104 protein-coding genes and 1 pseudogene (2 of these 105 only partly in view) are annotated in these 115,343 nt (G+C 70.3%); 82 read left to right on the forward strand and 23 right to left on the reverse strand.

Features of this window, described 5'->3' with window-relative positions; translation table 11 throughout:
• The 11 genes from C8E83_RS04460 to C8E83_RS04510 form a co-directional block, all read left to right on the forward strand.
• Positions 1–788: the 3' portion of an MraY family glycosyltransferase gene (locus C8E83_RS04460; RefSeq protein ID WP_121368623.1), read on the forward strand. Its footprint begins 592 nt before the window's first position; 788 of the gene's 1,380 nt are visible here — the last part of the coding sequence; the start codon falls outside the window, past its left edge; the stop codon is at positions 786–788.
• Entirely contained in the window at positions 785–1,288 is a 504-nt protein-coding gene (locus C8E83_RS04465; RefSeq protein ID WP_121368624.1) for a Cg1360 family ATP-synthase-associated protein, read from the forward strand. Before C8E83_RS04460 ends, C8E83_RS04465 begins: the two co-directional genes overlap by 4 nt.
• A gap of 258 nt (positions 1,289–1,546) precedes the next feature.
• The gene (atpB, locus tag C8E83_RS04470; RefSeq protein WP_425454751.1) at positions 1,547–2,344 is read left to right on the forward strand and encodes a F0F1 ATP synthase subunit A; all 798 of its coding nucleotides are present in this window, start codon (positions 1,547–1,549) and stop codon (positions 2,342–2,344) included.
• Positions 2,345–2,393: 49 nt separating this feature from the next.
• On the forward strand, positions 2,394–2,630 hold the full coding sequence (gene atpE / locus C8E83_RS04475) for an ATP synthase F0 subunit C (protein WP_066280781.1): 237 nt from the start codon (positions 2,394–2,396) through the stop codon (positions 2,628–2,630).
• 9 nt (positions 2,631–2,639) lie between these two features.
• Complete coding sequence (locus C8E83_RS04480; protein WP_121368625.1) at positions 2,640–3,203, forward strand: F0F1 ATP synthase subunit B; 564 nt, start codon at positions 2,640–2,642, stop codon at positions 3,201–3,203.
• Positions 3,204–3,205: 2 nt separating this feature from the next.
• Positions 3,206–4,000 carry a F0F1 ATP synthase subunit delta gene (locus tag C8E83_RS04485; RefSeq protein WP_121368626.1) on the forward strand — a complete coding sequence of 265 codons (795 nt, stop codon included), beginning with the start codon at positions 3,206–3,208 and terminating at the stop codon, positions 3,998–4,000.
• Between the two features lie 81 nt (positions 4,001–4,081).
• Positions 4,082–5,716, forward strand: coding sequence for a F0F1 ATP synthase subunit alpha (gene atpA, locus C8E83_RS04490; protein ID WP_121368627.1), 1,635 nt, complete (start codon positions 4,082–4,084; stop codon positions 5,714–5,716).
• A gap of 54 nt (positions 5,717–5,770) precedes the next feature.
• Positions 5,771–6,676: a F0F1 ATP synthase subunit gamma gene (locus C8E83_RS04495; protein WP_121368628.1), complete on the forward strand. Its 906-nt coding sequence runs from the start codon at positions 5,771–5,773 to the stop codon at positions 6,674–6,676.
• Between the two features lie 18 nt (positions 6,677–6,694).
• Positions 6,695–8,155 carry a F0F1 ATP synthase subunit beta gene (gene atpD / locus C8E83_RS04500; protein ID WP_121368629.1) on the forward strand — a complete coding sequence of 487 codons (1,461 nt, stop codon included), beginning with the start codon at positions 6,695–6,697 and terminating at the stop codon, positions 8,153–8,155.
• 2 nt (positions 8,156–8,157) lie between these two features.
• Positions 8,158–8,415 carry a F0F1 ATP synthase subunit epsilon gene (locus C8E83_RS04505; protein WP_121368630.1) on the forward strand — a complete coding sequence of 86 codons (258 nt, stop codon included), beginning with the start codon at positions 8,158–8,160 and terminating at the stop codon, positions 8,413–8,415.
• A gap of 84 nt (positions 8,416–8,499) precedes the next feature.
• Positions 8,500–9,264 (forward strand): YaaA family protein, encoded by a 765-nt coding sequence (locus C8E83_RS04510; protein WP_121368631.1) that lies wholly within the window; start codon positions 8,500–8,502, stop codon positions 9,262–9,264.
• A 15-nt stretch (positions 9,265–9,279) separates the two neighbouring features.
• On the opposite strand, the gene C8E83_RS04515 is transcribed toward C8E83_RS04510, so the two are convergent.
• Entirely contained in the window at positions 9,280–9,804 is a 525-nt protein-coding gene (locus C8E83_RS04515) for a methylated-DNA--[protein]-cysteine S-methyltransferase (protein WP_121368632.1), read from the reverse strand.
• Positions 9,805–9,992: 188 nt separating this feature from the next.
• On the opposite strand from C8E83_RS04515, the gene C8E83_RS04520 reads away from it, so the two are divergent.
• The 9 genes from C8E83_RS04520 to C8E83_RS04560 all read left to right on the forward strand — a co-directional run bounded on the left by C8E83_RS04520 (position 9,993) and on the right by C8E83_RS04560 (position 26,295).
• Entirely contained in the window at positions 9,993–10,382 is a 390-nt protein-coding gene (locus C8E83_RS04520) for an FHA domain-containing protein (protein WP_121368633.1), read from the forward strand.
• A complete protein-coding gene (locus tag C8E83_RS04525; RefSeq protein ID WP_121368634.1) occupies positions 10,379–11,209 on the forward strand; it encodes a PP2C family protein-serine/threonine phosphatase in 831 nt (276 codons plus the stop codon). The genes C8E83_RS04520 and C8E83_RS04525 overlap by 4 nt, the downstream gene beginning before the upstream one ends.
• Before the next feature lie 151 nt (positions 11,210–11,360).
• Positions 11,361–12,797, forward strand: coding sequence for a serine/threonine-protein kinase (locus C8E83_RS04530; RefSeq protein ID WP_121368635.1), 1,437 nt, complete (start codon positions 11,361–11,363; stop codon positions 12,795–12,797).
• Positions 12,794–18,640, forward strand: coding sequence for an Ig-like domain-containing protein (locus C8E83_RS04535; RefSeq protein WP_147430082.1), 5,847 nt, complete (start codon positions 12,794–12,796; stop codon positions 18,638–18,640). The genes C8E83_RS04530 and C8E83_RS04535 overlap by 4 nt, the downstream gene beginning before the upstream one ends.
• A gap of 36 nt (positions 18,641–18,676) precedes the next feature.
• Positions 18,677–19,648 (forward strand): AAA family ATPase, encoded by a 972-nt coding sequence (locus C8E83_RS04540; protein WP_121368637.1) that lies wholly within the window; start codon positions 18,677–18,679, stop codon positions 19,646–19,648.
• Between the two features lie 46 nt (positions 19,649–19,694).
• The gene (locus C8E83_RS04545) at positions 19,695–21,161 is read left to right on the forward strand and encodes a DUF58 domain-containing protein (RefSeq protein ID WP_245981413.1); all 1,467 of its coding nucleotides are present in this window, start codon (positions 19,695–19,697) and stop codon (positions 21,159–21,161) included.
• 128 nt (positions 21,162–21,289) lie between these two features.
• On the forward strand, positions 21,290–23,548 hold the full coding sequence (locus tag C8E83_RS04550) for a transglutaminase TgpA family protein (RefSeq protein ID WP_170159844.1): 2,259 nt from the start codon (positions 21,290–21,292) through the stop codon (positions 23,546–23,548).
• Positions 23,549–23,562: 14 nt separating this feature from the next.
• The gene (locus C8E83_RS04555) at positions 23,563–25,677 is read left to right on the forward strand and encodes a zinc-ribbon domain-containing protein (RefSeq protein WP_147430083.1); all 2,115 of its coding nucleotides are present in this window, start codon (positions 23,563–23,565) and stop codon (positions 25,675–25,677) included.
• Positions 25,678–25,770: 93 nt separating this feature from the next.
• Entirely contained in the window at positions 25,771–26,295 is a 525-nt protein-coding gene (locus C8E83_RS04560) for a hypothetical protein (RefSeq protein WP_121368641.1), read from the forward strand.
• A 38-nt stretch (positions 26,296–26,333) separates the two neighbouring features.
• Here the strand turns inward: C8E83_RS04560 and C8E83_RS04565 are convergent, their stop codons facing one another.
• The gene (locus tag C8E83_RS04565; protein WP_121368642.1) at positions 26,334–27,380 is read right to left on the reverse strand and encodes an asparaginase; all 1,047 of its coding nucleotides are present in this window, start codon (positions 27,378–27,380) and stop codon (positions 26,334–26,336) included.
• A 44-nt stretch (positions 27,381–27,424) separates the two neighbouring features.
• Between C8E83_RS04565 and C8E83_RS04570 the strand changes: the two genes are divergently transcribed.
• The 23 genes from C8E83_RS04570 (at position 27,425) to rbfA (ending at position 53,180) form a co-directional block, all read left to right on the forward strand.
• Positions 27,425–27,904: an OsmC family protein gene (locus C8E83_RS04570; protein ID WP_121368643.1), complete on the forward strand. Its 480-nt coding sequence runs from the start codon at positions 27,425–27,427 to the stop codon at positions 27,902–27,904.
• A gap of 32 nt (positions 27,905–27,936) precedes the next feature.
• Positions 27,937–28,905 (forward strand): FKBP-type peptidyl-prolyl cis-trans isomerase, encoded by a 969-nt coding sequence (locus tag C8E83_RS04575; protein ID WP_147430084.1) that lies wholly within the window; start codon positions 27,937–27,939, stop codon positions 28,903–28,905.
• A 133-nt stretch (positions 28,906–29,038) separates the two neighbouring features.
• Positions 29,039–30,118 (forward strand): 1-deoxy-D-xylulose-5-phosphate reductoisomerase, encoded by a 1,080-nt coding sequence (locus tag C8E83_RS04580; RefSeq protein ID WP_121368645.1) that lies wholly within the window; start codon positions 29,039–29,041, stop codon positions 30,116–30,118.
• Positions 30,119–30,278: 160 nt separating this feature from the next.
• Positions 30,279–30,929, forward strand: coding sequence for a nicotinamide riboside transporter PnuC (gene pnuC, locus C8E83_RS04585; protein ID WP_121368646.1), 651 nt, complete (start codon positions 30,279–30,281; stop codon positions 30,927–30,929).
• Positions 30,922–32,088 carry an AAA family ATPase gene (locus tag C8E83_RS04590; protein WP_121368647.1) on the forward strand — a complete coding sequence of 389 codons (1,167 nt, stop codon included), beginning with the start codon at positions 30,922–30,924 and terminating at the stop codon, positions 32,086–32,088. The genes pnuC and C8E83_RS04590 overlap by 8 nt, the downstream gene beginning before the upstream one ends.
• Positions 32,089–32,098: 10 nt before the next feature.
• Positions 32,099–33,673, forward strand: a complete 1,575-nt coding sequence (locus C8E83_RS04595; RefSeq protein ID WP_245981415.1) for an AAA family ATPase — start codon at positions 32,099–32,101, stop codon at positions 33,671–33,673.
• Position 33,674: 1 nt separating this feature from the next.
• The gene (locus C8E83_RS04600; RefSeq protein ID WP_121368648.1) at positions 33,675–34,355 is read left to right on the forward strand and encodes a hypothetical protein; all 681 of its coding nucleotides are present in this window, start codon (positions 33,675–33,677) and stop codon (positions 34,353–34,355) included.
• Positions 34,352–36,250: a VWA domain-containing protein gene (locus C8E83_RS04605; protein ID WP_211331661.1), complete on the forward strand. Its 1,899-nt coding sequence runs from the start codon at positions 34,352–34,354 to the stop codon at positions 36,248–36,250. Before C8E83_RS04600 ends, C8E83_RS04605 begins: the two co-directional genes overlap by 4 nt.
• The gene (locus tag C8E83_RS04610; RefSeq protein ID WP_245981416.1) at positions 36,243–36,965 is read left to right on the forward strand and encodes a phosphohydrolase; all 723 of its coding nucleotides are present in this window, start codon (positions 36,243–36,245) and stop codon (positions 36,963–36,965) included. The genes C8E83_RS04605 and C8E83_RS04610 overlap by 8 nt, the downstream gene beginning before the upstream one ends.
• A gap of 5 nt (positions 36,966–36,970) precedes the next feature.
• Complete coding sequence (locus tag C8E83_RS04615; RefSeq protein ID WP_121371736.1) at positions 36,971–38,401, forward strand: phenylacetate--CoA ligase family protein; 1,431 nt, start codon at positions 36,971–36,973, stop codon at positions 38,399–38,401.
• Between the two features lie 19 nt (positions 38,402–38,420).
• Positions 38,421–39,788, forward strand: coding sequence for a M50 family metallopeptidase (locus tag C8E83_RS04620; protein WP_121368649.1), 1,368 nt, complete (start codon positions 38,421–38,423; stop codon positions 39,786–39,788).
• A 120-nt stretch (positions 39,789–39,908) separates the two neighbouring features.
• The gene (gene ispG / locus C8E83_RS04625) at positions 39,909–41,057 is read left to right on the forward strand and encodes a flavodoxin-dependent (E)-4-hydroxy-3-methylbut-2-enyl-diphosphate synthase (protein WP_211331662.1); all 1,149 of its coding nucleotides are present in this window, start codon (positions 39,909–39,911) and stop codon (positions 41,055–41,057) included.
• A 73-nt stretch (positions 41,058–41,130) separates the two neighbouring features.
• The gene (locus tag C8E83_RS04630; RefSeq protein WP_425454775.1) at positions 41,131–42,120 is read left to right on the forward strand and encodes an AAA family ATPase; all 990 of its coding nucleotides are present in this window, start codon (positions 41,131–41,133) and stop codon (positions 42,118–42,120) included.
• Positions 42,121–42,123: 3 nt separating this feature from the next.
• Positions 42,124–43,011 (forward strand): DUF58 domain-containing protein, encoded by an 888-nt coding sequence (locus C8E83_RS04635; protein WP_121368651.1) that lies wholly within the window; start codon positions 42,124–42,126, stop codon positions 43,009–43,011.
• Positions 42,998–43,474: a hypothetical protein gene (locus tag C8E83_RS04640; RefSeq protein WP_121368652.1), complete on the forward strand. Its 477-nt coding sequence runs from the start codon at positions 42,998–43,000 to the stop codon at positions 43,472–43,474. The genes C8E83_RS04635 and C8E83_RS04640 overlap by 14 nt, the downstream gene beginning before the upstream one ends.
• Entirely contained in the window at positions 43,465–44,463 is a 999-nt protein-coding gene (locus C8E83_RS04645; protein ID WP_121368653.1) for a vWA domain-containing protein, read from the forward strand. The genes C8E83_RS04640 and C8E83_RS04645 overlap by 10 nt, the downstream gene beginning before the upstream one ends.
• Positions 44,460–45,524, forward strand: a complete 1,065-nt coding sequence (locus C8E83_RS04650; protein ID WP_121368654.1) for a VWA domain-containing protein — start codon at positions 44,460–44,462, stop codon at positions 45,522–45,524. The genes C8E83_RS04645 and C8E83_RS04650 overlap by 4 nt, the downstream gene beginning before the upstream one ends.
• Positions 45,521–46,492 (forward strand): hypothetical protein, encoded by a 972-nt coding sequence (locus C8E83_RS19735; protein ID WP_211331663.1) that lies wholly within the window; start codon positions 45,521–45,523, stop codon positions 46,490–46,492. Before C8E83_RS04650 ends, C8E83_RS19735 begins: the two co-directional genes overlap by 4 nt.
• 47 nt (positions 46,493–46,539) lie before the next feature.
• On the forward strand, positions 46,540–48,291 hold the full coding sequence (locus C8E83_RS04660) for a proline--tRNA ligase (protein ID WP_121368655.1): 1,752 nt from the start codon (positions 46,540–46,542) through the stop codon (positions 48,289–48,291).
• A gap of 63 nt (positions 48,292–48,354) precedes the next feature.
• A complete protein-coding gene (nusA, locus tag C8E83_RS04665; RefSeq protein ID WP_121368656.1) occupies positions 48,355–49,359 on the forward strand; it encodes a transcription termination factor NusA in 1,005 nt (334 codons plus the stop codon).
• Positions 49,360–49,380: 21 nt separating this feature from the next.
• Positions 49,381–49,662, forward strand: a complete 282-nt coding sequence (locus C8E83_RS04670) for a YlxR family protein (RefSeq protein ID WP_121368657.1) — start codon at positions 49,381–49,383, stop codon at positions 49,660–49,662.
• A gap of 170 nt (positions 49,663–49,832) precedes the next feature.
• Positions 49,833–52,601: a translation initiation factor IF-2 gene (gene infB, locus C8E83_RS04675; protein ID WP_121368658.1), complete on the forward strand. Its 2,769-nt coding sequence runs from the start codon at positions 49,833–49,835 to the stop codon at positions 52,599–52,601.
• Positions 52,602–52,670: 69 nt separating this feature from the next.
• A complete protein-coding gene (rbfA, locus tag C8E83_RS04680; RefSeq protein ID WP_121368659.1) occupies positions 52,671–53,180 on the forward strand; it encodes a 30S ribosome-binding factor RbfA in 510 nt (169 codons plus the stop codon).
• 34 nt (positions 53,181–53,214) lie between these two features.
• Here the strand turns inward: rbfA and C8E83_RS04685 are convergent, their stop codons facing one another.
• Positions 53,215–54,081, reverse strand: coding sequence for an HhH-GPD family protein (locus C8E83_RS04685; RefSeq protein ID WP_170159845.1), 867 nt, complete (start codon positions 54,079–54,081; stop codon positions 53,215–53,217).
• A gap of 22 nt (positions 54,082–54,103) precedes the next feature.
• Here C8E83_RS04685 and C8E83_RS04690 point away from each other — a divergent pair, with 22 nt between their 5' ends.
• The 9 genes from C8E83_RS04690 (at position 54,104) to C8E83_RS04730 (ending at position 61,711) form a co-directional block, all read left to right on the forward strand.
• On the forward strand, positions 54,104–54,544 hold the full coding sequence (locus tag C8E83_RS04690; protein WP_121368660.1) for a nucleoside/nucleotide kinase family protein: 441 nt from the start codon (positions 54,104–54,106) through the stop codon (positions 54,542–54,544).
• A gap of 158 nt (positions 54,545–54,702) precedes the next feature.
• The gene (gene truB / locus C8E83_RS04695; protein ID WP_121368661.1) at positions 54,703–55,644 is read left to right on the forward strand and encodes a tRNA pseudouridine(55) synthase TruB; all 942 of its coding nucleotides are present in this window, start codon (positions 54,703–54,705) and stop codon (positions 55,642–55,644) included.
• Positions 55,641–56,006 (forward strand): hypothetical protein, encoded by a 366-nt coding sequence (locus C8E83_RS04700; protein ID WP_121368662.1) that lies wholly within the window; start codon positions 55,641–55,643, stop codon positions 56,004–56,006. The genes truB and C8E83_RS04700 overlap by 4 nt, the downstream gene beginning before the upstream one ends.
• Positions 56,007–56,034: 28 nt before the next feature.
• Complete coding sequence (locus tag C8E83_RS04705; protein ID WP_121368663.1) at positions 56,035–56,520, forward strand: hypothetical protein; 486 nt, start codon at positions 56,035–56,037, stop codon at positions 56,518–56,520.
• Between the two features lie 3 nt (positions 56,521–56,523).
• Positions 56,524–57,483, forward strand: coding sequence for a bifunctional riboflavin kinase/FAD synthetase (locus tag C8E83_RS04710; RefSeq protein WP_121368664.1), 960 nt, complete (start codon positions 56,524–56,526; stop codon positions 57,481–57,483).
• A gap of 35 nt (positions 57,484–57,518) precedes the next feature.
• A complete protein-coding gene (locus C8E83_RS04715) occupies positions 57,519–59,051 on the forward strand; it encodes an SDR family oxidoreductase (protein WP_121368665.1) in 1,533 nt (510 codons plus the stop codon).
• The gene (locus C8E83_RS04720) at positions 59,041–59,613 is read left to right on the forward strand and encodes a GDSL-type esterase/lipase family protein (RefSeq protein WP_121368666.1); all 573 of its coding nucleotides are present in this window, start codon (positions 59,041–59,043) and stop codon (positions 59,611–59,613) included. The genes C8E83_RS04715 and C8E83_RS04720 overlap by 11 nt, the downstream gene beginning before the upstream one ends.
• A 28-nt stretch (positions 59,614–59,641) precedes the next feature.
• Complete coding sequence (locus tag C8E83_RS04725; protein ID WP_121368667.1) at positions 59,642–60,019, forward strand: DUF6804 family protein; 378 nt, start codon at positions 59,642–59,644, stop codon at positions 60,017–60,019.
• Positions 60,020–60,151: 132 nt separating this feature from the next.
• Entirely contained in the window at positions 60,152–61,711 is a 1,560-nt protein-coding gene (locus C8E83_RS04730) for a stealth conserved region 3 domain-containing protein (protein WP_121368668.1), read from the forward strand.
• A gap of 126 nt (positions 61,712–61,837) precedes the next feature.
• On the opposite strand, the gene C8E83_RS04735 is transcribed toward C8E83_RS04730, so the two are convergent.
• The 3 genes from C8E83_RS04735 to rplU all read right to left on the reverse strand — a co-directional run bounded on the left by C8E83_RS04735 (position 61,838) and on the right by rplU (position 63,693).
• A complete protein-coding gene (locus C8E83_RS04735; RefSeq protein WP_121368669.1) occupies positions 61,838–62,821 on the reverse strand; it encodes a phosphodiesterase in 984 nt (327 codons plus the stop codon).
• Positions 62,822–63,112: 291 nt separating this feature from the next.
• Positions 63,113–63,370, reverse strand: coding sequence for a 50S ribosomal protein L27 (rpmA, locus tag C8E83_RS04740; protein ID WP_121368670.1), 258 nt, complete (start codon positions 63,368–63,370; stop codon positions 63,113–63,115).
• An 11-nt stretch (positions 63,371–63,381) separates the two neighbouring features.
• Positions 63,382–63,693: a 50S ribosomal protein L21 gene (rplU, locus tag C8E83_RS04745; protein ID WP_121368671.1), complete on the reverse strand. Its 312-nt coding sequence runs from the start codon at positions 63,691–63,693 to the stop codon at positions 63,382–63,384.
• 79 nt (positions 63,694–63,772) lie between these two features.
• Here rplU and C8E83_RS04750 point away from each other — a divergent pair, with 79 nt between their 5' ends.
• Positions 63,773–64,396 (forward strand): hypothetical protein, encoded by a 624-nt coding sequence (locus C8E83_RS04750; protein WP_121368672.1) that lies wholly within the window; start codon positions 63,773–63,775, stop codon positions 64,394–64,396.
• A gap of 25 nt (positions 64,397–64,421) precedes the next feature.
• Here the strand turns inward: C8E83_RS04750 and C8E83_RS04755 are convergent, their stop codons facing one another.
• The 5 genes from C8E83_RS04755 to C8E83_RS04775 all read right to left on the reverse strand — a co-directional run bounded on the left by C8E83_RS04755 (position 64,422) and on the right by C8E83_RS04775 (position 71,860).
• The gene (locus C8E83_RS04755; protein ID WP_121368673.1) at positions 64,422–64,874 is read right to left on the reverse strand and encodes a DUF779 domain-containing protein; all 453 of its coding nucleotides are present in this window, start codon (positions 64,872–64,874) and stop codon (positions 64,422–64,424) included.
• A complete protein-coding gene (gene exaC, locus C8E83_RS04760) occupies positions 64,874–66,415 on the reverse strand; it encodes an acetaldehyde dehydrogenase ExaC (protein ID WP_121368674.1) in 1,542 nt (513 codons plus the stop codon). The genes C8E83_RS04755 and exaC overlap by 1 nt, the downstream gene beginning before the upstream one ends.
• A 164-nt stretch (positions 66,416–66,579) precedes the next feature.
• Positions 66,580–67,863: a GAF domain-containing protein gene (locus C8E83_RS04765; RefSeq protein WP_245981418.1), complete on the reverse strand. Its 1,284-nt coding sequence runs from the start codon at positions 67,861–67,863 to the stop codon at positions 66,580–66,582.
• A gap of 171 nt (positions 67,864–68,034) precedes the next feature.
• Entirely contained in the window at positions 68,035–68,397 is a 363-nt protein-coding gene (locus C8E83_RS04770) for a TraR/DksA family transcriptional regulator (RefSeq protein ID WP_121368675.1), read from the reverse strand.
• A gap of 28 nt (positions 68,398–68,425) precedes the next feature.
• Positions 68,426–71,860: a DNA polymerase III subunit alpha gene (locus tag C8E83_RS04775; RefSeq protein ID WP_121368676.1), complete on the reverse strand. Its 3,435-nt coding sequence runs from the start codon at positions 71,858–71,860 to the stop codon at positions 68,426–68,428.
• A 207-nt stretch (positions 71,861–72,067) separates the two neighbouring features.
• Between C8E83_RS04775 and C8E83_RS04780 the strand changes: the two genes are divergently transcribed.
• The gene (locus tag C8E83_RS04780) at positions 72,068–73,444 is read left to right on the forward strand and encodes a glucose-6-phosphate dehydrogenase (RefSeq protein WP_121368677.1); all 1,377 of its coding nucleotides are present in this window, start codon (positions 72,068–72,070) and stop codon (positions 73,442–73,444) included.
• Between the two features lie 110 nt (positions 73,445–73,554).
• Here the strand turns inward: C8E83_RS04780 and C8E83_RS04785 are convergent, their stop codons facing one another.
• The gene (locus tag C8E83_RS04785) at positions 73,555–75,708 is read right to left on the reverse strand and encodes a glycoside hydrolase family 15 protein (protein WP_121368678.1); all 2,154 of its coding nucleotides are present in this window, start codon (positions 75,706–75,708) and stop codon (positions 73,555–73,557) included.
• Positions 75,709–75,781: 73 nt separating this feature from the next.
• The gene (locus C8E83_RS04790) at positions 75,782–76,108 is read right to left on the reverse strand and encodes a DUF6504 family protein (RefSeq protein ID WP_121368679.1); all 327 of its coding nucleotides are present in this window, start codon (positions 76,106–76,108) and stop codon (positions 75,782–75,784) included.
• A gap of 185 nt (positions 76,109–76,293) precedes the next feature.
• Between C8E83_RS04790 and C8E83_RS04795 the strand changes: the two genes are divergently transcribed.
• Together C8E83_RS04795 and C8E83_RS04800 are read left to right on the forward strand one after the other, a co-directional pair.
• Positions 76,294–77,058, forward strand: a complete 765-nt coding sequence (locus C8E83_RS04795; RefSeq protein WP_121371740.1) for an SDR family oxidoreductase — start codon at positions 76,294–76,296, stop codon at positions 77,056–77,058.
• A gap of 113 nt (positions 77,059–77,171) precedes the next feature.
• Positions 77,172–78,125, forward strand: a complete 954-nt coding sequence (locus tag C8E83_RS04800) for a hypothetical protein (RefSeq protein ID WP_121368680.1) — start codon at positions 77,172–77,174, stop codon at positions 78,123–78,125.
• A gap of 187 nt (positions 78,126–78,312) precedes the next feature.
• On the opposite strand, the gene C8E83_RS04805 is transcribed toward C8E83_RS04800, so the two are convergent.
• The 4 genes from C8E83_RS04805 to C8E83_RS04820 form a co-directional block, all read right to left on the reverse strand.
• Entirely contained in the window at positions 78,313–79,644 is a 1,332-nt protein-coding gene (locus C8E83_RS04805; protein WP_121368681.1) for a type II toxin-antitoxin system HipA family toxin, read from the reverse strand.
• The gene (locus tag C8E83_RS04810; RefSeq protein ID WP_170159846.1) at positions 79,644–79,955 is read right to left on the reverse strand and encodes a helix-turn-helix domain-containing protein; all 312 of its coding nucleotides are present in this window, start codon (positions 79,953–79,955) and stop codon (positions 79,644–79,646) included. Before C8E83_RS04810 ends, C8E83_RS04805 begins: the two co-directional genes overlap by 1 nt.
• Positions 79,956–80,045: 90 nt before the next feature.
• Positions 80,046–81,119: an App1 family protein phosphatidate phosphatase gene (locus tag C8E83_RS04815; RefSeq protein ID WP_245981420.1), complete on the reverse strand. Its 1,074-nt coding sequence runs from the start codon at positions 81,117–81,119 to the stop codon at positions 80,046–80,048.
• A gap of 4 nt (positions 81,120–81,123) precedes the next feature.
• A complete protein-coding gene (locus tag C8E83_RS04820; RefSeq protein WP_170159847.1) occupies positions 81,124–81,816 on the reverse strand; it encodes an SOS response-associated peptidase in 693 nt (230 codons plus the stop codon).
• Positions 81,817–81,874: 58 nt separating this feature from the next.
• Between C8E83_RS04820 and C8E83_RS04825 the strand changes: the two genes are divergently transcribed.
• The 12 genes from C8E83_RS04825 (at position 81,875) to proS (ending at position 94,869) form a co-directional block, all read left to right on the forward strand.
• Complete coding sequence (locus C8E83_RS04825) at positions 81,875–82,546, forward strand: TetR/AcrR family transcriptional regulator (protein WP_121368684.1); 672 nt, start codon at positions 81,875–81,877, stop codon at positions 82,544–82,546.
• Between the two features lie 205 nt (positions 82,547–82,751).
• Positions 82,752–83,609 carry an ABC transporter ATP-binding protein gene (locus tag C8E83_RS04830; protein WP_121368685.1) on the forward strand — a complete coding sequence of 286 codons (858 nt, stop codon included), beginning with the start codon at positions 82,752–82,754 and terminating at the stop codon, positions 83,607–83,609.
• A complete protein-coding gene (locus C8E83_RS04835; RefSeq protein WP_121368686.1) occupies positions 83,606–84,286 on the forward strand; it encodes an ABC transporter permease in 681 nt (226 codons plus the stop codon). The genes C8E83_RS04830 and C8E83_RS04835 overlap by 4 nt, the downstream gene beginning before the upstream one ends.
• Entirely contained in the window at positions 84,283–85,029 is a 747-nt protein-coding gene (locus tag C8E83_RS04840; protein ID WP_121368687.1) for an ABC transporter permease, read from the forward strand. Before C8E83_RS04835 ends, C8E83_RS04840 begins: the two co-directional genes overlap by 4 nt.
• A complete protein-coding gene (locus tag C8E83_RS04845; protein ID WP_121368688.1) occupies positions 85,029–85,964 on the forward strand; it encodes an ABC transporter substrate-binding protein in 936 nt (311 codons plus the stop codon). The genes C8E83_RS04840 and C8E83_RS04845 overlap by 1 nt, the downstream gene beginning before the upstream one ends.
• A 187-nt stretch (positions 85,965–86,151) precedes the next feature.
• On the forward strand, positions 86,152–87,564 hold the full coding sequence (locus tag C8E83_RS04850; protein ID WP_121368689.1) for a cytochrome ubiquinol oxidase subunit I: 1,413 nt from the start codon (positions 86,152–86,154) through the stop codon (positions 87,562–87,564).
• Positions 87,564–88,568, forward strand: coding sequence for a cytochrome d ubiquinol oxidase subunit II (cydB, locus tag C8E83_RS04855; RefSeq protein WP_121368690.1), 1,005 nt, complete (start codon positions 87,564–87,566; stop codon positions 88,566–88,568). Before C8E83_RS04850 ends, cydB begins: the two co-directional genes overlap by 1 nt.
• Before the next feature lie 40 nt (positions 88,569–88,608).
• Positions 88,609–90,291: a thiol reductant ABC exporter subunit CydD gene (gene cydD / locus C8E83_RS04860; protein WP_121368691.1), complete on the forward strand. Its 1,683-nt coding sequence runs from the start codon at positions 88,609–88,611 to the stop codon at positions 90,289–90,291.
• Positions 90,288–91,973: a thiol reductant ABC exporter subunit CydC gene (cydC, locus tag C8E83_RS04865; protein ID WP_121368692.1), complete on the forward strand. Its 1,686-nt coding sequence runs from the start codon at positions 90,288–90,290 to the stop codon at positions 91,971–91,973. Before cydD ends, cydC begins: the two co-directional genes overlap by 4 nt.
• Positions 91,974–91,980: 7 nt before the next feature.
• Positions 91,981–92,121 (forward strand): hypothetical protein, encoded by a 141-nt coding sequence (locus C8E83_RS19395; protein ID WP_170159848.1) that lies wholly within the window; start codon positions 91,981–91,983, stop codon positions 92,119–92,121.
• A gap of 194 nt (positions 92,122–92,315) precedes the next feature.
• Positions 92,316–93,425, forward strand: a complete 1,110-nt coding sequence (locus tag C8E83_RS04870; RefSeq protein ID WP_170159849.1) for a hypothetical protein — start codon at positions 92,316–92,318, stop codon at positions 93,423–93,425.
• Positions 93,426–93,444: 19 nt separating this feature from the next.
• A complete protein-coding gene (gene proS / locus C8E83_RS04875; protein ID WP_121368694.1) occupies positions 93,445–94,869 on the forward strand; it encodes a proline--tRNA ligase in 1,425 nt (474 codons plus the stop codon).
• Positions 94,870–94,882: 13 nt separating this feature from the next.
• Here the strand turns inward: proS and C8E83_RS04880 are convergent, their stop codons facing one another.
• A complete protein-coding gene (locus C8E83_RS04880) occupies positions 94,883–95,908 on the reverse strand; it encodes an aldo/keto reductase (RefSeq protein ID WP_121368695.1) in 1,026 nt (341 codons plus the stop codon).
• Between the two features lie 140 nt (positions 95,909–96,048).
• Here C8E83_RS04880 and C8E83_RS04885 point away from each other — a divergent pair, with 140 nt between their 5' ends.
• The gene (locus C8E83_RS04885; RefSeq protein ID WP_121368696.1) at positions 96,049–96,615 is read left to right on the forward strand and encodes a TetR/AcrR family transcriptional regulator; all 567 of its coding nucleotides are present in this window, start codon (positions 96,049–96,051) and stop codon (positions 96,613–96,615) included.
• A gap of 26 nt (positions 96,616–96,641) precedes the next feature.
• Here C8E83_RS04885 and C8E83_RS04890 read toward each other — a convergent pair whose 3' ends face one another.
• Both C8E83_RS04890 and C8E83_RS04895 read right to left on the reverse strand, forming a co-directional pair.
• The gene (locus tag C8E83_RS04890) at positions 96,642–97,535 is read right to left on the reverse strand and encodes a GAF domain-containing protein (RefSeq protein ID WP_121368697.1); all 894 of its coding nucleotides are present in this window, start codon (positions 97,533–97,535) and stop codon (positions 96,642–96,644) included.
• A gap of 87 nt (positions 97,536–97,622) precedes the next feature.
• Entirely contained in the window at positions 97,623–98,396 is a 774-nt protein-coding gene (locus C8E83_RS04895; RefSeq protein ID WP_121368698.1) for an aminotransferase class IV, read from the reverse strand.
• A 12-nt stretch (positions 98,397–98,408) separates the two neighbouring features.
• Here C8E83_RS04895 and C8E83_RS04900 point away from each other — a divergent pair, with 12 nt between their 5' ends.
• The 5 genes and pseudogenes from C8E83_RS04900 to holA all read left to right on the forward strand — a co-directional run bounded on the left by C8E83_RS04900 (position 98,409) and on the right by holA (position 106,818).
• The gene (locus tag C8E83_RS04900; RefSeq protein ID WP_121368699.1) at positions 98,409–99,800 is read left to right on the forward strand and encodes an anthranilate synthase component I family protein; all 1,392 of its coding nucleotides are present in this window, start codon (positions 98,409–98,411) and stop codon (positions 99,798–99,800) included.
• 92 nt (positions 99,801–99,892) lie between these two features.
• Complete coding sequence (gene leuS, locus C8E83_RS04905) at positions 99,893–102,481, forward strand: leucine--tRNA ligase (RefSeq protein ID WP_425454752.1); 2,589 nt, start codon at positions 99,893–99,895, stop codon at positions 102,479–102,481.
• A 97-nt stretch (positions 102,482–102,578) separates the two neighbouring features.
• Positions 102,579–103,322, forward strand: a complete 744-nt coding sequence (locus C8E83_RS04910) for a helix-hairpin-helix domain-containing protein (RefSeq protein ID WP_121368701.1) — start codon at positions 102,579–102,581, stop codon at positions 103,320–103,322.
• Positions 103,323–103,940: 618 nt separating this feature from the next.
• Positions 103,941–105,116: pseudogene (locus C8E83_RS19825) on the forward strand (ComEC/Rec2 family competence protein); the annotation flags it as partial.
• A gap of 634 nt (positions 105,117–105,750) precedes the next feature.
• Entirely contained in the window at positions 105,751–106,818 is a 1,068-nt protein-coding gene (gene holA / locus C8E83_RS19830) for a DNA polymerase III subunit delta (protein ID WP_121368703.1), read from the forward strand.
• 79 nt (positions 106,819–106,897) lie between these two features.
• Here holA and rpsT read toward each other — a convergent pair whose 3' ends face one another.
• A complete protein-coding gene (gene rpsT / locus C8E83_RS04925; RefSeq protein ID WP_121368704.1) occupies positions 106,898–107,158 on the reverse strand; it encodes a 30S ribosomal protein S20 in 261 nt (86 codons plus the stop codon).
• A 227-nt stretch (positions 107,159–107,385) separates the two neighbouring features.
• On the opposite strand from rpsT, the gene C8E83_RS04930 reads away from it, so the two are divergent.
• From C8E83_RS04930 to C8E83_RS19400, 4 genes are all read left to right on the forward strand, one after another.
• A complete protein-coding gene (locus tag C8E83_RS04930; protein WP_121368705.1) occupies positions 107,386–108,552 on the forward strand; it encodes a pyridoxal phosphate-dependent aminotransferase in 1,167 nt (388 codons plus the stop codon).
• 53 nt (positions 108,553–108,605) lie between these two features.
• Entirely contained in the window at positions 108,606–110,453 is a 1,848-nt protein-coding gene (lepA, locus tag C8E83_RS04935; RefSeq protein WP_121371742.1) for a translation elongation factor 4, read from the forward strand.
• 199 nt (positions 110,454–110,652) lie between these two features.
• The gene (locus C8E83_RS04940; protein ID WP_121368706.1) at positions 110,653–110,868 is read left to right on the forward strand and encodes a hypothetical protein; all 216 of its coding nucleotides are present in this window, start codon (positions 110,653–110,655) and stop codon (positions 110,866–110,868) included.
• Positions 110,869–110,985: 117 nt separating this feature from the next.
• Positions 110,986–111,144 carry a hypothetical protein gene (locus tag C8E83_RS19400; protein WP_170159850.1) on the forward strand — a complete coding sequence of 53 codons (159 nt, stop codon included), beginning with the start codon at positions 110,986–110,988 and terminating at the stop codon, positions 111,142–111,144.
• A gap of 80 nt (positions 111,145–111,224) precedes the next feature.
• Here the strand turns inward: C8E83_RS19400 and C8E83_RS04945 are convergent, their stop codons facing one another.
• Positions 111,225–111,641, reverse strand: a complete 417-nt coding sequence (locus C8E83_RS04945) for a hypothetical protein (protein ID WP_121368707.1) — start codon at positions 111,639–111,641, stop codon at positions 111,225–111,227.
• A 166-nt stretch (positions 111,642–111,807) separates the two neighbouring features.
• Here C8E83_RS04945 and C8E83_RS04950 point away from each other — a divergent pair, with 166 nt between their 5' ends.
• On the forward strand, positions 111,808–112,458 hold the full coding sequence (locus C8E83_RS04950) for a DUF1990 domain-containing protein (protein WP_121368708.1): 651 nt from the start codon (positions 111,808–111,810) through the stop codon (positions 112,456–112,458).
• A gap of 18 nt (positions 112,459–112,476) precedes the next feature.
• Positions 112,477–113,703, forward strand: coding sequence for a radical SAM family heme chaperone HemW (gene hemW, locus C8E83_RS04955; protein WP_121368709.1), 1,227 nt, complete (start codon positions 112,477–112,479; stop codon positions 113,701–113,703).
• 34 nt (positions 113,704–113,737) lie between these two features.
• Here the strand turns inward: hemW and C8E83_RS04960 are convergent, their stop codons facing one another.
• Positions 113,738–114,118: a DUF4870 domain-containing protein gene (locus C8E83_RS04960; protein WP_245981422.1), complete on the reverse strand. Its 381-nt coding sequence runs from the start codon at positions 114,116–114,118 to the stop codon at positions 113,738–113,740.
• A gap of 134 nt (positions 114,119–114,252) precedes the next feature.
• On the opposite strand from C8E83_RS04960, the gene hrcA reads away from it, so the two are divergent.
• Both hrcA and dnaJ read left to right on the forward strand, forming a co-directional pair.
• Positions 114,253–115,272, forward strand: a complete 1,020-nt coding sequence (gene hrcA, locus C8E83_RS04965; protein ID WP_121371744.1) for a heat-inducible transcriptional repressor HrcA — start codon at positions 114,253–114,255, stop codon at positions 115,270–115,272.
• 55 nt (positions 115,273–115,327) lie between these two features.
• Positions 115,328–115,343, forward strand: partial view of a molecular chaperone DnaJ gene (gene dnaJ, locus C8E83_RS04970; protein WP_121368710.1) — the beginning only. It continues 1,091 nt past the right edge of the window; only the first 16 of its 1,107 coding nucleotides appear in the window; it begins with the start codon at positions 115,328–115,330; its stop codon lies beyond the right edge, outside the window.

Here is a 115,343-nt window from a genome sequence, read left to right on the forward strand (position 1 = left end):
GCTACTTCAACCTCGCCGCCCTCATCACCGCGGTGCTCATCGGCGCCTGCCTCGGCTTCCTGCCGCTCAACTGGCACCCGGCCAGGCTCTTCATGGGCGACGCCGGCGCGCTGCTCACCGGCCTCCTCATGGCGACGAGCGCCATCTCGGTCACCGGCAACATCGACCCGGCGTCGACGGATCGATCGACGCTGCTGCCGGCATTCCTGCCGATCCTGCTGCCCTTCGCCATCCTCATCGTGCCGCTGCTCGACTTCGGCCTGGCGGTCCTGCGCCGGGTGAGCGCGGGCAAGTCGCCGTTCAGCGCCGACCGCAAGCACCTGCACCACCGGCTGCTCGACATGGGGCACTCGCACTTCCACGCCGTCCTGATCTTCTACGCGTGGACCGCCGTCGTCGCCGTGAGCTGCCTGCTCTTCGTCTTCGTGCCGGCCCACGTCGTCGTGCTCTTCTTCGCCGTCGGTTTCGTGGTCTGCGCAGCTCTCACGCTCGCCCCGCTGAGCCGGCGCAAGCGCGTCGAGGCGGCGGTGCAGAGCGCCCGCAGCGGCACGACGGCCCCGATCACCGCGGGGCTGACCGAGCCCCAGCGCTTCGACGCCCTCGACGAACGCGGGCAGCGAGCGGCGCTCGCCCCAAAGCCCAGCCTCGACGAGGAGCGCACGGTCGTCACCGCGCTCCGGAACCCCACCGGCCCGGCGCCGCGCGTGCCGTCGACCCCGGCGAGCCACGCGCCCGCCACGCCTCCCAGCCGTTCGTCCGGCAACGACTCCGAGAGATCCTCCGCATGACTCCCCAGACCCCGCCCGCGGGGCCGCTCCGGCCCGCCACGATGAACCCCGCGAACAACCGCATTTACCTCAGGATCCTGACCCTCGGCTCGCTCCTGGCGCTCGGCATCGCGGTCGTCGGCTGCATCGTCGGGGGAGTGACCGTCGGTGTGACAGGCGTCGTCGGGGCCCTGATCGGGACCGCCCTGGCCCTCGTCTTCACGGGTCTGACTGCGGTGAGCATCCTCCTCGGCCTCAAGGCCTCGGGCGGCACGCTCATCAGCGGAGCGTTCTTCGGGATCGTCCTCGGCGGGTGGCTGCTGAAGTTCATCCTCTTCCTTGTGATCGTGATCCTGTTGAAAGACGCGGCCTTCGTGAATACGCTGGTGATGTTCCTGAGCATCGTGGTCGGTGTCGTGGGCAGCCTGGTGGTCGACGTCGTGGTCGTCACCCGATCGCGCATGCCCTACGTCAGCGACATCGCACTTCCGGGTGACTCGACGTCGAGCGAAGACGCCTGAAATCCCGCGAAAAACCTGCCATCCGGCCCGTCATTGGTGCAATCGCGCGTCATTCTGTTGATAGGCTGTACGTGTTCGTGTCCCCGGCCTGTGAACTGCCGAAGGGTCGCTTCCCCATAGATCATCGCCGCGTCGCGCGGCAGCGTGTGGGGGCTGTTCGACAACAGCTGTTGGCTGTTGACCAGGAGCCCGTGCCCGGTGCCAAGTGCCCGCGTCCCGAATCAGGAGATAGCGCTGTTAGCTAACGCCATCACCCTGTTGCATCCTCTCGCCGCCGCGAGCGATAGCAGCGGAGGTTTCCAAGGCCCATCGATCGACGAGTTCTTCCCGAACGGCCTCCTGTTCGTCGGCACGCCCTTCGAGATCAACCGGATCATGCTGGCCCGGTTCTTCATGACCGCCCTCCTGCTGGTCCTGTTCTGGCTCGGCACGCGCAAGATGAAGCTCGTCCCCGGTCGCTTCCAGAGCGTCGTTGAATTGGGCTTCGGCTTCGTTCAGAACGGCGTGGCGAACGACATCCTCGGCAAGAAGGACGGCCGTCGCTTCACGCCGCTCCTGGTCTCCGTCTTCTTCACGGTTCTGTTCTTCAACCTCTCCGGCACGATCTTCGGAATCCAGATCGCCGGCACGTCGTTGATCGGCGTTCCCCTCATCCTCGCGATCGTGGCGTACGTCGCGTTCATCTACGCGGGCGTGAAGAAGCACCCGGGCACCTTCTTCCGCAACGCCCTCGTACCTCCGGGCGTGCCGTGGCCCCTGTACTTCCTCGTGACGCCGATCGAACTCGTCTCGACCTTCGTGCTCCGCCCGATCACGCTGACGCTCCGACTGCTGATGAACATGATCGTCGGGCACCTGCTGCTCGTGCTGTTCTTCACGGCGACCTCGTTCTTCTTCTTCGAGTCGCACAACCTCTTCGCGCTGTTCGGCATCGGCACGGTCGCCTTCGGCTTCGCGTTCACCCTGTTCGAGATCTTCGTCGCTTTTCTGCAGGCGTACGTCTTCGCCCTGCTCACCGCTGTGTACGTTCAGCTCGCGCTGAACGACGAACACTAACAACGGCCCGGGCACCCGCCCGAGCCGCCATCACGGAAGGAAACACAACGTGGACGCAACAACCGTTCTCGCCGCCATCAACGGAAACATCGCGACGGTCGGTTACGGCCTCGCTGCGATCGGCCCCGCCATCGGCGTGGGCATCGTGGTCGGCAAGACCATCGAGTCCGTCGCCCGCCAGCCCGAGCTCCAGGGTCGCCTCACGGTGCTGATGTACATCGGTATCGCCTTCACCGAGGCGCTGGCGTTCATCGGCATCGCGACGTACTTCATCTTCACCAAGTAGGGCTGACGCATGACCAGCGCACAGATCCTCGCGGCGGCGGATTCGCACAATCCGCTGATCCCCGCGGTTCCCGACCTCATCTGGGGTGGTCTCTGCTTCGTCGTGATCGTTCTGTTCTTCGTGTTCTACGCGCTTCCGCGCCTGCAGAAGAACCTCGACGAGCGCGCCGAGGTGATCGAGGGCGGCATCAAGAAGGCCGAGAACGCCCAGGCCGAAGCGGCTGCCGCACTCGAGGAGTACAACAAGCAGCTCGCCGACGCCCGGTCCGAGGCCGCCAAGATCCGCGAGCAGGCTCGTGCCGACGCCACGCGCATCGGCAAAGAGGTGACCGCCCAGGCTCAGGCCGACGCCGATCGCATCACGGCCAACGCGCAGGCGCAGATCGAGGCCGAGCGCCAGAGCGCCCTCGTCTCGCTCCGTGCTGAGGTGGGCTCGCTCGCGATCGACCTCGCCAGCGGGGTCATCGGCGAGAGCCTCAACGACGACAAGCGGGCCTCCGCCATCGTCGACCGGTTCCTGGCCGACCTCGAGTCGTCCGACGCCGCGGGCGCGCAGCCGAAGGCGGGCAGCTGACCATGGGCTCCATGACCAGAGAGGCCACCGCCGCAGCGCGCGGCGTGCTCGCCGACCTCGGTGGCGCGGTCGACCTGGCCACCGGCGAGCAGCTGCTCGACGCGGGCCGAGTCATCGGCTCGAACTCGAAGCTGCTCGGATTCCTGGCCGACCCGGCCGAGGACGCCGCCAACAAGAAGGCTTTCATCGACCGGCTCTTCGCCGGATTCGGCGAGCCCACCCGTGCGCTTCTCACCGTCATCGCCGGCAGCCGCTGGTCTTCGCACACCGACCTCCTGGCCGGCGTGGAGGAGATCGGCATCCGTGCCATCGCGCGCAGTTCGTCGAAGGACGTCTCGATCGAGGGCGAGCTCTTCGCCTTCGGTGAGATCGTGGCGTCCGACGCATCCCTCGAGCTGGCGGTCGGCACCAAGCTGAGCGACGGTCCGGCGAAGGCCGCCCTCGTCGAGAAGCTCCTCGGCGGCAAGGCATCCGCGGGTACGGTCGCGATTGTGTCGCAGCTGGTGCAACAGCCCCGCGGGCGGCGTATCGGCGAGCTCCTGCGCAACGCATCGGCCATCGTGGCCGACGAGGCGGGCGAGCTCGTCGCGGTCGTCACCAGTGCCGCACCGATCGGCGCCGAGCAGGTCGCGCGGCTCGAGCGCGGGCTCGCGAAGCAGTTCGGCCGCAGCCTCACGGTGAACATCGTGATCGACCCCTCGATCCTCGGAGGTCTCCGAGTCCGGGTCGGTGACGAGGTCATCGACGGTAGCGTGTCGACCAGGCTCGCCGACCTCCGCCTCCAGCTCGCCGGCTGACACCGGCATCAGTCATCGGGGCACTGTTCCGCCAGGCACTGCCGCCCTCCACGCACTACCCAGTTACGACAAGGAATCACGATGTCAGACATCAAGATCAGTCCTGACGAGATTCGCGACGCCCTCAAAGACTTCGTCTCGGCGTACGAGCCCTCGCAGACCTCGACCGAAGAGGTCGGCCACGTCATCGACGCCGCGGACGGCATCGCCCACGTCGAGGGTCTCCCCGGCGTGATGGCGAACGAGCTCATCCGCTTCTCGAACGGCGTCCTCGGCCTCGCGCAGAACCTCGACGAGGACGAGATCGGCGTCATCGTGCTGGGTGAGTTCTCCGGCATCGACGAGGGCATGGAGGTGACCCGCACGGGCGAGGTCCTGTCCGTGCCGGTCGGCGACGCCTACCTCGGCCGCGTGGTCGACCCGCTGGGCAACCCGATCGACGGCCTCGGCGAGATCGCCTCCGAGACGCGTCGTGCGCTGGAGCTCCAGGCTCCCGGCGTCATGCAGCGCAAGTCGGTGCACGAGCCGATGCAGACCGGCATCAAGGCGATCGACGCCATGATCCCCGTCGGCCGCGGCCAGCGCCAGCTGATCATCGGCGACCGCCAGACCGGCAAGACGGCCATCGCGATCGACACGATCATCAACCAGAAGGCCAACTGGGAGTCGGGCGACGAGAACAAGCAGGTCCGCTGCATCTACGTCGCCATCGGCCAGAAGGGCTCGACCATCGCCTCGGTGAAGGGCGCCCTCGAAGACGCCGGCGCGATGGAGTACACCACCATCGTCGCCTCGCCCGCCTCCGACCCGGCCGGCTTCAAGTACCTCGCGCCCTACACCGGCTCGGCCATCGGCCAGCACTGGATGTACGGCGGCAAGCACGTCCTCATCATCTTCGACGACCTGTCGAAGCAGGCCGAGGCCTACCGTGCCGTGTCGCTGCTCCTGCGTCGTCCGCCGGGACGCGAGGCGTACCCGGGTGACGTCTTCTACCTGCACTCGCGTCTGCTCGAGCGCTGCGCGAAGCTGTCGGACGAGCTGGGGGCCGGCTCGATGACCGGTCTTCCCATCATCGAGACCAAGGCCAACGACGTCTCGGCGTACATCCCGACCAACGTGATCTCGATCACCGACGGCCAGATCTTCCTCCAGTCCGACCTGTTCAACGCGAACCAGCGTCCTGCCGTCGACGTAGGCATCTCGGTGTCGCGCGTGGGTGGCGACGCCCAGGTCAAGTCGATCAAGAAGGTCTCCGGCACGCTCAAGCTCGAGCTGGCCCAGTACCGCTCGCTCGAGGCGTTCGCGATGTTCGCGTCCGACCTCGACGCCGCGTCGCGCCGTCAGCTCGCCCGTGGCTCGCGCCTGACCGAGCTCCTCAAGCAGCCGCAGTACTCGCCGTTCCCCGTCGAGAAGCAGGTCGTCTCGATCTGGGCCGGCACGAACGGCAAGCTCGACGAGGTGCCGGTCCCCGACATCCTTCGCTTCGAGGCCGAGTTCCACGACTACCTCGAGCGCACCGGCGACGTCCTCACGAAGCTCCGCGACACCAACGTGCTCTCCGACGACATCGTCGAAGAGCTCGAGAAGAGCGTCGACGGCTTCAAGAAGGAGTTCCAGACCGGCGAGGGCAAGCCCCTGGCCTCGGTCGGGACCGAGCAGTTCGAGGCGACCGCCCGCGAGGACGTCAACCAGGAGAAGATCGTCAAGTCGCGCTGAGCTCCGGCTCACCCCGCTTGACGACCTGACCCTCACCGACACAACAGGAGACACATGGGAGCGCAACTTCGGGTCTACCGACAGCGCATTCGCTCTGCCCAGACGACCAAGAAGGTCACCCGGGCGATGGAGCTCATCTCGGCCTCGCGCATTCAGAAGGCGCAGGCCCGGATGGCCGCGTCGGGCCCGTACTCGCGTGCAGTGACGCGTGCCGTGTCGGCCGTGGCGACGTTCTCGAACGTCGACCACGTGCTGACCACCGAGCCCGAGACCATCGACCGCGCGGCGATCGTCCTCTTCACGTCCGACCGAGGCCTGAACGGCGCCTTCTCGTCGAACGTGCTGAAGGCGGGCGAAGAGCTGGCGACCCTGCTGCGCAGCGAGGGCAAGGACGTCGTGTTCTACCTCGTCGGCCGCAAGGCGCAGAGCTACTTCTCGTTCCGCAACCGCGAGTCGGAGCAGATCTGGACGGGCAACACCGACCAGCCCGAGTTCGCCACCGCGAAGGAGATCGGCGACGCGGTCGTGTCGAAGTTCCTCACGGACTCGAACGAGGGCGGCGTCGACGAGATCCACGTCGTCTACAACCGGTTTGTCAGCATGGTCACGCAGACGCCCGAGGTCGTCCGCCTGCTTCCCCTCGAGGTCGTCGAAGGCATCGACGAGCCGGAGGAGAACGCGATCCTGCCGCTCTACGAGTTCGAGCCGGAGGCGGAGGACGTCCTTGACGCCCTTCTTCCCGTCTACATCGAGAGCCGCCTGTTCAACGCCATGCTGCAGTCGGCCGCCTCCGAGCACGCCGCACGCCAGAAGGCGATGAAGTCCGCGAGCGACAATGCCGACACGCTGATCCGCGACTTCACCCGGCTCGCCAACAACGCGCGTCAGACCGAGATCACGCAGCAGATTTCCGAGATCGTGGGCGGCGCCGACGCCCTCAGCTCGGCCAAGAAGAAGTAACAAGAAGAGAGAGAAACCATGACTGACACCGCCACCGCGCCAGTCGCGGCCGAGGCGACCGGGGGAGTCGGGCGCATCGCGCGCGTCACCGGCCCCGTCGTCGACATCGAGTTCCCGCACGACGCCATCCCCGGCGTCTACAACGCGCTGAAGACGACGATCACCCTGGGCGAGCAGACCATCGAGCTCGTGCTCGAGGTCGCTCAGCACCTCGGTGACGACCTCGTCCGTGCGATTGCCCTGAAGCCGACCGACGGCCTCGTCCGCGGCCAGGAGGTCACCGACACCGGCGCCCCCATCTCGGTGCCCGTCGGCGACGTGACCAAGGGCAAGGTCTTCAACGTGACCGGCGACGTCCTCAACGGCGTGCCCGGCGAGACGATCGAGATCACCGAGCGCTGGCCGATCCACCGCGACCCTCCGGCGTTCGACCAGCTCGAGTCGAAGACCCAGCTGTTCGAGACCGGCATCAAGGTCATCGACCTCCTCACGCCGTACGTCCAGGGTGGCAAGATCGGCCTGTTCGGCGGCGCGGGCGTCGGCAAGACGGTCCTCATCCAGGAAATGATCCAGCGCGTCGCGCAGGACCACGGCGGTGTGTCGGTGTTCGCCGGCGTCGGCGAGCGCACCCGTGAGGGCAACGACCTCATCATGGAGATGGAGGAGGCCGGCGTCTTCGACAAGACCGCCCTCGTCTTCGGCCAGATGGACGAGCCGCCGGGAACCCGTCTCCGCGTCGCCCTCTCGGCCCTCACCATGGCCGAGTACTTCCGCGACGTGCAGAAGCAGGACGTCCTCCTCTTCATCGACAACATCTTCCGCTTCACGCAGGCGGGCTCCGAGGTGTCGACGCTGCTCGGCCGCATGCCGTCCGCCGTGGGCTACCAGCCGAACCTCGCCGACGAGATGGGCATGCTCCAGGAGCGCATCACCTCGACGCGCGGTCACTCGATCACCTCGCTGCAGGCGATCTACGTGCCGGCCGACGACTACACCGACCCGGCTCCGGCGACCACCTTCGCCCACCTCGACGCGACGACCGAACTCTCCCGCGAGATCGCCTCGCAGGGTCTCTACCCCGCGGTCGACCCGCTGACGTCGACGAGCCGCATCCTCGACCCGCGCTACCTGGGCGAGGACCACTACAACACGGCCATCCGCGTCAAGGCGATCCTGCAGAAGAACAAGGAGCTCCAGGAGATCATCGCGATCCTCGGTGTCGACGAGCTCTCCGAGGAAGACAAGATCACCGTCGCCCGCGCGCGCCGGATCCAGCAGTTCCTCTCGCAGAACACCTACATGGCGAAGAAGTTCACCGGTGTCGAGGGCTCGACCGTCCCGCTGAAGGACACGATCGAGTCCTTCACGGCGATCGCCGACGGCGAGTTCGACCACGTCGCCACGCAGGCGTTCTTCAACGTCGGCTCCATCTCGGACGTCGAAGAGAAGTGGGCGCAGATCCAGAAAGAGAACGGCTGATCATGCCGCTGACCGTGAACCTCGTCTCGGCCGACCAGCAGGTCTGGTCGGGCGAGGCGGCGCAGGTCACCGCCCGCACCACCGAGGGCGAGATCGGAATCCTGCCCGGGCACCAGCCCGTGCTGGCGATCCTCGCCTCCGGCCAGGTGCGCGTGCGCGAGACCGGTGGAGGCATCGTCGACGCGACCGCGGAGGACGGCTTCCTCTCGGTCGAGAACGACACCGTCACCATCGTGGCCCGCAACGCGGCCCTCGCCTGATTCTCTCTTCTTCTCACTGAGCCGCTCGGCTCCGGGGCTTCTGCCACCGGAGCCGAGCGGCTCAGTTCGTTCCCCGGGGTCACCGTGCTGTTTCTTCTCCCACCGTCCGAGACCAAGCGCGAGGGCGGATCGTGCGCGCCGCTCGACTTCTCGGCGCTGTCGTTCCCGTCGTTGGAGCGCCAGCGGCGATCGCTCGCGACCGCCGTCGTCCGACTCGCCCGCGACGCCGACGCGTCGATGCACGCGCTCAAGATCGGCGAGCGGCTGAGGTTCGAGGTCGACCGCAACCGGGCGCTGAAGACGTCGCCGACGCTCCCTGCGCTCCAGAGGTACACGGGCGTCGCCTTCGACCCCATCGGGGCGGACGATATGACGCAGGAGCAGACGGCGTGGGCGGGCGAGCACCTCGCCATCCACTCAGCCCTCTTCGGCGTCGTGGGGGCCCTCGACCCCATCCCCGCGTATCGGCTCTCGCACGACTCCCGGCTTCCGTCACTCGTCGAGAAGGGCGTCAGCCTCCGTTCCGTGTGGGCGCGGCCCGTCGCTCGCGCGCTGGCGTCGAGAGGTCGTCCGATCGTCGATCTCCGGAGCGAGTCGTACACCGAGCTCGGCCCCGCCCCCGAAGGATCCGCGTATGTCCGCGTGGTCTCCGACGACGGCGGACGACGCCGTGCCCTCAACCACTTCAACAAGAAGACGAAGGGCACGCTCGTCCGCATGCTCCTCCGATCGCGACCGGAGGTGGACTCCGTTCGAGACTTCGTCGACTGGGCTGGGGGCGAGGGCATCGTCGTCGAGCAGGCCGGGGACGAGCTGGTCGTGGTGTCGGAGAGCGTTCTCGACGAGTGACCACGCGGGGATCGCTCAGCCGACGAAGTCGATGCCCTCGTGCTCGAGGAGCCACCTCTTCGTCGGCACACCCCGGCCGGGTGTGTAGCCGGTGAGCCGGGCTCCGGCGCCCAGAACGCGGTGGCAGGGGACCAGGAGCGCGACGGGATTCGCCCTGATCGCCCCGCCCACCGCTCGGGCGCCCAGGGGTCTGCCTGTTCTCTCGGCGAGTTCGCCGTAACTCGTGGCTGTTCCCCATGGGACGTCGGTGAGGGCGTTCCAGACCTCCTCCTGGAAGTCGGTGCCGTAGCTGTCGAGCGGAAGGGTGAAGCCGAAGCGGCGCCGGGCGAAGTAGTCGTCGAGCTGGCGGCGGGCCTCGTCGAGGAGCGGTGTCGGCTGCCACGACAGCTCGTCGGCGCAGGGCGGGAGGGCCGGGTTCTCGTCGGCCTCGATGTCGAGACGCGAGATCGCGGGCCCTCGGGCGTGGATGGTGAGGACGCCGATGGGCGAGTCGTGTCGGGCGACGCTGACGGCGGTACGGGGATGGGTGGCTGTGGTCATGGCGTCACGGTAGGGGTCAGGCGTCCTCGGCGGGTCGGCCGGCGGCCCACTCTGTGGACAGCTGCTCGGCCGCACCGGATGTGGGGGACCGGTGCTGGGCGTGACGGGGACGCGCTGGGTCGGCGCGAGTTGGTACGGTGTGAGCACCGTGAGCCGCTCGGCTCGCTCTGTCTGTGCCGGGAGGGTCCATGACGACCTCGTCGCCCGCGCGATTCCACAGCGTCAGGATCGGCGCAGCGACGTTCGCGCTCGACGCCCCGCTGATCGTCGGTCGGCGCCCCTCGCCGCCGCGGATCGTGCGGGGTGCGGTGCCGCGACTCGCGGCCGTGCCCTCCGCTCGCGGCGAGGTCTCCGCGACGCACGTCGACATCCGGCAGGAGGGGACGGCGGTGGTGGTGACGGACATGCGGTCGACGAACGGCACCCGCGTCGTCATTCCGGGCCGACTTCCCGTGGCTTTACGGCAGGGCGAGTCGATCGTGGTGCTCGCGGGCACGATAGTAGACATAGGTGACGGGAACCATCTCGAGATCCTGCCCCTGAACCGCCTCGTCCCCCAGGAAGAATCAGCCCTGTGACCCAGATCGGCCGCCCCACGACCGCACACACCATCCGCCTCGGCGACGCGTCGAGCGTCGTCCTCGACTGGGCGGGCGCCACCGACGTGGGGCTCCGACGCGCTCACAACGAGGACAGCTTCGTCGCGCGCTCACCGCTCTTCGTCGTCGCCGACGGCATGGGCGGTCACAGCGCCGGCGACGTGGCCTCCGACGCCGTGGTCCGGCGGCTCGACGAATCGGCCACCGGCGATTTCTTCGACACCGAGTCGCTCGAGGAGGCTCTGCGGCTCGCCACGGACGACATCGAGGTGGCCGCCGTCGGCACCGAACTGGGCGTCGGCACCACCGTCACCGGCGCGATCCTCACGCGCGAGGGCGACTCCGCGTACTTCACGATCTTCAACGTCGGCGACTCGCGCGTCTACATGCTCGACTCCGGCCTGCTGAGCCAGGTCACCGTCGACCACTCGGTCGTCCAGGAGATGGTCGCGGCCGGCATGCTCCACCCCGACGACGCCGAGAACCACCCGGACAGCAATGTCATCACCAAGGCGATCGGGTTCGGCGCCGAGCCGAGCCCGGACTACTGGCGGGTTCCTGCGCGAGCCGGGCTGCGGCTCCTGATCTGCTCGGACGGTCTGACGAAAGAGCTGCCGACGGCAGCGATCGCCGCGGGCCTCGCCGAGCACGCGGACACCGAGGAGGCCGCCACGGCTCTGGTCGCGGCGGCGGTCGCGGCGGGCGGTCGGGACAACGTCACCGCGGTCGTCGTGGACGTGCGCAAGGTGGTCGAGAAGGCCGACCTGGAGGCCACTCTGCCGACCGATCGGCTGCCCCGACCCTGACCCACGCCCCCCGAAGTGGGGGCCAGGCAGTTGTCCACAGATGCCCCCCAGGCCCCCCGGTGGGGCGGGGGTGTCCGCATACAATGCTGAGGATCGGCAATCCGACGCGGGCGCCTCGGGCGTCCTCCACCCAAGCATCCGAGGGGGCGACATGGCACGGCGCCTGCCGTCGCAGCCCCCTGTGCTGCCTGGCTTCTCGCACATGCACGTGCTGGGTTCCGGCGGCTTCGCCGACGTCTTCCTCTACGAGCAGAACATGCCGCGCCGGCAGGTCGCGGTCAAGGTCATGCTGAGCGAGGTCGTCAACGACCAGGTCCGGCAGATGTTCCAGGCCGAGGCCAACCTCATGGCGCAGCTCAGCGGTCACCCCTCGATCCTCACCGTGTACCAGGCGAGCGTGTCGGCCGACGGGCGGCCCTACCTCGTGATGGAGCTGTGCTCCTCGTCGCTCAGCGAGCGCTACCGTCGCGAGCGGATCCCCGTGGCCGACGTCATGCGCATCGCGGTGAAGATCGGCAGCGCCATCGAGACCGCGCACCGTCAGGGCGTGCTCCACCGCGACATCAAGCCGTCGAACATCCTCATGACGGCCTACGGCCACCCCGTGCTCTCCGACTTCGGCATCGCGGCCTCCCTCGGCGAGAGCGAGCCGACCGAGGTGGTCGGCCTGTCGATCCCGTGGTCCGCTCCCGAGGTCCTCCGCGACGACACGTCCGGCACCGTCGCCAGCGAGGTGTGGTCGCTCGGGGCGACGGTGTATTCGCTCCTGGCCGGCCGCAGCCCCTTCGAGGTCATGGGCGGTGCGAACACGTCGGCCGACCTCATGCAGCGGATCGAGAAGGGCCGGATCCAGTCCATCGGCCGCACCGACGTCCCGCCGAGTCTCGAGGCGGCGCTCCAGCGGTCCATGTCGCACCGGCCGGAGCAGCGGCAGGCCAGCGTCCTGGAGCTCGTACGCGACTTCCAGCAGGTCGAGTCCGAGCTCGGTGTCGCGCAGACGCCCATCGAGGTCGCGGTCGACGACTGGGCGCTGGCCACCGTCGCGGACCTCGAGGATCGCACGCGGGTGCGCGGATCAGAGGGCGCTCCGGTCGCCTCCGGCGCCCGTCGACGCCGGCGCCGCTCGCTGGAGGGCTCCGCCGCATCCGGCGGGCTCGACGCGGGTGTCCGCAACAGCAAGGCGATCCCGCGCAGCACGGGCACGCGTCCGGAGGCGAAGAGCCCGAAACGGTCGCAGTACCTCGCCTGGGCGGTGATCGCCGCCGCGTTCGTCGCTCTCGTGCTCGTCGGCATCTCGTCGCTCTTCCTGATCCGGTCGTCGTCCTCGGACATCCCGCAGGTCTCGAACATCCACGCGTCGGTCACCGGTTCGTCGGTCCGGTTCAGCTGGACTGATCCAGGGCTCCGGTCGGGCGACACCTATGTCGTCACCTCGGGCACCGACAACAAGAGCACGCAGACGTCCTCGACCTTCCTCGCACCCATCACCGACGGCCAGCAGGTCTGCATCACCGTGACCGTCAACCGCGCCGGGAAGAACGGTCCCGCCAGCGCCGAGAAGTGCGCGGCGGCGAAGGGCTCTTCGTGAGTCGACTGCTCCGCTGGCTCCTGGCGCACCGCTCGGCGGCCGCCACGGGTCTTCTCGCCGTCGTCATCGCGGCGGTGTGCGCCACGATCGGGCTGACGAGCTCCGGCTACCAGGCGCAGCGCGTGAGTCTCGACGACGGCACCGTCTGGGTCGCGAACGACTCGCTCACGGCGATCGGCCGAGCCAACCCCGCCGTGCTCCAGCTCAATTCGGCGGCGCGGAGCACGGGCAGCGACCTCGCGGTCGTCCAGGACGCCTCGCACGTCCTCCTCCTCGACCAGAGCGACGCCACGGTCGGGGCCGTGAACACCAGCACCGCCTCGGTGTCGCAGACGGTGCCGCTGCCGCCGAACAGCCCCGACGTCCTGCTCTCCGGCGACACCGTCGTGATCGTGTCGGGCAAGACGGGCGAGTTCTGGTCGACACCGGTCTCGTCGCTCGACGCGTTCGATGCGACGTCGCAGGCGGACCTCAGCCTGGGCTCCAACGTCGTCACGGGGATGACGCCCTCGGGGACCCTCGTGGCGTACTCGCCCGACAGCTCCGAGATCTCGCGGGTCGACGACGTCACGACGTTCGGCGTCTCGTCGACGACGCGGGTCACGAGCATGAAGAAGTCCGATTCCTTCCAGGTGGCGTCGATCGGCAGCCACTGGGCCGTGCTCGACACGACTCGGGACGTCCTGGTGGTCGACGGCCACCGGGTCGACCTCTCCGGTGACGTCACCGGCCGCGTCGCGCTGCAGGAGTCCGCCGACTCCGGCAGCACGGTGCGCGTCGCGTCGGCGTCGGGGCTCCTCGACGTCTCGTTCTCGGGCTCCGTGTCGACCCGGGTCTCGGGTCGGGGCGGCGATCCCGCGCGTCCGGTGACCGTCGGGGGCTGCACGTACGCCGCCTGGGCGGACGGCGCCGGCTGGAACGACTGCTCCTCGTCGGGGCGCCTCCAGAAGCTCGCCTCCATGCCCGCTTCGGCGTCGCTCCAGTTCCAGGAGAACGGCGGCCGGGTCGTCCTCAACGACACGGCAGGCGGCTCCAGCTGGGCCGTCCAGAGGTCCGGTCAGCTCATCGACAACTGGAGCGACCTGATCACGAACGACAAGGAGCAGCAGAAGAACCCGATCAAGGACGACAGCGACCAGCAGAAGCTCGAGGTCCAGGAGAAACCGCCCGTCGCCGTCGACGACTCGTTCGGCGCGCGGCCCGGCAGGGCGACCGTCCTGCCGGTCCTCCTGAACGACTACGACCCGAACGGCGACCCGCTCGTCATCACCGCCGTGACTCCGGTGTCGGCCTCGGTCGGCAAGGTCGAGATCATCGCCAGCGCTCAGCAGCTCCAGCTGACCCTCGCGGCCAACGCCTCCGGCGTCGTGACGTTCGACTACACGATCACAGACGGCCGGGGCGGCAGCGACAGTGCGCGCGTCACCGTGACGATCCGGCGTCCGGGCGAGAACTCCGCGCCCGAGCAGGTCCGCGCCACGAAGGCCGTGGTCGCGTCCTCCGGCCGGGTCACCGTCGACACTCTCGGCGACTGGGTCGATCCCGACGGGGACCCGTTCTACCTCACCGGCGCCACCGGGGCATCGGGCGGCACCGTGACGTTCAAGCCCACCGGCGAGGTGGTCTACCAGGACTCCGGCAAGGGGCCCTCCACGCAGGAGATCCTCCTCACGGTCTCCGACGGCACGGCGGTCGGAAGAGGCACGCTCACGATTACCGTCGACGCCGCCGGCCAGGTGCCCCTCACCGCGGAGTCGTTCTCGGTGCAGGCGTACTCGGGCGAGGTCACCACGGTGAGTCCGCTCCAGTACGCCCAGGGCGGCACGGGCACGATCAAGCTGAACAGCGTGCCGGCGAAGACGGGGGCGACGATCACGCCCAGCTACTCGGCGGGCACGTTCACCTTCGTCAGCACCGTGGTCGGCACCCACAACCTCGAATACACCGTGACCGACGGCGACAAGACGGCCACGGGCACCGTGCGCGTCGACGTGCAGGCTCCGCCGCAGCCGAACACCCCGCCGATCACCACTCCGAAGACCGTGTTCGTCCAGAGCCTCAGCACTCAGACCGTCGACATCACGGCGTCCGACTCCGACCCGGCCGGAAACGTGCTCATGGTGACGGCGTCGAGCGCCCTGCCCGCGTCGTCCGGGGTGCAGGTGCAGATCCTGGAGCAGAGATACCTGCGCATCACTCTGACCGCGCCACTGGACCGGGGGCCGGTGTCGTTCACCTACACGGTGACGAACGGGCTGGCGTCGGCTCAGGGGTCGGTGACAGTGGTCCAGATCCCGCGACCGACGACCCTGCAGCCTCCCATCGCGACGAACGACCAGGCGACCGCGCGTGTCGGCGAGACGATCGACATCGACGTCCTCGCGAACGACGAGCAGCCCGACGGCGAGGCGATCACTCTCGAGCCGAAGCTCGTGAAGAACGTCTCGTCGGGCGGGGGCCTGCTGTTCGTCTCGGGGGACCAGCTCCGCTATCTCGCCCCGAAGAGTCCGGGCAACTTCACCGCCGAGTACGCCATCGAGGGCGCCGACGGGCAGAGGGCGACCGCGCAGGTGAGCATCGCGGTGCGAGAGGCCGACGCCGCCACGAACAACCCTCCGGTGCCCCAGGCGCTGACCGCGCGTGTCGTGGCCGGTCAGACCGTCCGGATCCAGGTGCCGCTCGGCGACATCGATCCCGACGGCGACTCCGTGCAGCTTCTCGGCGTCGACTCGAACCCGCAGAAGGGCAACGTCTCGTCGGTCGGCTCGAACTACATCGACTATCAGGCGGGCACCTACTCGGCGGGCACGGACTCCTTCACGTACACGGTGATCGACAGTCTCGGCGCCCGAGCGACCGGGACGATCCGCGTCGGCATCTCGCCCAAGGCACAGGACGCCCGCAACCCGATCGCCGTCGCCGACGCGGTCACGATGCGACCGGGCGGAAGCATCCAGGTGCAGGTGCTGGCGAACGACTCCGATCCCGACGGCGGCAGCCTGCACGTGGTGGCCGTGAAGCCCAACGACAAGGCCGTGAAGGCGACCATCGAGGCCGGAGGCGTGGTGCGGGTCACCCCGCCCGACCGGGCCGGCACGTACGGCCTCGTGTACACCGTCGCGAACGACCTCGGCGGCGAGTCGTCGAACTTCATCACGGTCAAGGTCGATCCGAAAGCCGCACTCAACTACCCCGTCGCTCAGGACAGCGATCTGACGCTGAACAACATCCTGAACCGCAAGACGATCGACGTGAACGTCCTCGCGAACGTCTTCTTCGCCGACGGGAACGTGTCGACCCTAGGCCTCGGGGTCCTCCCCGGGTACGGCAAGACGGCTCAGGTCACTGCGAACCACCGGATCCGGGTGACGATCACCGACAAGAGTCAGATCATCCCGTTCTACGTCTCGCACCCCGGCGACCCCTCGATCCGGGCCTACGCGTTCATCCGCGTGCCAGGCTTCGACGACGCGCTGCCGCAGGTCAACGAGGCCGCCGCCCCGCTGACGGTCGTCAGCGAGAAGACCCTGACGATCGACCTCAACAAGTACGTCATCTCGACGAGCCCGAGCGGCGTCCGACTGACCGACACGTCCACGGTGCGGGCCACGCACTCCGACGGCAGCGATCTCGTCGTGAACTCGACGACCCTGCGCTTCACCTCCGCGGCCGCGTTCTTCGGACAGGCGTCGATCTCGTTCCAGGTCACCGACGGATCATCGGCGACCGACCCCTCCGGTCACACGGCGACGCTCGTGCTGCCCATCACCGTGTCCGCGCGTGCCAATCAGCCACCCGTGTTCGACGGCGCGACCCTCGACCTCGAGCCCGGCGACTCACGCACCCTCGACCTCACGAAGCTCACGACCTACAACTATCCGAAGGACGTCGGGGAGCTTCGCTACGCGGCCACGACGAGCGACGTGCCCGGCTTCACGTTCTCGATCTCGGGCCAGCAGCTGACGATCCGGGCCGACGCCGATGCGGCCAAGGGAACGAGCTCCCGGCTCGGGATGACGGTCCGAGACTCGGTGTCCCAGGGCCAGGCGGGCACGATCAGTCTGACCGTCGTCGGCTCGACGCGCCCGCTGGCGATCGCGGCGGCCGACAGCGCGGTGACGAAGCGCGGCTCGACGACGGTGATCAACGTGCTCGCGAACGACCAGGCGACCAACCCGTTCCCGGGCTCGCCGCTCAAGGTGATCGCGATCCGCGGTCTCGGCGGCGCGTCTCTGCCCGCGGGGGTCTCCGTCACGCCGAGCGGTGACGACTCGCGGCTGACCGTTCACGTCTCGGCCGACGCGAAGCCGCTCGACACGCACCTCCAGTACGAGGTGGCCGACGTCACGAACGATCCCGACCGCTACGTCTGGGGCGACGTGACCATCTCGGTCGAGGACGTCCCCGACGCGCCCCCGGCGCCCATCCGATCCGGCACGTTCGTCGGCGGCCAGCTGACCCTCTCGTACTCGGCTCCGCGGGCCAACAACTCGCCCATCACCGACTACCGTCTGACGGGCTCGTCGACGGCCGGGAGCTACACGAAAGACTGCGGCATCTCGACGGTCTGCACGCTGACCAACCTGAATCCCGCCACGCCCTACACGTTCACCGTCGCTGCAGTGAACGCGATCGGAGCCTCCGCCGAGAGCCCCGCGTCGGCGGCGTACAGCGCCGACTACGTGCCGGCGAGCCCCACCGGGGTCTCCGTCACGCCGTCCTCGTCGACGCCCGATGCGTTGAACGTGAGCTGGAACACGGTGCCCACGCCGACGAACGGCAGCAAGGTCACCGGGTACGTGGTCGAGATCGCAGGAGCCGGTGCTCCCGGCACACAGACCGTGCCGGCGGGCACCACCTCGACCACGATCGCGGGCCTCCAGTCCGGGGCGCAGTACAGCGTGCAGGTGTACGCGACGAACTCCGCGCAGGTCTCGAGCACGGCGGACTGGGCGCGGAGCCCCGTGTCGACCGGGGTGGCAGTGGGGGTGCCGTCGACCGTGACCGTGACGGCGACCCTCCTGACGGACGGCACCGGTGACGTCAAGGTGTCGCACTCTGCGAGCGATCCTGCGGGCGCAGCCGGGGTCACGTACACGGTCGCGCGGGCGAACGGCGCGGACGCGGCAGCGCAGGCCTGCTCGCCGTCCTCGAAGCCGGGTGCGATCTCGACGAGCAACGGCGTCGACACCACGGCTCAGGACGGCCAGCAGTACACGTACTTCGTCTACTCCGACAACGGTCTCTTCTGCTCGACGTCGAAGTCGAACAGCGTGCAGAGCCTCCAGGCTCCCGGGCAGGCCACGGGCACGGTGCAGCTCGCGGCGAACGGCACCAGCGGCTACTTCGACGTGCAGGTGAGCGGTCTCTCCGTCGCGTCGGGCACGGCGGTCGTGTACCAGGTGTCGGGCGACGGCGGGTCGACCTGGGCCACCGTGAATCCGAACGACTTCATCACGAGCGTCAACGCCGACGGGACCTCGATCTACGGCACGTCGCAGAGCTTCTGGTTCCGCGGCTGCCGCGACAGCGCCGGCGCCATCTGCGGCGCGAAGTCCGATCCGGTGGCAGCGACGCCGATCGCCACCCGTGCATCGGTCGCGCAGTGCACGCCCGGTCAGCCGCTGGTGGTCAACGATCCGGTCAACGGCGGCGGGATCACGCCGTCGAGCTACCTGGTCCGGTTCCAGGACGCACTCGGTCTCTGGTCGAGCGGCCCTGTCGGCGGGGGTGCGTACACCACGTCTAGTACCGTTCCAGACGATGCGGTCAACGTGCAGGTCACCGCGACCGTCCAGGGCAACACCGATCCGAATCCTCCGATCGTGGCGTGCGGCAACTGAGCCGTCCGGCATCCCACCGAAAGTGACACCGAGAGCATGAGCATGACGCCCGAGCAGGCCACCTGGTTCGCCGACATCTTCGCGCGCCTCGTGGCCAACGTCGACAAGGTCCTCCTGGGCAAGTCGTTCGTGATCAAGCTCTCGTTCTCGGCGCTTCTCAGCGAGGGGCACCTGCTTCTCGAGGACTTCCCGGGCACCGGCAAGACGAGCCTCGCCAGGGCGATCGCCCAGACGGTGCAGGGCGCTTCCTCACGCATCCAGTTCACGCCCGACCTCCTTCCCGGCGACATCACCGGTGTGAGCATCTACGACCAGAAGTCCGGCGACTTCGAGTTCCACGCCGGCCCGGTGTTCGCGAACATCGTGCTCGCCGACGAGATCAACCGGGCCTCGCCGAAGACCCAGTCGGCGCTGCTCGAGGTCATGGAGGAGTCCCGAGTCACGGTCGACGGCGTGACGCACTCCGTCGACGCGCCGTTCATGGTCATCGCGACGCAGAACCCGATCGAGCAGGCCGGCACGTACCGCCTGCCGGAGGCCCAGCTCGATCGCTTCATCATGAAGGCCTCCATCGGCTATCCCGACCACGCCGCGACGCTCCGGATCCTCGAGGGCTCGGCGACGCGGGTGCACGAGGGCTCACTGTCGCCCGTGGTGGAGGCCGCCGTGATCGTCGAGATGGCTCGGCTGGCCCGCACCGTCCACGTCGACCCGACCGTCGCCGACTACGTCGCCCGGCTCGTCGACGGCACGCGATCCGCCCCGGAGGTCCGCCTCGGCGTGAGCGTGCGAGGTGCGTTGGCGCTCGTCCGCGTCGCGAAGACCTACGCGGCATCCACGGGGCGTCACTACGTCACCCCCGACGACATCAAGCTCCTCGCGGAGCCGGTGCTCGCCCACCGGCTCGTGCTCGACCCCGAGGCCGAGTTCGACGGCGTCACGCCGTCCAGCGTCATCAGCCAGCTGCTCATCGAGATCGCGCCGCCCGCCGAGCGGGTGAGCGCGTGACCCGAGCCCGTCGCGGTCCGACGGCATGAGCCTCGACCGACCCCCTGTGGCGCCGGACACCCGGCCGCCCGGGCAGTCGCGCCCCGGGGCGGCGGCGCGGCGGGGGCAGACACGGCCACCGGGCGGGGTTCGCCCGGCTCCTGCGCGCTCGACCGCGTCGGTTCGGGAGCCGCGGGCCGACACGCTTTCGAGCACGCAGGGCCTCACCAACGCGCGCACGCGCATCGTCGGCAACCGGACCGGCTTCGGCGCCGACCTCGTCATCGTCCTCGTGCGGGTCTGGCGCGCCGTCGCGGCCTGGTGCGGTCGAGTGGCGGCGGTCGCGTCGGGAATCGTCACGCCGGTGGGCTGGTCGATGCTCGTGATCGCGCCGGCCTCGCTGATCGCCGGGTACCGACTCGGCTGGCTCGAACTCGTCGCGGTCGGCTACGCGGCCGTGGTCCTGCTCTGCCTCGCGGCCCTGTACGCGATCGGGCGCAACGCCTTCACCGTGTCGCTGACGCTCCCGCATCAGCGCGTGGCGGTCGGCGACGACGCCGACGGCCGGGTGACGGTCGCGAACCCCACCAGGAGGCGCGTCCTCGGCGTCACGGTCGAGATCCCCATCGGCCAGGGCCTCGCCGAGATCTCGCTGCCGGGCATGCGGGGCGGCGACTCGGTCGAGGAGTCGTTCGCCGTGCCCACGGGCCGTCGCGGCGTGATCCCGGTCGGCCCCGTGCGCACGGTGCGCGGCGATCCGATCGGTCTCGTGCGGCGCGAGCTCGAGTGGACCGGCGTCACCGAGCTGTACGTGCACCCGAAGACCATCGGCATCCAGTCCACGAGCACGGGCCTGATCCGCGACCTCGAGGGCACGGCGACGCGAGACCTCACCGCGAGCGACATCTCGTTCCACGCTCTCCGCGAGTACGTCCGCGGCGATGAACGACGACACATCCACTGGAAGTCCACCGCCCGTGCAGGCCAGTACATGGTGCGGCAGTTCGAGGAGACCCGCCGCAGCCACCTCGTCATCGCGCTGAGCCTCGCGAACGTCGACTTCGCCACGGAGGACGAGTTCGAACTGGCCGTGAGCGTCGCCGCGTCGCTCGGCATCCGTGCCATCCGCGACGCCCGCGAGGTCACGGTCGTGGTCTCCGAGCGGACGCCCGAGTTCGCCAAGCGCAAGACTCTGGCGGTCAAGCCGCTGAGCACGCTCACCCGCGACCGCCTGCTGGACGAGCTCGCCGTGGTGACCTACTCGGAGTCGTCTCTCGCGATCACCGACGTCGCTCGCGTCACGGGCGAACAGGTGTCGGGCATCTCCGTGGCCTTCCTCGTCGTCGGCTCGACCACCCGCATCACGGATCTTCGCGCCGCGGCCGCCGCGTTCCCTCCCGGCGTCGAGGCCGTGGCCATCGTCTGCGACCCGGAGTCGATCCCCGGCATGCGCCGGGTGGCCGACCTCACGGTGCTCACCGTCGGCTACCTCGACGACCTCAAGCAGTCTTTGGCGAAGGTGGTGAGCGTGTGAGCGCGCCCGCGGCAGGGATCGCGGCGAGGCGGACGGCCTCAGAGGCGCAGCCGCTCCGGCCCCGTCGGTCGCGCCCGCGTGTCTCAGCGGGCTTCGCCCTCGCGCAGGCACTCGCCTTCGCGGTGATCATGGCGATCGCGTGCGTGACGCTCTGGCCGGTGTACGTCAGCGTCGACTTCGTCGTGCTCGTCGTCGTCAGCCTGGTGGTGGGCGCGGCCATCGCTCTCGCGGGGACGTTCCTGCGGCTGTCGAGCTTCTGGCTCCTGCTGGCCACCGTCGTCGCCTTCGGGCTGTTCGGCGTCGCGGTCGCCGTACCGAGTCAGGCCCAGTACGGCGTGCTGCCCACGGTCGACGGGCTCCGGGAGCTCGTGCAGGGCGTCGCGCTCAGCTGGAAGCAGCTCGTCACGATCACGCTCCCGGTCGGCAGCTACCAGGCGCTCCTCGTGCCGGCGTTCGTGCTCGTCCTCCCGGGCACGGTGATCGGCCTCTCGACGGCCCTCCGGTCGTCGCGCGCCGAGCTCGCGCTGGTGCCGCCGGTCGTCGTCTTCGTGGCGGGGATCATCCTGGGGTCGAGTCAGGCGCTCCTGCCCATCGTCACCGGTCTCGCCCTGCTGGCGGCGTCGGTGCTCTGGCTCGTCTGGTGGCGCCTTCGCCGCCGACGGCTCGCCATCGACCGCCTGACCCGGTCAACACTGCGTGCGACGGGTGCGAGCGCAAACCCCCACCGCTCCGGCAATCGCGCCGTCGCGCGTCGCGCCCTCGGCGGCACGCTCGCGACCCTCGCCATCGCGTCGCTCGTCGCGATCGCCGCCGCCACGGTCCTCGGCCCGGCGGGCGCCCGATGGGTGGCCCGCGACGCCGTGGTGAAGCCCTTCGACCCGCGCGACTACGTGAGCCCGCTCAGCGGGTTCCGGGCGTATGAGCAGAAGCCGAGGGTCGACTCGCCGCAGTTGACCGTGACCGGTCTGTCCTCCGGAGACTTCGTCCGGATCGCCACTCTCGACACGTACGACGGCGTCGACTACTCGGTCGGGTCCGCTCGCGCCTCCGGAGACTCGGGCACGTTCACCCGCGTCCCGACGTCGTTCGACCAGTCCAAGGTGCGCGGCAGCCAGGCGTCGATCCAGGTCACGGTCGACGGGTACGACGGCGTGTGGCTGCCCACCGTCGGCAAGCTCGAGACGATCGACTTCGCGGGCGGCAACGCCGCGAACCTCCGCGACGCGTTCTTCTACAACGACACCACCGGCACGGCGGCCGTCGTCGGCGGCGTCTCGAAGGGCGTGTCGTACTCGCTGACGTCGGTCGTCCCGCGACAGCCGTCGAAGGCCCAGCTCGAAGCGCTGACCCCAGGATCCGAGACCGTCCCGACGCCGACCGGTGTGCCCGCGACTCTGAAGTCCGCCCTCGCGGACTACGTCAACGGCGTCACCGGCCAGGGCGCCCGCCTGCAGGCGGCGCTCGACGGTCTGAAGAAGAACGGCTACGTCAGCCACGGAGTGTCGAAGAACGAGCCGGTCAGCCGCTCCGGCCACGGCGAGGAACGCCTCAGCCAGCTCTTCACCGACCCTCTGATGATCGGCGACGCCGAGCAGTACTCCGCATCCGCCGCACTCATGGCCGACCAGCTCGGATTCCCCGCGCGCGTCGTCCTCGGGTTCCAGGCGAAGCGCGGCGCCGACGGCTCGCCGGAATCCTTCGTCGGCTCCGACATCACGGCCGTGATCGAGGTCGACACGGCGCAGTACGGCTGGGTGACGCTGGATCCGAATCCCACGCCGCGGAAGATCCCCGACACGACGAAGACCGATCCCAACAAAGTCTCGCAGCCGCAGTCGGTGGTGCAGCCGCCGCCGCAGGAGGCCGATCCGCCGAACGACCAGACGCAGCCCCAGTCCAAGCAGGACACCCCGGCTCTTCCGCCGGCATGGATCGCGATCGTGCTGACGATCGTGAAGATCGGCGGCTGGGTCCTGCTGGTCGCCGGGATCATCATGGCCCCGTTCCTCGCGATCGTCGGGGTCAAGGCGTCGCGTCGCCGTCGGCGTCGACGGGCACGGGACCCCTCGCGGCGAATCACCGGCGGCTGGCAGGAGTTCCAGGATTCGGTGCTCGACCACGGCGTGACGCCGCCGCCGTCCGCCACCCGGACCGAAGTCGCCGGCGCCGTCGGCGGCAGCCGACCCGCCGTGCTGGCGCGCGTCGTCGACCGATCGGTGTTCGCGCCCGAGACCGTCGACGAGGGCGACGCCGACCGCGTGTGGAAGGCCGTCGGCGAGATGCGCACGCAGCTCGACTCGGGCCTCACCCGCTGGCAGCGCTTCGTCGCCGCCGTCTCGACCCGATCGTTGCGCGGCTACCATGGCCGCAAGGCCTCCAACCGTTAGGCAGTCTTCCGTTTATGCGTTGTCCCACCTGTTCGAGCCCTCTGCCCGACGGAGCCATGTTCTGCGGCCAGTGCGGCCGGGCCATCACCGCTGCCGACGTCGCGGCCTATGCCGCGCGCCAGAAAGAGCAGGGCGCACCCTCGCTCGCGCCCGGCGAGATCCCGGCGTGGGAGCTCCGCGAGCCGCCGGCGGCTGTCGTGCCGCCGGGCACGCCGTGGTGGCTGGGCGATCGGGTGAGCGAGCCGGATTCCGGCGACGCACCCGAGCGGACTGAGGATGACGTCGAGGCGGGTTCGCCCGAGCGCGCTGAGCGTGCGGCCGCCGCAGAGCCCGTAGCTGCGGGCGAGACATCCGTGGTGGGCGGATCCGCGGAGATCGAATCGACCGAGGCGTCCGAACCGAGTTCGTCGTCTGAACCGGCTGCGACATCCGAGCCGGACGAGGCTTCGAGACCTGATGAGGCGTCCGGACCGGACGACGCGTCCGAGCCGGACGGGACGTCGAGACCGGCTCAGGCGTCCGAAGCGGCTGAGGCGACGGAGGGCGCCGGGGAGGCGGTGCCTGCCGAGGGCGGTCTGCGCGACGGGCTTCCTGATCCTGCGCCAGCCCCGCTGCGCCAGCCCGGGCCCGTGCTGCCCGGCAGCCCGCTGCCGTCGAGCGCGCCGTCCGCCCCGACGCGTGCATCGGGCCGCCCGGTGTCGGCTCCCCTGTGGACCGCATCCCTGACCCCGATCTCGCCCGAGCAGGCGGCGGCCGACGCAGCGGCGCGGGAAGCCGCCGGCGAGTCGACGGGCGAGGGGAGCCGTGCCGACGACGAGTCCGTTGCGGGGCGGAGCACGAGCGAGTCCGAGTCGTCGACGGCGCGACCGGCCGAGAGCGCGGGCCCTCAGGGCACGCCGGCGTCCGGCTCCGTCGACCCCGACGAACCCCGCCCGGGCGACACGAACGTGATCCAGCCGCTCGTCACGCCGGCCCGACCGGGCTCGGACGGTCGGCTGCGCTGCACCGTCTGCGGTGCGGCCCTCAGCGACGACGACATCTTCTGCGGCGAGTGCGGCACCGTGGTGCAGGCGGTCGCGCAGTCGTTCACCGGCCCCATCACGCCGATCCTCACGCACCCGGTCGCGTCGGATGCCGCCGCGGAGCCCGAACCCGCTGCGGACGAACCACCGCTGGCCGAACGGCGAGCCCTCGAGCAGTCCGAGGCCGACGAGCACCTGAGCGACGGCGACGCTGACGGTGACCGAGGCGACACCTCGCTCGGGGACCACCAGGCGCGGAACCCGGAGACCCGGACCGACACGGGCGGCGCGGCCGAGGCCCCCGCACCTCGGCCCGCACCCCTCGCCCCGACGCCCCTGCCGCCGTCGGGGAGCGTGCCGCCGCCGTTCGTGCCGGACCCCGAGCCGGCTCCCAAGCAGCGCCGCCGCTTCTTCGGCCGACGTGCTGAGAAGGAGGCGCCGAAGCTGTGGGGCGACGCAGCAGTCGCCGACACGTCGTCACCGGTACCGCCCGCGCCTCCCGCCCCGCCGGTCGAGACGCAGCCCCTGGACGAAGTCGCGCAACCCGCTCCGCCTCCGGTGAGCGCACGGTCGGTGCCGGCCGTGCCCGAGACGGTCGAGGACTCGCCTGCTCCTGCGCCCCTCAAAGCCACGCCGGTCGACGACGCGCCCGAATCCGGCCCCGCGGTCATGGCCCCCGTGCCACCCGCTCCCGAGTCGCCGAGACCCGCTGCTCCGTGGGCGGTCGGTTCGCCGATCGACGACATCGAGCAGACCCGGATCGTCGCGCGACGCCCCCTCGGCGAGCCGTACACGCTGCAGTTCTCGACCGGCGAGAGCTTCACGGTGCAGGGCACCGGCCTCGTCGGGCGCGCGCCGACGCCGCAGCCGGGCGACATGATCGATCTTCTCGTGCGGATCATCGACCCCGGCAAGTCCGTCTCGAAGACGCACCTCGAGTTCGGCCAGGACGACGGCCAGCTGTGGATCTCCGACCGCTGGTCGGGCAACGGCACCGTGCTCAGGCCACCGGCCGCGCCGGCGAAGCGCTGCGAGCCCGGCAAGCGCGTACGCGTTCCGCGCGGTTCGCGCATCGACATCGGCGAGCAGTTCTTCACCGTCAGCTGAAACCGGCCGGGGTCGGCCTGTGGACAACCGCGGGTTGTCCACAGATCGGCTCAGGGCGCAGGAGCCGAGGCCGCCATCGGCTTCGATCGACGCATGATCACTTTCGTCGAAGCACGTCGTTCCCGCTCACGCAGCTCCCTCCGCGCCGCCCTCGCCGGCGCGTCGCACGCGAGGCAGCAACGCTTGCGAGCCGCTCTCGACGAGCTCGTCTGCACGCCCTGCCGAGAGCCCACGACCCCCGGGCGTGAGCTCCTCGTCCTCGGGCGGGGCGGAGTCGTCGTGCGTGACGGCGACGAGGCGGTGAGCGTCAGCGACGCGCCTCTCATCGTGGAGGCTCGTCACGGCGTGGTCGTGCGGGGCCCGAGGCTGCTGGCCGAGGCGATGGCGCGTGCCTACCGTGAGCAGCTGGACGCCCGGTACGGGCTTCGAGATCGGCCGGCCGTGAGGTTCGAGAGCGTCCTCAGGCGAGGCGCGGCCTTCGGCGTGGACGCGAGTGGGGCGGGCGTGCGCGACGATCCGCTCCAGGCGGAGGTGTGGGTCGGCCCCGACGGCTCGGTTTGCGCGCGGGTGGCGACCGAGTCGCGCGGGCGCTGGGTGGGCATGGACCCGGTCCTGTGACTCTCGGGCGCGTCCGGAACGCGCTGGCGGGTGCGGTCTCAGCGACCGCCGAAGGCTGCTCCCAGGCGGATCGAACCGACGACCTCGCCTCCGCCGAGCACTCGTTCGAGGGTGTGGTCGACGACCCGCTGAGCGGCGTCGGCGTCGACGGCCCCGAGGTCGGTCAGCAGCCGGAGCGCGACGAGGGTGCCCGCGCGCAGGTTGCCGTCGAGCATCTTGAGCGCCACGGCCGTGCCGCCCGTCGTCCCGATGACCAGGACTCCCTCCGCGCCGAGCTTCGCGACGACGCCGAGCTCCTCGATCGTCACCGTGTTCGCGCGACCCGTGCCGTCGAGAGCCCAGGCGTCGGCGAGCACGGAACGGGTGAGGTGCGCCGCCGCCGACGACGGGTCGGCGGTCGCGGCCCCCGTGACCCGCGCGATGCCCGTCGCGAGGCCGCGGAGGGTCAGGGCGTAGACCGGGGCTCCGCAGCCGTCCACGCCCGCGTGATCCGGTCGCTCGCCGGCGAACTCCTCGATCGTGTCGCGGATCGCCGACTGCAGCGGGTGGTCGAGGGCGTCGTAGGTCTTCTTGTTCCAGCCGTTCCGCTCGCAGGCGAGCAGGAAGGCCGCGTGCTTGCCGCTGCAGTTCATGAACAGGCGCGTCTTCTCAGTCGCCGTACGCGCGGTCGCCCTGTCATAGGGCCAGTCGGGTGGGCAGAGCAGGTCTTCCGGGCCCGAGTTCGACCGGGCGAGCATGTCGCGGACCACCTGCTGGTGCGCCGGCGTGCCCGCATGACTCGCCATGGCCAGGACGGCCTGGGCCCCCTCGAGGTCGACTCCGGCCCTGAGCACCGCGAGTGCCTGCAGAGGCTTGAGGCAGGAGCGCGGATAGATCGTCGCCTCCGCGTCTCCCAGGGCGTCCAGCACGTCGCCCTGCGCGTTCACGACGACCGCGGCGCCGAGGTGGCGGCTCTCGGCGAGACCCGAGCGTTCGACGACGGCCAGCTCGACGGACCCGTCGGCGTCGAGGGGATGACGCGGTCGAGCTGCTGCGTTCGCGCTGGGAGTCGTGGGCGAGGAGGGGGCGTGGTGCAGGTCGTCCATGCTGGGGAGTGTAACGATGGGGTGTCGAGAGGAAGCCCTGATCAATGTTCGACCACCACTACGCCCTGCGCACCACCTGGACCGGAGACCGCGGCGTCGGCACGACCGACTACGACTCCTACGGGCGTGACCACGTGCTCACCGTCGACGGCAAGCACGAGATCCAGGGCTCCGCCGACAGGCCGTTCCGCGGCACGCTCGACCGGTGGAACCCGGAGGAGATGCTCCTCGGGGCGCTGTCGCAGTGCCACCTGCTGAGCTACCTCTGGCTGTGCTCGACGAACGGCGTCGTGGTGACGGCGTATGTCGACGACGCGATCGGCACCATGGTGCAGACGAAGGACGGCGGCGGGCACTTCACCGAGGTGACCCTGCGGCCACGCGTCACGGTCGCCGAGGCGAGCATGGTCGAGAAGGCTCAGGAGCTGCACCACCTCGCCTCCGAGAAGTGCTACATCGCCTCGTCGGTGAACTTCCCGGTGAAGCACGAGCCGACGGTCGCGGCTGCGGCGGACGCCGCGTGATTCGGCGTCGACTCCTCGGTCCGCTCGCCGTCATGCCCCTGGTGGCGCTGGCACTGGTCGGCTGCACCGGCGGCGGGGGAGGGACGAGCGCGACCGGCGGCGCGTCGACGCCGGCCGCGACCGGCGAGGCGCAGGGCTCCTGCACCGGGGCTCCGGCCAGCGGCACGGCCGCGACGTCCGTGAAGGTGCAGGGCACGCTGGGGACGGCGCCTGTGGTGAGCTTCGACAAGGGGCTCTCCGTCACGAAGACCGAGCGAACCACGGCGATCGAGGGCACGGGCGTCAAGGCGACGACGGGCACCCTCCTCGACGTCGCCTTCACGATCTACGACGCGACCTCCGGCAAGAAGATCTCGACGGCCGGCTACAGGGGCATGCCCTCGACGCAGTTCACGGTGAGCAAGAACCTCTACCTGCCGGGGCTCGTCGACGCCATGCAGTGCGCTCGCGTCGGGTCGCGCACCGTCACGGTCGCCGACGCCTCCGACATGTTCGGCTCGAACGGCTCGGAGTCGTTCGGTGTGTCTTCCGGCGACGACATCGTCATCGTCCTCGACCTCCTCGACACCGTGCCGTTGCGGGCCACGGGCACGCCGCAGACGCCGAAGGCGGGCTTCCCACGGGTGTCGCTGAGGTCGACCGGTCAGCCCAAGGTCACGATCCCGGCGTCCAAGGCGCCGTCGTCGTTCGAGCTCGAGGTGCTGAAGAAGGGCTCGGGCGAGAAGGTGTCGAGCACGGGGTCCGTGACGGTCCAGTACCAGGGCACCCTCTGGCGGACCGGCAAGGTCTTCGACCAGAGCTGGGGCTCCGGGCCGACGACGTTCTCGCTCGATCAGGTCGTCCCCGGGTTCAAGAAGGCGTTGGCCGGGCAGACGGTCGGCTCGCAGGTGGTGGCGATCCTGCCGCCCGCGGACGGCTACGGGACGGCCGGCAACGACACCGCGGGAATCAAGGGCACCGACACCCTGGTGTTCGTCATCGACATTCTGGCAACTTCATAGCCGCGCGAGCACACGCGTCACATCGTGCCGACTCCGTCGGGACGATGCGCCGTGTGCGATCGCGCGGGTGCTGAAGGCGGCCTCGTGAGCTGCCGGGCGTGCGGCGAGACCGCGCGCGTCTAGGCTCGATCCCATGCGTCGCATCATCGTCCTCGGCTCGACCGGCTCCATCGGCGTTCAGGCGCTCGACGTCATCGCCCGCAACCCGCACCTGTTCGAGGTCGTCGGGCTGTCCGCCGGCACGAACCGCGAGAAGCTCGCCGAGCAGGCGGCGGAGTTCGGCGTCGAGCACACGGCGCTGGGAGCCGACGAGTCCGTCAGTCTCGTCGAGACCGTCGCCGCGGACGTCGTGCTCAACGGCATCACCGGCTCGGTCGGCCTCGGCCCCACTCTCGCCGCCCTGCGCTCGGGCGCGACCCTGGCCCTCGCCAACAAGGAGAGCCTCATCGTCGGCGGCGACCTCGTGAAGGGCCTCGCGGCGCCCGGCCAGATCGTCCCGGTCGACTCCGAGCACTCCGCGCTGGCCCAAGCCCTGCGCTCGGGCACCCACGACGAGGTGCGCCGGCTCGTCCTCACGGCGTCGGGCGGCCCGTTCCGGGGTCGGACGCGCGAGAGCCTCCGTGACGTCAGCCCGAAGGCGGCCCTGGCGCATCCGACGTGGGACATGGGCCTCGTCGTCACGACCAACTCCGCCACGCTCGTCAACAAGGGTCTCGAGATCATCGAGGCGCACCTGCTCTTCGACATCGACTACGACCGGATCGACGTGGCCGTGCACCCGCAGTCGATCGTCCACTCGATGGTCGAGTTCACCGACGGGTCGACGCTCGCACAGGCCTCGCCGCCCGACATGCGGCTGCCGATCTCGCTGGGGCTCTCCTGGCCGGATCGCGTCCCCGGCGTCGGCGTCCCCCTCGACTGGACCACGGTCCAGACCTGGACCTTCGAACCCCTCGACGACTCGGCGTTCCCCGCGGTGGGCCTCGCGAAGGAGGTCGGGCGCGCTGGATCGACCTACCCCGCCGTGTTCAACGCGGCGAACGAGCAGGCGGTCCACGCGTTCCACGAGGGCCGCATCGGCTACCTCGATATCGTCGACACCGTCAAGGCGGTCGTCGACGCGCACGAGCCCGCCTCGGCCGACCTCGAGGGCGTTCTCGACGCCGAGCGCTGGGCGCGCACCCAGGCGGATCGGATCCTGAGCCGCGCGTAGCCGCCCACGCCACGCCGCGCCACGGCCCGTCGCGCCACGCCGCGCCACGGCCCGTCGCGCCACGCCGCGCCACGGCTCGCCGGGCCCGCCCACGCCCTGCCACGCCACACCCCGCCCCGGCCACGCGACGGGCAGACAGGGCGTTCCCTAAGCTGATGGCATGCTCACCTGGCTCGCCGCGAACTGGACCGAGGTGCTGGGGTTCGTCACGGGTGCTGCGTGCGTGCTGCTGGCGGCCCGGCGTCACATCGCGAACTTCCCCATCGGCATCGCGAACAACCTGGTGTTCATCTGGCTGTTCGTCGGCGCCGCGCTCTACGCCGACGCGGGTCTGCAGGTCGTGTACCTGGCGCTTGGCGTCGCGGGCTGGATCGACTGGGCCCGGCACCGCGACACCGCCGACGGCCTCGCGCTCGGCAGCACGCCCCGCCGCGCGATCGTCCCGCTCGCGCTGGCCACGATCGCCATGGCGGCCGCCCTCGTCTGGATCCTCACCGCCTTCACGAACTCCACGACGCAGATCGCCGACGCGACCACGACCGCGGTCAGCCTCACGGCCCAGTACATGCTGAACCGCCGCTGGATCGAGAACTGGTTCGTCTGGATCGCCGTCGACGTCGCCTACGTCGGCCTCTACCTCGTCAAGGGCCTGTGGATCACCGGCGGCCTCTACCTGCTCTTCATCGCGATGTGCGCGGCCGGCTACCGCGGCTGGGTGCACGCCCGGCGTCGGCAGCAGGGCGCAGGATCGGGAACCCCGCCGACCGAAGCTGCTCACCCCGCGACCGTCCCCACCTCCCTCCGTGGCTGACGCCCTCGCGACCGGCCGGGCGAAGCGCTTCGCGCGGGGGCTCGTCCTCGGCAAGTTCTACCCGCTGCACGCCGGTCACTCGAACCTGATCCGGGCGGGACTCGTGGCGTGCGAGGAGCTCGTGGTGGAGGTGCTCGGCTCGAGCGTGGAGTCGATCCCGCTGGAGACGCGGGTGGCGTGGCTGCGTGAGGAGCATCCGACGGCGACGGTGGTGTCCGCGATGGACGACGCGCCGATCGACTATGGCGATCCTGCGGTCTGGGAACTCCACATGCGGGTGATCGAGAGCCTGCTGCCGGGGCCGGTCGACGCGGTCTTCTCGAGCGACTCGTACGGCGAGGAGCTGGCGGACAGGCTGGGCGCCGAATGGGTGTGCGTCGACCCCGACCGGACCGCGACGCCGATCTCGGGGACGGCCGTGCGCGACGATCCCGCCGCGAGCTGGTGGGCTCTCGCTCCGTGCGTGCGCGCGACCCTCGCGCCCCGGGTGGTGGTGCTCGGCGCCGAGTCGACGGGCAGCACGACTCTGGCCGAGGCCCTGGCCGAGCGCCTCGAGACGCTGTGGGTGCCCGAGTACGGCCGCGAGCACACGATCGTCCGCGAGGGAGGGCTCGAGACGCCGTGGCGCAGCGACGAGTTCGATCTCATCGTCGATCGGCAGATCGGGCTGGAGGACGCGGCGCTCCGGCGGGTTCCGCGTCCGCTGCTGCTCTGCGACACCGACGTCCTGGCCACCGCCCTCTGGCACGAGCGCTATGTGGGGAGCCCCGCACCTGCCGTCCTCGCCCGGGCGAGTGCCCATGCTCCTGCACTCTATGTGCTCACCGGTGACGACATCCCGTTCGTGCAGGACGGCTACCGCGACGGCGAGCACATCCGGCACGCCATGCAGCAGCGGTTTCGCGACGAGCTCGCGGCGCGCGAGGTCCCGTGGCTCGAGGTCACGGGCACGGTCGCGGAGCGCGTCGAGCAGGCCCTGCCCGCGATCGCTGAGACCGTGCGTCGCGCGCTGACGTACGCCGTGCCGCTCACCGATCCGTCCGTCACCGGGGCGGGGCGGGAGTCGTCCGGGGCGGGGCGGGAGTCGACCGGGGCGGGGCGGGAGTCGACCGGGGCGAGGCAGGCCGCGTCGGCGACCGGCACCGGCCCGTCTCGCTAGGGTGGTCGGCATGGCCCTGGGGGATCGCTGGAACCGTCTGTCGCAGTCGCCGACGAGGTCGTCCGCGCCACCGCCGCCCGGCGGTTTGCGCGCGGAGGACCTCTTCGCGAAGCCGCAGGCCGAGGCGGCGCCGCTCGACGAGAAGCTCCGCCGCGCGTACTTCTGGCTCGTGAACCAGGCGGTCATCTCGCCCTTCTACGACATCGAGTTCTCGCGCGGCCAGCCGGTGCGCTTCGAGCTCGGCGATGCCGGCGCCGAACTCCACCTCCCGACCGACCAGTCGTACTCGTCGAACGTGCTGATCCCTCTGCTCACCATGGCGGTGGGCGGCAAGTGCCTGCTCGTCGGCGGCCCGGGCCGGGGCAAGACCACGCTTGCGATCCTCATGGGCGTGCTCACCGGGTCCACCCCCGCCGACGTTCGCCGCAGCGTGCAGCAGGGTCAGCCCCAGCTCACCATCTCGGATCTCGTGGGCATGCCCCTGCCGCGCGACCTCGTGCAGGCGGGCAGTCTCGCCGAGATCTCCATCGCCTGGCGAGACTGGCTGAAACGACCCGTCAAGATCGTCGACGAGTACAACCGGATCCCGACCAAGACGCAGTCGGCGCTCCTCACGATGGTGGCTGAAGGCTACGTCGAGAGTCACGACCAGATGCTCACGACGAGTCCGCCGTCGGGCGTCGAGAGCTGGTTCTTCACGGCCAACGACGACGCCGGCGGCGGCACGTTCCCCGTGATCCAGGCCCTGCGTGACCGCATGGACGTCACCGTCGCGGCGATGGGCTTCAACAGCCGATTCTTCGACGAGCTCGTGACCCGCATCGAGGCCGGCGAGAAGCCGGAGGAGCACGTGCCCGCCGAGCTGATCCTGACGCCCGACGAGCAGCGCGACCTGGAGGCCGCGATCCGCGCCGTTCCGGTGCCGCCGATCGTGAGGCGCCACATCGAGTTCTTCGCGTCGCACTTCGAGTTCGTGCAGCACGGCGGCCGACGATTCGAGTACCGCACCAAAGACACGGTATCGACCTCCGGCGGCCAGGTCGGCGAGGTCATCGACAGCAACTCCGGCGCCGACCTCCAGGTCGACCTCGGCGCCCAGACCCTGAACAGCCTGTCGGTGAGGTCGCTGCAGACCCTCATCACCTACGCCAAGGCGATCGCGTTCTTCCGCGGCCAGCCGGCCGTCGGCCTCGACGACGTGGCGGCGGTGCTCCCGTTCGCGCTTCGCGGCAAGCTGCTCCCGAACCCCACGCACCCCCGCTTCGACCAGGGCGACGACGTCGAGCTGGCGCACGACCAGGTGTCGTGGCTCGCCGACCTCTTCGCACAGTCGCGGCAGCTGTTCGGGCATCTCCTGCTCGAGAAGCGCGACCCCGTCGGCGACCTGCTCGCCCAGCTCGGCCAGGGCCTCGACGGCGTCTCGAGCGTGGAGGCGTCACGCCGGATCACGTCGATCGAGTCGCAGATCGCGGCCGTCGCGAAGCAGGGCAAGCTCTACGGTCGCCACTACGACGACCTGCTCACCCTCAAGTACCTCCACCAGCGATACACGAACTACCTGCTGTGGCTCGACGGCGGGCGCTGACATGACGCGCCGACCCGGTCACGCGGTGAACGAGGGGATCATCGTCGATCCCGGCTCCGAGCCGCCTGTCGTGAGCGAGTACGACGTCGCGCAGTCGGTCGAGAACGTCGCGGCCTGGGGCGGCGACCCCGCGCTCTACCTGCACTTCCTGGGCGCCGCGGTCCGCACCGATCCCGGTGGCGACTTCCTCGCCCTGTCGTCGCTCGCCGCCTGGCGCTCGGGCGTCATCGACCTGGCGCAGGATGCACGCGGTCGCCTCGCCGACGCCGGCCTCGGCCCCGAGGTGGCCGGCGCCGCCCTCGGCCTGCCCGCCGACCGCGTCGGCGAGTTCGCCCGCGCCCAGGAGCGCGACCCCTTCGCCTGGCCGCCGACCGACGATGGCGCAGGCCTGCGGGTCGTCGGCAGCGTCGGAGGCTTCCGCGGCCTGTGGGGCCCGTGGACCGCTCCGCCGCGCGAGACCGTCACAGTGGCGCCCGGCGTGTTCCGCCTCATGAGCGGCGACGAGTCCTGGGAGGTCGTGGCCGACGTCTTCGGCGCCAGGCTGCGGCGCGCGGACGACGCCTCGCAACCGGGCGGCACGGCCACTGCCACCGGCTCCGGCTCCGGCACCGACACCGACACCGTGCGACTCGTCACGTCGCCGACCTCCTACCTCGCCTATCTGATGCGGGGCGCCGCATGAACGCGCTCCCGCTCACGCCCGAGCAGCGCGCCGCCTGGCAGTCCGCCCAGGCGCTCTGGGGCGTCTCCCTTCACGACCCGCTCGCCCGGCCCGACGCGCACGAGGGGTCGTTCGCCTGGTTCTCGTTCCCGCCGCAGGTCTGGTTCGACCTCCGGCATCCGGCGGCGCACGGCATCGAAGGATGCCTCGAGTCGATCTTCGCCCACGAGATCGGCCACCACGTGCTCTCGCCGAGCACGAAGCAGGACTCCCTCAAGATCCGGCATCAGATGGCACGCGCGCTCGCCGCGACCGGCGTCGTCGACGAGACCGTCCCCGAGATCGCCGGCTGGTGCTCGAACGTGTGGTCGGACATGCTCATCAACGTCCGCGTCGCCGAGCTCCAGCGGCTGCGCGACGTCGATCGTGCGACGGACGCGGGCGGGCCCGTCGAGCCCGAGATGATCGCGATGTGGCGCATCCTGTCGCACGCCTCCTCGCAGGACCGCCTGTGGTGGGTCGTGCTGCGCGCCTACGAGATGCTGTGGTCGAGACCGGCCGGCACCCTCGCCGCGAGGCACGCGCCGGCGGCGCCCGAACCGGCGCACCACGGCTCGACCGGTGCGGCACCAGCGCGAGCAGAGCAGGCTGCCTCCGACGATCTCGCCCGGGCGTTCGCCGATCGCCGGGCCCTCGAGGCGGCCCTCGACGGACTCGCGCTCACCGATCCGGAACTCGACGCGCAGGCCCTCGCCGACACCGTCCGCACCTTCGGGGCCGATCCGGTCAGCGGCGCGCTGCGCTTCGGCATGATCGCGGCGGGGTACTTCGCCGAGCAGCAGAGGGCGTCGGGCATTCGCGATCCTGCGCCCTCCGGAGCCGGCTCCGTGTGCGGCGGTCAGCTCGGCCAGGGCCCGGCGTCGCCCGGCGATCTCGTCGCGGTGCTGGCCGACGCGCGCCTGCACGAGACGCCGGAGCACCCCGCCGCGGTCGGCCTCGATCAGGGCGCAGGAGCAGCCGGAACCTCGGCCGGCCAGGGCTACGGCGCCGCCGACACCCTGCGCCTCTACGCCGCCAGCGACCAGGCCGCGGTGCTCTCCGCCTGGTACCAGGCCGAGGCGAAGCCCTGGGTGAGGCCGCTCGTGCAGGCGTCGGTCGCCCCGGTCGCCGCGGACGACGCGATCCCGGGTGCGCTGGAGGAGTGGTCGCTTGGCGACGACCTCTCGGCGATCGACTGGGTCGAGACCCTCGGGCGCGGCACGACGGTGATCCCCGGCGTCACGACCCTGCGGCGGGACAGCGTGCCCGACGCCCCGCCGCCGCCGCGCGAGAGCGTGCACCTCGACCTGTACATCGACTCGTCCGGGTCCATGCCGTCGCCGTCGAGCGGCTCGCCGGCGGTGCTCGCCGGGACGATCCTGCTCCTGTCGGCGCTCCGGGGCGGAGGCCGTGTCCGCGTGACGTCGTTCAGCGGCGCCGGCCAGGTGGCGGGCATGGAGGGGTTCACCCGCGACCGGACCCTCGCGTTCGCGTACCTCACGACGTTCTTCGCCGGCGGCACGGTATTTCCCCTCGACCTGTACGCCTCCCGCTATCGCACGCCGCCGCACCTGGGGGAGCGCCGCCACGTCGTCGTGCTCTCGGACGACGGGCTGTCGTCGCTCTTCGGCGCCGGCCAGTCGGCGGGCACCGGGGTGGCGGCCGACGTGCGACGACGCCTCGACACCGCGACCCTGCTCGTGCAGGACCCCCGGCGCTCGGTCGAGGAGGAGGCACGCGACGCCGGCTACGACACCCTGTACGTCGACGACATGCGCGACGCCCCGAAGGCGTGCGTCGAGCTCGCGCGTCGGCTGCTCGCTCCGCCCGAGGTCACGGGCACAGCGGCCGGATCCAGGCGAGGTGCACGTGGCTGACTTCTTCTCCCGCTTCCGCCGGGGTTCGCAGGCGGCGACCGCCGAGACGGACGTGCTCGACCGCTGGATTCGGCGCGGAGACGACGAGGTCGCCGCCTGGGACTCCGCACGGCCCGGCCCTGCCGTCGATGACATCTCGGCGCGCATCTCGTCGGTGCCGAAGGTCTTCCTCGACGACGCCGTCGACCTGGTCGCCCTGGCCGGGGACGTCTTCGACGACCTCTACCGCCTGTCCACCGCGGGCGGACCGCCGGCCGAGCGCAGGAGCGGAGTCGGCGCCCAGCTCGTCGAGACCCTCGCCGACATCGCCTCGAGCGGCGTCCCCTCGGCTCGGCAGGCCGCCGCCATCGGCCTCTGGGTCTACGCGTCGACCGACGAGATAGGCCCGATCACGCCCCCGCTGTCGCCGTTCTGGGCCCCGCGCGTCATCGCCGCCCTCGCCTGGCGCCTGTCGTCCGTGGTGCCGCCGAGCGAGTGGGTGAGCGACGCCGAGCGCCGTGACGAGGCGGCCAGGGTCGTGCTGCTGTGGTCAGGCTGTCTGCCCGCCGGTGAAGACCTCGAGACGGCCCGGAGCCTCTTCGCCATGCGTGACTCGCTGCAGCGCAATCAGGCGATGGCGGCCGCCCTCGCCGAGCAGCGGCACCGCCTCGAGGTGAAGCGGAAGCTGGAGGAGGCCAGGGCCCGAGAGGCGGCCGCCCGGCCGAGCATGGAGTGACCGACATGGACGACCGGCGGCCCGACCCGGACGCACCCGACCGCCGGCCCGACCCGGACGTGCCCGACCCGCTCGCGCTCGACGAGTACCGCCCGCACTGGACGGCCGTCCTCACCGACGCCGAGCGCTGGCCCACGATGACGCCCGAGGCCGAAGGCCGACTCCGAGCCCTCCGCCACCACCCGCTCGCGCCGGCCTGGACCCACGCCACGGGCGACAGGCTCACGGCCGACGGCATCGTGCGCGCTCGAACTCCTCTGCCGCTCGACGGCTGGCTCGACGAGCACCTCGCCACGGCGCGGCGCTTACCGGCGTACCGCGGCTACGACGGGCCACTCGACGCTCTCGGCGACTTCCCGCTGCTGAGCCGCGCCGACCTCGTCGACGACGTCTCGGCGTTCGTCCCGCTCGACGCCGACTTCGACCTCATGATCCACGGCTCGAGCTCGGGCACGTCCGGCAGCGCGCTCCTGATCCCCGACCACGTCGAGGACGTCGCGCGCACCTTCCATCTCATCGTGTCGCTGGTTCGCGGCGCGGGCCGCGACTGGCGGCCCGACCCTCGGCGCATGGCGCTCGCTCAGCTCGTCCACCAGCGGCAGGCGTTCACCTACGCCTCCCTGCTGTCGAGCTTCGAGTTCGCCACGATGGCGCGGGTCAACCTCCACCCCTCGCAGTGGCGCGACACCGCGCAGCGCGACGGCTTCCTCCGGGCGCAGGATCCCCAGGTCCTCACGGGCAATCCGACCAGCCTGGGCGACCTGCTCGACCCGGCCCTCGTCGGAGCCCTGCACCCGCTGGCGATCGTCTCGGGCGCCATGCACCTCGAGCGGCCGCTCCGGGAGGCGCTGCACGACGCGTACGGGTGCCCCGTCATCGACGTCTACGGGCTTCACGAGACGCGGCCCATCGCCGCGAGCGTCGACGGCGGGCCGCTGTTCGTCCTCGACCGCAGGCTCGTCGTCGAGATCGTCTCACCCGCGGGCGACGTGCTGGGCGAGGGCGAGTTCGGCGAGATCGTGGTGACGGCGGGGGAGAACCCCCTGCTGCCGCTGGTCCGGTATCGCACGGGCGACTTCGGGCGGCTCCTGCGCGTCGACGGCCGACCGGCCCTGGCCGATCTCGAGGGCCGCGAGGCCACGGTCTTCCTCGCGGGCGACGGAGCCGCGGTGCCGTGCGTCGACCTCACCCAGCACCTGCAGACCGGGGGAGCCCTGGGCTGGTCGGTGGCGCAGGAGCTCTCGGGAGACGTGACGGCGACGATCGTCCGCGGCGACGCCGACCTCATCCGCCGGACCCTCTCGCTGCTCCTGAGACGCGACGTCACCGTCACTCGTGTCGACACGCCGGCGGGCCTGGGCGAGGGGAAGCCCCGGCGCTACCGTTCGGACGTGGACCCGGGCGTCCAGGGCGCGCACGGCCAGTTCATGGCCTGAGTCACGTACGCTCGTCCGCGTGGAAACCGCACTGCTCTTCGTGATCGGCATCGTCGTCATCGTCGTGGGCCTCGTCCTGTCGATCGGCCTACACGAGATCGGACACCTGATCCCCGCCAAGCGGTTCGGGGTGAAGGTCGGGCAGTACATGATCGGCTTCGGGCCGACGCTGTGGTCGACTCAGCGCGGCGAGACCGAGTACGGCGTCAAGGCCATCCCGCTCGGCGGCTACATCTCGATGTCGGGCATGTTCCCGCCCCAGAAGACCGTCGAGGTCGCCGAAGACGCCCTGGTCGGCGCCGCGGCCGGTCCGGGCGCCCGCACCGCCACCACGAGCATCTTCGGCACCCTGACGCAGGATGCCCGGGACGCCAGCGCCGAGACCGTCGCCCCGGGCGAGGACGACCGCACGTTCTACCGGCTGGCCGTGCCGAAGCGCATCGTCATCATGCTCGGCGGCCCGGTGATGAACCTCCTCATCGCGATCGTGCTCTACGCCGTGGTGCTCTGCGGCTTCGGCACCCAGCAGGTCTCGACGACCGTCGGGAGCGTCTCGGAGTGCGTCCTCCCGGCCTCGTCGACCGCGACCTCGTGCCCCGCCGGTGCGACTCCGTCGCCGGGTGCGGCGGCCGGCATCCGACCGAAGGACACCATCGTCTCGATCGACGGCACGCAGATCACGAGCTGGACCCAGTCGACCGCGATCATCCAGAAGTCGGCGGGCACGACCCTCGACGTGGTGGTGCGCCGAGACGGCGCTCTGAAGACCCTCCACGTGACCCCGTTGCGGTCGGAGCGCTACAAGACCGACTCCAGCGGCAACTACGTCCTGAACGCCGCGGGCAAGAAGGAGACCGAGGAGGTCGGCTTCGTCGGCATCGGCGCCGCCTACGAGCGCCAGCAGGAGCCGCTGACGGCCGTCCTCCCCGCGGTCTGGAGCAACGTGACCGAGGTCGGCTCCCTGATCGTGCACCTGCCGCAGAAGGTCGTCCAGACGGCCGAGTCGACCTTCACCGGGCAGAAGCGCGACCCGAACGGTCCGGTGAGCGTCTTCGGCGTCGGCCGGCTCGCCGGCGAGGTCGCGACGCTCCACTCCGTGCCGATCCTGGACCGCCTCTCGACCCTGGTCGGGCTGCTCGCCAGCCTCAACGTCGCGCTCTTCGTGTTCAACCTGATCCCGCTGCTGCCGCTCGACGGCGGGCACATCGCCGGCGCGATCATCGAGGGAGTCCGCCGCTTCTTCGCCAAGGTGTTCAAGCGTCGCGACCCGGGGCCGATCGACATCGCGAAGGCGGCACCCCTGACCATGGCCGTCGTCGCGGTCCTCGGCGTCATGAGCGCGATCCTCATCTACGCCGACATCGTCAATCCCATCTCGCTGGGCTGACCCCGCCCGGTCGGGCCGGCGGCCAGACATCCAGCTGTCGGCGCCGACACATCCGTCCTCGGCCGCTGGGAACCCGCCGAGCGCGGCCTCACTGTCAGCACCGAGGCTTACGATGAGAACGTGCCTGCAGTGAACCTCGGAATGCCCAAAGTCCCCGAAACCCTTGCCCCGCGTCGCAAGTCGCGGCAGATCAAGGTCGGCAAGGTGCTCGTCGGCGGCGACGCCCCGATCAGCGTCCAGTCGATGACCACGACGCCGACGCCGAACATCAACGCCACGCTGCAGCAGATCGCCGAGCTCACCGCCTCCGGCTGCGACATCGTGCGTGTCGCGGTGCCGAGCCAGGACGACGCCGACGCGCTGCCGATCATCGCGAAGAAGTCGCAGATCCCGGTGATCGCCGACATCCACTTCCAGCCGAAGTACGTCTTCCAGGCCATCGACGCCGGCTGCGCCGCAGTCCGCGTGAACCCGGGCAACATCCGTAAGTTCGACGACCAGGTCGGGGCCATCGCCAAGGCGGCCAAAGACGCGGGTGTGTCTCTCCGCATCGGCGTGAACGCGGGCTCCCTCGAGCCCAGCCTGCTGCAGAAGTACGGCAAGGCCACGCCCGAGGCGCTCGTCGAGAGCGCCGTGTGGGAGGCCTCGCTGTTCGAAGAGCACGACTTCCACGACTTCAAGATCTCGGTCAAGCACAACGACCCCATCGTCATGGTGAAGGCCTACCGCCTGCTCGCCGAGCGCGGCGACTGGCCGCTGCACCTCGGCGTCACCGAGGCCGGCCCGTCCTTCCAGGGCACGATCAAGAGCGCGACCGCGTTCGGCATCCTGCTCTCCGAGGGCATCGGCGACACGATCCGGGTGTCGCTGAGCGCGCCGCCGGCCGAAGAGGTGAAGGTCGGCCTGCAGATCCTGCAGTCCCTCAACCTGCGCGAGCGCAAGCTCGAGATCGTCAGCTGCCCGAGCTGCGGCCGCGCCCAGGTCGACGTCTACAAGCTTGCCAACGACGTCACCGAGGGCCTCGAGGGCATGAGCGTGCCGCTGCGCGTCGCCGTCATGGGCTGCGTCGTCAACGGCCCCGGTGAGGCGCGTGAGGCCGACCTCGGCGTCGCGTCGGGCAACGGGAAGGGCCAGATCTTCGTCAAGGGCGAGGTCATCAAGACCGTGCCCGAGTCCGAGATCGTCGAGACGCTGATCCGCGAGGCCAACCGGCTCGCCGACGAGATGCCTCCCGGTGCCGTGGGCTCGCCCGAGGTCGTGACGGCCTGAGCCGCGAGTCGGTGCCCGCGCGGCACTGGTTTAGGCTGATCCGGTGACCGACACCACCGCGACGACACCGCCGATCACGAGCGACGAGATCACCCGTGCGCGGGCGATCGTCGAGCGCGTCACCAGCGCGTTCGCGGCGAAGGTGGTCGGTCAGATCGGCCTGCGCGACTCGCTCCTGGTCGCTCTGATCACCGGCGGGCACGTGCTCCTCGAGAGCGTCCCGGGCCTCGCCAAGACGACGGCCGCGCAGACCCTCGCGCAGGCGGTCGACGCGAGCTTCCGCCGGATCCAGTGCACGCCCGACCTCCTGCCGAGCGACATCACCGGCACGCAGATCTACGACGCCAAGGCGGCGACGTTCGTCACGCAGCTCGGTCCGGTCCACTCCAACTTCGTGCTGCTCGACGAGATCAACCGGTCGAGCGCGAAGACGCAGTCGGCCATGCTCGAGGCGATGCAGGAGCGCCAGACGTCGATCGGCGGCACGGTCTACCGGCTCCCACAGCCCTTCCTGGTGCTCGCCACGCAGAACCCGATCGAGCAGGAGGGCACCTACCAGCTGCCCGAGGCGCAGCTCGACCGCTTCCTCCTCAAGGAGGTGCTCGACTACCCGTCCCCGGCCGAGGAGGCCGAGATCATCCGGCGCATCGAGGCCGGCGTCTACGAGCCCGAGCAGCCCGGAGCGGCGCGGAGCACCGGCGTCCACCTCGACGACGTGCGCCTGCTCCAAGACCTCGCCAAGCGGGTCTACATCGATCAGTCGATCGTCAACTACATCGTCCAGATCATCTACGTGACGCGCCACCCGGGGGAGTACATCGCCGGCACCCTGGCCGACTACATCCAGTTCGGCGCCAGCCCGCGCGCGAGCATCGCGTTCACGCAGGCGGCGCGCGCCCTCGCCCTGCTGAACGGGCGCGACTACGTGATCCCCGACGACGTGAAGCACCTCCGCCACGGCGTCCTCCGCCACCGGCTGATCCTCGGCTACGAGGCCGCGGCCGACGAGGTGCGCCCCGAGACCATCATCGACGCCGTGTTCGCCGCGGTGCAGACGCCGTAGGCCGTGGCCGGGCTCCTGCTCCGGGTGAAGACGACGATGTCGATCGTCGCTCACCGCAAGACCCTCGACCTGCTCGAGGGCGGCTACGCGTCGATCCATCGCGGCCGGAGCCACGACTTCGACGACCTGCGCGCCTACGTGCCGGGCGACGAGGTCAAGGACATCGACTGGAAGGCGTCGGCCCGCCACGACGAGCCCCTGGTGAAGCGCTACATCGCCTCCCGTCGGCACCAGCTGGTGCTGCTCGTCGACGCGGGCCGCAACATGGCGGCGACGGCCGAGAGCGGCGAGAGCAAGAAGGAGATCGCGATCCTCGCCGCCGGCGCGCTGGCCTGGATCGCCGCCCAGCACGGCGACGTCGTGGCGCTCACGGTCGGCGACGAGTCGGGCGTGCGGTCGTATCCGGGCGGGCAGCGCGACGAGCATCTCGAGCGCCTCCTGCGGGTCGTCGACGAGCGCGTGTCGCTGGGGGCGCCGAGGAGCGACGTCCGGGCCCTGCTCGACTCGGTCGCGCGGGCCTTGCGCACACGTTCGATGCTGCTGGTCGTCACGGACGATCTCGCTCTCGACGAGGGGCATGTGGCGATCCTGCGACGCCTGCGCACTCGCCACGAGATCCTCTGGCTGACCATCGGCGACGCCGACCTCATGCGACGCGCCGAGCGTCCGGGCGAGGTCTATGACGTGCAGGAGGTCGCCGCCCTCCCCGCCTACGTGCGCGGTAACCGACGCCTCGCCGCCCTGTTCGAGGAGGCCGCCGTGCAGACGGCCGAGTCCACCGAGCAGCGGCTCGCGCAGCTGGGCGTCGTGAGCCACCGCATCGCCAGTCGCGACGAGGTGGTCCCCGGGCTCCTCGCGCTCCTCGAGAAGCAGCGCCGTGCTGGGCGATAGGGGCTTCTTCGGGCCCGCGCAGTACGAGTGGTGGGCGCTCTACCTCGTGATCGGCGTTCTGCTGGTCGCGCTCGTCGTCGCCTGGTTCGTCTTCGTGTCGCGCTTCAGCCGCACCCGCGTGCCGCGACCGGTCGTCGAGGCGCCCCGTCGCCCGGCCGACCTGCGCCTCCTGCAGGCGAAGTACGCGGGTCTCATCGACGAGGTCGAGGCCGAGCACCGCGCCGGCCGACTCGGTGACCGCGCCGTGGCGAGACGCCTGAGCCTGCTGCTGCGGTTCTTCGCCTCCGAGGCGTCGGGCGTCGACGCCCAGGTGATGACCCTCTCCGATCTCCGCCTCGCCCGACTCCCGACGGTGACCGGGGCGGTCGAGGGCTACTACCCGCCCGCGTTCCGCGCCTCGTCCGAGACGGATGCCGCCGAGGCCGTCGCGACGGCCCGAGAGGTGGTGCGCTCGTGGAACTGATCTTCTGGTGGATGCCTCTCGCCGCCCTCGGCGCGGCCCTTCTGGGCGCCGGCCTGTACGTGCTGTGGCGGCGCAGGAGCACGGGCACAGCCTCCCGCGGCACGCCCGTCGCCCACAGCGAACGCCTCACGGCCCTCCCCGAGTACCGTCGCGTCCTCCGTCGCTACCGGACGCTCCTCGGCGCCCTCCTCGTCCTCGTGATCGTCGCGGCGTCCTCCGGCGTGCTGCTGGCGTCGCGCTCGGCGAGCGTCGAGACGGTCACCCCGCAGTCGTACAAGCGCGACATCATGCTCTGCCTCGACGTCTCGGGGTCGATGACCGACGTCGACGCGAAGATCGTCGACACGTTCGCCTCGCTCGCGTCCGACCTCCACGGCGAGCGGATCGGCCTGACGATCTTCGACAGCTCTGCGGTCACCGTCTTCCCGCTCACCGACGACTACTCGTACGTGAAGAGCGAGCTCACCACCTACCGCGACTCGTTCCGCTCGCAGGGCGAGAAGGGCGTCCAGTACTGGCAGGGAACCGAGCTGGGCCAGGGTGCCTCGCTGATCGGCGACGGCCTCGCCTCCTGCGTCCTCGGCTTCGACGGCGACAAAGGCTCGACGAGACCGAAGTCGATCGTTCTGGCCACCGACAACTACGTGAACGGCGAGCCGCTGCTCACCCTGACGCAGTCCGCGGCGCTGGCGACGAAGCAGAACGTGCGCGTGTACGCGATCGACCCGGTCAACGACCAGGCCGACGGCACGCTCGACTCGGTCGCCCTCGACCTCAAGACGCAGGCCGACTCGACCGGCGGAGGGTTCTACGCGCTCGGCGACAACGACACCGTGCCCTCGATCGTCCAGAAGATCGACCGGCAGGAGGCCGGGCTGTTCACCGGGTCGAAGCGGCTGGTCGTCACCGACCATCCCGCGCCGTTCGCGATCGCGGCCCTCCTCCTGGTCCTCGCGGTCCTCGGCCTGCTCTGGCGGGTGAGGCTGTGAACGGGCTCGTGTGGCAGCCGCTCCTGCCGGTGTGGCTGATCGTCGTCGTCGCAGTGGCGGGGGTGGGGTTCGCCGCCTGGCGCGCTGTCGCCGAGCGCTCCAGCCGACGGATGATGCTGGCGTGGGTCCGTCGCGGGCTCATCGTGGCGCTGATGCTCGTCGTCGTCGCCCGCCCCGGCATCCCCGGCGGCTCGTCGCAGGCGTCGGTCGCCGAGCTCAACGTCTACTTCGTCGTCGACACGACGTCGAGCTCCGTCGCGCAGGACTGGGACGGCGACAAGCCGCGCCTCGACGGCATGCGAAGCGACATCGAGCGCATCACCGACGACCTGGCCGGTGCCCGCTTCTCGCTGATCACGTTCGACAGCTCGGCGCAGCTCCGGGTGCCGCTGACCTCCGACTCGTCCGCCCTCGTCACGGCCGTCAAGGCCATGCGGCAGGAGATCACGAAATACTCGCACGGCTCGTCGATCAGCGAGGCGAACTCGCTGCTGGCGTCGACGCTCGCCTCCGCTCATCGCTCCCACCCGCAGCGCGCGAACGTCGTCTACTACCTCGGCGACGGCGAGCAGACGATCTCTTCGGCTCCCGGATCCTTCTCGGCGGCACACGCCAACACCGACGGCGGGGGAGTCCTCGGCTACGGCACGAGCCAGGGCGGACGCATGCGGACGTTCGACGGCTACGGCGACGAGTACTCCACCAAGTCGTACATCAAAGACACGACGAAACCCGGCGACCCCGACGCGATCTCGCACATCGACCCGGCGAACCTCCGCACGATCGCCGCCCAGCTCGGCGTGCCGTACCTCCACCGCGAGGCCGGAGCATCGCTGGCATCGGTCGTCGACCCCGCCAAGCGCGGCCACATCGTGAGTGAGGCGGGGCGGACGGCGTCGATGCTCGACCTGTACTGGGTTCCCGCGATCCTGGTGTTCCTGCTGCTGTTCGTCGAGATCGCCGTGGTGGCCAGAGCGCTCGGCGAGGTACGCTCGCCGCGACGCTCGGCGGGCCCCGGCCCGGGCCCGCGTCGTCCGCAGACGAGGGGAGCAGCGCGATGACCGCCACGCTGCCCGAGGTGGCGCCTCCGCCGCGGCCCGAGCACATCCCCGACCTCGACGAGGCCAGGGCGCAGGATCCCGCACTCGTCGCCCACCAACGCGCCTGGCGCCGCCGAGTCCTCCTCGCCTCCGCGCCCGTGATCGTCGTGGTGCTGCTCGTGGCCCTCAAGCTGCTGAGCCTGCCGGCACTCGCCCTCACCTCGCAGGCGACCTACGCCGGCCGCGCCTACGACACCAGCGTCGGGGCGGCCGACGGGCTCTCGATCGCCAACCTGTTCGAGCCGTGGGTGCAGCACTTCGACCGCGGTGCCGGCCTGGCCAGGATCGGCTTGTTGACCGACGCCCGCACCGAGCTCGAGTCGTCGCTGGCCCTCGTGCCGAAGAGCGACACGGGCGCTGCCTGCATGGTGCGCACCGACCTCCTCCTCGTCGTCGAGGAGCAGGGCGACAGTGCTGTGCGCGACCAGCAGTACGACCAGGCCGAGGCGTACTACAAGCACGCGCTGTCGCTCTACGACGGCGCCACGCAGGGCTGCTTCCGCGACCCCGACACGAATGCGACGCCGAAGACGAAGAAGCCGCCGCAGGACGCCCGGAACCGCCTGCTGCAGAAGCAGAAGCAGGCCCAGCAACAGCAGCAGGGCCAGAACGGCCAGGGTCAGGGGCAGGGATCGCAGGGGCAGCAGAACGGCCAGGGCCAGGGCTCGCAGGGGCAGGGTTCGCAGGGCGGCGGCTCAGGCTCCGGCCAGAACCCGCAGGGTCAGAGCGGCCAGGGGCAGGGCCAGGGCGGTCAGAGCCAGGGCCAGGGCTCAGGATCAGGGGGTTCCGGCTCCGGAGGCTCGTCCGGCAACGACCCCCTGCAGCAGCTCCAGCAGCAGGACGGCCAGGCGCAGCAGCAACAGCAGCAGGACCAGAACCGCCAGAGGCAGTTCGACCAGCAGCAGTCCGGCACCTCCAAGCCCTGGTGACCTCGCCGCGGGCGGGGCGCGCGACGCCCGGCCGGTAGGGTTGTGGCGTGTCCACGCGCCTCTCCCAGCTCTTCGTCCGCACCCTCCGAGAAGACCCCTCCGACGCCGAGGTGACTAGCCACCGGCTGCTCGTGCGCGCCGGCTACATCCGCCGTCAGGCGCCGGGCGTGTTCGCGTGGCTCCCGCTGGGCCTGCGGGTCAAGGCGAAGATCGAGGGGATCATCCGCGACGAGATGGCCCGCGCCGGCGCTCAGGAGGTCCACTTCCCGGCGCTCCTGCCCCGCGAGCCCTACGAGGCGACCGGTCGCTGGACCGAGTACGGCGACGGCATGTTCCGCCTGAAGGACCGCAAGGACGCCGACTACCTCCTGGCGCCCACCCATGAGGAGCCCTTCACCCTCCTCGTGAAAGACCTCTACTCGTCGTACAAGGACCTCCCGGTCACGCTGTACCAGATCCAGGACAAGTACCGCGACGAGGCACGGCCTCGCGCCGGCCTCCTCCGCGGCCGCGAGTTCACGATGAAGGACGCCTACTCGTTCGACTCGTCCGACGAGGGCCTCGACCGCAGCTACCAGGCGCAGCGCGACGCCTACGAGCGCATCTTCACCCGGCTCGGCCTGCCCTACGTGATCGTCAAGGCCGACGCCGGCGCGATGGGCGGCTCGAAGAGCGAGGAGTTCCTGCACCCCACCGAGGTCGGCGAGGACACCTTCGTGCGCTCCGCCGGCGGCTACGCGGCCAACGTCGAGGCGTTCACGACGATCGTCCCCGACGAGATCCCGCTCGAGGGCCTGGCCCCGGCGACCGAGCTCGCACCGCACGACACCCCGACGATCGACACTCTCGTCGCGTACCTGAACGAGGTGGCGCCGCGGGCGGACCGCCCGTGGGCGGGCTCCGACACGCTGAAGAACGTCATCCTGGCTCTCACGCACCTCGACGGCACGCGCGAGATCGTGGCCGTCGGGCTCCCCGGCGACCGCGAGGTCGACATGAAGCGCGTCGAGGTCGCCTTCTACCCGGCCGAGGTCGAGCCCGCCACCGATGCCGACTTCGCCAAGAACAAGGGGCTCGTCAAGGGCTATATCGGCCCGCGGGCGCTCGGATCCGAGAGCTTCACCGGCATCCGCTACTACGTCGACCCCCGCATCGTCTCGGGCTCCGCCTGGGCCACAGGAGCCGACGCCCAGGGCGTCCACGTCACGAACCTCGTCATGGGCCGCGACTTCACCGCCGACGGAGTGCTCGAGGTCGCGCAGGTCCGCGAGGGCGACCCCGCGCCCGACGGCTCCGGCCCCATCGAGACGGCGCGCGGCATGGAGATCGGGCACGTGTTCCAGCTCGGGCGCAAGTACGCCGAGATCCTGGGCCTCAAGGTGCTCGACGAGAACGGCAAGCAGGTCACGGTGACCATGGGCTCGTACGGCATCGGTGTCACGCGCATCCTGGCCGTCATCGCCGAGTCGAACAACGACGAGAAGGGCCTCGTCTGGCCCGAGAACGTCTCGCCGTTCGACGTCCACGTCGTCGCCACGGGCAAGGACCAGGTGGTCTACGACGTCGCCGAGAAGCTCGTCGCCGACCTCGAGGCGAAGCGTCTCGACGTGCTCTTCGACGATCGCCCGAAGGTGTCGCCCGGCGTGAAGTTCGGCGACGCCGAGCTCCTGGGCGTCCCGAAGATCGTCGTCGTCGGCCGCAGCGCGGGCGAGGGCGTCGTCGAGCTCTGGGACCGCCGCACGGGCGAGCGCACTCCGGTGCCGGTGGCCGAGGCGGTCGCGGCCCTCGTGAACGGGTAGAATGGACGCCGCCGTTCCGGCGTCTTCGGCGCGGCATCATTTCTGAATAGGGAGGCCCCTCGCATGGACATCGATCTTTCTGTCTTGAGACTGATGGAACGCGAGCGTGAGATCCCGTTCGACGAGCTCGTCGAGATCATCGAGCAGGCCATCCTCACCGCCTATCTGAAGACCCTGCCCGGCGAGGGCGTGCACGAGTCGCACCCCGACCGCGCCTCGGCCCGGGTCGAGCTCGACCGCAAGACCGGCCACGTGTCGGTGTACTCGATCGAGCGCGACGAGGACGGCGAGGTCGTTGGCGAGGCCGTCGAGACGCCCGACGACTTCGGCCGCATCGCCGCGTTCGCGGCGAAGCAGGTCATCAACCAGCGCTTGCGCGACATCGGCGACGACAAGGTGCTCGGCCAGTTCAAGGGCCGCGAGGGCGAGATCGTCGCCGGCGTGATCCAGCAGGGTCCGAACCCGCGCATGGTGCACGTCGACCTCGGATCGTTCGAGGCGATCCTCCCGCCGGAAGAGCAGGTGCCCGGCGAGACCTACGCGCACGGCCAGCGCATCCGGGTCTACGTGACGAGCGTGTCGAAGGGTCTCAAGGGGCCGTCGGTCACCGTGTCGCGCACGCACCCGTCGCTCGTTCGCAAGCTCTTCGCCCTCGAGGTGCCTGAGATCGCCTCCGGCGTCGTCGAGATCGTCTCGCTTGCCCGCGAGGCCGGCCACCGCACCAAGATCGCCGTGCGCGCCACCGAGCCCGGCGTCAACGCCAAGGGCGCCTGCATCGGCGAGCTCGGGCAGCGTGTCCGCGCGGTCACGGCCGAGCTCAACAACGAGAAGATCGACATCGTCGACTACTCGCCCGACCTCCCGACGTTCGTCGCCAGCGCGCTGTCGCCGGCGAAGGTGTCGAGTGCGTTCGTCATCGACGCCTCGACGAAGGCGGTCCGTGCTCTCGTACCCGACTACCAGCTGTCGCTGGCCATCGGCAAAGAGGGCCAGAACGCCCGCCTCGCGGCGAAGCTCACGGGCGCCAGGATCGACATCCAGCCCGACTCGATCCTCGAGGACGACTGATCCTGCGACCCAGGGGGTAAGATGGTTCCCGTCAGAACGTGCATCGGCTCCCGATCACGTGCCCCCCGGTCCTCACTTCTGAGGGTCGTCGCCCGAGATGGTCGAGTCGTGGTCGACACGACTGCGAGCATGCCGGGCCGGGGCGCTTGGTTGAGTCCGACGCTCGAGGCCTACGAGACGGCCGTGAAACGCAAGGCTTTTCGCCGTGCGCTGCGGCTCGACTCCGAGCCCGACACCAGCGAGGTCCGCCGGTACCTGGTCGAGAGATCGGGTGGCGAGGGCCTCGAACACCCCCTCCCGTGAGCACCATTTCACGACATCGCTCTGCCCCGCGCGCATCCAGGTCCGAGGCGGAACCACGAGAACAGGCTGAACGGCTTATGGACAACTAATGAGCGGCTCGAAATGAGTTCCGTCCACAACTGAAGGCCTCCCCTGATTTCGGGTGGAGGCCCGAGACAGGAGAATAATTCGTGGCTAAACCACGCGTACACGAGATCGCCAGCGAGCTCGGTATCGAAAGCAAGATCGCCCTCGAGAAGCTGAAGGAGATGGGCGAGTTCGTCAAGGGCCCGTCCTCCAGCATCGAGCCCCCGGTCGCCCGCAAGCTTCGCGCTGCGTTCGCCGACCAGGCGTCGAAGACCCCGGCGCCCGCCAAGGCGACGTCGGCAGCGGCCCCGTCGTCCAGCGCTCCGCGCCCCGGCGCTCCGCGTCCCGCGGCGGCGTCGTCGAGCGCTCCCACGCCCGGCCCGCGTCCGGCCACGCCGTCGCCCGCGACGCCGGCTGAGAGCGCCGCGCCCGTGTCGCCGGAGACCGCTCCCGCGGCTCCTGCGCCCGCCGCTCCGATGACCGTCGCCGAGCGCCAGGCCCAGGCCGAGGCCGCTCGCAAGGAGGGCAAGCCTTCCGCGTCGTCGACGGCGGCTCCGGGCGCACCTCGCCCCGGCGGGCCCCGCCCCGGCGCTCCGCGCCCCGGCAACAACCCCTACTCGTCGAACCAGGGCATGGGACGACCCACTGCTCCGCGTCCGGGCGGCGCCGGCGCTGCCGGTCCTCGCCCCGGCGGCGCGGCCGGCCCGCGCCCGCAGGCTCCTCGTCCGGGTGCCCCGCGTCCCGGCGCACCTCGCCCCGGCGCCCCGCGCCCTAACAGCTTCGGCACGCGTCCCGCGGGCTCGGGCGGTCGCCCCGGTGGCGGCGGCGGATTCCAGCGTCCCGGCGGTGCCCCCGGTGCCGCGGGTGGCTTCCAGCGTCCCGGCTTCGGCGCTCCGCGTCCTGCCGGCGGCGGCGGTCGCGGTCGCGGCCCGGGCGGTGGCACCGCAGGTGCCTTCGGTCGCGGTGGCGGCAAGAGCAAGGCGCGCAAGTCGAAGCGGACGAAGAGGGCCGAATTCGAGATGCGTCAGGCGCCGTCGCTTGGCGGCGTCAGCGTTCCGCGCGGCGACGGCTCGACCATCGTCCGTCTGCGTCGCGGCGCGTCGATCTCCGACTTCGCCGACAAGATCGACGCCAGCCCCGGCAACCTCGTGACCGTGCTGTTCCATCTCGGTGAGATGGCCACGGCGACCGAGTCGCTCGACGAGGCGACCTTCGAGGTGCTCGGCGAAGAGCTCGGCTACAAGATCCAGATCGTGTCGCCGGAGGACGAAGACAAGGAGCTCCTCGAGGGCTTCGACATCGACCTCGACCAGGAGCTCGAGGACGAGGACGACTCGGTGCTCGAGATCCGTCCGCCCGTCGTCACCGTCATGGGTCACGTCGACCACGGCAAGACGCGCCTCCTCGACGCCATCCGCAACGCGAACGTCGTCGCGGGCGAGGCCGGCGGCATCACGCAGCACATCGGTGCCTACCAGGTGTGGACGCCCCACGAGGGCGTCGAGCGCGCCATCACCTTCATCGACACACCGGGTCACGAGGCGTTCACCGCCATGCGTGCCCGTGGTGCGCAGGTGACCGACATCGCGATCCTGGTCGTCGCGGCCGACGACGGCATCATGCCGCAGACGGTCGAGGCGCTGAACCACGCCCAGGCGGCCAACGTGCCGATCGTGGTCGCGGTCAACAAGATCGACAAGGAGGGTGCGAACCCGGCCAAGGTGCGTCAGCAGCTGACCGAGTACGGCCTCGTCGCCGAGGAGTACGGCGGAGACGTCATGTTCGTCGACGTGTCTGCGCGCAACAACCAGAACATCGACAGGCTCCTGGAAGCGGTGCTCCTCACGGCGGACGCCGGGCTCGACCTGCGTGCGAACCCCGACAAGGACGCCCGCGGTGTCGCCATCGAGGCGCGACTCGACAAGGGTCGCGGCGCCGTGGCCACCGTGCTCATCCAGTCGGGCACGCTGCGCGTCGGCGACGCGATCGTCGCCGGCACGGCGTACGGCCGAGTCCGCGCGATGATGGACGAGAACGGCGAGCTGGTCGAAGAGGCCTTCCCGTCGCGTCCCGTCCAGGTGCAGGGCCTCTCGAGCGTTCCGCGAGCGGGCGACACCTTCCTCGTCACCGAGGAGGACCGCACCGCGCGTCAGATCGCCGAGAAGCGCGAGGCCGTCGAGCGCAACGCCCAGCTGGCCAAGGCCCGCAAGCGCATCTCGCTCGAGGACTTCACCCGTGCACTCGAAGAGGGCAAGGTCGAAGCGCTCAACATCATCATCAAGGGTGATGTCTCGGGTGCCGTCGAGGCCCTGGAGGAGTCGCTGCTCAAGATCGAGGTGGACGACAGCGTGCAGCTGCGCATCATCCACCGCGGTGTGGGTGCCGTCACCGAGAGCGACGTCAACCTCGCCACGGTCGACAACGCGGTCATCATCGGCTTCAACGTCCGACCCGACACGAAGGCGCGCGAGCGCGCCGCTCGCGAGGGCGTCGACATCCGGTTCTACTCGGTCATCTACTCGGCGATCGAGGACATCGAGCAGTCCCTCAAGGGCATGCTCAAGCCGGAGTTCGAAGAGGTCCAGTCGGGCGTGGCGGAGATCCGCGAGATCTTCCGCTCGTCGAAGGTCGGCAACATCGCCGGTGTCATCGTGCGATCGGGAACGATCACGCGCAACGCCAAGGCGCGGGTCATCCGCGACGGCGTGGTGCTGGCCGACGGCCTGGCGATCGAGTCGCTGCGTCGCTTCAAGGACGACGTCACCGAGGTGCGCACGGACTTCGAGGCCGGTATCGGTCTCGGCAAGTTCAACGACATCCAGGTAGGCGACGAGATCGAGACCATCGAGATGGTCGAGAAGCCGCGGGCCTAGCCCCGGCACGGTCGAGGCCCGCAGGATCCCCTGGGATCCTGCGGGCCTTCCCCCACGAAAGGACACACCATGGCCGACCCGCAGCGGGCCAGCAAGATGGCCGACAGGATCCAGCAGATCGTCGCCCGGCGCCTCGAGAAGGGCATCAAAGACCCTCGCATCGGCTTTGTGACGATCACCGACGTGCGCGTCACGGGAGACCTGCAGCACGCGTCGATCTTCTACACGGTCTACGGCACCGACGAGGAGCGACGCGACACCGCAGCCGCCCTCAAGTCGGCGACCGGCATGTTCCGGACCGAGGTCGGCAAGAACATCACGGCGCGGCTCACCCCGTCGCTCGAGTTCATCCCCGACGGCATCCCCGAGAACGCGGCGACCATCGACAAGCTCCTGCAGGAGGCCCGTCAGCGGCACGTCGAGAGTCAAACCCTCGCTCAGTCGGCGCAGTACGCCGGCGACGCCGACCCGTACGTGAAGCCGCGCGAGGAAGCCGACGACGACGAGTGGGACGAGATCGACCCTCCGCGCGACGGTGCGTCCGGCGGCTCCGACGAGCCCGACGGCGGCACGCGCTAGCTCTTCGCGCGCCGCGCACTGAGCGGGCCCGGGGTCAGTCGGGCAGGGTGTAGCCGTCGGGGGCGGCGACGGCGAGGCCGTCGGCCAGGAGCCCTCGCAGGGCGCGGTCACGCTGCTCCTGCTCGGGCCAGATCGCCTCGATCTCGGAGGCCGTGACGGGGATCTCACTCCGGCGCAGCTCGCGCATGATCAGCCCGCGCACCTGGCGGTCCGAGCCCTCGAACCTCGCCTGGCGTCGCGCGGGCGGGCCGTCGTGCGCGGGTCGCCCGGCGAGCGCCCAGGCGCACTGCGACGCCAGCGGGCACTCGTCGCAGCGGGGAGTGCGGGCGACGCACACGAGCGCCCCGAGCTCCATGACCCCGGCGTTGGTGTCGTGGGCGAGCGCACGATCGGCGGGAAGCTCGCTCTCCATGAGCGGCAGGTCGCGCTTGGCATTGGCCGCCCACGGCTCCGCGACGCCCTCGACCGCACGCGCCAGCACCCGCCGGACGTTCGTGTCGACCACCGGGGTCCGCACCCCGTACGCGAAGGCCGCCACGGCCCGCGCCGTGTAGTCGCCCACCCCCGGCAGGGCGAGAAGGTCGTCGACGTCGCGAGGGACGACTCCGCCGTGCCGCTCGGTAATCGCGACCGCGCACGCGTGGAGGCGCAGGGCGCGGCGCGGGTAGCCGAGGCGGTCCCAGGCGCGGACGGCCTCGGAAGCGGGTGATGCGGCCAGGTCGGCGGGTGTCGGCCAGCGCTCGAGCCACTCGTCGAGCCTCGGGATGACGCGTGCGACCGGCGTCTGCTGCAGCATGAACTCCGACACGAGGGTGCCCCAGGCGGAGAAGCCCTCGCGGCGCCAGGGGAGGTCGCGGCGGTTCGCGCGGTACCACTCGACGACGGCGGGCGAGATCGGCACCCGACGAGCCTACGCTGGAGCCATGACACGCTGGGCACCCGAGAAGAGCGACACGCTGGCGGCGCTGGCCACCGAGATCCTGCACAACTACAGCCGGGGTCGCGTGCTCGTCGCGGTCGACGGGCCCGACCGGGTCGCGGCCTCCGGGTTCGCGGACGACGTCGCGGCGGCCGTCGAGGGCGCCGATCACGTGGCCGGCCGGTCGACCGCCGACGGCCTCGGCGACGACGCGTTCCGCTCGCAGGTCGCCGCTCCGTTCCGCGCAGCCGACGGCGACGCACTCCTCGTCGTCGATCACGCTCTCACCGGCCGGACGGGGCTCTCCGGCGCGTGGAACTACGCGGTCTGGGTGGTGGGCGACTTCGTGGCCGACAGGAGCCCCGAGGAGCGCGGGCGGGCGAACGCCGTGATCGACGCCAGCGACCCCGAGCACCCGCGCAGGCTCTTCGACGACGCCTGCTGACCCGCTCCGCCCCGCGCCCCCTCGCGCATTCCCGCGAGTGGCAGAAATGTGCGGATGCGAGGCCACGTGCATCCGCAGATTTCTGCCACTCAGCGGTGGGGAGGTGGGGAGGCGGGGCGGGAGGGGTGGCAGTGGCGCGAGCGCGCGGGCCTGTACCCTTGACCCTCGTGAACAGCGGCATCCTCCTCGTCGACAAGCCGCAGGGCATCACGAGCCACGACGTCGTCTCCCGCGCCCGACGAGCCTTCGGCACGAAGAAGGTCGGCCACGCCGGCACGCTCGACCCCATGGCGACCGGCCTGCTCGTCGTCGGCGTCAACTCGTCCACTCGGCTTCTGACCTTCCTCGTCGGCCTCGACAAGACGTACGAGGCGACGATCCGCCTCGGCGTGAGCACGACCAGCGACGACGCCGACGGCGACGTCACGTCGACCACGAGCACCCGATCCGTGACGCAGGATCAGATCGCCGCCGGCATCGACCTCCTCACCGGCAGAATCGAGCAGGTCCCGACGGCGGTGAGCGCCATCAAGGTGAACGGCCGCCGCGCCTACGACCTCGCCCGCGAGGGCGTCGACGTCGAGCTCAAGGCGCGCCCCGTCACGGTCTCCCGATTCGACGTGCTCGCCCGGCGCGACACGACCAGCGACGGCACACCCGACGGATCGCCGACGATCGACCTCGACGTCGTCGTCGACTGCTCGTCGGGGACGTACATCCGGGCCCTCGCACGCGATCTGGGCGCGGGCCTCGGCGTCGGCGGGCATCTCACGGCGCTCCGCCGCACGGCGATCGGCCCGTTCGACGTGTCGGCGGCGGTGCGCACGGCGGGGGAGCGGCACGACCTCGACCCCGGGGAGGCCGTGGCGCGGCTCCTGCGCCCCGCTGACGTCGCCGAGCGGCTCTTCCCGGTGTGGAGCATGTCGGGCGAGGAGAGCGTCGATCTCGGGCACGGCAAGCGGGTCCGTGTCGAGCGCGCCGACGACGAGGGGCCGGTCGCCGCGATCACGCCGGACGGCGCCCTCGCCGGTCTCGTCGCCGTGAAGGCTGGCGTCGCCCGCCCCATCGTCAACTTCCCGACGGACGAGGTTCTGAAGTGATCGAGTGGTTCACCTGGGTGCAGTTCGGCATCGGCATGGCCGCGGCCGTGTACTGCATCGTGATGGGGCTCGCCAAGCGCGTGCCCAACGACTACACGGTCGGGGCGCTTGCCCTCGTCGAGGCCCTTCTCGTCGCCCAGCTGATCGTCTCGATCGTCGCTCCGGCAGTGGGCAACCACGCCACCGGCAACGTTCTCGAGTTCTACATCTACATCGTCGTCGCCCTGCTGCTGCCGCCTCTCGCCGTCGTCTGGGCGCTGGTCGAACGCACCCGCTGGAGCAACGTCGTGATCGGCGCCGCCGCGTTCGCCGTGGCCGTGATGGTGGTGCGGATGCTGCAGATCTGGACGGCGACCGCGTGAGGCGTGGCGGGGCCATATCCTTGACATGATGGTTCAGAAGAAGACAACGCGCGCCACCGGCTTCGGCCGCGTGCTCATCGCGATCTACGCGATCCTCGCCCTCGCTGCCACGGCCCGATCGGTCTACCAGATCATCGAGCAGTTCCACGAGGCGCCGCTCGCGTACTCGCTCTCGGCGCTCTCCGGGCTGGTGTACATCGTCGCCACGATCGCCCTCGTCGTGCCCGGCCGGCGCTCCTACGCCGTCGCCTGGGCGACCATCACCTTCGAGCTCGTCGGCGTGCTGTTCGTCGGCCTCATGTCGATCGTCGACCCCTCCGTCTTCGTGCCGTCGTCGAAGTACGCCCACTCCGATCACTCGACCGTGTGGTCGTACTTCGGCATCGGGTACGGCTTCGTGCCTCTGCTCCTGCCGATCGTGGGCATGATCTGGCTGCGCTACACGCGCCCGGGCGGCCCGCACGCCACGGCGCAGGCCGAGGCGGGGCGCTCCGGCCGCGCGGTCGGGGCCTGATCCGTGGACTTCTTCACGGCGCCGGCCGAGGTGCCCCCGGGCTTCGGCCCGTCGGCGGTGACGATCGGCAAGTTCGACGGCGTCCACCTCGGTCACCGCGCCGTGATCGCCGACCTCGAGCGGACCGCCCGTGCTCGCGATCTGGTGTCGGCGGTGGTGACCTTCGACCGTCACCCGCTCGCCGTCCTGCGACCGGACTCCGTGCCGGCCGCGCTCACCTCAAACCGGCAGAAGCGCGAGCTGCTCGAGAAGACCGGCGTCGAGGCGACTCTCATGCTCACCTTCGACCACGACCTGCAGTCGCTGACGCCCGACGAGTTCGTCGACCGCGTCCTGGTCGAGACCCTGCAGGCCGAGGTCGTGCTCGTCGGCACCGACTTCCGCTTCGGGGTGCGGGGGTCGGGTGACATCGAGACGCTCCGCCGGCTCGGCCGCGTGCGCGGCTTCGACGTCCAGATCGTGCCCGACGTCGTGCCGCTGGTGGCGCCGGGCGACGGCGCACGGCGCGTCTCGTCGAGCTGGATCCGAGAGCTCCTCGACCAGGGTCGCATCGTCGATGCGAGCGTCCTCCTCGGCCGTCCGCCCGCCGTGCGCGGCGTCGTCGTCCACGGCGAGCAGCGCGGCCGCGAGCTCGGGTTCCCGACGGCCAACCTCGAGCCCCGCAGCGAGGGCTTCGTGCCGGCCGACGGCGTGTACGCGGCCCACGTGCTCGTCGACGGCACCCTCTTCGACGCCGCCGTCTCCGTCGGCAACAACCCGACCTTCGAGGGGGTGCCCGAGAAGCAGGTCGAGGCGCACCTGCTCGACGTGCAGATCGACCTCTACGGCAAGGAGGTCACCGTGTTCTTCGTCGACTGGGTGCGCGGCAACGTGAAGTTCGCAGGGCTCGAGCCTCTGATCGCGCAGATCGGGGCGGACGTCGAGACCGTCCGCGGGATCCTGCGACCCGACGCCGAAGCCTGAGAGACGGGTTCCCGGGCCCCGCGTACCGTGAGGCCATGCCACCCGAGACCAGTTCGTCAGCGCGTCGCCGCGCCCTCGTCACCGGAGCCACGGGATACATCGGCGGGCGCCTCGCCCCTCGGCTCGTCGCCGCCGGATTCGACGTGCGCGCGCTCGTCCGGACCCCGGAGAAGCTGAGCGGCGTGCCGTGGGCCGGCGACATCGAGATCGTGAAGGGCGACCTCACCGACGCGGAGTCGGTGGGTCGCGCGGTTCAGGACATCGACGTCGTCTACTACCTCGCGCACGCGATGGGCGGCCGAGGCGACTTTGAGAAGGCCGAGCTGCTCGCGGCGCAGACGATGGCGTCGCAGGCCGCCGCGGCCGGTGTGAAGCGCATCGTGTACCTGGGCGGTCTGCACCCCGACGGTCCGCTCTCACGGCACCTCGAATCGCGGAAGGCGGTCGGCGACGCCCTGCTGGCGAGCGGCGTGCCCACGGTCGCCCTGCAGGCGGGTGTCGTGATCGGCTCAGGATCGGCGTCGTTCGAGATGATCCGGCACCTCACCGACGTGCTGCCCTACATGCCTGCGCCGAAATGGGTCCGCAACGAGATCCAGCCCATCGCCGTCCGCGACGTCCTCCACTATCTCATCGGGTCCGCCGACGCGGCGCCGGACGTCAACCGCACCTTCGACATCGGCGGCCCCGACGTTCTCCGCTACGGGCAGATGATGAACGGCTACGCCGTCGAGGCCGGGCTCAAGCAGCGGCCCATCGCGCCCCTGCCGGTGCTCACGCCGTGGCTCGCGTCGCAGTGGGTGAACCTCGTCACGCCGATCCCCAGGGCCCTCGCCACACCGATCATCGAGTCTCTGCAGTACGACTGCGTCGTGCGCGAGCACGACATCGACGACGTCGTGCCGCCGCCGGCCGAGGGCCTCATCGGCTACCGGCACGCCGTGCGCCTCGCCCTGGGCAGGATGCGCGACGGCGCGGTCGAGACCAGCTGGCAGGACTCGTCCGTGGCCGGCGCCCCGAGCGACCCTCTGCCGAGCGACCCCGACTGGGCCGGCCACACCGTCTACACCGACGATCGCGAGACCGACACGCCCGCATCGGCCGAGCAGGTGTGGCGCAGGATCGAGGGCATCGGCGGCGACAACGGCTGGTACTCGTTCCCGCTGGCCTGGGCCGCCCGCGGATGGATGGACCGTCTCGCTGGGGGAGTCGGGCTGACCCGGGGCCGGCGGAGCGCGACCTCCCTGCGGCGAGGTGACGCCCTGGACTGGTGGCGCGTCGAGGAGATCGAGCAGGGCCGCTACCTGCGCCTCCGAGCCGAGTTCAAGGCTCCAGGCCGCGGCTGGCTCGAGATGCGCGTCGAGCCCCGTGAGCACGGCTCGCACTACCGGCAGCGGGCCGTGTTCTTCCCCGCGGGCCTCTCGGGGCGTCTGTACTGGTACAGCATCCTGCCCTTCCACGGGATAATCTTCTCGGGAATGCTGAACCGGATCTCGGCGCAGGCCGAGACCGACCAGGCGGTCGCTGCGGCGGGCGCCACGACGGGAGGCGCACGACGTGACCGATGAACGACTTCTCTTCGTGGGCGCGAGCCTCGTCGAACAGGGCGACTGGGCGGCATGGTTCCCGGACGACGAGGCGATCAACCTCGGCGTTTCGGGCGAGACGACCGCCGACGTGCTGGCGCGCCTCGACGACGTGGTCGCGGCTGAGCCCGACTCGATCGTGCTGCAGATCGGCGGGAACGACTTCGCGCGCCGCCGAAGCGTCGAGCAGGTGGTGCGCACGATCGAGAACATCATGGTCGACCTCCGGCGTCGCCTGCCCGGCGTGAGGCTCCTCCTCGTGTCGATCACCCCGCGCGGCGCCGAGTTCGCCGAGCGGATCCGCGACGCGAACCGGCACCTGCGGCAATTCGCCGCGACGGTCCGAGCTCAGTACCTCGACGTCTGGCCGGCCCTGGCCGACGGCGACGTGCTCCGCGACGACTTCACGACGGACGGCGTGCACCTCACCGAGGCCGGCTACCAGGCCTGGGTCGACGAACTCCGACCCGCCCTCGAGCGCCTCCGCGAGGAGCCCCCGATGTCGCGCCCCATCAGCATCATCCGCGACGCGGGCGCCCTCTGACCCTTCCTGCACCGGTAGGCTGAAGGTCATGCCCACCCCGCAGAAGGCCGAGTTCCTCCGGCCCGCTCTCGCACCGGGCCTGCTCGGCGCGATCGCCCTCGTCGCGGGTGCCGCCCTGCTCGACAGCACCATCTTCATCGCCTTCCGCTACGTCGTCGCGATCCTGGCGCTCATCGTGCTGGTGTTCGCCTACCGCGGCCGCGGCTGGGGCTACCTCCCGTTCCTCGCGGCCATCGCCGTCCTGTGGAACCCGGTGTGGGTCATCCCGCTGTCGGGCCAGCCGTGGCAGCTCCTGCAGTTCGCCGCCGCGGTCGTCTTCGTGGTCGCCGGCATACGAATCCGGGTGCCGAACCCCGAGGCGAAGGCGGCCGCGACGTCGACCAGACCGACGCCGAAGCGGCGCTGACCCGCCGCGTCAGCCACGAACCGGCGCTCGACGACGAGCGTCGCGCGGACCGTCCTGCGGCGAGTGCTTCGTCGGAGTAAAATCGGACAACTGAAGTCACGGCCACCCGGGCCTGACGCGAGGGGAGTCTGCATGGGCACGGAGATCGTCGGCGCATCCGAGAGCCCGCTTCTGAGCACGCGGGCGTCCTCAGCCGGAATCTCCGCCTCGGGGCCAGCGAGCGACCGCATCGTCGTGCGCAAGGGACAGTTCACTCTGGTCAACGGTCACCTCACCCCGCAGCAGTCGATGCTCGAAGACCTGGCATTCGTCAAGCGCGTGCTGGACTCCTCGGGCCTTCCGCACCTGCTCGTCCGCGGCAACGAGGAGCGCCCCGTGATCGCGCTCGACATCGCCGACCGCCTGGCGTTCGAGTCGGCGTTCCGCGAGGCCGCCCGCGACGAGCCGTTCTACTCGAAGCCCGGAAAGCGCCGTGCCGTGCTCGTGGCGGAAGACGGCTTCGGGCCCGACACCGAGCGGCTCCTGCGCCTGTACCGCCCGCGCCTCGAACCGCTGGGGCGCCTTCGCTACGGCGCCTCTCTCGCCGTGCAGATCGAGTTCTGGATCACGACCGACCGCGAGGTGCTCGTGCCCGTCGAGAACGCCCTCATGCGCCGCACCCTGCCGCGGTCGGAGGCCGTGCGAGTCGACATCGAGCGCTACGGCATGCACTGGCAGACGCTCGAGCACATGTTCGACGACCACGCCACCGACATCACCTTCGACATCGACATGGTGTTCTCGTGGGTCGATGGCAACTCGGTCGAGTACCAGCGGGCGCGGGCCGCCCAGGCCAAGAGCCACGTCGTGGGCGAAGGCGACGACGCGGCCGCCCGCTTCCGGCAGATCGACGAGCTGAAGTACGCCCTCCGCTCCGTGTACATGTTCGCCCCGTGGGTGCGGAACATCTACATCGCGACCGATTCACCGGCTCCTGCGTGGCTGGCCGACCACCCCCGCGTGCGCATCGTCCGCAGCGAGGAGTTCTTCGCCGACCCCTCGGTGCTGCCGACTCACAACTCGCAGGCGGTCGAGTCGCAGCTGCACCACATCGACGGGCTCAGCGAGCACTTCCTCTACTCCAACGACGACATGTTCTTCGGCCGGCCGATCTCACCGGGCATGTTCTTCTCGCCCGGGTCGGTGACGAAATTCATCGAGGCCAACACCAGGATCGGCCTGGGTCTCAACAGCGCAGAGCGGTCGGGCTTCGAGAACGCCGCCCGCGTGAATCGAGCCCTCCTCCAGCAGCGCTTCGGCCGGGTCACGACGCGGCACCTCGAGCACACGGCGGCGCCGCTTCGTCGCAGCGTGATGACCGAGATGGAGCACGAGTTCGCCGACGAGTTCCAGGCGACGGCCGGATCTCCCTTCCGGGCCGCGTCGAACATCTCGGTCACGAACTCGCTGTACCACTACTACGCGCTGATGACCGGGCGTGCGATCGTCCAGGAGAAGGCGAAGGTGCTCTACGTCGACACCACGATGGTGTCGGGGCTCGCGCAGCTGTCCGAGCTGGTCAAGAAGCGCTCGTACGACTTCTTCTGCCTGAACGACGGCTCGTTCCCCGAGGTGACCGACGAGGAGCGCACGACGGTCGTCACCGACTTCCTCGAGCGGTACTTCCCGTTCAAAGCCCCCTGGGAGGCCTGAGCGCGACGCTCAGGCACACCGCCTGCGGCGTTGTCGGTCGCCCCTGATAGCTCCGCTATGAAGGGGCGGCCTCCGCCTTGCATCCGGCGCACCTGAGCGCCGCGGCGCGCGTGCACGGCCGCCGCGCTAGATCAGGCCGATCGGGCCAGTGAGGCTGAGGTCGCGATCGGGCACGACGAGCTCGTCGGGCTGCTCCGCGCGGTGGCGCGGGCGGGCGTCGGGGATCGTGATGCCCGCCTCGTCGAGGCGACGAGCGACCTCGGCCTGCGGCACGTACTCGCCGACGGTCGAGTAGCTGCCGATCGGCACCACCGAGTTCACGATCGTGTCGGGGTAGACGTGCACGAGGTTGTACGCCTGCGCGCCGTCCTGGCCGCGGGTCGCGTCGCGCGGGATGTTGAGGTCCGCCGTGTAGCACGTGGCCGATGCGACGGAGACGGGCACCCCCGCGAACATCGCGTTCGTGGAGAAGTGCAGGTGGCCGGCGATGATCGCGCGGACGTCGCTGCCCTCGATCACCTCGGCCAGGGCCGGCTGGTCGCGGAGCTCGACGAGCACGGTGAGGTCTTTGATGCTCGGCACGGGCGGGTGGTGCATCGCCAGGATCGTGCCGTGCGGCGCGTCCACGCTGAGCTCCTCGGCCAGCCAGTCGAGCTGGTCGCCCGTGAGCTCGCCGTAGTGCTCGCCGGGCACGGACGTGTCGATCGTGATGACGCGGAGGCCGTTGACGTCGTACACGAGGTCGACGGGACGCTCGCTGGGCAGCTGGCCGAACAGCTCCTGCCGGAAGGCACCGCGGTCGTCGTGGTTGCCCATGGCCCAGATGATCTGGGCGCCGAGGCGGAGGGCGATGGGCTCCAGGAGCAGACGCAGCTTGCGGTACGCACCCGGCTCGCCCTTGTCGGCGAGATCGCCCGTCACCACGATGGCCTCGGGGCGCGCCCCGGACTCCTCGAGCTCGGACATGATCTGCCGCAGACGGCCCTCGGAGTCGACGTCGCCGTAGAGGTCGCCGTCGCCCGCGATGAGGTGCGTGTCGCTGAGGTGCAGGAGGAAGTGATCGGGCCGAGGGTGCTCGGCCGTGCGCTGGTGCCTCGGGCGCTCGCCCATGATGCTCGCATTCGCTGTGCTGACGTGGGTGACGTTGACACTCACGCTCGTGCAGGTATTCGGCAACAAGTCCATCATCGGATTGCCCGCCCGCGGTGAACTGCACCGCGCGCGTCGGTAAACCATGTGCGAACAAAAACCGAACCGGACCGACAGTAGTCGTGCAACGCAGCGAGGGCGAGGCCCCCGTTCAGGTCCTCTGACAGTTATTACGTTTCGTGATGGGCGCAGGATGCGAGAAGGCGGGCCTCCCGAGGGAGACCCGCCTTCTCTGCGCTGCCTGGTGACGCCTTAGGCGTCTGCGCTCACGATGTTGACGACCTTGCGGCCGCCCTTCGCGCCGAACTCGACCGCGCCTGCGGCGAGGGCGAACAGGGTGTCGTCGCCGCCACGGCCGACGTTCACGCCGGGGTGGAAGTGGGTGCCGCGCTGACGGACGAGGATCTCGCCCGCGGACACGACCTGGCCGCCGAAGCGCTTCACGCCGAGGCGCTGCGCGTTCGAGTCGCGGCCGTTGCGGGTGGAGCTAGCTCCCTTTTTGTGTGCCATTGTCTAGCTCCCTACTTGGTCTTGATGGCGGTGATCTTGACGCGGGTGAGGTCGGCACGGAAACCCATGCGACGCTTGTACCCGGTCTTGTTGCGGTAGTTCTGGATCACGATCTTCGGGCCGCGGAGGTCGTTGAGGACCTCGCCCTCGACCGTGACCTTCGCCAGCTGGTCGCCGGAGAGGATCGTGTCGCCGTCGACGTGCAGGACGGGAACGAACGAGACGGTGTCGCCGTCGGACGCCTTGAGACGGTCGACGGTCACGATCGTGCCCACCTCGACCTTCTCCTGACGGCCACCGGCACGCACGATAGCGAAAGCCATGGGAACTCCAGAGTGTGAGGGTGTGCGAGTCGCACAAGAGATGCCCGGTTACCCGGACAACTTGGATAGTCTTTCACAAATGTCACGACCGATCAAACTTCGCCGCGCCCCGCAGTTCACCGTCGACATCGTCGACGACGCCCGCGCGAGCCTTGTCGAGCTCCTCCGCGATCTCGAGGCGATCACCCGCGACAACGCCGACGACATCGAGGTGTGGGCGTCGGCGGTGACGACGGCGGGATGGGAGATCGCTCGCCTCGGCCAGTGGCTCGGGCTCGAGGGCGAGGCCGCGCTCCTGCTGGGCGGAGCCTCGTACCCCGAGATCGCCGAGCACCAGGGCACGAGCGCGTCCAACGTCTACAACCGGGTCGGGCGGTCGCTGACGCTCGCGCCCTACGCGAGGGCGGCCGGATCCGTCGCCCACGTGAGCGCGGAGGCGCTGGAGGAGGCGCGGCGTGACTACGCCGCCGAGACCGTGATCGAGGGCGATGCGGCGGCCCCGGGCGGCGTCGGCGAGGCGGGGGAGACCCTGGTCGAGAAAGTGCTCGCGATCCTGCGCCCCGGGCCTTCGACCACCGCCGAGATCGTCGCGGCTCTGCCCGAGTACCGCCGGTCGAGCGTGCTGTCAACTCTCTCCGTGCTGGCGCGCAGAGACGCCGTGACCCGCGTGGGTCACGGCGTCTACGCCCTCCCGGACCACTGACGGCGCCCCTGTCGCCGTCAGAGCCCTACGTCGCGGGAGGGGCGGGGAGCGCCTCGGACAACCCGAATGCCGAGAGCTCCTCGTCGTTCAGCATGCGAGAACGGATGAGGAACCTCTTGCCCTCGGGGCTCTCGATGCTGAAACCGGCACCTCGCCCGTCGACGACGTCGATGGTGAGGTGCGTGTACTTCCAGTACTCGAACTGGCTGCGCGACATGTAGACCTCGATGGGGTCGTCGAGTCCGTCGACGTGGAGGTCGCCGAGGTGGACGTCGACGGCGCCCACCCGGAAGAATCCGACGGGGTAGCACATCGGGCTCGAGCCGTCGCAGCAGCCGCCGGACTGGTGGAACATCAGCGGTCCGTGCTGGGCCGTGAGGTCGCGCAGGAGCGACGCTGCCGCGGGTGTGAGGTCAACCCGCGACAGCGCCTCATGCCTCGGAGAGGCATGTCCGACGACCTGATCCGGCGTCGGCATCAGAAGAATCCCATCGGCCCGTCGGCGTACGAGACGAGGAGGTTCTTGGTCTGCTGGTAGTGGTCGAGCATCATCTTGTGGTTCTCACGTCCGATGCCCGACTGCTTGTAGCCACCGAACGCGGCTCCCGCCGGGTACTGGTGGTAGGTGTTCGACCAGACCCGACCGGCCTGGATGTCGCGGCCGGCCCGGTAGAGCTGCTGGCCGTTGCGGCTCCAGACGCCGGCACCGAGGCCGTAGAGCGTGTCGTTGGCGATCTTGATGGCGTCGTCGTAGTCGGTGAAGCTCGTGAGCGAGAGCACCGGCCCGAAGATCTCCTCCTGGAAGATGCGCATCGAGTTGCGGCCCTCGAAGACGGTGGGCTGGATGTAGTAGCCCTCCGCGAGCTCGCCCTCCATGACGTTCCGCTCGCCGCCGATCAGCAGCTTCGCGCCCTCCTGCTTGCCGATGTCCATGTAGCTGAGGATCTTCTCCAGCTGGTCGTTCGACGCCTGCGCGCCGATCATGGTGTCCATCGACAGCGGGTGGCCCTGCTTGACCTTCTTGACGCGCTCGAGGCCGTCGGCGACGAAGCCGTCGTAGATCGACTGCTGCACGAGAGCCCGAGACGGGCAGGTGCAGACCTCGCCCTGGTTCAGGTTGAAGAACGTGAAGCCCTCGAGGGCCTTGTCGTAGAAGTCGTCCTTCTGGTCGGCGACGTCGGCGAAGAAGAGGTTCGGGCTCTTGCCTCCGAGCTCCAGCGTCACGGGGATCAGGTTCTCGGACGCCATCTGCATGATGAGGCGGCCCGTCGTCGTCTCGCCCGTGAACGCGATCTTGCGGATGTTCGGGTGCGACGCGAGCGGTGCGCCCGCCTCGACGCCGAAGCCGTTGACGATGTTCAGGACTCCGGCGGGGATCAGATCCTGGATCAGCTCAATCAGCACGTGGATCGACGCGGGCGTCTGCTCGGCCGGCTTCAGCACGACGCAGTTGCCGGCCGCGAGGGCGGGCGCCAGCTTCCACACGGCCATCAGGATCGGGAAGTTCCACGGGATGATCTGACCCACCACGCCCAGCGGCTCGTGGAAGTGATACGCCACCGTCTCGCCGTCGATCTCACCCGTCGACCCCTCCTGGGCGCGGATCGCGCCGGCGAAGTAGCGGAAGTGGTCGATGGCGAGCGGGATGTCCGCCGCGAGCGACTCGCGGATCGGCTTGCCGTTGTCCCAGGTCTCGGCGACGGCGAGCGTCTCGAGGTTCTCCTCCATGCGATCCGCGATCCGGTTGAGCATGAGGGCGCGCTCGGTGACGGTCGTCTTCTTCCAGGTGTCGAAGGCGCGCCAGGCGGCCTCGACGGCCTTGTCGATGTCGGCGGCGTTGCCGCGAGCGACCTCGGTGAAGGCCTTGCCGGTCACGGGCGACGGGTTCTCGAAGTACTGGCCGGACGACGGGGCGACGTACTCGCCGCCGATGAAGTGGTCGTAGCGGGGCTTGAACTGCACCTTGGCATCGGGTGATCCCGGGCTCGCGTAGGTGTTCGGAGGGGTGGTGACGGTCATGGTTCGCTCCCTTGCGACGACTCTGTCTGGGGTTGCCCGAGGGTCGCTCGGGCGCACTCTGAAGATAGGTCGGGGGAGGTTGCAGGAGGTTGCAGGCCGACCGTGCCGCCTGCACCGGATGACGAGGCTGGTACGAAGTCCGGGGCGCGGGCGACCGCGGATAATTACAGCCGGTCGAGGAGCTCGAGCCGGGCGACGACGCCGGCTCGGCGCGGGGACCGCGGAGGCAGCATCTGAAGAGCCGCCATCAGCACGTCGCGATCGGTGTCGCCCGAGGTGGTGCTCGCGTAGTCGAGCAGGACCTCGACGGAGGCGTCGGCCAGGAGGGACTCTCGGATCCTGGTGCCGAGGCTCTCGCGGATCTCCTCGATGCCGGGGGCCGTCGAGTTGGGCAGCACCGGACCCGTGTAGGCCTCGATCGCGCGGCGGTGCGCACCGCGGTCGAGGAGCGCGATGACGCGTGACACATCGGACTGGAGCGGGCTCAGGAGCCGGTACGGCCGGCTCAACGGCGCCAGTCGCGGGTCGAGCGCCTCCAGTGCGTGACGCAGGCGCACCATTTCGGCCCGGAGGGTCAGCACGGCCCCCGCATCGCCGTAGGTGAGCTGCGCGAGCTCTTCGGCGGACAGCCCGCGGCGATGCCAGCTGAGCAGCGTCATGAGCTCGGAGTGGCGGGCGCTCAGCGAGATCGTGCGGCGACCGTCGGAGAGCTGGGCGACGTCGCGGCCGAGCGTGGTCAGGGTCGCGGTTCCCGCTGCTCCTGCCGCCGCTTCCGCTGCCGCCCCGCCCGTGAGGCGGGTCCGGGCGCCGGTCGACCGCGTGCGCGTCCGCAGCCTCGTCACCATCAGCTCGGACTCCATCGCGCGAGCCGTCGCCTCGAGAAGCGGAAGGGTGTGCGGGCCGACGGCGCGTTCGTCGCCCGTGATGTCGAGGAAGCCCAGGATCCTGCGGCTGACTGGATCGTGGATCGGCACGGCGGTGCAGCTCCACTGCTTCACGAGCGTGTTGAAGTGCTCCTCGCCCTGGATCTGGATTCCGTGGTCGAGCACCAGAGCCGTGCCGGGAGCCGAGGTTCCCACTCGGCTCTCGGCCCAGCCGGCCCCCTCGACGAAGCGCATGTCCTCCGCCTGGCGCTTCGCCGAGCTGTCGCCCTCCACCCAGAGCAGGCGCCCGTGCTCGTCGCCCATCGCGACGATCAGCCCGGACCCCTCGATGTCGTTCAGCAGCAGCGACCGGGCCACCGGCAGGAGCAGCGAGAGAGGGTGCTCGCGGCGGTAGTCGTCGACGCCGTCCTCGGGCAGCTCGAGCTGCGGCAGGAGACGCTCGGGGTCGAGGCGGTGGCGCTGTGCGCGCTCCCACGACTCGGCGACGACGCGGCGCGCCAGAGGATCCACCGGGCGGCTCGGGGTGGCCAGCCAGGGGTTTCCGGTGCCGGTCGGTGCCGTCATGCCTCACCCATCGTCTACGTCGTCGTTTCGCGATGCTGCGGACACTCTACGACCGCTCGCTGTGGTGCGGTAGGACTCCCCGCGACAAAACGCGACACCTGCGACGTGCCGCCGTGTCGCAGGTGTCGCGTTTTGTCGCCGAGTGCTGGGGGACCGCCTCAGCGGAGGGCGTCAGGAGGCGCAGTCGAGGCACAGCGCGGCCATCGGGCGCGGCTCGAGCCGGGCCTTCGCGATGGGGCGGCCGCAGGATCGGCACACGCCGTACGTGCCCGCGCCCAGGCGCTCGAGGGCCCCCTGCGCTTCCGCCTCCCGCGCGAGTGCCGACCGGCGGATCGCCTCGAGCTGGCTCCGCTCGAACGCGATCGTCGCGCCCTCCGGGTCGTGCTCGTCGTCGACGTTCGACGCGTCGCGGGCGTCGCTGACCGCCTGCATGTCGACGAGGAGGCGGGCGGCGAGGGCGCGGGCGTCGTCGCGGACGGCCTCCAGGCGTGCGCGTGTCGCGTGCTCCTGCGCCCCGCTGTCGTCGAACGGCATGCGAGGAGCCTACGGGCGGCGGCACGGGTCACGCATCGGCGAGAGCATCGGTCGAGAGGCGGCCGGCCTGCCAGTCGCGCCAGAGCGACTTGAGATCCCACGCGTTCTCGGCCTCGAGCGAGATGCCCTTCTCGCCGGTGCGTCGGGTGCGCCCCTGGATCAGCATCAGCTTCGTGCCGAACAGCAGCGACCCGGCCCGCGACTGCGCCTCTTCGAAGAAGGTCGAGTCGGAGCACCCCGAGCCGTCGTCGAGGCTGATGAACACGACCCGCTTGCCACTGCGCATCGGCGGGGTCTGCGTGGCGATGCGGATGCCGGCGACGAGCACGCGCGTGCCGTTCCAGTTGTCGAGGAGATCGGCCGCCGGGGTCACGCCGAGAGCATCGAGCATCGGCCGATAGCTCTCGATGACGTGCTCGGTGATCTCCATCGAGAGGATGTCGAGCTCGTCGCTGACACGCTCTCTCGTCGAGAGGTCGGGAGTGCCGACGGGCACCGACGCCGACTCGTCGACGTCGAAGTCGAGCTGGTTGTCGGTATCGGCAGGAGCCGGGCGACTCGCCCTCGCGATGAGCTGCCTCACCCTCGCCACCGCGTCGCCGCGACTGCGCCCCTCGCCCGCGACCGAGTCGAGCGCGCCCACCTGCGCCAGCCGCAGCAGCAGCCGCCGCGACGGGGCGGCGCGCTGGTAGAAGTCGGCGATCGACGCGTAGGGGCGGTTCTCGACGATGCGGGTGAGCTCGTGCTCGGTGATGCCCTGCACGTCGACGAGAGACAGCCGGATGCCGAGGTCGCCCGGATAGGTGCGGGCCACGGCCGTGCGCGGCGGCCGCACCCGCTCGACGTGGAACACCTCGTCGGAGGCGTTCACGTCGAGCGGCAGCACCGGCACCCCCATGCGCCTCGCCTCGGTGAGCAGCAGCCGCTTCGGGTACATGCCGGGGTCGTGCGTGAGGATCCCCGCCAGGAACTCGGCCGGGTAGTGCGTCTTGAGCCACGCCGTCTGATAGGTCGGCAGGGCGAACGCCGCCCCGTGGGCCTTGCAGAAGCCGAACGAGCCGAAGCCCTTGAGCACGCCCCAGATGCGGTCGATCTCCTTCTCGGTGAAGCGCGGCCAGCCCTTCTCGTCGAGGTTCGCCCGGGTCTTCTGCCGGAACTCGTCCTCGAGGTCGTCGCGTTTCTCCATCTGCCGACGCATCTCGTCGGCCTCGGCGAGCGAGATGCCCATGGTGGCGTGCAGGATGCGGAGGACGTGCTCGTGGTAGATGACCACCCCGTAGCTGTCCTGCAGGAAAGGCGCGAACGTCGGGTGCACGTAGTCGGGCTGCTGGAACCCGTGCTTCGTGTCGAGGTAGGGCGCGATCATGTTGCCCTTCATCGGGCCGGGGCGGAACAGCGAGATGTCGGCGATGAGGTCCTCGTACTGGTCGGGCTGCATCTTGCCGATCAGCTCGCGCTGGCCCGGGCTCTCGATCTGGAACATGCCGAGCGTGTGCGTGGTGCGGATCGCCTCGAACGTGGGCTCGTCGTTGTGGGGGATCGCGTCGAGCTCGATGCGGCCCGACCGCGCGATGTAGGGCGCGTCGATCGGCAGGGCCCCGGCGACGGCGGTGCGCGACCCGTTGACCCGCTCGATCTCGTCGAGCGCGAACGCCATCGACGACTGCATGCGCACCCCGAGCACGTCGAGCTTCAGCAGACCTGCGTCGTTCATGTCGTGCTTGTCGAACTGGCTCATCGGCAGGCCCATGCCGCTCGGCTGCACCGGGGTCATGCTGAGCAGGTCGGAGTCGCCCAGGATCACGCCGCACGGGTGCATCGAGATGTGGCGGGGCAGGCGATCCAGTCGCTCGGTGAGGTCGACGAGGAGGTCGAGCTGCTCGTTGGTCTTCACCAGCTCGGCGATCTCGCGCAGCTCGGGCTTCTCGGCCAGCGCGCCGCGGAAGTCGCGGGCGTTGAACCGCCACACGTTGTTCGCGACGAGGTCGATCTGCTCGTCGTCGAGCCCGAGCGCGAGACCGGCGTCGCGGACGGCGCCGCGCGCCCGGTACGTCGACTGCATCGACATGAGCGTGACCCGGTTGCTGCCGTAGCGGTCGAAGATCGCCCGGTACACCTCGTGGCGCCGGGCCGACTCGACGTCGATGTCGATGTCGGGCAGCGTCTCGCGCTTGTTGCCGAGGAAGCGCTCGAACAGGAGGTCGTGTTCGAGCGGGTCGACGTTGGAGATGCGCAGCAGGTAGGTGACGAGGCTGCCCGCGCCCGAGCCGCGCGCGGCGTTCCGCACCCGCATCTCGCGCATCATCGTCGACACGTCGGCCACGGTGAGGAAGTACCCGGCGAACCCGAAGCCGGTGATCGTCTTCAGCTCGTCGCGAAGCCTCGTCTCGATCGACTGCCGCTTCGCCATCGACGCGTCGCCGAAGCGCTCGGTGATGCCCGCCTCGCACCGGCGCAGCAGCACCTGGTTCGGGTCGCCCTCGACGCCGATCGCCGAGAGCTCGGGCACCTTCGCCTTCCGCCAGCCGAGGTCGGTGTCGGGGTCGAGGCGGCAGCGGTCGGCGAGCTCTTCGGTCGCGCGGAGCATCGCCTCGGCGGCGCCTCGGTCGAGCGACGAATGCGAGGCGATCAGGTGGGCGAGTTCGCGCATGCCGTGCTCGCCGGTGGGGGGCTTCAGCCACGCCTGCGCGTTCGGCTGGGGCTCGAACGTGCCGAGGGCGGCGAGGTGGCCCGCGGCGTCGAGCACGTCGGCCGTGACCGCGCCGTCGGTGTCGCGATAGCGCACGGCGTTCGTGAGGATCGCCGGGAGGCCGGTCGCGTCGGCCAGCTCGAGCATGCGGGAGGCGTGCCGCAGGCTCCTGCGCTCGCCCGGCTCGGTGAGATGGCAGACGACCTCGATGACGACGCCGCCGGGCAGCATTCGGCGCCACGAGTCGACGAGGGCCACGGCCCGGGAGTGCTCGCCCGCCGCCACGGCCCGCCCCACGTCGGAGTCGGGGCCGAGCAGCACCGTGCCCGTGCAGCCGTCGTCGCCCACGAGGAAGGCGCGGATGCGCGATCGGCCGATGGTCGCGACGCTGTTCGCTGATCCGGCGACCCGCCTGGTGGCCCGCCCGTGGGCCGCGCTGATCAGCCGGCACAGCGACGCCCACCCGGCGCCCGCGACCCCGCCGTGCGCGAGCACCACCACGCGGTCGGTGTCGGCCGCGCTGACCGCCCCCGCGGTGCCGCCGGACGAGGGCGCAGGATCAGGGGAGACCCCCAGTTCGACCCCGACGATCGGGTCGATGCCGAGAGTGCGGCACGCCCCCACGTGCCGGATCGCCCCGTAGAGCCCGTCGCGGTCGGTGATCGCCGCGGCGTCGGCGCCGTTCGCCGCCGTCTGCCCGGCGAGCTCGAGCGGGGAGGCGGTGCCGAAGTGGGCGCTGAACGAGGAGGCGACGTGCAGATGCGTGAAGCCCATGACACCTCCGTTCGAACGTGTGTTCGAACAGTGTAAGGCACGCGACGGGAGTACGCTCGACGAGGCACCGTGGCCCTCTCGCGCCCGTGCCGCGCCCGTTCCCCTCGGGAATGCCGTCTCCGCCGTCGCGTTGGATCCCGTGCCCCATCCTCCGGAAAGGACCCCCGTGAACACCCCTGCCCCGACACGTCTCGAGCTCGCCCGCCGATGACCGAGACCACCACCCTGATCATCCTGGGCGCCTCCGGCGACCTCACCGAACGACTCCTCCTGCCCGGTCTCGCCAGCCTCCTCAAGAGCGACCGCGGCGTCGACGTCAAGCTGATCGGCACCGGCCGCAGCGCGCGCAGCCCCAAGGAATGGGACGACGTCGTCAAGACCGCCTTCAACGGCGATGCCGGCAGCGACCTCGCCAAGCGCACCCTCGCCTCCAGCGAGTACATCCAGGGCGACCCCACCGACCCGGCGCACCTCGAGAAGCTCTTCGAGGCCTCCGTCGGCGAGCCCGTCATGTACTTCGCGCTCCCGCCGGCCATCTCGACGCGCGTCATCAAGGCGCTCGAGAAGGTGAAGCTGCCCGAGGGCCTCCGCCTGGCCCTCGAGAAGCCCTTCGGCAGCGACGAGGCCGAGGCCAAGCAGCTCAACCAGGAGCTGCTGAAGGTCGTCCCCGAAGAGCGCATCCACCGCACCGACCACTTCCTCGGCCGCTCCACGGTGCTCGACATCATCGGCCTGCGCTTCGCCAACCGCCTCTTCGAGCCGGTGTGGAACAGCGACAACATCGAGAAGGTCGAGATCTTCTACGACGAGGTCCTCGGCCTCGAGGGTCGCGCGCAGTACTACGACAAGGCCGGCGCGCTGGTCGACATGATCCAGAGCCACCTTCTGCAGATCCTGGCCATCATCGCCATGGAGGCGCCGGCGTCGATCGACGCGGTCGAGCTCCGCAGCGAGATCGCGCGCGTGCTCCGCGCCACCTGGGTCAAGGACGGCGACCCCGTCACCTCGAGCCGTCGCGGCCAGTACACGGCCGGCACGATCTCGGGCAAGGACGTCCCGTCGTACTCCGACGAGGAGGGCGTCGACAACGAGCGCCAGACCGAGACGCTGGCCGAGGTCGAGTTCGAGGTCAAGACGCGTCGCTGGGCCGGGGTCCCCTTCATCCTGCGCTCCGGCAAGGGCATGACCAAGATCCGCAAGGAGGTGCTGATCACCTTCAAGCCGGTGCCGGTGCTCCCCGCGGGCCTCACGGGCGCCACGAGCCCCGACACGCTGCGCATCGAGATCAGCCCCGAGACCCTCGAGCTCGGCGTCACGACGAACGGCAAGGGCAACCCGCTCTCGCTCGAGAAGTCGGTGCTGAAGACCGACCTCGGCAAGCCCGAGCTCACGCCCTACGGCGAGGTGCTCTCGGGCATCTTCCACGACGACCCGACGCTCTCGATCCGCGGCGACGTGGCCGAGCGCTGCTGGGCGATCGTCGCGCCGGTTATCGCCGCGTGGGAGGCCGACATGGTTCCCCTCGAGAAGTACCCGGCGGGCTCCTCGGGCCCGGCCGAGTGGAAGACGTCGCAGGAGGCGTAGCCTCCCGGCGCCGCACGGCGCCCCGCCTGAAGATGGCACGCCCGGGCACCCACCGTCGCGGTGGACCCGGGCGGGCCATCTCGTCGTTCGGCCCTGCGAGCCGGGCGGCGCTACGAGCTCTTGGTCCGGTCGGCGCCGAGATCGTTCGGCCAGCGGTCGCTCGTCTCGCCGTTCGCGTTGACGGTGTTTGGGTCGAGCCCAGCCGGATCGAGGGCAGCAGGGTCGAACGACGGGTCGTCCATCCGCGGATCGTGCTCGCTCGCCGGCCGGGAGTCGTCGTGCGGGTGCGTCTGACTGGCGAGGCGGCGGCCACGGGTACCGCGCGAGTGCTCGAGGGCGGCCTCGATGGCGTCGGCCGCCCGCACGAGTGCGAGGTGCGACAGGGCCTGCGGCGTGTTGCCCACGTGGTGGCCTGTGGCGACCTCGATCTCCTCCGACAGCATGCCGACGTCGTTGCGATAGCCGACGAGGCGGTCCATGAGAGCGATCGCGTCGTCGAGTCGCCCTGACCGCGCGTACTGCTCGGCGAGCCAGAACGAGCAGGTGAGGAACGGGTTCTCGGTGCCCGACAGGCCGTCGATGCCCGACTCGGTGCGGTAGCGGGTGAGCAGGCCGCCCTTCAGGAGGTCCTTTTCGATGGCTGCCACCGTGCCGAGCATGCGCGGGTCGTGCGCGTCGACGTAGCCGACCTGCGAGAGCTGCAGCAGCGACGCGTCGACCTCGTGTGATCCGTACGTCTGCGTGTACGTGTTGCGCTCGGCGTCGAAGCCGTTCGTCTCGATCTCGTTGCGGACCTTCTCGCGCAGCTCGATCCAGCGCTCGACGGGGCCGTCGAGGTGGAACTGCTGGACGCCGCGCACCGCGCGGTCGAGGGCCGCCCAGATCATCACCCGCGAGTGCGTGAAGTGCTGCTCGGGCCCGCGGATCTCCCAGATGCCGTTGTCGGGGCGGTCCCAGTTGTCCTCGACGTGCTGCATGAGGGCCCGCTGGAGGGCCCAGGAGTCGGCGTTCTCTTCCACCCCGAGCTCGCGGGCGTCGTGGAGGGCGACCATGACCTCGCCGAACACGTCGCCCTGGTACTGCGTGAACGCGCCGTTGCCGGTGCGCACCGGCTTCGACCCTCGATAGCCGGGCAGCTCGTCGATGGTGTTCTCGAGCAGGTAGCGCTCGCCCGACAGGCCGTACATGATCTGCACGTCGGCGGGGTCGCCGGCGATGGCGCGCAGGAGCCAGCCGCGCCAGCCGGCGGCCTCTTCGGCGAAGCCGTGCAGGATCAGCGCCTGCAGGGTCATCGACGCGTCGCGCAGCCAGACGTAGCGGTAGTCCCAGTTGCGGGAGCCCCCGAACTGCTCGGGCAGGCTCGTCGTCGCCGCGGCGACGATGCCGTTCGTGTCTTCGTGGGTGAGCGCACGCAGCAGGAGCAGAGACCGGTGCACCTCGGACCCGTACGCCGCCGGCGCATCGGAGTGCGACGCCCACTCCTGCCACCAGGTGACGGTCTCGTCGATCCGCGTGCCGGCGTCGATCGGCGCCGGCGGCTCGCGATGCGACGGGTACCAGGTGAGCGACATGTCGACCGTCTCGCCGGCGGAGACGTCGAACGTCGCGCCGTGCGTGTGGTCGTGCGCGGTGAGCCGCGGGCCTCGGACGATGACGGCGTCGGGGCCGGCCACGGCCACGAGAGCGCCGTAGGCGACCTCGCCGGCCTTGTGCGTCTTGGGCCTGACGGACTTGGAGTCCCAGCCGTCGCTGCCGTCGTCGTCGACCTGTCGGATCCACGGGATCGCGGTCGTGTAGCCGAAGCGGATGCGGAGGTCGGCGGTCATCCGCACGGTGCCCTTGAGTCCGCGCACGCGACGCACGACGTCGGCGCGGCGGTCGCCGTAGGGCATGGTGTCGACGACCTCGACCTCGCCGGTCGGCGTGGTCCAGTGCGTGACGAGCACGAAGGTGTCGGCGATGTAGCTGCGCGTGGCCGTGGCGGCGGAATCCTCGGGGGCGACCAGCCAGCGACCGGAGTCCTTGTCGCCGAGGATCGCCGCGAACATCGACGCGGAGTCGAAGCGGGGCAGGCACAGCCAGTCGATGCTGCCGTTGATGCCGACGAGCGCCGCCGTGTGGCAGTCGCCGATGAGGGCGTAGGCCTCGATCGGCAGCACGCCCTCGGGCAGGTCGTCGGCGGGCGGCGCCGTCGTGCCGGACGTGTATGCCTCGTGCTTCGCGGTGTCGGTTGCCTCGTCGGGTGCGGGCGCAGCGGTGCTCATGCGCGCCATCCAATCAGATGATGCGGGTGGTTCGGACGGCGAACCATCAGTCGGCTCACGGCTGCGTGCAAGGTCACGCGAACAGCTGCTGCTCGACCTCGTCGTCGAAGACGCCGAGGAGCAGCCAGTCGCCGGTCGCCCGGTCGAGCGCGAGGTCGAACGTGCCGTCGACCCGGTGCGCGCCGTCGGTGAGCGGCAGGGCGTCGACCCGCCACACGGGCAGCTCGAGCAGCGTCGTGCCCTCACCCCGTGGAGCCCTCGTCGCCGAACGCCACCACTCGCGCCGTGTCACCCACACCTCGGGCGGAGAGACGACGCCGTACACCACTCGCCGCCAGGTGAACCGCAGCGGCGACCCCGCCTCGGTCGTCTCGACCGGCACCCTCTCGTCGATCCTCATCAGTGCTCCCGCCTCGTGTGTCAAGCATATTCGAACGTGTGTTCGAATGCTACGGGCGGCCACCGACATCGCGCGGGGGTGGGGCGACGCGGCGCCGGCACGTGCGCGAGATCCTGCGGGGGACTCTCGCTCCCTGCCTGAGCGCTCCCTTCCTCGGCTCCTGCGCCCTCGGCACCATGGAGGACATGAAGACGACAGAGCACACCATCCTCATCACCGGCGGAACCTCGGGCCTCGGGCTCGGCCTGGCCCAGCGGCTGCAGGCCGAGGGCAACAGCGTCATCGTCGCGGGTCGCCGCCGCGAGCTGCTCGCGCAGATCGAGCGCGACAATCCGGGCATCACGGGCGTCGAGCTCGACGTGTCCGACCCCGAGTCGATCGAGCGGGTCTCGCGCGAGCTGATCGCCACGCGCCCCGAGCTCGACGTCGTGATCACGATGGCCGGGATCATGGAGCCGGAAGACCTCCACACGCCGGCCTTCCTCGAGACCGCCGAGCGCATCGTGACGACGAACCTGCTGGGCACGATCCGCACGGTGGCGGCGTTCACCGAGCACCTGCAGTCGAAGCCCGACGCGGCCGTCATGACCGTGTCGTCGGGCCTCGCGTTCGTGCCGCTCGCGCAGACGCCGACCTACAGCGCCACCAAGGCCGCCGTGCACTCGTTCACCGAGATCCTGCGCGTGCAGCTGGCCGACACCTCGGTCGAGGTGCTCGAGCTGGTGCCGCCGGCGGTCGCCACGACGCTGATGGGCCAGGACGAGGACACGACCGGCCGCGCCATGCCGGTCGACGAGTACCTCGACGAGGTCATGCAGCTCCTGCGAGACGGTGCAGCCCGGGGCGAGCGCGGGGGAGAGGTGCTCGTCGAGCGCGTCAAGTTCCTGCGCAACGCCGCCGTCGAGGGCCGCTACGACCAGGTGCTCGGCATGCTCGCCGCGTCGCACTGACGCTTCCTCCACAGCACCTGACGGCTCCTCCACAGGCGCCCGGGGCCGCCGACCTCTCCACGGTCGGCGGCCCTTCGCCATGTGGGTCGGCTCGGGTCTGCCAGGGTCGCAGGATGTGTGAGCCCGCCCTCGAACCGCACCCGTCCCTCCTCGTCCGCGCGTCCCTCGACGACACGGCCGTGCGACGAGCGTGCCTTCGCGGCGACCTGGTCCGTCTGACCGCCGGGCGGTACGTTCGCCGCGAGCACTGGGACCCGCTCGACGAACCCGCCCGCCACGTCATGCAGTGCCTCGCCGCGGTCTCGCGCCTCGACAAGAGGGTCGTCGTCTCTCATGCGTCCGCGGCGGCATTCTGGGGGCTGCCGCGGCTCGGGCCGTGGCCTGGGCGCGCGCACGTCATCGATCCGACCTCCTCCCGTGCGACGACCCGCGCCTGCGCGACGATCCACGCCGCACCTCTCGACGACACCGAGATCGTCGAACGCCACGGCTCGCTCGTGACCTCCGCCGCCCGGACCGCCGTCGACATCGCCGTGACCGCGCCGTTCCGACAGGCCGTCACGTGTCTCGACGACGGGCTCCGTACCGGACTCTTCACGGACGACGATCTGCGGACCTCGCTCGATCGCCGACCCACAGGCCACGGTCGTCGGCGCGCTGCCGCGGCGATCCTGTTCGCCGACCGTCGCGCCAACCGCTCGGGCGAGTCACTGAGCCGCGTCGTCATGCACGAGTCGGGCATCGCCACACCGGAACTGCAGCACCACTTCGACGGCCCGGACGGGCTCACCGCCGACGTCGACTTCTTCTGGCCCGAGCAGGGCATCGTGGGGGAGTTCGATGGCGAGACGAAGTACCGCGACAGCGAACGCTGGTCGGGCCTGTCGCCGGAGGAGGTCGTGATCCGCGAGAAGTACCGCGAGGACTGGATCCGCGCGCTGCCCCAGGTCCAGGGCTTCGTCCGCTGGACGTGGCGCGACGCGTATGCGCGAGGCAGCCTCGCGCGGCTGCTGGCCGACTCCGGCGTGCCGATCGACCTCCGTGGGGGCGGCAGGCGGCGGGTCTGACGTTGGGCGTGATGCGGCGCGTTCGATGTGCAGCGGCGCGTTTCGTGCCGTGCGGCGGTTCGCGACGGAGACGTGAGCGTGATGCGGCGCGTTTCACGCGCGGCGGCGCGACGCGTCACGCCGCATCGCGTGAAACGCGCCGCATCGTGTGGCGGCCGCGCCACGCACGCGGCGGGCGGCAGGCGCGCTACAGGCGCGGCATCGCCGCGGCCATGTCGCGCGCGAGCGAGGGGGCGACGCCGGCGTCGGACGCGAATCCGCGCCACCCGGCGACGGCCGAGCGCACCTCGTCCACGACGGCGCGGGCCCGGGGCACGAGGTGGCGATCGGCCACGGCCTCGATGTCGCCGAGGGTGATGTCGCGGAAGCGGCCGTTCACGCTCATGAGGTGCTGGTACGTCCAGGCGCCGCCGGGGTTGTAGGCGAAGGTGACGTCGTAGGCGGGGGCGAGTCGCCAGGCTCCTGCGCCCTCGTCCGAGGCCGACACCGCGCCGGGCCCGCCGGGCGCGCCGGGCCCGTCGAGCAGGAACGAGAAGTTCTTGGTGTGGTCGTCGCAGTTGGCGGCGAGCACGTTGAATACCATGCGGCGGAACGCCTGCTCTCGGGCCGAAGCGCCGAGCCCGAGCGACGCGATCGCCTGGAAGTACTGCGAGTAGTCGTGAGTCTGCCGCTGCCGGAAGTCGAGGTGCGTGAGCCCGCAGAGCGTCAAGGCGTGCACCTTGGAGCCGCCCTCGCCGCGGTCGTACCGCCGGGTCATGAAGTGGGCCCGGCCGTTCTCCTCCAGGAGTCGCGTCTCGGTCATCTCGAGCCCCGCTGCCCGCGCCATCTGCGCGTACGCGTACTCGACCCGGCCGTAGTCGCCGCCCGACCCCAGCTCGGCGTCGCGGCCGACGCCGTCGAGCTTGATGAGCCAGAACTCGAACCCGGGATCGGCGGGCAGCTGCCCCGAGCGGATCTCGCCCGAGTCGGGGTTCCACGCGATGACGGCCTTCGCCCGCGCACCGCCGGCGGAGGTGCCCACCTGGATCAGGCTGTGGATCGCCGCCTCGGTCTCGCGGTCGCCCGCGAAGCGCTCGTCCAGCACGCTGCGAGCGCCCTCGACCAGGGCGCTCATCTCGACGGCGCTCGCGACCCTCTGACGGGGCCCGCGCGACGGGCGGAACTCGAGGGCGCCCATCGCCCGGTTCGACATGTAGGCCAGTCGGTCGAGCGGGGTGACGTCGCCCTGCCGGATGCCCTGGCGCGCGAGCCAGGCGTCGATGATCGCGTTGCCGAAGTCGTCGGGCAGGGCGTCGGCCAGAAGCGCCGGCAGTCGATGGAAGGTGGCCTCGGGCAGCGACGGGAACACGTGACGTCGCCGGCTAATCGGCATGTGAAGCGGTGCGAGCTCGATGCCGCGGGCGACCCAGTCGGGGTAGTACTCGAAGACGTAGGAGCCGAGGCCCGGGTCGGGCGCGACGGCCCCGACCCGCAGGCCCCACGCGGTGACCTCGACCGCGGCCACGGGCGTGTACGGCATCAGGCGCCGCCGCGCGGACGGTACACGCGCTGTCGGGGCCCGGCGGACTGGCCGCGCAGGACGTCGATCGGGCTCACCGTGGGCTCGGGCGACAGGGTGTCGAGCCACGCCTCGGCGTGCAGGGCGCGGAGCACGCGGATGACCGTGCGGAGCGTCGAGCCGCGGCCGTTCTCGAGGTTCTTGATCGACGACAGGCCGACGTCGGCGAGCTCGGCGAGTGCACGTTGGTCGTACCCGGCATCGAGGCGCAGGGCGCGGATCTGCGCGCCGAGGCGTGCCTCGAGGTCGTCGGTGCCGGAGTCGTCCGTCATGACCTGATAGTGATCCACAAAAGTCATAAAAACAACTATAACGGCTTATTCAGTCTCTAATAGATGTTTTTACAACTATTCTGGAATGATTCAGAGTCCGGACTCTTCGGCGAGACCCTTTTCGACGAGCTGATCCCAGAGGCCTGCCCCGTCGGGCGCGTACAACCACGGCACATTGGTGGTGCGCTCGTTCTCCTCGCCCCGCGAGCGTCCGCCCGCGAACACGGCCTCGCTCGTCGACAGCTGCCGGATGGCCACGGCCTCGACGTTCTCCGGGTGGTCGCGCAGGAATCCGCCGTAGAGCTCTTCGTCGTGCTGACCGTCGTCGCCGACCAGCAGCCACTTCATGCCGGGGAACTCGGCGGCGAGGCGGCGCAGGGACTGCTCTTTGTGCAGCCGCCCGCTGCGGAACCAGCGGTCGTGGGTCGGCCCCCAGTCGGTGAGCAGCAGCGGGCCCTGCGGGTAGAAGTTGCGGTTGAGGAAGCGCGACAGCGTCGGCGCGACGTTCCACGCGCCGGTCGACAGGTAGATCACCGGGCACCCGGCGTGCGTCGCGCGGAGGCGCTCGTAGAGGACGGCCATGCCGGGCACGGGCCGTCGCGCGTGCTCGTCGAGCACGAAGGTGTTCCAGGCCGCGAGGAGGGGACGCGGCAGCGCGGTCACCATGACGGTGTCGTCGATGTCGGAGATGATGCCGAAGCGCACGTCGGGGTCGATGACGAAGACCGGGGCCTCGACGTCGAGCGAGCCCTCCGTGCGCAGCGTGACGGAGTGCCAGCCAGGCTGGAGGTCCACTTCCACTCGGGCGTCCACCACGCCGCCCCGGTCGGCGGTGACGTGGTGGGTCACGCCGTCGATCACGGCCTCGACGACCACGGCGTCGATCGGCACGCTCGTGAAGCTGCGCCAGCCGCGCACGTGCGTGTGGCCGTTCGAGCGCCGCTCGCCCTCTTTCGTGAGGAGCACGCGGCACAGGATCCGAATCCAGCCCGGCCCCCCGTAGCCCGAATACGGCACGATCGTCGGGATCAGCCCCCGTCGCCGGGCGTTCCGCTCGCGGAAGGCGTGAACGGCGTCCTCCATGCGGGCCGCACGGTGGAGCATGGGCTCGACACCGCCGGCGATCGCACCGTTCGGCCCTGAGGTCTTGCGGGAACCCAGCATTCGATCATTGTGGCATGCCGACGGCGGCCACCGGTCGGAAGCCGGCGCGCTCGGCGTGCTGCAGCGACTCGCCGGAGACGCCCTCGAGGAGGTCGTCGTCTCCCTCGGCCTCCGGGTCCAGCCAGTCCTCCATCAGCTCGGCGCCGACCAGCACCGGCATGCGCTCGTGGAGCTCGGCGAGCGGCCCTGCGGACTCGCGGGTGAGGATCGTGGTCGAGAGCAGCCAGCGGGCCGGATCGTCGGGCGCCACGTGCGGGTTCCGCCACCACTCGTACAGGGCGGCGAAGAGCATGATCTCGTCGTCGGGCAGGGTCACGAGGTGCGGGGTCTTGCCGCCGTCTGCTCCTGCGGCCCACTCGTAGTAGCCGGAGGCGGGCACGATGGCGCGGCGCGAGACCACGGCGTCGTGAAATGTCGGCTTGCTCGCGGCGGTCTCGATGCGCGCGTTGAACAGCGGCGGCTGCGCCCTCGGGTCGGTCGCGGTGGACGGCACGAGCCCCCAGCGGGCCGACGCGAGGCGGCGGACCGGGGGACCACCGGCGTCCGCGCCGCGCGGCGCGGCATCGACGATGAGACTCACCGGGTCGGTCGGAGCGATATTCCAGGAAGGCTCTGGAAGAGTGTCTCCCGTCACATCCACGTCGAAGAGGGCCACCAGGTCGCTCGAGGCGCGCGACATCACGAATCTTCCGCACATGACCATCAGTCTTCCAGCGGGGGCCGACACCGTGTCGCAACTCGCACAAGGAGAACCGATGCTCGTCACCGAGGTCAACGAATCACTTCCCGGGGGCTCTTCTCTGCTGAGGAACGAGCCCGTCCAGGCTCGCAGCAACGCCCGCCTCACCGGCCTGCTCGACGCGGCCGCCGCCATCATCGACGAGATCGGCTTCGAGCGACTCACCACCGCGATGGTCGCCGAGCGCGCCGGCGCGTCGATCGGCACCGTCTACCGCTACTTCCCCGACCGCATCGCCGTGGTCGAGGCCCTGTCGATCCGCGGCTCCCAGCGGCTCGTCGACCGCATCGCGGCCACCCTGGCCGAGGCGGCCGAGACCGCCGGGTCGCAGGAGCAGCCGGGTCGCGTCACCGTGCCCGTCGCCGTGCAGCACGTGGTCGACGCCCTGGTCGAGATGTACCGCACCGAGCCCGGGTTCCGCGCCATCCGCTTCACCGACAGCGAGTCGACGACGGCAGGCGACGGCGACGAGCGCCCGACCCTGGCCGCCCAGCTGGCCGAGCTCCTCTGCGCGCGGATCGGCGTCGAGCGCAGCGCCGACGCGGACTTCGCCATCGAGGTGGCCACCGAGACCGCGGGCTCCCTCATCGCGCGGGCCTTTGCGACCGACATCGAGCGCGACGGCCGCTTCGTCGACGAGGCGCGCACCCTCGTCACCGCCTACCTCGAGGGCGCCCTGCCGGCCTGATCCCGGTGCGCTTCGCGGATTCGGACGCGAATGTCGGAGGTTCGCGGAACAATCCCGCGTAGCGGGGACTTCGGTTCTTACGTCTCCGTTACGGCGTGTGGCTGGCTTGGTACCGGTTCTGACGAACTGTGGTTCGCTAGACGCCCCGGCACGTGTCGTCGCGCTCAGAGCGCCCGACACCACACACACGAGGGTTGAGCCATACATGATCGAGTTCCGCTCGGTGACGAAGGAGTACCCCGACGGCACGAGGGCCGTCGAAGACTTCAGTCTCGTGATCCCGTCGATGAAGACCACCGTCTTCGTCGGGTCGTCCGGCTGCGGCAAGACGACGATCCTGCGCATGATCAACCGGATGGTCGACCCGACGTCGGGATCGATCCAGATCGACGGCGCCGACATCGGCGGCATCGAGCCGGTCGGCCTGCGGCGCAGCATCGGCTACGTCATGCAGAACTCCGGCCTCCTGCCGCACCGCAAGGTCGTCGACAACATCGCGACCGTGCCGCTCCTCAAGGGCGTGAAGAAGGCCGAGGCGCGCCAGCAGGCGCTCGAGCTCATGGACACCGTCGGCCTCGACCGCGCGTTCGCCGACCGCTACCCGAGCCAGCTCTCGGGTGGACAGCAGCAGCGCGTCGGCGTCGCCCGTGGCCTCGCCGTGAACCCCAACATCCTCCTCATGGACGAGCCGTTCGGCGCGGTCGACCCGCTCGTGCGGTCCGACCTGCAGGAAGAGCTCATCCGCCTCCAGCGCGACCTCGAGAAGACTGTCGTCTTCGTCACGCACGACATCGACGAGGCGTTCTATCTCGGTCACCAGGTCGTGATCCTGCAGAAGGGCGGCCACATCGCGCAGGTCGGCACGCCCGCCGAGATCCTGGCGAACCCGGCCGACGACTTCGTGGCGACCTTCATCGGCGCCAACAGGGGCAAGCGGGCGCTCCACATCGAGGAGACTCCCACGGGCTCGATCCTCGTCGACGACGACGGTCGCCCGGCCGGCACGCTGACCGGCCCCGTGCCGGTCTCCGGCAGCCGTGACACCTCGGGCGGCCAGCGGTGAACTGGATCCTCGAGAACTCGGGCACTCTCCTCGACGAGACGCTCGTCCACCTCGAGCTGAGCATCCCGCCGGTGATCCTGAGCTTCATCCTCTCGGTGCCCATCGGGTGGGTCGCGAACCGCTTCCGCTGGTCGAGGGCCGTGCTGCTGACCGTGGCGGGGCTCTTCTACGCGATCCCGTCTCTGCCGCTGCTCCTGGTGCTGCCGACCCTCATCGGCACGTCCCTCGCGAGCCCTGTCAACCTCGTCATCGCGCTGACGCTCTACGGCATGGCGCTGATGGTGCGGTCGACCGCCGACGCCCTCGCGGAGGTGGACGCCGACGTACGCCAATCCGCCACGGCGGTCGGGTTCTCGGCGTGGCAGCGGTTCTGGCAGGTGGAGTTCCCGCTGGCCGGGCCGGTGCTCCTCGCCGGTCTGCGCGTCGTCGTCGTCTCGACCGTGAGCCTCGTGACGATCGGCGGCGTGCTCGGCATCAACGGGCTGGGCCTGGCCTTCACCGACGGCCTCCAGCGGTCGATCATCGCCGAGATCGTCGCGGGCATCGTGCTGGTCGTCGTGATCGCGCTCGTCCTCGACGGCCTCCTGGTGCTGCTCGGCCGCGCCCTCATGCCGTGGCAGCGCTCGACGCGCGAACCCAGCAAGCGGGCGCTGCGCAAGGTGGTGGCGGTCTCGTGAACTTCTTCTCGCAGGCGTTCGCCTTCCTGCTCGCGCCCTCCAACTGGGCGTCGACCGCGATCAACCCGATCGGCACCCGACTCGTCGAGCACCTCTGGTACACGCTCATCGCCCTCGTGATCACCGCCGTCATCGCGATCCCGATCGGCTTCGCCATCGGTCACTCCGGCCGCGGGCGCGGTCTCGCCGTCGCCCTCTCCGGCGGCGCGAGAGCCCTGCCGACGCTCGGCGTGATCTCGCTGCTGGCCCTCCTCATCGGCCTGGGCCTTCGCGCCCCCATCGTGGCCCTCGTGATCCTCGCGATCCCGTCCGTCCTCGCCGGCGCGTACACGGGCTTCGACGCGGTCGACCGCCGGACCATCGACGCCGCCCGGGCCGTGGGCATGACCGAGTGGCAGATCGTCACCCAGGTCGAGATCCCGCTGGGGCTGCCGCTCCTCATCGGCGGTCTGCGCGCCGGGGCTCTCCAGATCGTGGCGACCGCGACCCTGGCCGCCTACGTGGGCGAGGGCGGCCTCGGCACGTTCATCTTCCTCGGCATCGGCAACAACGACTTCGTCACCGCCCTCGCGGGCTCGATCCTCATCATCGTGCTCGCCATCGTGCTGGAGATCCTCTTCTCGCTTCTCCAGCGACTCGTCGTCCCCGCGGGTGTCCGCGCGGGGCGCGCCAAGAACGACCGACCGGGTGCAACCCGTACCCGGGCGGCAGTGGGTTCCCCACTCCAGGAAGGAAGCAAGTGATGTTCACAGCAAAGAAGAGAGGCCGGCTCGCTGTTCTCGGCGCAGTCGTGATCGGGGCCACGGTGGCCCTGGCAGGGTGCTCCTCGAGCAACCCGCTGAGCTCGGGTTCGACCTCGGGGACCTCCTCGAAGTCCGGCACCATCGTCATCGGCTCGCAGCAGTACTACTCCGACACCATCGTCGCCGAGGCGTACGCCCAGGCCCTCGAGAACGCCGGCTTCACGGTCAAGCGCTCGTTCAACATCGGTCAGCGGAACGTCTACCTGCCCGAGCTCGCGTCCGGCAAGATCGATCTGATCCCCGACTACTCCGGCAACCTGCTGCAGTACTACGACGCCAAGACGACGGCGTCGTCCGAGTCGGACATCGAGTCCGCCCTCCCCGGTGTCCTGCCCAAGGGCCTCAAGGTGCTGAAGGCCGCTCCCGCGACCGACCAGGACACCTACACGGTCACCAAGGAGTTCTCGACCAAGAACAACATCACGTCGCTCGACCAGCTGAAGGACTACTCCGGCTCGCTGACCGTCGGCGCGAACTCCGAGTTCCAGACCCGCCCGTACGGCATCCCCGGCCTCAAGAGCGACTACGGCGTGACGGCCTCGCTCAAGGCGATCGCCGACTCCGGCGGCCCGCTGACCGTCGCGGCCCTGAAGAACGGCCAGGTGCAGCTGGCGGACATCTACTCGGCCGACCCGGCCATCAAGGCGAACGACTTCGTGTCGCTGAAGGATCCGAAGAACATGATCCTTCCGCAGCACATCATCCCCGTCGCCGACAAGAAGGTGAACGCGAAGGCCACGGCCGTGATCGAGAAGGTCAACGCCGCGCTCACGCAGTCCGAGCTGATCAGCCTGAACTCGAAGAGCGTCAACGACAAGCAGTCGGCGGCGGTCATCGCCAAGGCGTTCCTGAAGTCTGCGGGCATCCTGAAGTAGTCAGCAGAAGTCCGCGCGACTCGCGAGCGGCCGACCGGGGAGAGGCTTCCGGTCGGCCGTTCGTGCGTCGGGGCGCGTGGGCGTCTCGACGTCGAGATTCTCGATGTCGAGACAACCCCATGACCATCAGGGATTTGGCAGGTTGTGCGGCCGGTTTGGGCTTTCGTGCAGGTCGTAGCCTGAACCCGTGAACGACATTCTCAGCCCGCTGATCCTGTCGCGGTGGCAGTTCGGGCTCACGACGATCTACCACTTCCTGTTCGTGCCGCTGACCATCGGCATGGGCTTCACGGTGGCCGTGTTCCAGACCGCGTGGGTTCGCACCGGCCGCGCTCACTACCTCCAGCTGACGAAGTTCTTCGGCAAGATCTTCCTCATCAACTTCGCCATGGGCGTCGTCACCGGCATCGTGCAGGAGTTCCAGTTCGGCATGAACTGGTCGGAGTACTCTCGCTTCGTCGGCGACGTCTTCGGCGCTCCGCTGGCCCTCGAGGGGCTGCTGGCGTTCTTCCTCGAGGCGACGTTCCTCGGCGTGTGGATCTTCGGCTGGGATCGCGTGCCCAAGGGCCTCCACCTCACCGCGATCTGGGGCGCGACCGTCGGCTCGATCCTGTCGGCCTACTTCATCATCTGCGCCAACTCGTTCATGCAGCATCCCGTCGGCTACGTGATCGACAAGGCGAAGGGGCGCGCCGAGCTCACCGACATCTGGGCGGTCCTCACCAACAAGGTGGCGCTGGCGGCCTTCCCGCACACGCTGTTCGCCTGCTTCATGGTCTCGGCCGCCGTCATCGTGTCGGTCGCGGCCTGGCACCTGTACCGCAACCAGAACCTCGAGACGATGCGGCCGGCCCTCCGGTTCGGCATGTGGATGATGGTGGCCGCAGGAGCCCTGACCCTCCTCTCCGGCGACCAGCTCGGCCTCGCGATGGTCGAGACCCAGCCGATGAAGATGGCGTCCGCGGAGGCGCTGTACCACACGTCGACGGGCTTCAACGCGTCGTTCTCGATCTTCAGCCTCGGCACTCCCGACGGCTCCAGCGAGATCTTCAGCCTTCGCGTGCCGTACCTGCTGTCGTTCCTGTCGACTCACACGTTCGACGGCACGGTCGAGGGCATCGACAACCTGCAGCAGCAGTACGCCGCCGCGTACGGGCCGGGCGACTACTCGCCGATCATCTGGATCACCTACTGGTCGTTCCGCTGGATGATGGGCCTCGGCCTCCTGGCGATCCTCATCTCGGTCGTCGGCCTCTGGATCACCCGCAAGGGCCGCATGCCCAAGAGCAAGTGGGTCTGGCGCGCTGCCACGTGGAGCTTCCCGCTGCCGCTCGCGGCGATGATCGTCGGCTGGGTCTTCACCGAGATGGGTCGGCAGCCGTGGCTCGTCTTCGGGCTCCTGAAGACCAGCGCCGGCGTCTCGCCGGGCACGACGGGCGTCGAGGTCCTGATCTCGCTCGTGTGCTTCACGGCGATCTACGCGAGCCTCGCGGTCGTGGAGTTCCGCCTCATCCTCAAGGCCGCGAAGGCCGGCCCGGAGGCCCCGACGAAGGTCGACGAGGTCACCGGCAAGCTGCTCCACGAAGCGACGGTGTACTGATGACTCTTCCCGACCTCTGGTTCCTGCTCATCGCCCTGTTCTTCACGGGCTACTTCGTCCTCGACGGCTTCGACTTCGGCGTCGGCATGTCGCTGCCGTTCCTCGGCCGCGACGACACCGACCGCCGAGTGCTGATCAACACGATCGGCCCGGTCTGGGATCTCAACGAGACCTGGGTCATCGTCGCGGGAGCGTCGCTGTTTGCGGCCTTCCCGGAGTGGTACGCGACCGTCTTCTCGGGCTTCTACCTGCCGATGCTCTTCATCCTGCTCGCCCTGATCCTCCGCGGGGTCTCGTTCGAGTACCGCCATCAGCGCCCCGACCACCGATGGAAGCGGAACTTCGACACGATGATCTTCGTCGGCAGCGTTGTCCCGGCGTTCCTCTGGGGCTTCGTGTTCGCGAACATCGTCCGCGGCATGCCGCTCGATGCACACTTCGACTACATCGGCTCGTTCGGCGACCTCTGGAACGCCTTCTCGATCCTCGGCGGTCTCGCCACGCTGATGCTGTTCTTCACGCACGGCCTCGTCTTCGTGTCGCTCAAGACCGACGGCGAGATCAGGGTCCGGGCGCGGAAGCTGGCGGTGCGGGCCGGGGTCGCCACGGTGGTGGTGGCGGGAGCGTTCCTCGTCGCGACGCTCGTCGCCCACGGGAACACCCTCTCGCTGATCCTGACCCTGGCCACCGTCGTGGCGCTCGTCGTCGCCTTCGTGGCGAACCTGCGGGGCCGCGAGGGCGTCGCCTTCGCCTTCATGGCCGTGACGATCGCGCTGACGGTGGCGACGCTCTTCGCGACGCTGTTCCCGAACACGCTCGTGGCTACCAACGACCCGGCCAACACGATGACCATCGCGAACTCGGCGAGCGCCCATTACACGCTCGAGCTGATGAGCTGGATCTCGCTCGTGTTCGTGCCGCTGATCCTGGCGTACCAGGGCTTCACGTACTGGATCTTCCGCAAGCGCGTGACCCGCGCGCACATCGCTGCGGCGGCGCACTGATGGACGCCGCTCGGGCTCGTGCCGATGGGCGCAGGATCGCGTGAAACCCCTCGACCCCCGCCTCCTGCGCGACGCCTCCGCCGTCCGCACCTTCCTCGCGGCGGGGGCGGTGCTGGGCATCCTGCAGACGGCGCTCACGGTGGCGTTCGCCTTCGTGGTGTCGGGCGCCGTGGTCGCCGTGGTGGATCGGCACCCCGAGCGGCTCGCCGGTCACCTCGTGGCGCTGGCCGTCGTGATCGCCCTCCGGTCGGCTCTCGGGTGGGCGCTGGAGGCGACGGCGGCCAGGACGGCCGTTCGCGTGAAGAGCCAGCTGCGCGACCGCCTCGTCGACGCGATCGTGTCGAGGGGGCGCACGTGGCGGGCGGCGCAGAGCTCGGCACGGCTGGCGACGCTCGTCGGCCCGGGGCTCGACGCGCTGGACGGCTACTTCGCCCGGTATCTGCCGCAGCTGATCCTCACGGCGCTGGCGACGCCGCTCCTCGTCGTCGTGATGTTCACGCAGGACGTCCTCTCGGGCGTCATCGTCGTGTGCTGTCTCCCCGTGATCCCGGTGTTCATGATCCTGATCGGGTGGACGACGAGAGCCGCGCAGGACCGCCAGTGGGATCGCCTCGCGCGTCTGGCCACGTCGTTCCTCGATGCGGTGAACGGGCTGTCCACGCTGAAGGCCTTCGGCCGTGAGCGCCGCCAGGTCCGGCGGATCGGCGCTCTCACGGACGACTACCGAGTCCAGACCATGAAGGTGCTTCAGGTGTCGTTCCTCTCGGGCTTCGCGCTGGAGATGGCCGCGTCGCTGTCGGTCGCGATCGTCGCCGTGTTCATCGGCGTCCGTCTCGTGAGCGGTGCCCTCGGCCTCGAGACCGGGCTGTTCCTGCTGCTCGTCGCGCCCGAGGTGTTCCTTCCGCTGCGGCTCGTCGGGGCGAACTACCACGCTGCCGCCGACGGGGTGGCGGCGTTCGAGGAGGTCGCCGGGGTGCTCGAGCAGGCACCTGACGGTAGGCCTCCGGTCGCGGTCCGGCCGCCGACGCCCCCTGCCGCCGCCGCGGCGTCGGTCGTCCTTCGCGGAGTGTCCGTGGCCTACGACGGCATCACCGTGCTCGGCCCGGTCGACGCCGAGTTCGCCGTCGGCGAGGTCACGGCGGTGACGGGGCCCAGCGGCGTCGGGAAGACGACCCTGCTCGCTGCTGTCATGGGCGTCGTCGCGGCCGCGGGCTCTGTGACCTGGCGCGGCTCGGATCTCCCGCCCGCGCGTGCCGACGTCGCCTGGGCCGGTCAGCGACCGGGGCTGCTCTCGGGCACGGTGGAATCGAACGTGGCTCTCGGAGCCTCGGGCGACTCGGTTGCGTCCGACGAGGTCCTGCGCGCCCTTCGCACGGCGGGCGCGGAGGACGTCGACGTGGCGACGGTCGTCGGCGCGGACGGCAGCGGACTGTCGGGTGGGCAGGCGCAGCGGGTGGCGGTGGCGCGCGCGGTCTACCGTGTGCGGACGACGGGAGCGCGGCTCCTGCTCGTGGACGAGCCCAGTTCGGCGCTCGACCCGGCGGCCGAGGCTCGCCTCGTGCGGGGCCTCCGCGAGGTCGCGTCGGAGGGCGTCGCCGTGGTCGTCGTGACTCACCGGCCCGCCGTCGCAGCCTCCGCAGATCGCCTGGTCGCGGTCGAGGCACCCCGAGCGACCCGACCGGCCGTCGTCGGCGCGCCCGGATCGACGGAGGTCAACGCGTGAGCCTGATCCGCACCGCCCAGCCGCCCCTCGCGCGCTCCTGGCGCGGGCACGCCGCGGGCGCGCTCAGCGCCCTCAGCGGCGTCGCCCTCCTGGCCGTCTCGGCCTACCTGATCACTCGCGCGGCCGAGCAGCCGCCCATCCTGTACCTCTCGATCGCGATCGTGTCGGTGCGCGCCCTCGCACTGGCCAGAGCGTTCTTCCGGTACCTCGAGCGCCTGACGAGCCACGACGCGGCCTTCCGGCAGCTGGCGGTGGTGCGCACCGAGCTGTACCGCCGTCTGGTGCGGGTCGCACCGGCCGGGCTCGGCCAGACCTCCCGAGGCGATCTCCTCACCCGCGTGGTGACCGACGTGGACGCGCTCCAGGACCTCCCGCTCCGCGTCGTGCAGCCTCTCGCGATCTCGGGTCTGACGGCGCTCCTGTCGGTCGCCGTGGTCGCGGTCATCTCACCGGTCGGCGGCGTGGTGCTCTTCGCGGGGCTCGCCGTCGCGTTCGTCGTCGGCTGCGTCGTCGCCAATGCGTTGGCACGCACGACGGAGTCGAGCCTCGCCGACCTCCGCGGCAGGCTGGGCGACGCCGTGCTCGACCTGGTGCAGAACCTCGACGTGCTCGTCGCGTTCGACGCCGCCGAGGCGCAGGTCGACCAGGTGCGGAGCCTCGACCGAGAGCTCCGCAGCGTCTCGCTCCGACGTGCGACGACGACCGGCGTGGTCGCCGCCATCCTCGCCCTGGTCAGCGGGGCGACCGTGCTCGCCGCGCTCTGGGCCGTCGCCCCGTCGCTCGGCCCTCTCTCCGGGCCCGCCTACGCCCTCGTCGTGCTCGTGCCCCTCGCCGTCTTCGAGGTGGTCGGCAGCGTTCCGGTCGCGATCGTCGCCTGGCGGACCGTCCGTGCGAGCGGTGCCCGAGTCGAGTCGGCCGTCCCGGCGGTCGCTCCCGCGGGGGTCGTGGCGGACGATCCCGACGCGGGCGGCGGCGACGTCAGCCCGATCGAGCTGCCGCCGGTGGGCGAGGTGGCTCTGCGGTTGCGCGACGTCGTGGCCACGTGGCCGGGTGCCGCTGCTCCTGCGCTCTCGGGGGTGTCGCTCGAGGTCCGACGGGGCGACCGCCTCGTCGTCGAGGGGCCGAGCGGGGCGGGCAAATCGACGCTCGCGAGCGTCCTGGTGCGGTTCCTCGACCACGACGGGACCTACGAGATCGCAGGATCCGACACCCGCGCACTCGACGCCCGGCGCGTCCGTGCCACGGTCGGCCTCATCGAGCAGACGCCGTACCTCTTCGACGACAGCGTCCGTCAGAACCTCCTGTTCGCGCGCGACACCGCCGGCGACGCCGACCTCGTCGAGGTGCTCGAGCGCGTCGGCCTCGGGGACTGGCTGGAGGCGCGGGGCGGCCTCGACGCGCGGCTGGGTGAGCGAGGCGCGCTCGTCTCGGGTGGTCAGGCGCAGCGGATCTCGCTGGCGCGGGCGCTGCTGCGCGGCTTCCCGATCCTGGTGCTCGACGAGCCCGCCGCCGGCGTGGACGCCGCCCTCGCCGACTCTCTCGTCGAGGACCTGCTGGCGACGGCCGCCGCGGACGGCACGACCGTGCTGCTGATCTCCCACGTGCCGGTCACGTCGCCGCTGGTGACCGGTCGAGTGTCGATCGTGGGCGGCCGCGTCGCGGCCGTCACGACAGGGCCATAGTGGAGCGATGACGAAAGACACCGACCCGAAGCCCGACGAACACCTGTCGCCCGATCCGCTCACCGACCCGCACCCCGAGACCGAGAAGCCCGGCGAGGAGTGGATTCCCGAGCCCGAGCCGGCCGACGGTGACGGCCCACTGCCCTGATCGGCGGGTTACGGCGCCGAGCGCGCGGTAGCGTCGAGTCCCTCCACCGAACAGTTCCCAGAGCAGGAGCGCTCATGCGTCATCGACGTTCGTCGAGCCCGGTCAGGACCGCTCTCGCGGTGACGTCGTCCGTAGGACTCATCGTATGGGGGCTGCTCGTGGCCGCGCCGGCTCAGGCCGACCGGGCACCTGGCGTGACCAGCATCTCGGTGGTCGGGCAGACGATCGTCACGGACGGCTACGACGCCGTCTGGCTCGCCACCGCCACGAACAACGGGACGACGACCACCTCGGGCCCCGAGGTCATCACGCTCACCTACAACGCGGGTGCCAACCCCACATTTCCGAACGTCGACGGGGCGTACACCAACGTTCAGGGGCTCGGCCCGAGCGCGCGGGAGTGCGTCGTCTCCAGCGCGCACTTCACCGTCACCTGCACGACGCAGAGACTTGCAGCCGGCGCGTCCGTGACCGTGGCGATCGCGGCGCAGACGGTCGCCGGAGTCATCCCCCGGACGAACGCCGTGAACTGGACGGCGGAGGCCTCGTCCGGGCCCGGCGACGACAACGGTGCCAGCAACTTCGAGACGAGCGCCGTCGTCACTCAGGCCGCGCCGGCGCCCTCGACGGATCCGATCGTCTCCGATTCGACCGTCGTCTACGGAGGCCATTCCTTCGAATCCCCGAACCAAATGTATTCGTTGATCATGCAGGCCGACGGCAATCTCGTCGAGTCGTCGGGCGGTAGGGCGATCTGGTCGACGCAGACCGCGGGGAACCCCGGAGCGTACTTCCTGATCACCGAATCGGGTGAAGGGGTCGTCTACTCAGGCGACGGACGAGTGCTGTGGTCGCAGGCGAGTCCGCGCGCCACGACCGTGTACCCCCAGGTCGTCGTGAGCGACTCAGGCAAGCTCGTCGCGACCGACCCGAACGGGACCCTCTGGAGCGTCGGAGGTCCGACCACCACGACGCCGACGGCCCCGTCGGCGATCACCGCGTCCGCTGTGTCGCCCGCGGGACAGATCCTCGCGGCATCATCGGCCCGCCTCCTCCTCCAGTCGGACGGCAACCTCGTCGACTATGTGGGCTCGAAGGCCGTCTGGTCGTCAGGGACCTACGGCCATGCCGGTGACCACCTGTCGCTGCAGGCCGACGGAAACCTCGTGCTCTACATGCCCAGCGGCCGTCCGATCTGGTTCACGCGGACAGGCGGCTCCGGAGCAGGCAACCGCCTCACCCTGGCTAGCTCCGGCCTCCTGACGCTCAGCCACGGCACGAAGGTCCTCTGGCACGCCGGGTGAGGCACGCTAGCGTGGCCTGATGGCAACGCAGAACCGCGCACCCGTGCTCACCCCGCAGGCCGAGGACTTCCCCCGCTGGTACCAGGACGTCCTGGAGAAGGCCGAAATGGCCGACAACGGCCCGGTCCGAGGCACGATGGTGATCCGGCCGTACGCCTACGGCCTGTGGGAGAACATGCAGCGCGAGGTCGACTCCCGCATCAAGGCGACCGGCGCCGAGAACGTCTACCTGCCGCTGTTCATCCCGCAGTCGTACCTCGAGCGCGAGGCCGAGCACGTCGAGGGCTTCAGCCCCGAGCTCGCCGTCGTCACGCACGCCGGCGGCAAAGAGCTCGGCGAGCCCGTCGTCGTCCGCCCGACGAGCGAGACGGTCTTCGGCGAGATGATGGCGAAGTGGGTGCAGTCGCACCGCGACCTGCCGATGCGGCTGAACCAGTGGGCGAACGTCGTCCGCTGGGAGCTGCGGCCCCGCCTCTTCCTCCGCACCACCGAGTTCCTCTGGCAGGAGGGGCACACCGCCCACGCGACCGAGGCCGACGCGAGCGCCTACGCCCGCACGATCCACCTCGACGTCTACCGCGACTTCCTGCAGAACGCCCTCGCGATCCCCGTGCTCACCGGCCTCAAGACACCGAGGGAGCGTTTCGCGGGCGCCGTCACGACTATGACGTGCGAGGCGATGATGGGCGACGGCAAGGCCCTCCAGATGGCGACCAGTCACGAGCTCGGCCAGAACTTCGCCCGCGCCTTCGACATCGGCTTCACCGACGAGACCGGGCAGGTGCAGACCTGCTGGACCACGTCGTGGGGGTCGAGCACGCGCATGGTCGGCGGCCTGATCATGGCCCACGGCGACGATCAGGGCCTCAGGATCCCGCCGCGCGTCGCCCCGATCCAGGCCGCCGTCATCGCCGTGAAGGACGACCCGCGGACGCTCCAGGTCGCCGCCGACCTCGTCGCCGAACTCGAGCGCTTCGGGGTCCGCGCCCGACTCGACGACCGCACCAGTCAGGGCTTCGGCCGACGCGCGACGGAGTGGGAGCTGAAGGGCGTCCCGCTGCGCGTCGAGGTCGGCCCGCGAGACCTCGAGGCCGGGCGTGTGACCGTCGCACGGCGGGACTCGGGGGAGAAGACGCAGGAGCCGCTCGACACGTTCGCCGAGGAGGCCCCGGCGCTCCTGAGCCGCATGCACGCCGCCCTGATCGACTCGTCGCGCGCCCGGCTGGCGGAGCGCACGCACGATGTCGCAACATCCGAGGAGGCCTTCGAGGCGGCGCAGACCGGATTCGGCAGGATCGCGTGGAGCACCCTCGGCGAAGACGGCGAGGCCGACCTGAACCGCCGCGGGGTGACGGTCCGGTGCCTGCAGCTGCCCGACGGGTCGCTGCCGGAGCCGCAGACGCCGGGCGACGACCTTGTGGCGATCGTCGCCCGCGCCTACTGAGCCCGACGGTGCCTCAGGCGGCCGAGCGCCCCGCCAGCGGCCGACGTCGGAGAGTCGGGTCGAGCTGCGCGGGCGTGCGGTAGGCCATGTCGAGCGCCGACACGTCGGTGCCGGGCGGGACGATCTCGTCGATGCGGTCGAGGATCTCGTCGGAGAGCGTCACGTCGACGCCGGCCAGGAGGTCGTCGAGCTGCTCCATCGTGCGCGGGCCGATGATCGCCGAGGTGACGCCGGGGTGCGCGATGGCGAAGGCCACGGCGAGGTGCGTCATGGGCAGGCCCGCTTCCTCGGCGAGCGGAATCAGCTGTTCGACGACGTCGATCCTGCGCTCGTCCGAGAGGTACGAGAAGAACGAGGCTCGGCGAAGGTCGGTCTGCTGGCCCCGACGGACGCGGCCCGTCAGCATGCCGCCGGCGAGCGGGCTCCAGACCAGCGTGCCCATGCCGTAGCGCTCGGCCACCGGCAGGATCTCGGCCTCGATGCCGCGGTTCAGGATCGAGTACGTCGGCTGTTCCGCACGGAATCGCTCCAGGCCCCGTCGCTCGGCGACCCACTGCGCCTCGACCATCTCGGACGCCGGCATGGCCGACGAGCCGAACGCGCGGATCTTCCCGGCGTGGACGAGGTCGGACATCGCCGACAGCGTCTCCTCGATGTCGGTCGAGGGGTCGGGGCGGTGGATCTGGTACAGGTCGATGTAGTCGGTGCCCAGGCGGCGGAGCGAGTTCTCGACCGCGGTCATGATCCAGCGGCGCGAGGTGCCCGCGTGGTTGGGGTCGTCGCTCATCGGCAGGGCCAGCTTGGTCGCGAGGACGACGTCGTCGCGCCGCCCCTGCAGGGCTTTGCCGACGATCTCCTCGGACTCGGCGTGCGAGTACATGTCGGCGGTGTCGATGAAGTTGATTCCGGCCTCGAGGGCGCGGTGGATGATGCGGATCGACTCGTCGTGGTCGGGGTTGCCGATCGAGCCGAACATCATGGCGCCGAGGGCGTAGGGGCTCACCTTGATGCCGGTGCGGCCGAGAGTGCGGAACTGCATGGATCTCCTCCGGGGAAGGGGTGGTCGGCACGGGAATCGTGTCGTACCATGAAACGGAACAACCGTCCGTTAATAATCCGGATCATTGTTCCGAAAGACCACGATACGGATCAATGTTCCGTTAAGCAAGCAGGAGACGCATGCCGCCCGAGACGATGACCACGCGCCGCACGCGATCCGATTCCCAGCGCAACCTGGCAGCCCTCCTCGACGCCGCGAAGCGCGTCTTCACGACGTCGGGCGTCGACGCGCCGGTGCGGGAGGTCGCCGCAGCGGCCGGCGTCGGCGTCGGCACGCTCTACCGGCACTTCCCGCAGCGCTCCGACCTGGTCATCGCGGTCTTCCGTCACGAGATCGACGCCTGCGCCGCCGCGGCGGACGAGTTCGCGGAGAGCCTCGGCCCCGCCGACGCGCTGATCGCCTGGCTGCATCGGTACAGCGGCTTCATCGCGACGAAGCACGGGCTGTCGGCCGCGCTGCACTCAGGCGATCCGGCGTTCGAGCCGCTGCCCGACTACTTCATGTCGAACCTCGGGCCGGCGCTGACCCGCCTCCTCGACCGTGCCGTCGGCGCGGGCGAGATCCGGCCGGACGTGAGCGTCGACGACCTCATCTCGACCGTGCGCGAGCTGTCCGGCGTCGGGTCGAGCGAGATGGTCGCGCGGATGGTGGACGTGTTCGCCGACGGGCTCCGCGTCCGGGTCTGACGAGTCCGTCGCCCGGGCTCAGCCGCTCAGACGCTCGCGTGCCGCCCGCGCTTCACCGCGGTGTCGAGCTCGGTGGTGAGGATCTCGGCGAGGTCGCTCAGCATCTCCTCCTCCTCGTCGGTCCACTGCCGCGGCTCGTGCTCGGTGACGCAGAGAGCGCCGACCGCGTGCTGACCGCCGACGATGAGGGGCACGCCCAGGTAGGCCTCGATGTCGTCCTCGTCGATCGCCGGGCTGTTCTGCACGAGCGGGTGGGTCCGCGTCTCGTCGATCCGCAGCGGCTGGCGCGACGTGACGGCGAACTGGCAGAAGGAGTGAGTGAGCGGCACGGCCGTCGGCTTAGTGCCGTCCGGGTCGCGACCGTGCTGGCTGGCGAAAGTTTGCGACTTCATGTCGATCAGCGTGATGATCGACACGGGCGCGTTCAGCATCTTGGAGGCGAGCGCGGTGAAGCGGTCGAGCGACGGCTCGCCGTCCGGACCGGGCTTGAGCGCCTCCACGGCGGCGAGACGATCGGGATCCGCGAGCACGGCCTCCGGTGCCTGCTCGATCGGCCCGGGGTGCGCGATCAGGTCGGCGATCGTGTCGAGGAAGCGCTGTGGGTCGACCGGAGACGGCAGGACCGTCCGCGCGCCGGCGCGGTCGGCGGCGTCCATGCCGTCGATGCTGTCGGCCACGGCGAGGACGGGAGTGTCGGCGGTCGCGCCCGCCGTGATGAGGCGGCCGATGAGCGCGAGGCCCTGGTCGTCGAGCACCGAGGCGCCCAGGACGATGACGTCGGGCTGCTCCTTCTGCGCGATGCCGAACGCCTCGAACGGGCCCTCGGCGATCTTCATCTCGTAACCGGCGGGGAGCAGGGCGTACATCGCGGCACGGCGGGTGACCATGTCGCTGTCCACCACGAGGATCTTTCCGGGCATGCCCCGATCATAGATTTTCGGGGGACACCCTGCCCGGCGAACTCGCAGGATCCCGCGAATTCGTGCCCGTCACGTACTCGACACGTGTCAGACGACGGGCTTGCGCAGGCGGTCGAGGCGTGTCTGCCAGAGGCGAAGTCGGCCGGGCTCCTCCGCGAGCGAGGGCCCGTCGATCCACGACGTCGCGATGCGGATGCCGTGCAGCGAGTTGACCGCCCAGACCTCGAGCCCGTCGAGCTCGTCGGGCAGCACCTCGTCCTGCACGACCTCGACGCCGAGAGCGGCGGCGAGTGTCACCAGCGACGACTCGGTGACGCTCGGCAGGCGCGGAACGTCGGGTGCCACCTGGCGGAGCACGTCGCCCCGCCACCACACCAGCGATGAGTAGTTTCCCTCGACGACGGCGCCGTCGGCCGAGAGGATCACGGCCTCGTCGGCTCCTGCGCCCTGGGCCTCGTCGCGCAGCGTCGCGAGACGGTCGAGGTCGGGGCCCTTGACGGTCGGCCGGGAACGCGGGTCGTGCGAGGCCGTCACGAGACGCACCGTGTCGCTCGTGGCGGCGGCGGGGCGCAGGAGCAGCCGGAACGTGCCGTCGCGCAGCTCGACGCGGGGCGACCACGCCCCCTCGACCGGAAGAGCCGCCATCGCCGCCGTCCAGAACTCGGCGGCCTCGTCCGTGCGATCGGGAGCCTCGCTGCCGACGCCCGCCAGGAACCGGATGCGGTGAGGCTCGAGGGCCAGGACGGTGCCGTCGACGAGGAGCCACGAGTCGGCGACGGCGACGAGGCCGGGCCCCTGCAGCGACGCTCGGGTCTGCCTCAGGCGGCCGTCGTGGAACTCGAGGACTCCGCCGCTGCTCATACGATCAACCCTATGCGTCCCCTCGTCCGCACGACCCTGCCCGGCTGGCTGCCGGCCGAGGAGGTCGTGCGGGCGCTCGCGCCGACCGGCGACGTCGTCTGGCTCGACGCCGGCGCGGCGAGCGATCGGGCGGGCGCCGCGACTCCTGACGGCTATCCGGAGCGATCGCTGGTCGGCTGGGGCTCGCGCACGCTGACCGCCTCGGTGCGCGACGAGGGCGCGGTCGAGGCGGCCTGGGCGACGATCCACGCCTCGATGGCGGGCGACGTGCGGGCCGGGTCGCAGGATCCCGACCCGCTCGGCTGGTGGGGAGCGCTCGGCTACGGGGTCGCCGCGGCCACGCTCGGGGAGGGGTCGCGGACGTGGGCCGCCTCGCTCGGCGACCCGACTGCTCCTGATGTCGCCCTGATCGAGGTCGACCGAGCCCTCGTCTTCGACCACGGGACGGGAACGGTCACCCTCGTCACTTGGGGAGAGCACGACGCCTGGCGCCGACGGGTCGAGGGCTGGTGGGCCGATGCGGTCACCCGCGGTGTCGGGCCGATCGACGTGCCGGTCGCGCCCGCCCGAACCGCCGTCTGGCGGGACACGGCCGAGACCTACCTCGACCTCGTCGACCGCTGCCTCGGCGCGATCCACGACGGCGACGCCTTCGTGATGTGCCTGACGACCTCGGTCGCGGTCGACGGCGTGGACGAGTCGGACCTCGACGTCTACGCGAGGCTCCGCAGGCTGTCGCCCGCGCCGCGCGCCTCGTTCTCGCGGCTGGGCGGGGTGTCGCTGCTGTCGTCGTCGCCCGAGACGTTCCTCCGCGTCGGGAGGGACGGAGTGGTCGAGAGCGCGCCGATCAAGGGGACGAGGGCGCGTTCCGCGGATCCTGCGACCGACCGAGTCCTTGCCGTCGAGCTGGGCGGTGACGTCAAGGAACGCGCTGAGAACCTCATGATCGTCGACCTCATGCGGAACGACCTCTCGCGCATCGCCGTGCCCGGAAGCGTCGAGGTGCCCGCGCTCTTCGAGGTGCGCAGCTACGCCCAGGCGCACCAGCTCGTCTCCACGGTCCGTGCCAGGCGGGCGCAGGATGCGACGTCGGCCGCCGTGGTCCGCGCGGCGTTCCCGCCCGGGTCGATGACGGGTGCGCCGAAGCACAGCGTCGTCTCCTTCCTCGCCGCCTGGGAGACCGGACCTCGCGGCCTCTACTCGGGAGCCGTGGGGCGGCTGGGGTTCGACGGCTCGGTCGACCTCGCCGTGGTGATCCGGTCGATCGTGCTGGAGCACTCGTCGGGCAGGGCGACGGTCGGCGTGGGCGGGGGAGTCACGGCCCTCTCGGATCCTGCTGCCGAGCTCGAGGAGGTCCGCACCAAGGCGAGAGCGCCGCTGGCCGCGCTCGGGGCGGTAATCTAGACCTTCGGGCCTCGGACGCCTTTCTGCGCCTCCGCTCGCCGGGCCCCGATCCCGGGCTCCTCGCCCGCCCCAGACCTGAAGTGAGAGTATTCGTGGCACCAGAGCACGACCAGTCCGCGCCCGTGACCGAGGCCCCCTCGGAGCGCGACTACGACTTCGTCGCCATCCAGAAGAAGTGGCAGGCGATCTGGGAGGAGCGTCAGCCCTTCACCGTCGCGAACGAGGGCGACAACCGCCCGCGCAAGTACGTGATGGACATGTTCTCGTACCCGTCGGGCGACCTGCACATGGGTCACGCCGAGGCGTTCGCGTTCGGCGACATCGTCGCGCGGTACTGGCGCCAGCAGGGCTTCCAGGTGCTGCACCCGGTCGGCTGGGACTCGTTCGGCCTGCCCGCCGAGAACGCCGCCATCAAGCGTGGCACCGACCCGCGCGAGTGGACCTACGCCAACATCGACCAGCAGCGCGCCGCCATGAAGGCCTACGGCGTCTCGGTCGACTGGACCCGCGAGATCCACACCTCCGACCCCGAGTACTACAAGTGGAACCAGTGGCTGTTCCTCAAGATGTACGAGAAGGGCCTGGCGTACCGCAAGGACTCGTGGGTGAACTGGGACCCGGTCGACCAGACCGTCCTCGCCAACGAGCAGGTGCTCGCCGACGGCACGTCCGACCGCTCGGGCGCCGTCGTGGTCAAGAAGAAGCTCACGCAGTGGTACTTCAAGATCACCGACTACGCCGACCGGCTGCTCGACGACCTCAACCAGCTCGAGGGCTCGTGGCCCGCGAAGGTGCTGGCCATGCAGCGCAACTGGATCGGCCGCTCGGTCGGAGCCGACGTCGAATTCTCGGTCGAGGGCCGTGCCGACCGCGTCACGGTGTTCACCACGCGCCCCGACACGCTCTACGGCGTGACGTTCATGGTCGTCGCGCCCGAGTCCGACCTGGCGGCCGAGCTGGTGGCGGGGCAGGACGACGAGCAGATCCGCGCCGAGTTCCAGACCTTCCTCACCGAGGTGCAGAAGTCGTCCGAGATCGAGCGCATGGTCGCCGATCGCCCGAAGAACGGCGTGTTCCTCGGCCGCTGGGCGACGAACCCCCTGACCGGCGACCGGATCCCGATCTGGGCCGCCGACTACGTGCTGGCCGACTACGGTCACGGCGCGGTCATGGCCGTGCCGGCGCACGACCAGCGCGACCTCGACTTCGCGCGCAAGTACGACCTGCCGGTGCGCGTCGTCGTCGACGTCAACGCGCCCGTCACCGGCGTCATCCCCGCGCTGGAGCTCGACGAGAACGGCCAGGCGATCCTGCCCGACGACCTCGAGCCGTCCGACCCCGCCGTCACCGGCGAGGCCCTGGCGGGCGAGGGTCGGCTCATGAACTCCGGTCCGTTCACCGGCCTGTCGAAGGCGAACGCGATCAAGCGGATCACCGAGGCGCTCGAGGCGTCGGGTGACGGCCGCGCCGCGAAGACGTACCGCCTGCGCGACTGGCTGATCTCCAGGCAGCGCTTCTGGGGCACGCCGATCCCGATCATCCACGGTGCCGACGGCACCGAGATCCCCGTGCCCGAGGACCAGCTGCCGGTCGTCCTGCCGTCGACCGAGGGCCTCGACCTCAAGCCGAAGGGCCAGTCGCCCCTCGGTGCGGCGACGTCGTGGGTCGAGGTGCCCGACCCGCGCGACGGTTCGCCGGCGCTCCGCGACCCCGACACGATGGACACCTTCGTCGACTCGTCGTGGTATTACCTGCGCTACCTGAACCCGAACGACGACACGCGCGCCTTCGACCCGGCGCAGGCCGACAAGTGGGCTCCGGTCGACCAGTACGTCGGCGGCGTCGAGCACGCGATCCTGCACCTCCTGTACGCGCGCTTCATCACGAAGGTCCTGTTCGACCTCGGCTACGTGAACTTCACAGAGCCCTTCAGCGCCCTGCTGAACCAGGGCATGGTGCTCTCCGGCGGCTCGAAGATGTCGAAGTCGAAGGGCGGAGTGAACCTGAGCGACGAGCTCGCCGAGCACGGCGTCGACGCGATCCGCCTCACCATGGCGTTCGCGGGCCCCCCGGAGGACGACATCAACTGGGAGGACGTCTCGCCCGCCGGTGCCGCGAAGTTCCTCGCGCGCGCTTTCCGCCTCGCGGTGGACGTCACGTCGTCGCCCGACGCCGTCTGGGCGGACGGCGACCAGGCCCTGCGTCGTCAGACCCACCGCTTCCTCTCCGAGGCGCCCGGCCTCGTCGAGGCGTTCAAGTTCAACGTCGTCGTCGCGCGCCTCATGGAGCTCGTGAACGCGATCCGCAAGGTCGTCGACTCGGGTGCCGGTCCCGCCGATCCGGCCGTTCGCGAGGCGACCGAGACCGTGACTCTCGCCCTCTCGCTCTTCTCGCCCTACACGGCGAGCGAGATGTGGGAGCGCCTCGGCTACGACTCCGACGTGTCGGCCTTCGGCTGGCGCAAGGCCGACCCGACGCTGCTCGTCGAGACCAGCGTGACCGCGATCATCCAGGTCAACGGGAAGGTCCGCGACCGCGTCGACGTGTCCCCGAAGATCGCCTCCGACGAGCTGGAGGCACTCGCCCGGTCATCCGCGGCCGTGCAGCGCGCCGTGGGCGACAAGGAGATCGTGAACGTGATCGTGCGGGCGCCGCGCCTGGTCAACATCGCGGTCAAGTAGGCCGCCGCTCCTCCACACCCACCGCGGGCCGCCTCTTCTCCACAGGGCGGCCCGTCGGCGTGACGGGCCTCGCCCGCGAGGCGTCTAGCGTCTCGGCATGCCAGATGCCGAATCGTCGCTCCCTCCGTCCGTCCCTGCAGTCCCCGGCCGCCGCCACGTCGGGGTCGTCCGCCTGCCGCGAGCACGCGACCATCGTGAGCCCGGGTCGGCGCCGCGGTGGCGGATCGGCGTCGGCGCAGCCGTCATCGCCGTGCTGGTGCTGCTCGGCGTCGGCGTGATCGTCTCCGCCGTCTCGAGCGCCTCCGCGTCCACGGGCGGCGACGTCGCCGCCCGGTCCGAGCGGTCAGGTGATCCGGTGGCCTGGGCGACGCCGTCCTCTCCGGCGACGGCTCCGGCGAAGGCGACCGTGTTCGTCCACATCCTGGGCCGCGTGGCCAAGCCCGGGCTCTACGAGGTGGCCTCCGACGCCCGGGCCGTCGACGTCGTCACCGCGGCCGGCGGATTCACCGCGAAGGCCGATCCGGCGTCGGTGAACCTCGCCCGACCCGTCGTCGACGGCGAGCAGATCGTCGTGGTGGCGGAGGGGGAGGCGGTGCCGGCGCAGGCTCAGGTCGAGGGAGCCTCCGCGGCTCCTGCGACCCCCACAGCGCCCGTCGACCTCAACAGCGCCGACGAGGCTGCGCTCGAGACGCTGCCGGGTGTCGGCCCGGCGACGGCGAAGGCGATCCTCGACTGGCGCGAGCAGAACGGCCGCTTCGCGTCGGTCGACGACCTGCTCGACGTCACGGGAATCGGCGACAAGAAGCTCGAGCGTCTCCGCGACGCGGTGACGGTGCGGTGAGCCGTGATCGACCTGCGGCTCGCCGCACCCGCCGCCGTGACGTGGGCAGGCCTCGTCGTGGTGCTGCCGACGCCGGGGCTCGTCGGCGGGGCGGCTCTGATCGCAGGAGCAACGGCAGCGGCCTCCCTCACCGGGGCGCTCGTCCTCCGGCACCGCCGTCTCGTCGGCTCGCTGGCGGCTGTGCTCGCCCTGGTCGCGGTGTGCGGTGCGGCTGCGGCGACCGCCTTCACCGCGGTCTGCCTGCACCTCCCGCTCCGCGAGCCGGGCGCGCTCGACAGACCCGTGACTGCGACCCTGCACGGCACGGTGTCCGCGCAGCCGTCCCGCGCGGACGGAAGCCTGCGGATAACCGCGGACGGGCTCTCGGTGCGCGGCCGCGTCACGAGCGTAGATCTGCCGGTGCTCGTCACGGGGTTGACGCCGTCGACGGCGTCTCAGGTGCCCGGGGTGGGGGATCGCGTCGTCGTGACGGGGCGGCTGGCGAGGGCGGATGACGGGGGAGACCTGGCGGCATTCCTCGACGCGGCGCCCGAACGTGGGCAGATCGGCGTGACGGTGGAGCACCGGGCGACGGGCGTGCAGGAGGTCGCCGCGCGGCTCCGGGAGTCGTACCGTCACGTGACCGAGCGGCTTCCGGGCGACGGGGGCGCCTTGCTCCCGGGTCTCAGCGTCGGCGACACGTCTCGGGTCGACGAATCCCTCGACGCCGACATGACGTCGTCGTCGCTCAGCCACCTGACCGCCGTGTCGGGCGCGAATTGCGCGGTGGTGGTGGGAGCGACCCTGCTGGCGGGCGGACTCGTGCGGATCCCGCGGCCCGTGCGGCTGGCCCTCGCCGGCGCGACGCTCGCAGGCTTCGTCGTCCTGGTGACCCCCGATCCGAGCGTCCTCCGCGCCGCCGTGATGGCGGCCGTCGCCCTCGCCCTCCTCGCCGCGGGTCGGCCGGTGCAGGGGTTGCCGATGCTGTCGCTCGCCGTGCTCGTCCTGCTCGTCGCCGACCCGTGGACGGCACGGTCCTACGGCTCCGCGCTGTCCGTCCTCGCCACCGGCGGGCTCCTGATCCTCGCACGACCGCTGGCGCGGCTCCTCGCCCGAGTCATGCCCGACGGACTCGCCGTCGCTCTCGCCGTGCCGACCGCGGCGCAGCTCGCCTGCCAGCCGCTCCTGCTCACGCTGAGTCCGCAGCTGCCGCTGCTCGGAGTCCTGGCGAACCTGCTGGCGGAGCCCGCCGCGCCGGTGGCGACGCTCCTGGGCCTCGTCGCGTGTCTGCTCTCGACGGTGTGGCCCGCGGCGTCTCTCGCGGTCGCCGCGGTGGCGTGGCTGCCGGCGACCTGGATCGCGGCGGTGGCACGGCTCACGGCCGCGATCCCGGCCGGTTCCGTCGACTGGGGTGCGTCCTGGCCGGCGATCGGCCTGTCCGTACTCCTCGCCGGCCTCGTCTGCGCCGTGCTCCTGACGACCCCCTACCGTCGGAGCAGACGCCTGGCGGTCGCCGCGCTGCTCGTCGTCGCACTGCCGCTGGGCGCAGTCGTCACGGGGCGCGAGATCGGGAGACGCGCGTCGTTCCCCGCGGACTGGCGCATGGTCCAGTGCGATGTGGGCCAGGGCGACGCGAACCTGATCCGAGACTCGGGCAGGGTGGCGCTCGTCGACACCGGCGACGACGAGCGCCTGCTCCAGCGATGCCTGGACCTCGTCGGTGTCCGGCGGATCGACCTCCTCGTCCTGACCCACTTCGATCAGGATCACATCGGTGCCTCTCCCGTCCTGGCGGGGCGCATCGGCGACCTGCTCGTCGGGCCGAGCGACGGCCCCGCAGCCGATCGGCTCGTGGCCGGACTCCGGGCGGACCACGTCGTCCACGCCACGCCGGGCATGAGCTTCGGGCTGGGGGAGCTGGCCCTGACGGTGCTCTGGCCACCGGCAGGCACACCGCCGGGCAACCAGGCCAGCGTGGTGCTGGGTGTCGCGCCCGCCCGATCCTGCGCCCTATGCCTCACCGCGCTCATGCTGGGCGACCTCGGCGAGAAGGAGCAGCGGCGCCTCGTGGGCCGTACGGCACTCGGCCCGCTCGACGTCGTCAAGGTCTCGCACCACGGATCCCGCGACCAGGACCCCGACCTCTATCGGTGCGTGCGAGCCCGCATCGCGCTGATCGGGGTCGGCACACCGAACCCGTACGGTCACCCGACGCCCGAGACGCTGCGGGTGCTTCGCGGCGCAGGATCCGAGGTGCTCCGCTCCGACCGCGACGGCACGGTCGTGCTCTCCACGGCCAGGGGTGCCGAAGGAGGCCCCGCGCGCATCGATGTCTGGCGGGCCGGCGGCCGCCCGGTGTCGGCTGCGGCCCGTAGGCTGGGAGGCGTTCCCGCGGCGGTCGCGGGCGGCAGCACGGGGCCGGTCTCCCCGGTGAAGGCGGGGTCGGAGAGTGCCAGCGAGAGGTTCGGGGGGAGCAGCCGCGGGCGGCTCACGCTCGTCGGCGCGCGGATCGGCTGCCAAGGCGAAGGTGACGATCGACCAGGTCTCCTGGGATCGAATCCGTCCGGCGCGAGTCGTGCTCGTCTCGGGGCCCGAGCAGTTCCTCGCCGATCGCGCGATCCGCCAGCTCCGCGACCAGCTCGTCGCCGAAGACCCGAGTCTCGAGGTGAACGACCTCGAGGCCGACCACTACGCCCCGGGCGAGCTGATCACGCTCGCGAGCCCGTCGCTCTTCGCCGAGCCGCGGCTGATCAGGGTCTCCTCGGTCGAGAAGTGCACCGACGCGTTCCTCGACGAGACGCTCCAATACCTCCAGGAGCCCGCTGACGACACGTACCTCGTGCTGAGACACGGCGGCGGTGTGCGGGGCAAGAAGCTCCTCGACTCGCTGCGCGGCGGGCTCGGCGGCGGCATCGAGGTCGTCTGCACCGAGCTCAAGAAGGACACCGAGAAGCTCGATTTCGCCGCGGCGGAGTTCGCCGCCGAGGGGCGGCGGGTCACCGCGGGCGCACTCCGCGCCCTCGTGCAGGCCTTCCAGGACGACCTGGCCGAACTGGCCTCCGCCTGCCAGCAGCTCCTGGCCGACTCCGCAGCCGAGATCACCGAGGCGACGGTCGAGAAGTACTACTCCGGTCGCGTCGAGACCAACGCGTTCAAGGTGGCCGACGCGGCGATCGCAGGGAGGGCGGGCGAAGCCCTGATCCTGCTGCGCCACGCACTGGCCTCCGGTGCCGACCCGGTGCCGATCGTCGCGGCGTTCGCCAGCAAGGTCCGCACCATGGCGAAGGTCAGCGGCGCCCGCGGATCGGCCGGTCAGCTCGCCTCGCAGCTCGGTCTTGCCCCCTGGCAGATCGACCGGGCGAAGCGCGACCTCCAGGGCTGGACGGACGAGGGCCTCGGCGTGGCGATCGAACAGCTCGCGGCCACCGACGCGGCCGTCAAGGGCGCCGAGCGCGACCCCGTGTACGCGCTCGAGCGCATCGTGACCCTCCTGGCCGCGCGCGGCCGCCGCCCCTAGCCGGCGAGGCCGCTCCTGCCCACACGCAGAAGGCCCCCGCTCCGAGCCGGAGCGGGGGCCTTCGTGAAGCGGAGCGGACCTAGAGGGCGCTGACCTGCTTGGCGATCGCCGACTTGCGGTTGGCGGCCTGGTTCTTGTGGATGACGCCCTTGCTGACGGCCTTGTCGAGCTTCTTCGACGCGAGAGCGAGAGCCGTCGCAGCGGTCTCCTTGTCGCCGGCCGTGATGGCGGTGTGGGTGGCGCGGATGGCGGTCTTGAGCTCGCTCTTGACGGCCTTGTTGCGCTCCTGTGCCTTCTTGTTGGTGCCGATGCGCTTGATCTGCGACTTGATGTTTGCCACTGAGATGTCCTTGGTCTGTCGTAATGGAGTGTGCACGCAGCCGAACGGAGAAGTAGAGGGCGACTCCGGTCGCATAGCGAACCTGGCTGCGAATCGCTGCGCAGCGGGGACGCGGCAGCGGAAGCCAAAGAGAGACTCTACCAGGAGGCGCAGCGCTACTCAACGGGCGACACTCCGACGTGACACGACCCAGCAGGGAGAGAACGCGCCGCCGATACCCTCGGAGCATGCCACATCTCGCCCCGCACATCGAGACCGTCCCGGGCTCCGGCATCCGCCGCGTCTTCGAGAAGGCTCTGCGTCTCGACGACGTCGCCATGCTCGTCGTCGGCGAGCCCGACGTGCCCGTAGCCCGCCACATCCTCGACGCCGGCCGTCGTGCCTGGGCCGAAGACCGCACCGACTACACGGCGAACGGCGGCATCGCGCCGCTGCGCGAGGCGCTCGTGGCGAAGCTCGCGCGCGAGAACGACGTCCACGTCGACACCGAGCAGGTCTGGGTCACGGTCGGCGCGACGCAGGCGCTCCACCAGGCCATGGGGTTGATCCTGGCCGCAGGAGACGAGGTGCTCGTCCCCGATCCCGGCTACACGACCTTCACGATGAACGCCCGCATGCTCGACGCGCATCCCGTGCCGTACCCACTGCGACCCGAGCGCGACTTCGCCCCCGACCTCGACGAGCTCGCCTCGCTGGTCACGGCGAAGACGAGGGCGATCATCGTGAACTCGCCGTCGAATCCGCTCGGCCGGGTGTTCGACGAGGAGACCCTCTCGCGGCTCCTGCGATTCGCCAAAGACCACGACCTCTGGGTGATCAGCGACGAGGTCTACGAGTACTTCACCTACGGCGAGAAGCACGTCAGCCTGGCGTCGCTCGACCACGACGACCGGGTGTTCAGCGTGTTCTCGCTGAGCAAGACCTACGCCATGACCGGGGTGCGCGTCGGCTACCTCGTCACTCCCAAGGGTCTCGCCGAGACGATGCGCACGGTGCAGGAGGCGCAGATCAGCTGCGTCGCCGAGCCCGACCAGTGGGCCGCCCTGGCCGCGGTCACCGGCGACCATCAGCCCGTCGCGGACGCCCGCGAGCACTACTCGTCGAATCTCGACCTGGCCCGCAGGATCTTGGGCGATCGCGGCCTCACCTACCTCGACCCGCGAGGCGCCTTCTACCTCTGGATCGACGTCTCCCACGCGACGGGCGGCGACGTCGCCACGTGGGCGGAGGAGTTCCTCGACGAGGCGCGCGTCGCCGTCGCCCCGGGCAGCGCCTTCGGCCGCATGGGGGAGGGCTGGATCAGGATCTGCCTCGCCGCCTCACCCGACACCCTCGCCCGCGGGCTCGCCGCCCTGCCCGCCCCCGTTTCTCCACAGGCGGCCACGACCGCCTGAGAGGCGTGGGAGAATCGTCTGACCTCAGTTCCGCCCACGTCGTGAAGGACTCCGTGAGCCCCAAGGCAGCCACCGCTCTCGAGCCGGCCTCGACCGCGCCCGAGCGCATCCGCAACTTCTGCATCATCGCGCACATCGACCACGGCAAGTCGACGCTCGCCGACCGCATGCTCGGCATCACCGGCATCGTGGCCGACCGCGACGCGCGAGCGCAGTACCTCGACCGCATGGACATCGAGCGCGAGCGCGGCATCACCATCAAGAGCCAGGCGGTCCGCATGCCGTGGGCGGTCGACGGCGAGACGTATGCGCTCAACATGATCGACACCCCCGGCCACGTCGACTTCAGCTACGAGGTGTCGCGCTCGCTCGCCGCCTGCGAGGGCGCGATCCTCCTCGTCGACGCCGCGCAGGGCATCGAGGCGCAGACCCTCGCCAACCTGTACCTGGCGCTCGAGAACGACCTCGAGATCATCCCGGTGCTCAACAAGATCGACCTCCCGGCCGCCGACCCCGACAAGTACGCGGCAGAGCTCGCCCAGCTGATCGGCGGCGACCCCGCCGACGTCCTCCGCGTGAGCGGCAAGACCGGCGTCGGTGTCGAAGAGCTCCTCGACGTCGTCGTGAACCGCATCCCCGCGCCGAAGGGCGTCAAGGACGCCCCGGCCCGAGCGATGATCTTCGACTCCGTCTACGACAGCTACCGCGGCGTCATCACGTACGTCCGCATGGTCGACGGCACCCTGGAACCGCGCGAGAAGATCCAGATGATGTCGACGAAGGCGGTGCACGAGATCCTCGAGATCGGCGTGTCGAGCCCTGAGCCGGCGGCGTCGAAAGGGCTCAGCGTCGGCGAGGTGGGGTATCTCATCACCGGCGTGAAAGACGTCCGGCAGTCGAAGGTCGGCGACACGGTCACCACGTCGTCCAAGCCCGCGACCGAGGCTCTGGCCGGCTACACCGAGCCTCTGCCGATGGTCTTCTCGGGGCTGTACCCGATCGACGGCAGCGACTACCCCGTCCTCCGTGAGGCGCTCGACAAGCTGAAGCTCTCGGATGCCGCGCTCGTCTACGAGCCCGAGACGTCGGTGGCGCTCGGATTCGGGTTCCGGTGCGGCTTTCTCGGGCTCCTGCACCTCGAGATCATCACCGAGCGACTCGAGCGCGAGTTCAACCTCGACCTCATCACGACGGCGCCGAGCGTGATCTACGACGTCACGACGGAGGACAAGAAGACCGTCACCGTCACCAATCCGTCGGAGTTCCCGGACGGCAAGGTGATGAGCGTCGCCGAGCCGATGGTGAAGGCCGCGATCCTCGCGCCGAAAGACTATGTCGGCGTCATCATGGAGCTCTGCCAGGGTCGTCGCGGCAACCTGCTCGGAATGGAGTACCTCGGCGAAGACCGGGTCGAGCTCCGCTACAACATGCCGCTGGGCGAGATCGTCTTCGACTTCTTCGACCAGCTCAAGAGCAAGACGCAGGGCTACGCGTCGCTCGACTACGAGCCGAGTGGCGAGCAGGACGCCGACCTGGTCAAGGTCGACATCCTGCTGCAGGGCGAGAAGGTCGACGCGTTCTCGACGATCGTGCACCGCGACAAGGCGTACGCCTACGGTGTGCTGATGACCGGGCGTCTGCGCGAGCTGATCCCACGCCAGCAGTTCGAGGTGCCGATCCAGGCGGCCATCGGCGCGCGGATCATCGCCCGGGAGTCGATCCGCGCCATGCGGAAGGACGTCCTCGCGAAGTGCTACGGCGGCGACATCACCCGCAAGCGCAAGCTGCTCGAGAAGCAGAAGGAGGGCAAGAAGCGCATGAAGACCATCGGTCGCGTCGACGTGCCGCAGGAGGCCTTCATCGCCGCGCTCTCGGGCGACACCGAGAAAAAAGGCAAATAGCGCTTCAGTCGAAAGCGCACTTCGGGTTTTTCCGGGCCTGGCCCGGCTCAAACGGGCAGCCACTCTCTCCTGACAAGACGTCGGGCGCACCCTTACCGGGTAGATGTGCCTTGGGCAAGCTCGTGTTGAGACTAGCGCCGGGCGACTTCGTCTGCCAGAGGTTCGCCACGCCAGGTGCTTGCTGTGCCAGGGTGAGGGCATGAATGGCTACCGGACGCAAATCGCCAGCGATGTCATCCGGGACGGACTCGCTGTCGAGTTGATCGACTCCGGTGGACGCCAGGTGATGGAAGTGTTCCGGTACGACGCCGGCGGCGGCTCGCTGAGTTTCAACACTTTCGGGGAAGTCTCCGTCCCTTTCAGCGTCATCGCCGACTTCATCGCGCAGGCGATGGCCGAGTTCGGCGCTTCTTGATCTTCATATCCTGATTTCGCTCTCGGGCGACACCGAGTCCGCGAAGAAGAAGTAGCCGGGCGCGCGATCGGGGTACAAACCGTGAGCCTGAGAGACGGGTGAGTGCAGGGTGAGTCCATGCCTGCTCTTTTCATCATCCTCATCATCGTCGGCGTGATCCTCTTCGGATTCAGCTTCTTCGTCGCCGCCCTCAAGTTCCTGCTCTGGGTGGGTCTGATCATCCTGGTGATCGGCATCATCGGCTGGATCTGGCGCACCCTCGTCGGGCGGCGCTAGCCCGCCACCCCCGCCGCGGGGTCGACACCGGTGGACTCCGCGGATTCGTCATCGTCCGTCGCCTCGAGCCTCATGGCTCGTCAGGCGGCGGGCGATTTCACTGTGCGGTGGAGGTACGCGGCGAGCGAGCCGGCATACGCCCCCTCGCGCGACGTGATCCCGTTGGTGGCCACTCGGCAACCGCCGGTGTGGATCCACACGGTCGAGGTCTGGCGAGCCGACCAGAGGTAGACGACGACCGTGCCGCCGAAGTCGGCGGGGCACGACGACGCCGAGCCCGGCGTGATGTTCGACCCGGCCTGGTTCAGGAGCGTGCCGAGCCGCTTCGCCTCACCCGCGGCCAGGCTTTTGGCCACCCAGTCGGGCGTCGTGGCGCTGTACGAGCAGACGACGGCACCCGTCGGCGTCAGCGAGACGAGGTCCTCCCTATGACTCGTGACGCTCTGACCGCTCGGCTCGTTCGCGGCCTTGCTCGGGCAGCCCGTGACATGCGCCACGCCAGTGATCGGTGGCGACGTGTGCGTGGTACCGCACCCCGCCAAGCCCAGTGACAGCCCGAGCGCCACAAGGGCCGAGCCTGCGACGGTCGATGCACGACGAACCATGATCCCCCCAAGGACGACACGGACAGTGCCGTCAGAGTACGCCGAATAGACTGCTGGGATGCGCCGACAGACCCACACCGACACCCAGACCACCTACGGGCAGGTCGGGGCGACGCAGGCTCCCGACCTGATGCAGTACCCGCCGGCGGGCTTCCGCCCGGTCGAGTACCGCACCCGCATCGGCCACGGCGACGACCGCTTCGAGACGGCGTGGAGCGCCCTGATGACCTGGAAGGTGCAGGAGCGAAGCGGCATCGCCGTCCACGTCGACGACGTCCCCGCTCTCGACGAGGGCGCGTACACGCCCGTGACCTTCGACGACGAGGGCAATCCGCTCGATCCTGCGGCCTATTCGGCGCCCTCGGCCGAGGCGCACTTCGCGCCCGACGGAGAGCCCTTCCTCACCGCCGGCACGACGGCGACGCTGACGATCCCGGCGTACGGCCGCCACGTGAAGGCCCCGGTGCGTGTCGTCTACGTGATCGACGAGCCCGCCCGGAAGGGCTTCGCCTACGGCACGCTCGAGGGCCACCCGGAGTCGGGAGAGGAGAGCTGGGTGATCGACCAGACCGACGACGGCTCGGTGTGGCTGACCGTCCGCGCCTTCTCGCGCCCGTCGAACTGGAAGTGGCGGTTCGTCGCGCCGTTCCTGAAGGCCCAGCAGAACAAGTACACGCAGCGCTACCTCCGCGTGCTCGTCGGCGACTAGCCCGCGGTAGACAGCGCAGTGCCCAGCACCCTCCCCATCGCCGACCCCGCACCCGCCGACGGACTCCTGCCCGAGAGCGTCCTCGACGGCGTGGAGTCGCGAAACTTCGGCGTCTACCTGCACGTGCCGTTCTGCCGCGTCCGCTGCGGCTACTGCGACTTCAACACCTACACCGGCGATGAACTGCGCGGCGCGAAGCGAAGCGACTACGCAGGGCAGGCGAGCGCCGAGGTAGCACTGGCCGGCAGCGTTCTTCGCGAGGCAGGCCTCCCCGAGCGCGAGGTCTCGACCGTCTTCTTCGGCGGCGGCACCCCGACCATGCTTCCGGCGTCCGACCTGGCGCACATGCTCGCCGCCGTCCGCGACGAGTGGGGTCTGGCCGCAGGAGCCGAGGTCACCACCGAGGCCAACCCCGACTCCGTCGACGCCGACTACCTCCTGGCGCTGAAGGAGGCAGGCTTCACGCGCGTGAGCTTCGGCATGCAGTCGGCCGTGCCGAGCGTGCTGGCGACCCTCGAGCGAACGCACGACCCCGAGCGCATCCCGCTCGTCGTCGCCTGCGCGCGCGACGCGGGGCTCGACGTCAGCCTCGACCTGATCTACGGCACGCCCGGCGAGACGCTCGACGACTGGCGGAGGTCGCTCGACCAGGCCCTGGCGCAGGAGCCCGACCACCTCTCGGCGTACTCGCTCATCGTCGAGGACGGCACGAAGCTCGCCCGGCAGATCCGTCGCGGCGAGGTCGCCCAGCCCGACGACGACGACGCGGCCGACATGTACGAGGTGGCGGACGCCACCCTCGAGGCGGCTGGGTACGCCTGGTACGAGGTGAGCAACTGGGCTCGGGGAGACGAGCACGCGAGCCGGCACAACCTCGCGTACTGGCAGGGGCACGACTGGTGGGGCGTCGGCCCTGGGGCGCACAGCCATGTCGGCGGCGTCCGCTGGTGGAATGTGAAGCACCCCGCCGCGTACGCGCAGCGCATGGCGGAGGGGGTGTCGCCGGGAGCCGGGCGCGAGACGCTCGATGGTGCGGCACGGCAGACGGAGCGGATCCTGCTGGCCACGCGGGTCCGCGACGAACTGACGACGGCCGAGCTCGACGACGAGGGCCGGGCGGCCATCGCCCCGCTCATCGCCGACGACCTGCTCGACGGCCGGGCCGCACTGGCCGGTCGCGTCCGCCTCACGCTGCGCGGGCGTCTGCTCGCCGACGCGGTCGTGCGGCGCCTGCTGGGCGACTGACGTCGCCGCCGGCGCCGCACGAGGCGTCGAAGGACTACTTCTTGATGAACTCGATCGACAGCGGGTACTTGTAGTACTGCCCGCGGTTGGCCGCGATGGCGGCGATGATCGAGAAGATGATGATCACGATGCCGACCGCGAAGATCACGAGCGCACCGATGAAGATCACCGTGAGGATTCCGCCGACGATGTAGCCGATCAGCATCGTCAGCTGGAAGTTGAGGGCGACGCGCGTGTGCTCACGGATGAACGGGCCGCGGTCGCGCAGGATCAGATAGCCGATCAGTGAAGGCACGAATGAGAAGAAGATGCCACCGACGTGGATGAGCGTCGCCCAGAGCCGTTCGTCCTCGGGTCGCATGGGCTGGGGGTTGTAGTTGCCGCCGTAGGGCTGGCCGGGATTCGGGTCAGTCATCACACGCCAATCGTCGTTGTCAGGTGACACACAGCGTAGCGACAGGAGACGCCGCGGCACCAGGGATCCTCGGTGTCGTGCGGTAGCATTGGCAGTCTCGCAAGTGGAGTGCCAGCGGGGCAGGAGGTGTGCACGTGGTCAGCGAACGGGGTCTCGAAGTCCTGCGCGTCATCGTGCACGACTACGTCGAGTCGCGTGAGCCGGTGGGCTCGAAGTCGATCGTCGAGCGTCACCAGTTCGGTGTCTCGGCCGCGACGATCCGGAACGACATGGCGATGCTCGAAGAGGAAGAGCTGATCGCCGCGCCTCATACGTCGTCCGGTCGCGTGCCGACCGACAAGGGCTACCGCCTGTTCGTCAACCAGCTGGCCGACCTGCGACCGCTCACGAGCGCGCAGCGCACTGCCATCGAGACGTTCCTCGGGTCGTCGTCCGACCTCGACGAGGTGCTCTCGCGCTCCGTCCGGCTCCTGTCGCAGCTCACCAACCAGGTCGCGCTGGTGCAGTACCCGACGTTCTCGAACGCCCGCGTCCGTCACGTCGAGTTGGTGCGCCTCAGCGACTCGAGGGTCATGACCGTGCTCATCACCGATGCCGGGCACGTCGAGCAGCGAGTGCTCGACATCGGCGCGGAGGTCGACGAGGCGTTCCTCGGCGAGCTGCGCGCGAAGCTGAACGCCCTGGTCGGCGGGAAGGGCCTCGGCGAGGCCGCCGCGCTGCTCACCGGGCTGCCCGCGCAGTTCCGGCCCGAGCGCGCGCCGTTCGTCGAGCTCGTCGCGAAGAGCCTGGTGGACGAGGTGACCGCCGGCCGGCAGGACCGCCTCGTCATGGCGGGGGCGGCGAATCTCGTGCTCACCGAGGACGACTTCTCGGGCAGCCTGTTCCCGATCCTGGAGGCCATCGAAGAGCAGGTGACCCTGCTCCGCCTCTTCGGCGAGATGCGCTCCGACGCGGCGGACGTCGTCGCGAGCATCGGACGCGAGAACGAGTCGTTCGGCCTGGCCCAGACCTCGGTGCTCTCGAGCGGCTACACGACCGGCCCCGACATCGCGCGGGTGGGGGTCCTCGGCCCGCTCCGCATGGACTACTCGACGAACATGGCGGCCGTCCGCGCCGTCGCCCGATACCTCTCAGGACTCCTCGGCGAACGCTAGGGCGAGACCCCACGACCACCGAGCACCGAACTACCGACAGCACTACTGGAGACACGTGGCAGATCACTACG

The sequence above is a fragment of the Frondihabitans australicus genome (genome assembly GCF_003634555.1).
Lineage (GTDB): Bacteria > Actinomycetota > Actinomycetes > Actinomycetales > Microbacteriaceae > Frondihabitans > Frondihabitans australicus.

Excerpts from the sequence above, each read along its gene's own strand:
- C8E83_RS04465 (WP_121368624.1), top strand. The coding sequence starts at position 785 with ATGACTCCCCAGACCCCGCCCGCGGGGCCGCTCCGGCCCGCCACGATG.
- C8E83_RS04480 (WP_121368625.1), top strand. The coding sequence starts at position 2,640 with ATGACCAGCGCACAGATCCTCGCGGCGGCGGATTCGCACAATCCGCTG.
- C8E83_RS04485 (WP_121368626.1), top strand. The coding sequence starts at position 3,206 with ATGGGCTCCATGACCAGAGAGGCCACCGCCGCAGCGCGCGGCGTGCTC.
- atpA (WP_121368627.1), top strand. The coding sequence starts at position 4,082 with ATGTCAGACATCAAGATCAGTCCTGACGAGATTCGCGACGCCCTCAAA.
- C8E83_RS04495 (WP_121368628.1), top strand. The coding sequence starts at position 5,771 with ATGGGAGCGCAACTTCGGGTCTACCGACAGCGCATTCGCTCTGCCCAG.
- atpD (WP_121368629.1), top strand. The coding sequence starts at position 6,695 with ATGACTGACACCGCCACCGCGCCAGTCGCGGCCGAGGCGACCGGGGGA.
- C8E83_RS04505 (WP_121368630.1), top strand. The coding sequence starts at position 8,158 with ATGCCGCTGACCGTGAACCTCGTCTCGGCCGACCAGCAGGTCTGGTCG.
- C8E83_RS04515 (WP_121368632.1), bottom strand. The coding sequence starts at position 9,804 with ATGACCACAGCCACCCATCCCCGTACCGCCGTCAGCGTCGCCCGACAC.
- C8E83_RS04520 (WP_121368633.1), top strand. The coding sequence starts at position 9,993 with ATGACGACCTCGTCGCCCGCGCGATTCCACAGCGTCAGGATCGGCGCA.
- C8E83_RS04530 (WP_121368635.1), top strand. The coding sequence starts at position 11,361 with ATGGCACGGCGCCTGCCGTCGCAGCCCCCTGTGCTGCCTGGCTTCTCG.
- C8E83_RS04540 (WP_121368637.1), top strand. The coding sequence starts at position 18,677 with ATGAGCATGACGCCCGAGCAGGCCACCTGGTTCGCCGACATCTTCGCG.
- C8E83_RS04550 (WP_170159844.1), top strand. The coding sequence starts at position 21,290 with ATGGCGATCGCGTGCGTGACGCTCTGGCCGGTGTACGTCAGCGTCGAC.
- C8E83_RS04555 (WP_147430083.1), top strand. The coding sequence starts at position 23,563 with ATGCGTTGTCCCACCTGTTCGAGCCCTCTGCCCGACGGAGCCATGTTC.
- C8E83_RS04560 (WP_121368641.1), top strand. The coding sequence starts at position 25,771 with ATGATCACTTTCGTCGAAGCACGTCGTTCCCGCTCACGCAGCTCCCTC.
- C8E83_RS04565 (WP_121368642.1), bottom strand. The coding sequence starts at position 27,380 with ATGGACGACCTGCACCACGCCCCCTCCTCGCCCACGACTCCCAGCGCG.
- C8E83_RS04570 (WP_121368643.1), top strand. The coding sequence starts at position 27,425 with ATGTTCGACCACCACTACGCCCTGCGCACCACCTGGACCGGAGACCGC.
- C8E83_RS04575 (WP_147430084.1), top strand. The coding sequence starts at position 27,937 with ATGCCCCTGGTGGCGCTGGCACTGGTCGGCTGCACCGGCGGCGGGGGA.
- C8E83_RS04580 (WP_121368645.1), top strand. The coding sequence starts at position 29,039 with ATGCGTCGCATCATCGTCCTCGGCTCGACCGGCTCCATCGGCGTTCAG.
- pnuC (WP_121368646.1), top strand. The coding sequence starts at position 30,279 with ATGCTCACCTGGCTCGCCGCGAACTGGACCGAGGTGCTGGGGTTCGTC.
- C8E83_RS04595 (WP_245981415.1), top strand. The coding sequence starts at position 32,099 with ATGGCCCTGGGGGATCGCTGGAACCGTCTGTCGCAGTCGCCGACGAGG.
- C8E83_RS04600 (WP_121368648.1), top strand. The coding sequence starts at position 33,675 with ATGACGCGCCGACCCGGTCACGCGGTGAACGAGGGGATCATCGTCGAT.
- C8E83_RS04605 (WP_211331661.1), top strand. The coding sequence starts at position 34,352 with ATGAACGCGCTCCCGCTCACGCCCGAGCAGCGCGCCGCCTGGCAGTCC.
- C8E83_RS04615 (WP_121371736.1), top strand. The coding sequence starts at position 36,971 with ATGGACGACCGGCGGCCCGACCCGGACGCACCCGACCGCCGGCCCGAC.
- C8E83_RS19735 (WP_211331663.1), top strand. The coding sequence starts at position 45,521 with ATGACCGCCACGCTGCCCGAGGTGGCGCCTCCGCCGCGGCCCGAGCAC.
- nusA (WP_121368656.1), top strand. The coding sequence starts at position 48,355 with ATGGACATCGATCTTTCTGTCTTGAGACTGATGGAACGCGAGCGTGAG.
- C8E83_RS04670 (WP_121368657.1), top strand. The coding sequence starts at position 49,381 with ATGGTTCCCGTCAGAACGTGCATCGGCTCCCGATCACGTGCCCCCCGG.
- rbfA (WP_121368659.1), top strand. The coding sequence starts at position 52,671 with ATGGCCGACCCGCAGCGGGCCAGCAAGATGGCCGACAGGATCCAGCAG.
- C8E83_RS04690 (WP_121368660.1), top strand. The coding sequence starts at position 54,104 with ATGACACGCTGGGCACCCGAGAAGAGCGACACGCTGGCGGCGCTGGCC.
- C8E83_RS04705 (WP_121368663.1), top strand. The coding sequence starts at position 56,035 with ATGGTTCAGAAGAAGACAACGCGCGCCACCGGCTTCGGCCGCGTGCTC.
- C8E83_RS04715 (WP_121368665.1), top strand. The coding sequence starts at position 57,519 with ATGCCACCCGAGACCAGTTCGTCAGCGCGTCGCCGCGCCCTCGTCACC.
- C8E83_RS04725 (WP_121368667.1), top strand. The coding sequence starts at position 59,642 with ATGCCCACCCCGCAGAAGGCCGAGTTCCTCCGGCCCGCTCTCGCACCG.
- C8E83_RS04730 (WP_121368668.1), top strand. The coding sequence starts at position 60,152 with ATGGGCACGGAGATCGTCGGCGCATCCGAGAGCCCGCTTCTGAGCACG.
- C8E83_RS04735 (WP_121368669.1), bottom strand. The coding sequence starts at position 62,821 with ATGGGCGAGCGCCCGAGGCACCAGCGCACGGCCGAGCACCCTCGGCCC.
- rpmA (WP_121368670.1), bottom strand. The coding sequence starts at position 63,370 with ATGGCACACAAAAAGGGAGCTAGCTCCACCCGCAACGGCCGCGACTCG.
- rplU (WP_121368671.1), bottom strand. The coding sequence starts at position 63,693 with ATGGCTTTCGCTATCGTGCGTGCCGGTGGCCGTCAGGAGAAGGTCGAG.
- C8E83_RS04750 (WP_121368672.1), top strand. The coding sequence starts at position 63,773 with ATGTCACGACCGATCAAACTTCGCCGCGCCCCGCAGTTCACCGTCGAC.
- C8E83_RS04755 (WP_121368673.1), bottom strand. The coding sequence starts at position 64,874 with ATGCCGACGCCGGATCAGGTCGTCGGACATGCCTCTCCGAGGCATGAG.
- exaC (WP_121368674.1), bottom strand. The coding sequence starts at position 66,415 with ATGACCGTCACCACCCCTCCGAACACCTACGCGAGCCCGGGATCACCC.
- C8E83_RS04765 (WP_245981418.1), bottom strand. The coding sequence starts at position 67,863 with ATGACGGCACCGACCGGCACCGGAAACCCCTGGCTGGCCACCCCGAGC.
- C8E83_RS04770 (WP_121368675.1), bottom strand. The coding sequence starts at position 68,397 with ATGCCGTTCGACGACAGCGGGGCGCAGGAGCACGCGACACGCGCACGC.
- C8E83_RS04775 (WP_121368676.1), bottom strand. The coding sequence starts at position 71,860 with ATGGGCTTCACGCATCTGCACGTCGCCTCCTCGTTCAGCGCCCACTTC.
- C8E83_RS04780 (WP_121368677.1), top strand. The coding sequence starts at position 72,068 with ATGACCGAGACCACCACCCTGATCATCCTGGGCGCCTCCGGCGACCTC.
- C8E83_RS04785 (WP_121368678.1), bottom strand. The coding sequence starts at position 75,708 with ATGAGCACCGCTGCGCCCGCACCCGACGAGGCAACCGACACCGCGAAG.
- C8E83_RS04790 (WP_121368679.1), bottom strand. The coding sequence starts at position 76,108 with ATGAGGATCGACGAGAGGGTGCCGGTCGAGACGACCGAGGCGGGGTCG.
- C8E83_RS04795 (WP_121371740.1), top strand. The coding sequence starts at position 76,294 with ATGAAGACGACAGAGCACACCATCCTCATCACCGGCGGAACCTCGGGC.
- C8E83_RS04800 (WP_121368680.1), top strand. The coding sequence starts at position 77,172 with ATGTGTGAGCCCGCCCTCGAACCGCACCCGTCCCTCCTCGTCCGCGCG.
- C8E83_RS04805 (WP_121368681.1), bottom strand. The coding sequence starts at position 79,644 with ATGCCGTACACGCCCGTGGCCGCGGTCGAGGTCACCGCGTGGGGCCTG.
- C8E83_RS04810 (WP_170159846.1), bottom strand. The coding sequence starts at position 79,955 with ATGACGGACGACTCCGGCACCGACGACCTCGAGGCACGCCTCGGCGCG.
- C8E83_RS04815 (WP_245981420.1), bottom strand. The coding sequence starts at position 81,119 with ATGCTGGGTTCCCGCAAGACCTCAGGGCCGAACGGTGCGATCGCCGGC.
- C8E83_RS04820 (WP_170159847.1), bottom strand. The coding sequence starts at position 81,816 with ATGTGCGGAAGATTCGTGATGTCGCGCGCCTCGAGCGACCTGGTGGCC.
- C8E83_RS04825 (WP_121368684.1), top strand. The coding sequence starts at position 81,875 with ATGCTCGTCACCGAGGTCAACGAATCACTTCCCGGGGGCTCTTCTCTG.
- C8E83_RS04830 (WP_121368685.1), top strand. The coding sequence starts at position 82,752 with ATGATCGAGTTCCGCTCGGTGACGAAGGAGTACCCCGACGGCACGAGG.
- C8E83_RS04845 (WP_121368688.1), top strand. The coding sequence starts at position 85,029 with ATGTTCACAGCAAAGAAGAGAGGCCGGCTCGCTGTTCTCGGCGCAGTC.
- cydB (WP_121368690.1), top strand. The coding sequence starts at position 87,564 with ATGACTCTTCCCGACCTCTGGTTCCTGCTCATCGCCCTGTTCTTCACG.
- C8E83_RS19395 (WP_170159848.1), top strand. The coding sequence starts at position 91,981 with ATGACGAAAGACACCGACCCGAAGCCCGACGAACACCTGTCGCCCGAT.
- proS (WP_121368694.1), top strand. The coding sequence starts at position 93,445 with ATGGCAACGCAGAACCGCGCACCCGTGCTCACCCCGCAGGCCGAGGAC.
- C8E83_RS04880 (WP_121368695.1), bottom strand. The coding sequence starts at position 95,908 with ATGCAGTTCCGCACTCTCGGCCGCACCGGCATCAAGGTGAGCCCCTAC.
- C8E83_RS04885 (WP_121368696.1), top strand. The coding sequence starts at position 96,049 with ATGCCGCCCGAGACGATGACCACGCGCCGCACGCGATCCGATTCCCAG.
- C8E83_RS04890 (WP_121368697.1), bottom strand. The coding sequence starts at position 97,535 with ATGCCCGGAAAGATCCTCGTGGTGGACAGCGACATGGTCACCCGCCGT.
- C8E83_RS04895 (WP_121368698.1), bottom strand. The coding sequence starts at position 98,396 with ATGAGCAGCGGCGGAGTCCTCGAGTTCCACGACGGCCGCCTGAGGCAG.
- C8E83_RS04900 (WP_121368699.1), top strand. The coding sequence starts at position 98,409 with ATGCGTCCCCTCGTCCGCACGACCCTGCCCGGCTGGCTGCCGGCCGAG.
- C8E83_RS04910 (WP_121368701.1), top strand. The coding sequence starts at position 102,579 with ATGCCAGATGCCGAATCGTCGCTCCCTCCGTCCGTCCCTGCAGTCCCC.
- C8E83_RS04930 (WP_121368705.1), top strand. The coding sequence starts at position 107,386 with ATGCCACATCTCGCCCCGCACATCGAGACCGTCCCGGGCTCCGGCATC.
- C8E83_RS04940 (WP_121368706.1), top strand. The coding sequence starts at position 110,653 with ATGAATGGCTACCGGACGCAAATCGCCAGCGATGTCATCCGGGACGGA.
- C8E83_RS19400 (WP_170159850.1), top strand. The coding sequence starts at position 110,986 with ATGCCTGCTCTTTTCATCATCCTCATCATCGTCGGCGTGATCCTCTTC.
- C8E83_RS04950 (WP_121368708.1), top strand. The coding sequence starts at position 111,808 with ATGCGCCGACAGACCCACACCGACACCCAGACCACCTACGGGCAGGTC.
- C8E83_RS04960 (WP_245981422.1), bottom strand. The coding sequence starts at position 114,118 with ATGACTGACCCGAATCCCGGCCAGCCCTACGGCGGCAACTACAACCCC.